A 115,343-nucleotide genomic window follows, 5' to 3' on the forward strand; every position below is an offset into this window, starting at 1 on the left:
AAGGCAGTTGAAGCGGTGGATACGTGTTTGGGCCGTGTTTACGATGCTGTCATGGCCAATAAAGGCCATATGATCATCACGGCAGACCATGGTAATGTGGAGCAGATGCAGGACTATGAAAGTGGTCAGGTGCATACTCAGCATACCACTGAGCTGGTGCCATTTATTTATGTTGGTCCAGGCGCAGCTACGATTGCCGAAGGCGGCGTGTTGGCCGATGTTGCACCAACGCTGTTAAATTTGATGCATTTGCCTGTACCTGCAGATATGCAGGGCCGTAATTTGATCACGGTTGAGGCTTAACCCCCAAGAGGACGGAATGATGCAACAAGGAAAGACCCTGGCTCAGATTCTGGGGATCGTGTGCTGTTGTTTATTTTCCGTTCCGGTTCTTGCAGCAGAGCGTCCGAACACTGATCTGGATTCGGACGTCGTGCAAGAGGATTTTACTGAGGTGCCAGTAGAATCCATCCAGCAATTTGTACAGATCTACGGTTTGGTACAAAAAAACTATGTGGAAGCAAAATCTGATGAGGTTTTGTTCCAACAGGCGATTAAGGGGCTGGTCAGCGGACTGGATCGTTATTCGCGTTATTTATCTCCTGAAGAATATCAACAACTGCTGCAATATACTGAAGGTGAGCTGGCAACGGTCGATTTTGGTCTGCGTTATGATGTTCAGCATCATCAATGGCAAATCCAAAACTTAAAAGAAGGAGCTGATTCCAGCAAACTTGGCCTGCGCAATGGTCTGGTGGTCGACAAGATTGACCATCAAAGCTTAAAAGAGCTGAACCATGTTCAGGTACAGGAATTGCTCACCGGTTCGATAGGCTCCACCATGCTGGTGCAACTGGATGAGCAACGTCCTCCGGTGAGTATCGTCCGTAATAAAAAGATTGAAGCCGATACTCAAGCTCAGTTATTGCATAATCAGGTTTTGCTGATTAAAGTCCGGGTCTTTCAGCAGGATACTGCCAACCAGATTAAGCATCTGATTGAAGATCATGCCAGTAATCGTTTGAAAGCAGTCCTTATCGATTTACGTAATAATCCGGGGGGACTATTGTCCGCTGCGGTGGAGTCTGCGGACCTGTTTTTAAATCAAGGTGTTATTGTCTCAACCCGCAGTCGTTCCGAAGGTGATCAGCAGTTTCAGGCCTTACCGAGCAATGACTTCCAGAACCTGAAAATCGGCATTTTGATTAACCAGCGCTCTGCCTCTGCCGCTGAAGTCTTTACCATGGCGCTCAAGGAGCATGGTCGTGCCTGGGTGGTGGGTGAGAAAAGTTATGGTAAGGGCGTGGTACAAAAGCTCTTTGCCCTACCCAATGGTGCTGCGCTACAAATGACCGTCTCACATTACTACACACCGTTAGGTCACATGATTGAGGGGCAAGGCGTCACGCCAGATTACCTGTATCCGATTTCTGGCGAGATCCGTGATGAAACCTATCTGGAAAATGTCACTGAGTTATTGATTAAGCACAAATAGTTTTATTCGACCTCGGAATCCAAGCCCAGTTTTTTTAGCCGGTAGCGTAAGGAACGGAAACTCATGCCGAGTTTCTTGGCCGCTAGCGTACGGTTCCAGTGGGTCATATCAAGTGCCTTTAACAGCAGCTCTTTTTCGATTCTTTCCAGATAATGCTCTAACCCTTCAGCTGGAAGTTGACCATAGAGGACACCCGGAGCATGGATAGTCGTGGCTGAAGCAGATTCCTGTTGAGGCGCTGCTGGTTGCAGAGGGGGGGAAATGCTGTTTTGCAGGTCTTCCACTTGCAATTCGGTCTCGTCGCAGAATGCGATGGCACGTTCCACCATATTGCGCAATTCACGCACATTACCTGGAAAATGCTGCTGTAGCAAAAACTGCTGGGCTGCTTTACTCAGCGATTTCACGGGCAGATCCCACTCATCACACACCTGCTGAATAAAATGGTCTGCCAATAACAGAATATCCTGTCCTCGTTCTCTTAAGGGAGGAAGCACTACATCAATCACATGCAGGCGGAAGAACAAATCCTGACGGAATTTCCCCTGTTGCACGAGACTGGTCAGATTCTGATGGCTGGCACTGATGATGCGAAAATCGACATCAATTTCCTGATCACTGCCGAGTGGGCGAACCTGTTTGTCCTGCAGCACTCGTAGCAGTTTGACCTGCATATTAAGCGGCAATTCAGCAATTTCATCCAAGAATAAACTGCCACCATTGGCTGCCTGGATCAGTCCCTGTTTGTCTTGTGCTGCCCCGCTAAAGCTGCCTTTCTTATAGCCGAACAGCTCACTTTCCATCAACTCTGCCGGAATTGCCCCACAGTTAATCGCAATAAAAGGTCCCTGATTGCGGTTACTGAGCTGATGAATCAAACGTGCGACCACTTCTTTGCCACTGCCGGATTCCCCGGTAATAAAAACAGGTGCCTGAGAACGGACAATTTTATTCAGGTCTGCCCGTAGCTGCTGAATGGGCTCGGAACGGCCGATCAACAGGCGATTTTCGGGACGATCTTCGGCGGCAGGACACCAGGATTTCGGCAGATTGAGGGCTTTTTGTAATAGTTGGGTTAAATGCTTCTGATTAATCGGTTTACTGACAAAATCAAAGGCTCCGGCTTTTAATGCACTGACTGCAATATCCATACTGCCATAGGCGGTCAGTACGGCAATCGGTGTGTTGGGATAACAGCGTGTGACCAGTTCGACCAACTCCAGACCGTTACCATCTGGCATGTTTAAATCGGTCAGACAGGCATCGTACTGGTATTGGGTAAAGAAATAGCGCGCACGTTGTAAACTATGCGCAATATGCGTCTTGATGCCCATACGTGCCAGGGTCATCTGCATCAGCGTACATAAGTCTTCTTCATCATCCACCAATAAGACGAGGGCTTGTTTTTCTGTCATGATCCCTGCAAAACCTGATTCAAATGATTTGTGGAGCATTCAATGCGGAAACATGCTCCTTGTGGTTGTTCAATGTAGCTCAGTTTGGCTTGATTGGCTTCGCATAAACTGCGAGATAAGTATAATCCTAAACCAGTTCCGTTAATTTCGGTACTGAAAAATGGCTGGAATAAACGTGAAATATCCTGTTTCTGAACCCCTGAGCCAAAATCAATCACATCTATCCAGACCCCTTGCTCATGCGTACTGACCCGTAATTGAATAAAGTCTGATGCACGATTATGTCGAATCGCATTACGGATCAGATTGACTAAAACCTGACGGAGTTGCAGAGGATCAAACACGACCGAGCAGTCTTGTTGCAGGTCTAAATGAATCTGCTGCTGTATATCAGAAAAGTCTTCCCGCAGGCATTCCGTGAGGAAGAGTTTTAATTGCAGCCTTTCTGGGAAAGTCCCTTTGTGTCGTGCCATATTGAGCGTGTCTTTAATAATGACATCGATACGATTGGCCTGTTTGGCAATCATCTGTGTGAGCATACGCTGCTGTTCGGCATCACTATCTAATAACAATTGATTGGCCTGAGTAATGGCCGCCAAAGGGTTACGTATTTCATGTGCAATGCTGGCAGTCAGTTGTCCTAGGGCCGCGAGTTTGAGTTGTTGAACCTGCTGGTTGATTTTTTGTGCATCCTGTAGCACCAATAAACTCAGACTTTGCTGGGGTGTGATCAGTTTCTGTAACTGAATCTGGATGGTGTAGTGCGAAAATTGGGATTCAAACTGAAATTTTTCCCCATGTTTAAAATGGTCAAATTTGAGCAGTTGCCATAGATCAGGTTGGACTTCAGACAAAGGTTGTTTTTGATGGGCAAACGTGGGCAGGATTCCGAGCAGATGGCACGCTGCTGGATTTACCAGCACAATATGACAAGCTGCATCGAGCACCAGATAACCCACCTCAATTTGTTCCAGAATATAGCGGTTGATATTCTGCAGTTGATGAAATTCCTGTGACTGATGCAGATGCAGGTTCTGCAAAATCTGGAAGCGTTGTACGGCCAATTGACTCAAGCCATACACCACAAAAAACAAAAAAGCCAAAAGGGCATTGTGACCGACATTATTAAGACTAGAGAAATCCAATACACTGCCGACAAAATGTTGATAAACCACACTAATAACGGCAATCAGCGTGATAATCAGGGCCTTACGCTGATCCAGCAGGAGGCTGGCTGAAAAGATGGTAATCACAAAAAGCAGACTGATATGTAAACTTGGACTACCGACCGCAAAGGTCAGGATGCTCAGCATCAGAACATCACAAGCTAGAATGAGTACCAGTTGTCGCTGTGTAGAAAAAGGCAGAAATTTGAGACTGACCAGCTGGAATAAGCTAATCAGGGCATAAAAAACTGCGGTATAAAAATATAAGGTGGGTTGCTGATAATAATTTCCGAGTTGCCCTTGGGTGAACATAAAAATGAACGTCAGGCTTAGGGCAATAATCAGACGATAAATACTGTAATGGATAGCTAAACGATAAATCGTCTGAAATAGGGAAGCTGGAATCGCAAGCATCAGGTTGGTCTGGATTAAGGCTTAATTAAGCCATAACGAATCGCCAAGTGAGTCAGTTTAACGTCACTGTCGATGCCGAGTTTTTCAAAAATCCGATAGCGGTAGGTATTAACGGTTTTTACACTGACAAACAGCTTATCGGCAATCTCTTGTGCACTGATACAATTGACGACCATCATGGCCACCTGCATTTCACGTTCAGATAAGGCATCGAAAGGGGACTGCTGGGTGTCAGACAGATAGGAGCTGGCGAGCTGCTCGGCAATATCCGCACTGAAATATTTACCACCTTGCATGACTTTTTTAATTGCCCGCACCATTTCAGAAATGGGTGCACCTTTCGTGATGTAACCTTTAGCACCTGCTTTGAGTAATAAGGACGGGTAAGGTTCTTCGGCAAGACCACTGACCGCGAGTACTTTTGTCTCCGGTGTAGACTGTAGCAGACGGCGCGTGGTTTCTACTCCACCAATACCGGGCATGTTGACATCGAGTAAAACCACGTTCGGATGATGTTGGCGAACCATAGCAATCGCTTCTTCACCCGATTCAGCTTGACCAATAACCTGGACATCAGCGTGATCTTCTAACATGCGACAAATCCCTGTACGTACCAGCTCATGGTCGTCGACAACTAAGACTGTGATCACGTTTCTCTCCCTTCCTGAATAAATCTATTTTTTTGTTACATAAAGCAAATTAAGCTTGCAATGAAACGACAAAATTAGCAATGCTATTCATATCCTCAATGCATTGTCTTGTACAAAATCGTGGCACTGGAAATGCCTGATTGCTGTGCAAATGTAAGGTATATTGTAGGTAATAAGCAACTTTCTCTTATTCTCCCCGAGTTGAGTGTCGAATGATGAAAACTTCTAAAAAGTCTTTAATGCATGTGTTGAGTATGTCTATTCTACTCAGCCTGAGTTCAACGAGCTTTGCAGAACTCGTCATGAATCCGGCTCCAGGGGAAAATGGACAGGCTTCTCTCACTTGGTCAGCTGAAGAGGCCGACCAGTTTCTGAATGGTGAAGTAACCGTAGCGCAAGACGTGACTCCACCTGGTTCCACCAAGGTCACCACAACACTACGCAGCAGTACTCAGGCACCTGCAGCGACCGTGGCTAAAAAAGTCCAGATTTTGGATACTTCAAGCAATTATCGTAATCAGCCTGTTGTCAATGCCCGTTCGGCCTTGGTTCTTGATGCACAAACCGGTGAAGTGCTGTATAGCAAAAATACCAATACCGCTTTACCGATTGCATCGATTACCAAATTGATGACAGCCGTTGTGACTGCAGATGCACGTTTAAACATGTCTGAAGAAATCACCTTACAGCCTGTTGATTTCGCTGGAGCAGGTGGTAAAAATTCAAGCTCTACATTACGTGTCGGCGATAAAATGAACCGTGCCGAGGCGTTATTGTTTGCTTTGATGAAATCAGAAAATCCGGCTGCGGCTGCGTTAGCGCGGACGTATCCAGGCGGTAAGCCAGCCTTTGTGGCTGCAATGAATGCTAAAGCTCGTGCTTTGGGCATGACCTCGACCAAATATTATGAATCGACTGGGCTAGATCCACGTAATGTGGCATCCGCACGTGATTTAGGTATTTTGGTCAGTGCGGCCTCACAGTACGGATTGATTCGCCAGTTCTCCACAACAGCGAGTTATGACTTTAACCTGGGTTATCGTGTCTTGAAATCTAATAATACCAATGCCTTGGTGCGTAATGGCGGTTGGAATATTAATCTATCCAAAACTGGTTATATCAATGAAGCGGGGCGTTGTGTAGTTATGCATACCACAGTCAATTCACGTCCAGCGATCGTCGTATTACTTGGTGCAAGCACCACGCAAGCACGTAACAGTGACGCGACCAACTTAATGACTTGGTTAGGTAATTTGCCAAAACGTATCTAGTTTCTTACTACCAGCCTGATAATATTCATTTTTATCAGGCCATAAAAAAACCCTGCTGAAGCAGGGTTTTTTTATTCTTTCATGCTGGAAAAATATTATTCCATATTTGAAAGAATTGAAGTTTTTACATCATTCATAGTGGCATCGATCGTCAACATGACTGCATCAGAGCATTGTTTGATGGCAGTATCTGGATCTTTCAGGCCATTACCGGTTAAGGTACAAACGATGACAGAACCTTCAGGAATCTTACCGTTTTTCACGTCACGGATGGCACCACCCAAGCTTGCTGCAGAAGCTGGTTCACAGAACACACCTTCATACATCGAAAGCATACGCTGTGCTTCAAGGATTTCGCTGTCCTGAAGTTCATCAAACCAGCCGCCAGACTCTTTCATTACTGCATGTGCGTGGTTCCAGCTTTGTGGGTTACCAATACGGATTGCAGTCGCAATGGTTTCAGGATGTTCAACAGGAGCACCACGTAGGAAAGGTGCGGAACCGGCTGCTTGATAACCGATCATTTTAGGACGCGCTGCTTGTGCTGGTAAACCAGTGAAAGCATCGGCTTCACGATCATATTCACAACGGTTAGTTGCATATTCGCTTGGATCAACCGCTTGCTCTGAATAGCCCATCCAGTGCGCTGTAATGTTACCCGCGTTACCTACTGGCAAGCAGTGATAATCTGGTGCACGGCCCAAAGCATCGACAATTTCAAATGCCGCAGTTTTCTGACCTTGTAAACGGTAAGGGTTGATCGAGTTTACGATAGTCACTGGGGCTTGATCAGCAACTTCTTTCACTAGGCGCATACCATCGTCAAAGTTGCCGCGGATTTGCATGGTGATCGCACCGTACATCATGGCTTGTGCCATTTTGCCCATGGCAATTTTGCCTTCAGGAATCAAAACAAAGGCTTTGATGCCCGCACGCGCTGCATAAGCCGCAGCTGCTGCAGAAGTGTTACCTGTAGAGGCACAGATAATCGCTTTTGAACCCGCTTCAACAGCTTTGGTTACAGCCATGGTCATACCACGGTCTTTAAATGAACCTGTCGGGTTTAAACCTTCATACTTCACATAGATTTCAACATCTTTGCCAATAATGCGCGGAATGTTCTCCAGTTTAATGAGCGGGGTGTTCCCTTCACCTAAAGAGATAGCACGAGTCGTTGCTGAAACTGGCAAACGGTCACGATAACGATCAACAAGACCGGTATAACGATTGGCATTAGACATGATGGTGTTCCAAATGTGAGTAGAGCTGGTGAGGGGAGTTGCCCCTCAACCCGATTAACTGTCCAGCGATTCTAAACGAATTCGCACGATTTCGCCACGAGTTGCTGGCAATGCTTGGATTTTTGCCAGAGCCTCGTCCATTTTTGATTCCACAATTGGATCGGTGAGAATCACAATTGGAATAAGATCTTTTAAGCGAGGTTGCTGCATGATGGCATCAATACTGATGCCGGCACGACTTAAAATAGTTGTGATGTCGGCAAGTACACCAGTTTGGTCTTCTACATCCACACGGATGTAGTAACTGGTGGTCATATCCTCACGGTTCAGGATCGGAGTATCTGTCAAGGCTTCAAAGGCCAACTGAGGAATCGTACCTGAACCATCTTCCGTGTAAGAAATGTCACGTACGATATCCACGATATCTGCGACAACCGCTGAAGCTGTTGGGCCAGCACCTGCGCCAGCACCATAATACAGTGTTGGACCGACTGCATTGGCCTGCACCAGTACGGCATTTTTAACGCCGTTGACATTCGCAATCAGCTGTTCTTCAGGGATTAAGGTCGGGTGTACGCGAAGCTCGATACCATTTTCAGCACGGCGTGCAATGCCCAAATGTTTAATACGGAAACCGAGTTCTTCCGCATATTTTACATCTTGCGCTGTAATCTTACTGATGCCTTCGGTATAAACCTTGTCAAACTGCAATGGAATACCGAATGCGATAGAAGCCAACAAGGTAAGTTTGTGTGCAGCGTCAATCCCTTCCACGTCAAAGGTTGGATCGGCTTCGGCATAACCCAGTTCCTGAGCTTCTTTGAGCACATCGGCAAAAGCACGGCCTTTTTCACGCATTTCAGTCAGGATAAAGTTACCTGTACCGTTAATAATGCCCGCCAGCCATTCAATTTTGTTGGCAGCCAGACCTTCACGAATCACTTTAATAATAGGAATACCGCCGGCTACCGCCGCTTCATAGGCGATCTGGACTTTATGGTCATCTGCTGCTTTAAACAGTTCATTACCATGTTCAGCCAATAGTGCTTTGTTAGCAGTCACGACTTGTTTGCCATGTTTGATGGCTTCCATGATCACTTCATAGGCAGGGTGAATGCCACCCATGACTTCAACGACCACATCGACATCTGGTTGGCATACGATGTCCATCAAGTCGCCACTTTGCTTGATGCCTTCAAGATTTAAGTCTGGACGAGGGCGACGGGTACCTACATGGGTAATTTGAATTTCACGACCGGTGCGACGTTTAATTTCAGCAGCATTTTCTTGTAAAAGTTTTAGGGCTCCACCACCGACGGTGCCAAGACCAAGGATTGCCAGGCGAACTGGTTGCACGTCACACTCCATATATCACGAATTCAATTAAGTTTAAGATCATAGCTAAAAAAAGCGCCAGACTCTAGGGTGTAGATGCGTTATCTACACCCGATCAGGATTAATTGCCCAAACGCTGAATTAACTCTTGTGGCGACAGATAACCACCGAGATACTGACCTTCGACATTATAAATGGCCGGGGTGCCATTCACCCCCATTTTTTGGCCTAACTGGTACTGGGCTTTGACCGGATTCTGGCATTGTGCTGCTGGCAATTGTCCACCATGAATGGCTTGTTCAAAGGCCGCATGACGGTCTGCACTACACCAGACGCTTTCCATTGCCGGGAATAATTGCTCGCCGCGTGGCCAGGCAATGTAACGTACCTCGATACCGGCAGCATTGATTTCGGCCATATGGCTATGCAGTTTCTGGCAATAAGGGCAGCTGATATCGGTAAAGACATAGATCACATGTTTGGTTTGACCTTTGGCTGGATAAATCAGCAGGTCTTCTGTTTTGAGTGCAGCCAGATGTTTTTTGTTTTCCGAGGACTGGAAGCTCTCACTGACATTATGCAGCTGTTTGTCTCCTAAACGGATGACATCACCTTGAATGATGTATTTGCCATCACTCGTTGCATATACCGCACCCATGCCTTCAAGATTCACCCAGTACAAGTTTGGTACTTCAGTACTTTTGACATCGAGTACTTTGGCATTGATATTGGCAGTTTTGAAATGTTGCTGCAGGGTCTGGAGCAGATGTTCCTGAGTCTTGCGTTCCGTCAGGGGAGAGGCTTCACCCGTCGCAGGTGCCGTAGCAGTTAAGGTATTTTGTTTTTTGTCGTCATTATTGCTATTGGAGCATGCAGCAAGCAGAACGCTGGTCGTTAGCGCACAAGCCAACGCCAAACGGGAACGGGTAAACAGCATAAAAGACCCTTTATTATGTAAAGATTAGGGAAAGGATAGCCCGCAAGCATAGCAAAAAAATATCCATGGATTGATTAAATTTATTGATCTAGCCAGGGCTTTTTCACAGTTTTCCAGGTTGTTAAGCGCGTGGATGATGCTGTGCATGCAGCTGTTGTAAACGTAGCTGTGCCACATGAGTATAAATTTGTGTGGTGGACAGGTCACTGTGCCCCAGCAGCATTTGTACCACACGCAAATCCGCACCATGGTTCAATAAATGCGTAGCAAAGGCATGGCGCAAAGTATGCGGCGAAAGTTCAGTTTCGATGCCTGCCTGTAAAGCATAGCGTTTAATCGCGTACCAGAAATTTTGCCGGCTCATGATGCCGCCGTGTTGCGTCAGAAACAGATAATCTGTGGCGGTTTTATACAGTTGTGGTCGTGATTCAGTCAAATAACGCTCGACCCACTCACAAGCAACCTGTCCTAAAGGAACCAGCCGTTCTTTATTGCCCTTACCGACAATACGTAAATAGCCCTGTTTCAGGTTGATCAGTTCCAGCCGTAAATTCAGCAATTCTGTCACGCGCAAACCGCAAGCATACAGCACTTCCAGCATGGCGCGGTCACGCAGGCCGAGCGCAGTTTCGGTGTCGGGCGCCTGAATTAGCGCTTCGACATCCTGTTCGGACAAGTCTTTGGGTAAGGCTCGACCAATTTTGGGTGTTTTGTGTGTGGCCACGGGATTATCAGAACGTAGTTTGTGTTCACGCAAAAATTTATAAAAAGACCGTAATGCCGAAAGACAGCGGGCAATTGAACGTGGACTCTTGCCTTGTTTGGTCAGTTGTAGCAAGACATCAGCCACTTGATCGCTGTTCCAGTCGATGAGCGGTATGCTGCTGCATTCACTGCATTGGATCAGATCGGAAAGATAGGCGTTGCGCGTATGGGGACTGACGGTTTGTGCAACCAGATAATCGCGGAAGCCCTGCAAGAAGCTGAGGTGTGCAGGAATCTGGACTGGTGCAGGGATACGGGGCTTTTTATTTAACATGTTTTCATCTGATAGGATTTAATAAACCGATGCTTTGTATTGGTTTTTATTCACTGTAGAGCAATTCTTTTCTGCTGTCGATGTGATATAAGAAGATGAGAATTGGAATTGAACCTTATTTGGTAATTATTCTCATTTGCTAGTATACTGTAGAAAATGTTTTAGGATCGGATGCGGTGCGTTTATCAGAGTTAAAAGTTAAGCAAGCTGCCATCATCACCAAGGTCAACCGGACTTTGGATGGCAATTCGGGTCAGCCTGACCTTGTCGCAAGTCGACTCGAAACTTTGGGTTTCGTGCCGGGTACACGCGTCGAAGTGATTACCAAAGGTATTTTTGGTGGAGATCCTATTCTCATTCAGATCGGATTTACCCGTTTTGCCCTGCGCAAAGTGGAAGCCGAAAAAATTGAAATTCGCGTCGGAGAAGGAGCGCCCGCATGAGTGATGCGCTGCGTATTGCCCTTGTGGGAAACCCAAACTGCGGTAAAACCTCATTATTTAACCATCTCACCGGAACGCGCCAGAAAGTGGCCAATTATGCGGGTGTGACGGTTGAACGCAAGGTCGGTTTTTTTAATTTGCCTTCAGGACGACAAGTTCGTGTCTTGGATTTGCCCGGCACTTACAGTTTAAATGCCACCAGTCCGGATGAAGCGATTACCCGAGATGTGTGTCAGGGAAAAATTGCTGATGAGCAGCAACAGGATGCATTCTTGTGTGTCGTCGATGCGACCAACCTGAAGCTGCATTTGGGTCTGGTTCTGGAAGTTATTGATCTCGGGCGCCCGATTCTGCTGGTGCTGAATATGATGGATGAAGCACGCCGTCGCGGGATGCAGATCGATGTGCAGAAATTGTCACAACGTCTTGGTGTGCCGGTGATTGAAACCGTCGCAGTGCGTAACGCGGGCATTGAAAACCTGATGGCTGCACTCGATCAGGCACAATATAGTGTCGCGGATACTGAGCTCAGCGATTTAAGCAGCAGTGCCCATCATAAAATTGATGCCATCTTAAAAGATGTCGTGAACTTTGTGGATCATGAAGATAAACGCTCTGATTTCCTAGATAAAATCTTTTTACATCCAGTCCTGGGACTGCTCAGTCTGGCCTTGATGATGTTTGTGGTCTTCCAGGCGGTCTTTGCCTGGGCAGCTCCGTTTATGGACGGGATCGAGGCACTGTTTGGCTGGCTCGGTGAAACCGTAAGTGGATATATCCAGCAGCCGTTGCTGAACAGTCTGGTGGTGGATGGGATTATTGCCGGGGCTGGCGGTGTGGTGGTGTTCCTGCCGCAGATTCTGATCCTGTTTTTCTTTATTTTAGTGCTGGAGGAATCCGGTTATTTGCCACGCGCCGCTTTCTTACTTGATAAGTTGATGTTTAAAGCCGGTTTGAGTGGTCGTGCCTTTATTCCACTGCTTTCCAGCTTTGCTTGTGCTGTGCCGGGTATTATGGCAACCCGTAGCATTAATGATCCGCGTGACCGTCTGACCACCATTATGGTGGCGCCGTTGATGACCTGTTCAGCACGTCTGCCGGTGTATGCCTTGCTGATTGCAGCTTTCATTCCTGAGAAAATGATCTGGGGTGTGTTGAACCTCCAAGGTTTGGTGCTGTTTGGCTTATACATGGCAGGGATCATCAGTGCGTTGTGCGTATCCACCGTGATTAAAATTTTCCAGAAAGATAAATCACAACATGCCTTGCTGATGGAATTGCCGAGCTATCGTTTCCCGGACATCAAAAGTGTTTGGATCGGTTTGCTGGATCGTGCCAAGATTTTCTTGAAACGGGTCGGTGGTATCATTTTCGCCTTGTCGATTCTGCTCTGGTTCCTGTGTACTTTCCCGCAAGCACCCGAGGGGGCAACCGGACCAGCAATTGATTATAGTTTTGCCGGCATGATTGGACATTTGATGCAGCCAATTTTTGCCCCTGTAGGCTTTAACTGGCAAATCTGTATTGCCCTGATCCCGGCGATGGCAGCCCGTGAGGTGGTGGTGGCTGCGCTCGGAACCGTGTATGCCTTATCTGCAACGGATGAAGATGCGGTGGCGCAAGGTCTGGCCCAATTGATCAGTGCGGATGGTAGCGGTTGGTCACTCGCGACAGGTTTGTCCTTGCTGGTCTGGTTTATTTATGCACCGCATTGTTTGGCAACACTGGCAACAGTGCGTCGTGAAACCGGTTCATGGCGAACCGTGAGTATTATGACCGTGTATCTGTTTGGTCTGGCTTATTTCATGTCATTCCTGACCTATCAGATCGCATCTTATTATTTCGGTTAAGCACCGAAGGAGGTTGAGATGGTTGAAGGGCTAATCATTGCCGCACTGGTGAGCTGGAGCGCACTGGTGGTGTTTAAAAAGCTTTTTCCGAAAACAGCGTACTCGGTTTTCTTTCGTGCTGCGCAGGGCTGTGAAAAACGCGGCTGGCAGCGTTTGGCGAAATGGCTGCAACCTGCCATGTCGGCTGGTTGTGCGGGTGGCTGTGGTTGCAGTACCACTGATACACCCTCCGCAAAAAAAGTGGAAGTACAGTCGGTAAAATGGCGCTAATCTTCATCTCACCGGTTTTATGACTTAAGCCGCCCTTAATGGGCGGCTTTTTACGCGCTGACACAAAAAAAGTGCATAGAAAATTAAAACAGAAAAAGCATTCAAAACCTCAAAGTGCTACCATTTTGCCAGTTCAAAAATACCTCATCATGCGGAGTGAAAATGTTAATACAACGTGGTGGACTCAAAGTCGTCGCAGGCCTAGGAATTTCCGGTGTATCGGCAGTTAATTTTCTACATCAACAAGGCTACCAGGTTGCAGTAACAGACTCACGCACAACGCCTCCGGGACATGATCAGATTCCTCCTGAGGTGCAAACCAGTTTTGGTCAACTCGATCGCGATTTATTGCTCAAAGCTGAAGAAATCATTTTAAGTCCTGGCCTGGCACCGCAACTGCCAGAAATCCAGGAAGCTATCGCGCAAGGCATTCCAGTGATTGGTGATATCCAGCTACTGCGTCGTGCGACAGATGCTCCCATCGTGGCGATTACCGGTTCTAATGCTAAAAGCACCGTGACGACCCTGATCGGTTTGATGGCCAAAGATGCAGGCAAAAAAGTGGCGGTTGGCGGCAATTTGGGACGCCCTGCGCTGGATTTGCTGAAAGATGAGCCGGAGTTGCTGGTTCTGGAGCTTTCCAGTTTTCAATTGGAAACCACTTCTAATTTAAATGCTGAAGTTGCGGTCGTGCTGAATATGAGCGAGGACCATCTTGATCGCCATGGCAATATGCTCGGTTATCATCAGGCTAAACACCGTATTTTCCAAGGAGTGAAAAAGGTGGTCTTTAACCGTGATGATGCGTTGTCACGTCCTTTGGTACCTGATGCGATTTCCATGCAAAGTTTTGGTTTGAGTGCACCGGATCTGAACCAGTACGGTATTTTGCGAGACTTGGATGGCACCATCTGGCTGGCGCGTGGCCGTGAACGTCTGATCAAGAGTTCGGAATTGTATATTCAAGGTACACACAATGTGGCCAATGCCTTGGCTTGTCTGGCTTTGGGTGAAGCGATTGGCTTGCCATTAGAATCAATGCTTAACACGCTAAAACAGTTTAAAGGCCTTGAGCACCGTTGTGAGTTTGTGAAAGAAGTCAATGGCGTGCGTTATTATAACGATTCCAAAGGTACTAATATTGGAGCAACACTGGCCGCGATTGATGGTCTAGGAATGGCGATTCAGGCCCAACACGGTAAAGTGGTGATTATTTTAGGTGGACAGGGTAAAGGGCAGGACTTTAGCGCTTTACGTCAGGCCTTACAGCAGTATGTTAAAGTGGCCGTGTTAATGGGTGAAGATGCAGCGCAGATCGCTCAAGCAATTGAGGGCACAACAGAGATCCTGCATGCGGACAGCCTGCAGCAGGCTGTGGCGTTGTGTCAGAAAAATGCGCAAGCACAGGATGTGGTATTACTGTCTCCAGCCTGTGCGAGTTTTGATATGTTCAAGGGCTATGAAGATCGTGGTCACCAGTTTGTGGCTTGCGTGAACGCCCTGCGCTAAAAACAACAATAAGGAAGAATTATGGCTGGGTTTGCTCAGACAACCATTGAAAAGATGCAGCAGGTTTATACGCGGTGGGCACCGCGGATCCCTGCGGAAGTCACGCCTCGTAATGTGCTGATTTTTTGTGTTCTGGCCTTGTTGTGCTTAGGCTCAATCATGGTGGCTTCGGCATCTATGCCCTATGCTGAACGTATGCATGAAAATCCATTCCACTATGTGGTGCGTCATGGAATCTCGATTGCTGTGGCCGCCGTGGCTGCCTTCTTGACCTATAAGGTTTCTTTAAATCAATGGTTTAAAAATGCCTTTCCATTGTGGCTGATTACCATTCTGCTGCTTTTTCTGGTGCTTATTGCTGGTTCCGAGGTCAATGGTTCGACACGCTGGATCAGGATTGCAGGGTTTACCCTGCAGCCGACTGAGGTGGCTAAGGTGGCCATGGCAATTTTTACGGCAGATTATGTGGTGCGCCGTGCTGAAGAAGTCCGTAATAATATCAAAGGGTTAGCGCGCCTTGCTGCAGTCATGATCCTGACGGTGGGGCTGATCATTGCCGAACCCGACCTCGGTGCGACAGTGGTGATTGCGTTGATGATGTTGGGAATCTTTTTTCTCGCGGGGGCACCGATCATTCAGTTTGGCATCGCCTTTGGTGCGATTGTCATGGCCTTTGTCTTTCTGATTATCTTCGAGCCCTATCGATTTGAACGGTTAATGTCATTTTCCAATCCATGGGCCGATCCTTTAGGGACGGGCTATCAGCTATCCAATGCACTCATGGCCTTTGGTCGTGGCGAATGGTATGGCGTGGGTTTGGGGCACAGTATCCAGAAAATGTCCTATTTGCCTGAGGCACATACGGACTTCATGCTTGCAGTACTCGGGGAAGAATTCGGCTTTTTGGGAATTACTACTGTCCTGATCCTGTCGTTTGGCATGTTGCTGAGCTGCATTAAAATTGGCCATCGTGCTTTGCAAAACCAGTACTTACGTGCCGGTTATCTAGCCTATGGGATTTCAATTATTTTCCTGCTGCAGATCATGGTGAATGCCGGCATGAACATGGGCTTGATGCCAACGAAAGGTTTGACTCTGCCATTTATCAGTTATGGGGGAACCTCATTGATGATGTGTGCGGTCATGGTCAGCCTGATTCTGAAAATTGATGCTTCGACACAATTAGCTAATCCAAATAAAGAAGAATCTAGCTTTTAAACCGGTTGTCCCGTATGCAGAGGACTGCTGCGGGACGGGTTGTTTGATTGCTTGCTTGTACGTTTGTAACTGCAAAACTCATTTTGACGCTATCCCTGGTTATTCCCTTAGCTCATTTTACTGATTGTAATTTAGAGATAATGACCTGGTAAAAGTGTGCCTTTAGGAATCTTTTGTATATCCCATTGCGTAACGGCCTGAACCAGCATACGGGCAGGTGTATCCAGATCCACTGGGGCTTGACCCAATACCTGTAAGGCCTGTTGTAACAATAGGGACGCTTGGCTCAGATCAAGCGCCTGTGCCAGATTTTGTTTGGAAAGTTTCTGGCCCTGATCATTCATGGCCAAGGGGAGGTGCATATAGTTTAAAGTGGGATAGCCGAGCAGTTGGCCGAGCCAGATCTGTCGTGCGGTGTTGTCGAGCAAATCAGCACCCCGAACGACATGAGTAATACCTTGCAAGTAGTCATCGACCACCACAGCAAGTTGATAACTGATAATGCCATCACGGCGACGGAGTACAAAATCTCCCAGTTCATGCTGTAAATTGCTGCAGTGCAGGCCTTGTAAACGGTCTTCAAAGCAGATGTCTTGGTCAGCGACTTTGATCCTGATGGCCTGATGCTGAAAGTCCAGTCCTAGATCGCGGCAAGTTCCAGGATAGATCGCATTCGAACCGAGCATCTTGCGGGTACATTGACAGGCATACACCAGATGCTGTTGTCTCAGCTGTTCAATGACCGAGTGATAAATGTCTAAGCGATCTTTTTGAAATAGAATTTCGCCATCGGGTTCGAACTGGAAAGCCTCGATTGCGGCCAGAATATGCTGTTCACTGCCGGGATAGATGCGAGGAATATCGGTATCTTCAATGCGGAGCAGCCATTGACCTTGGTGGGCTTTGGCATCGCAATAGCTGGCGACCGCTGTAATGAGTGAACCAAAATGCAAAGGACCGGTTGGCGATGGCGCAAACCGGCCTGAGTAGCGCATCAGCGACACATCATTCTGCTGCTGCACAGGAGCAAAGCTGTCTGGCTTTGCTGAGAAAGATTTAACAGTCACTGTTAACCGTTATTTTGTTTCTCTTTGATTTCCGCTAAGGTCTTGCAGTCGATACACAAGGTTGCGGTTGGACGCGCTTCGAGACGACGCAGACCGATCTCGATCCCGCAAGTTTCACAAAAACCGTAGTCATCATTTTTGATGGCTTCAAGCGATTGCTCAATTTTGCGGATCAACTTACGTTCACGGTCACGCGTCCGTAGTTCAATTGCAAATTCTTCTTCTTGCGTTGCACGGTCATTCACATCTGGCAGAGCGGTATTTTCATCCTGCATGGTGTTGAGTGTACGATCAACTTCAGACATCAGCTCTGCTTTCCAAGCCTCTAGAATTTGGCTGAAATGTTCAAGCTGACCTTCTGACATATATTCTTCATTCTTTTTCGGCTGATAAGGTGCGATACCGAATAAGCTTGCTGTAGAACCACCTTCAGAAGCCTTTGGCTTGGTTTTACGCACGCGTTTAGCGGCCTTGTCAGCATCAGCGATTTCTGTTTGTTCGTCCAAGACTTGATTTTGGTTGTCATTCGCCATATAGGGCATTCCTCATCATATGCATATATAGATACGCAAAAAATATGGTGATATGCAAGTGTTTTTATCCAATTCCGTCAGGGTAATTTGTCCTTCGGGGGCGCCATCATATAGGCTTTTTTGCACATATGATAGTCTTTTAATGTTTGGATTTGACTCTTGGCTCGTCCTTTTTTAGATGCCCTAAATTAATAGAAAAAAACCGGCTTGAAAAGTTAATAGCCGGAAATTTTTGCGTTTGTTGGGGTTCGCTGGTATTTAACACGGTAGACTTGGCTGTCGAATTGACCATCCTGATGCAAATAGAGTACCCGGTAGCCTGGTTCACACTCATCGAGCGCAAAATCCTGGCTGAAAGGTTTGAATTGTACGCAGGTTGATGGAGCCGATAAAAACTGGATACCTTCCCATTCGGTAAATGCATCCTGATGTACATGACCATTTAACACGGCTTTCACGTTGCTGTGTCGGGCTAATACATCTGTCAGGTCTTCACTGTTCTTCAGCTTATGCTGATCAATCCAGTGCGACTGCATGGCAAAAGGGTGATGATGACAGGCCACAATCACATGTTTGTCTGCATACTGTTCGAGCAAATCATGTAGGCATTGCAGGTCGGTTGCCTTGATATGGCCATCAATTCTACCTTTGACTGCACTGTTTAATAAAATTAAACACCAGTTTCCAGACTCAATCGCTGTGGGTTGAGATTCTCCCGATGGGAAGGGAAAAAGGCTTAATTCATCATGATTCCCAGGAATTTGGAAAAAAGGTATACCGAGCTGTTGCATATAGGCTTGATAGCGTGCATAGGTTTCAACCACAGGGACTTGCGCTACATCTCCCGTATGAATAATCGCGTCAATCTGAGGATGATGTGTCAGGATGTGTTGCATCACGGTATGAAAACTTTGTTCCGGATTCATCCGGACAAATTCGAGATCCGCCTGATCCATCAGATGCGTATCGGAAATCTGAATGATCACATAGGGTTGCTGCGGGGGTTGTGAAATAGATAAAGACATGCCTGACCTCGGACACCCTTATTTTTTAATTGTATTGATCTGTTGCTGTAACCACTGCAACGCCATAATCACGGGTGAATTACGTAAACGGCCTTGGCTGAACAAAGCGGCAATGTCGCTATATTCAAACAGGTGGAGCTTGATATCTTCACCTTCATCGCTCATGCCAAAGATTCCGCCTGCTGCAGTTAAATCAGCTTTCGCTGCATAAAGATGAAAAAGTTCTGAGCAGGCACCGGCAGAGGGATAAAAGCTGAACAGGTGTTGTAGATCAAAGATCTGACAGCCCGCTTCTTCAAGACTTTCACGACAGATACAGCTTTCCGGTGACTCATCGCCATCAAGGACGCCGGCGATGACTTCAAGCTGCCAAGGGGAATACTGATCATCAAGCGCACCAACACGGAACTGTTCAATCAATGCAAATTTTTGTTGTTGATCATCATAAATCAAAACACCCGCCGCTTCCGGACGGTGAATGAGTTCACGAGTTAGGACAGGAGTATATTGTGCATCGGCAAACTGACGGTGGCGTAGATGAACCTTCTCGACCTGAATAAAGCCCCGAAAGAGTGACTCACGTGAAGTGATTTCGACATCTTGGTAACTAAAACTGGCTTGATCGAGAATATTCATAAGTCAATTAGGATGAAATCTGCTGATTTCATCCTAACTGAGATTATGCTGAACACAAATGTTTTTTTTGAACTTTTAAACTTTGTGGTACAGTTTTTGACCATGTTCCTGGTAAGCATTTTTCATGGCTTCCAGACCAGCTTCCACTTCACCATCTGATTGTTTTTCAACCTTGGCATTCTGCTGATTTTGTGCGTAATCACGCACATTTTGTGTGATTTTCATCGAACAGAACTTAGGGCCACACATCGAACAGAAGTGTGCAGATTTATGCGCTTCTTTTGGCATGGTTTCATCGTGCATGCTACGTGCCGTATCTGGATCCAGACTCAGGTTGAACTGATCTTCCCAACGGAATTCAAAACGTGCTTTCGACAGGGCATTATCACGTGCTTGTGCACCCGGATGACCCTTGGCCAAGTCTGCAGCATGGGCGGCAATCTTGTAGGTAATAATCCCGTCTTTCACATCTTTCTTGTTTGGCAGACCCAAATGTTCTTTTGGTGTCACATAGCACAGCATTGCTGTACCGTACCAGCCAATCATCGCCGCACCAATTGCCGAGGTGATATGGTCATAACCCGGAGCAATGTCGGTCGTCAATGGGCCAAGCGTATAGAACGGTGCTTCTTTACAGACTTCTAACTGGAGATCCATGTTCTCTTTCACCATGTGCATTGGGACATGGCCAGGACCTTCAATCATGACCTGTACGTCATGTTCCCAGGCACGATGGGTCAATTCACCGAGCGTTTTCAACTCAGAGAATTGAGCTTCGTCATTCGCATCTTGAATACAGCCTGGACGCAAGCCATCACCCAGACTGAACGAAACGTCATAGGCTTTCATGATTTCACAGATTTCATCAAAATGCGTGTACAGGAAGTTTTCCTGATGGTGTGCTAGACACCACTGTGCCATGATCGAGCCACCACGGGAGACAATACCGGTGAGACGGTTTGCCGTCATAGGCACATAACGTAACAGTACCCCGGCATGAATGGTGAAGTAGTCCACACCCTGTTCTGCCTGTTCGATCAGGGTATCTTTAAAGATTTCCCAAGTGAGGTCTTCAGCCACACCGTTGACTTTTTCCAGTGCCTGATAGATGGGCACGGTACCGATTGGCACTGGCGAGTTACGGATAATCCATTCACGGGTTTCATGGATGTTCTTACCGGTTGATAAGTCCATGATGGTATCTGCGCCCCAACGGGTGGCCCAGGTCATTTTCGCTACTTCTTCATCAATTGAAGAGCCCAATGCGGAGTTTCCGATGTTGGCATTAATTTTCACTAAGAAATTACGACCAATGATCATTGGCTCGACTTCAGGGTGGTTAATGTTGGCTGGAATAATCGCACGACCGGCAGCAATTTCCTGACGCACAAATTCTGGAGTAATTTCACGCAGATTTTGTGCACCAAAATTTTGGCCTGGATGCTGACGCATATCCACACCTTCACGCTGGCGCTGGTTTTCACGGATGGCGATATATTCCATCTCTGGGGTGATAATGCCTTGTTTAGCATAGTGCATCTGGGTCACGTTCTTGCCAGCCTGGGCACGACGCGGGTTCTGGATATGCGCAAAACGTATTTCCGCAGTACGGATATCTTTCAGGCGTTCCTGACCAAATGCAGAAGTGAGGGTTGGTAATAATTCGGTATCACCACGTTCCTCAATCCACGGCGTGCGTACTGCAGGTAGACCTTTTTTTAAGTCGATTTGCACATTCGGATCGGTATAAACACCCGAAGTGTCATACACCATGATTGGCGGGTTTTTCTCGCCGCCTAAACCTGTTGGGGTGTCAGTGAGTGAGATTTCACGCATTGGGACCTGGATATCTGGGCGTGAGCCTTCGATATAGACTTTGCGTGATGCGGGTAAAATACGGGTCAGATCTTTGGCATCTTGCTCATGTTGGGCAAGAGCTTGTTCTTCTGGGGATAGATTCGTTAATTGGTTCATGGCTATGATCCTTGGGGATAGTCATCAACGAATCAAGCTCGACCAAAAACGAAGGCAGGGGGTAAAGGCATTCAAGAGCAACTTTACACTGAAGCAGTGAGTTTTTAGATGGCTTGATTCCTACGCAGGTGTTAACCTGATCAGGTTCAACGGTACTTGCATTTAAAATCAAATACTTATTGCAATCTCAGCGAGTTTTTACTCGCGCTCCGTCAAGCATGGCTAAATCTTAGCATGGATTTGCAGAATAAAAAGCGCTGCTTGTGGCGGTGGGTCAAATCTCTGTCCGCTTTCTATTCGTCAGTAGTAGGGTGAAGGGAGGGATAAAAGTTGTATTTTGATGCATTGCAACAGATGAGCAACGCAATGGCACAAAAGCGAGAATGATGGAAAGGAAATACCATGCTACGCTTGATCTTTTTCATTCGATTGTCATAAATTTTTCATAATTGTTGTGATTTAATAGACAGCAAACTTATATTCGTCCGTCGCTGTGTTGGAGTGCTAACCTTGAGTCCAAATAATCCTGTATTAAGCCATCATATTTCTTCCCAATTTAATGAAGATATGCAGGGTGTAAGTACCAAGTTTATGAGCATGGGAGGCTTGGTTGAACAACAGGTAGCAAATGCTATTCGTGCGCTCTTGGATACCGATGCTAACTTGGCGATTGATGTACAGTTTCAAGATAATGTCGTGAATCAGCATGAACGCGATATTGATGAAGCCCTCACCTTAATTCTAGCGCGTCGTCATCCAGCTGCGATTGATTTGCGTATGGTGATTGCGATGAGCAAGGCCAATACCGATTTGGAGCGTATTGGTGATGAGGCTGCGAAAATTGCCCGTATTGCACAGAACCTCTGTGAAGAAGGGGGGTCACCACGCGGTTATATGGAAACCCGTCATATCGGCAATCAAGTTCGTGTCATGATCCATGATGCCCTAGATGCTTTTGCACGTTTAGATGCAGAGCAAGCTTTACGTGTGGTGCTGGCAGATGCTGATATCGACCGTGAATATCAGTCAGCAACGCGTACCTTAATGACCTATATGATGGAAGATCCACGCCACATCTCACGTGTATTGAACGTGATGTGGGTATTACGTTCACTTGAACGTATTGGCGATCATGCACGTAATATCTGTGAACAAGTCATTTATATGGTGAAAGGTCTGGATGTACGTCATACCAGCTTGGCTGAAATTGAGCAGAAAGTACAAGGAACCCCAACTCCACCTGCACAGTAATATGCAGAATGGTTTGAACCATACCTGAAGAAAAAAGCCCTGGTATAAAACCAGGGCTTTTTTCATTCTGCGACAAAGATAGCTTATTCTATTTGCTTCACAGCAATTCTTTATTTTATTGTTTTTATTTGATATTTTTTGCTTCTTGTCGCTGTATGGCCTTAGAATAGAATACTCGACTAAAGTCGTATATAAGCTAAAAACTTATCCTTGTGTCAGTGATAACGTACAAAAATCATGCATCTGTTTATCAATGTCGCTATTCGGAAATAACTAAGTCAGGTCAAGAGCGATTATTTTGATGCTGCGTAGCGCAGCAGTGCGATTCATCATTAGTGATCAGCAATAAAAAAACCTCGCAGGGTGCGAGGTTTTTTTCTTAACTAGAATTAAGCTTCCGGCTTCCAGCCCTCGGCTTTTTCTACCGTTTCATCATTGCTGAGGAATTTTTCACGCTGTTCTTCCAGGAATTTTTTGGCTTCTGGTTCGAATACGTTTAAACGCTTTTCATTGATCAGCGTGGTTTGATGTTTTAACCACTCCTGCCAGGCCTGTTTAGAAACCGTATTCAAGATTTCCTCACCTTTGGCACCTGGAAATGGTGCAAAGTCCAGACCTTCCATTTCCTGCTGATATTTACGGCAAAATACTTGTCGAGACATCTCAGATCCTTAAGCGTAAAGTTGTTCTAGGCGTGCATGGGCACGGGCAATTGCAGCTTCAACCTGTGCAGGCGCGGTTCCACCAATATGGTTGCGGGCATTCACAGAGGCTTCTAAAGTCAGTGCTTTCTCAAAAACATCGGCTTGGATCAGGTCGGAGAACTGCTGTAATTGTTCAAGTGTCAGCTCGGAAAGATCTTTACCTTCCTGTACCCCTAAAGCCACCGCTTTACCGACAATTTCATGTGCATCACGGAAAGCCACGCCATTTTTTACCAGATAATCTGCCAAATCTGTTGCGGTTGAGAAGCCACGTAACGCCGCTTCGCGCATAATTTCGATATTCGGCACAAGGGCTGGAATCATGTCAGCAAAGGCCATCAATGATCCGCGTACGGTATCAATTGCATCAAATAGTGGCTCTTTATCTTCTTGATTGTCTTTGTTATATGCTAATGGCTGACCTTTCATTAGGGTGAGCAGACTGATCAGGTCACCAAACACACGGCCTGATTTTCCACGGATCAGTTCAGGAACATCCGGGTTTTTCTTCTGCGGCATAATTGATGAACCGGTGCAGAAGCGATCTGGAATATTCACGAACTTGAATTGTGCAGAAGTCCAAAGAATGAGTTCTTCAGACATGCGAGATAAATGCATCATGATGAGAGAAGCCGCTGCATTAAATTCAATGGCGAAATCACGATCTGAGACCGCATCCAGCGAGTTTTCAGCAACTGCTTCAAAACCGAGTAATTCAGCGGTATAGGCACGGTCGATTGGATACGTTGTACCCGCAAGCGCAGCAGAACCAAGTGGCATACGGTTGACACGTTTACGGCAATCAATCAGGCGCTCGGAGTCACGGACCAGCATTTCAAACCAAGCCAATAAGTGATGGCCAAAGGTCACAGGTTGCGCCGTTTGTAGATGGGTAAAGCCCGGCATAATGGTGTGGGTATTTTGGGCAGCGAGTTGCAGAATACCTTTTTGTAATTTTTTCAATAACTCTAAAATAGCATCGATTTCGTCACGCACATACAGGCGGATATCGGTGGCCACTTGGTCATTACGGCTGCGGCCCGTATGCAGCTTTTTACCGCTGATGCCGATGCGTTGCGTTAGACGTGATTCGATGTTCATGTGCACATCTTCGAGGTCAATGCGCCATTCAAACTGACCTGCCTCAATTTCGGCTTTGATGGTGTTTAAACCATTGATGATATCGTCACGTTCTTGTGTCGTCAGTACGCCAACTTTGGCCAACATGGTGGCATGTGCGATTGAACCGGCAATATCTTGTTTATAAAAGCGTTGGTCAAATTGCACAGATGCGGTAAATTCGGCAACAAAAGCATCAGTGGCTTCGGTAAAACGACCACCCCACATACCTGAAGTTTGGTTTTGGGCAGACGTTGTAGAGGAATTAGAAGATGTGGTCATGTCAGCTCAGTAAAATAAAAAAGAGTATAGCAAATTCGTTACCGGATGCCGAAACATATCGCAATACGCCTGATGACCGGCAAACTCATGCACAATCCTCCTATTTTTTTACGAAAACCAGCCGATGGCAACATTTATTCGAGTTGTTTATTGCAGGCAATATTCTGGCTCTGGTCTTGGCGCTTGCTGAAGCACAATCCTGGTCTCATTTGAATGGGATACGTCTGTTTCAATACATGGCGTATATCAGCTGGGTGTTGCTGTCTTTTGCCGCGATTACCGATGCTTTCAGTGGGGTTTTTCGCCGTTGGACCTATTCTGCAGTGCTGGTCGCTGGTTTTACTATTCTGCAGGTTGTCGTGGTGTTGACGACCATGAGTTTGAATGGACTATTGGCTTTTGGACGCAGTTTTTCCTGGACATCATTATCTGCTGCGGACTGGCTGGATGGTGTGGTCTTGCATCTGAGTTATGGCCTGTTATTAGGTGCTTTTTGTTTGCGCTATTTATATATGCAGGAACAGTGGTTGCGCCAACAGCAAAGTGAGTTGCAAGCCCGTATTCAGGCAATGCAGGCCCGGATTCATCCGCATTTTTTATTTAATAGTCTGAACAGTGTGGTGAGTTTGATTGCGATTGATCCAGATAAAGCCGAAGCCATGTTAATTAATTTGTCACGTCTGTTTCGTGCCAGTTTTCAGGAACTGAAGCTGGTGAGTCTGGCTGAGGAAATTCGCTTATGCCAGCATTATTTGGAAATCGAACAAATCCGCTTGGGAGATCGTCTTAGTGTGAACTGGAAAATACCTGAACCGCAGGATTTACAGCGTATACAGATTCCATTGTTGACCTTACAGCCTTTACTGGAAAATAGTATTTTGCATGGTGTTGAAAAAACGATCAATTCGAGTAATATCAGTGTATTGATTGAAATTGTTGAAAATAAAGTCAATATTGTCGTTACCAACCCCTATAGCACAGAGAAAACCAAGCGCCATCAGGGGCATGGGATTGCACTCGACAATATCCGACAACGATTAAAAGCCTATTATGGTGATTCCGTACAATTTCAAACTTATGCGGGGCAGGCGTTATTTACCACTGTCCTGCAATATCAATATCAATAATAAAATTAAAGTTTGCTTTATAACAAATAAAGCAAAGTGAATTGGGGGTAAGGAGAGAACATGGATATCCTGATCTGTGATGATGAAGCACTCGCAGTGGAACGCTTATCTCGTTTGGTGACCAATTTAGGGCATCAGGTCGTGGCCACCGCACAACATGGCCAGCAAGCACTCGAACTGGTCAAGCAATGTGAGCCGGATGTGGTGTTATTGGACATTCAAATGCCAGAGATGGATGGTCTGAGTTGTGCTCAACAATTGAGTCAATTGGAGCCGATGCCAGCGATTGTGTTCTGTACTGCCTATGATGATTATGCACTTGAAGCATTCAAATCGCAGGCGGATGGTTATTTGTTAAAACCGATTGCAGCCAGTGAGTTGCAACAGGTCCTGGATAATCTGACCAAGCTCAATCAGGCACAGGTAAGCCATTTGAGCCAGCAAGCGACAGATACATCCTGTTCTAAAGCTCAACGCCATCAGATTTCAGCCAAAACGTATCGTGGTGTGGAGCTGATTCCCGTTGAAAACGTTTATTATTTTCTGGCAGATCAGAAATATGTCACGGTACGACATAAACATGGTAGCGTCCTGATTGACGAAACCTTAAAAGAATTAGAACAGGAATTTGAAGAGCGTTTTATTCGGATTCATCGCAATGCGCTGGTTGCTGTGGATTATCTGGATGGTTTGGAGTTGGTGAGTAGTGGTCAATATCAGGTTCGTTGTCGTGAGCTGGCTGAACGTCTTGCAGTCAGCCGTCGCCATCTCCCAGGATTGCGTGAGCGTATTCATAAGCTTTAATCATATGACTACCTTTAGATGAACCCGCATAATTTACTTGCATTTTTGAGTCAGCAGGTTAATTTTAGAGTCTGTTTATTTCACCTGTCTCAGATTTATGAAAACCTTGAAGATCGCAACCCGGCAGAGTCCATTGGCTTTATGGCAAGCTGAACATATCCGTGCCCGTTTAATGGATCTGTATCCTGATCTGACAGTTGAGCTGGTGACTTTTGTCACGCAAGGGGACAAAATTCTGGATACCCCTTTGGCAAAAATTGGCGGTAAGGGGCTATTCGTAAAAGAATTAGAAGCAGCTTTGCTCGATGGTCGTGCTGATCTGGCCGTGCACTCCATGAAAGATGTGCCGATGGCGTTACCTGAAGGGTTAATTTTGGGAGGGATCTGTGAGCGTGAAGATCCGCTCGATGCTTTTGTTTCCAATCATTACTCTCATTTTGATGAATTACCTGCGGGTGCCAAAGTTGGTACATCGAGTTTGCGCCGTAAATGCCAGATTCTGAAGCAACGCCCGGATTTAACGATTATTGATTTGCGTGGCAATGTCGGCACACGCTTGTCGAAGCTAGATGCAGGTGATTATGACGCGATTATTTTAGCCAGTGCGGGATTGAAACGTTTAGGCTTGGCCCAGCGTATCCGTCATAGCTTGGCTGCTGAAATTAGCTTACCCGCTGTTGGACAGGGTGCCTTAGGACTGGAATGTCGTGCAAATGATGAGACTGTTCTTGATTTGATTGCACCCTTGCTACACAGCGAAACCTCTGCTTGTGTGCGTGCCGAGCGTGCCATGAATGCCTATTTAGAAGGGGGGTGTCAGGTACCGATTGCAGGTTATGCTACATTGTCTGAAGGACAATTGTCTCTCGAAGGGCGAGTGGGAAGTGCTGATGGTCAAACACTTTTGGTCGCACAAGTCACAGGTCCTACAGCAGAGGCTGAACAGTTGGGGCAGCAACTGGCGAAGAACTTGCTGGATCAAGGAGCTGGGGAATTGTTGCAGGCGCTATACCAATCTTAAGCATGTGGTTTATTAATACGCGTCCACAAGATCGTGCGGATAACTTAACTGCTGCGTTGACTGCAGAGGGTATCCGGGTCAAAAGTCTGCCGCTCCTAGAGTTGAGTGCTTGTGTATGGACACCTGCCTTGGCCACACTTTATGCTGAGCTGCCGCAAGCGGATATGGTGGTGGTGGTTAGTCCTACTGCGGTACGAATCGGAATGCAGTACTTGCAACAGGCCGGAATTAGTCTACAGCTACTCGCATCTGTACAATGGATTGCTGTGGGTAAAGCTACGGCACAGGTCCTCGCTGAATACGGAATTTCTAGCCATGTGCCCGAGGTGGAAACTTCAGAGGGCATGTTGAGTCTTCCGTTGTTTCAGCAGACATCAGTCAATACCATTGCGTTCTGGCGTGGAGAAGGTGGACGCCAGTTTATGATGCAGCATTTGCAGCAGCAAGGTGTGCGTATTCTGAATTTTGTGTTGTATCAGCGTGTCTGCCCGAAAGAGACGCTCACCACCTGGCAGGAGTGGTTGCCTATCCTGCATCAGAAGCCGGCACCGGTCTGGATGTTGGTGACGAGTGAAGCGAGCTGGCTAAACTGGCTGTCTTTGATTGATCGTGATGAATTGCCATGGTCTGATTTTCACTTTTTAGTCTTGGGGCCGCGTTTATCTGATTTACTGCAACAGGCGGATGTCCCGCAGCCTTTACATGTATTGCAATTAGCCAATTTACAACCGGAAACCATTTTACAGCAGATTAAAGTGTGGCAAGAGGAAGCATGAAGAAAGTTGTTGGCGTGTTGATTATCCTGAGCTTGGTCTGGTTGGGAAAAGTATCTTACGATGTGTTTCAGATCCACGGAGAGTGGGTTCAACTACAAGATAAACTCGTAAAACTTGAGCAAAACAATGCTGCCTTGAATGATGAAGTAGTGGCCTTGCAGCGACAAGTACCATCTACAGTGACGTCCGTACCTTCTTCAACCACTTCCTCACAGCAAAATCCATCAGCGGCTCAGCTCGTTGCACTTCAGGGTGTGGAACCCGTACGTGTGATTCAACAGCACAGTGAACTGATCCAGTTTGCATTGCAACAACAACAATATATCTATGCGATTGAGCAATTGAATCGCTTAGATCGCGAGCTGGAAACGTATGATTTATCTCCCGCACTCAAACAAAGCTTGCATCAAGTTTTAGCGAAAGATCGCATGACGATACAGCAATATGTCGTTGCACGTAACGCCCAGCAAAATACACTGGATGCTTTGTTAGGGCAGATAGACCGTTTGTTGACGCAAACTTTGCAAAATTCTGTGCTTAACCCAGGTCAACTGGAGCCACAGCATTTTTGGCAAAAATGGCTGCAAGTTGAACGTGTAAAACAGCCAAATGTTGAGCTAGCTAATCGTTCACTGATTTTAAAAGAAGCTCAACTGCGTTTGTTATTGGCTCGACAGGCTTTATTAAAAGGACAATATTTAGAATATCAAGAAATTTTGAATACTGTGATTCAGCAACTAGAAATGTTACCTGATCAGGGTAGTCAACAGTTAAAACAGCGATTGCTCAAAGCGAAAAGTTTGCCCGTGTTGCCTGCCCCTAAATTAGCAGTGCAAGCTGTCTTGGGTGGAGCATAATGCAATGAAAGCGATTTTATTGGCCTATGCCTTTATTGGTTTGTTGTTAATCGCATTGCTCAGTTTGTTGAGTTATGGGTATGGTCCAGGTTATGTCTATCTCCTATGGCGCGATTGGCAGATCCAAAGTAATTTGTGGGTGCTATTTTTCACGTTGGCCCTATTGAGTTTATTTTTACAGCTCTGTTGGTTAGCTTTGAAGCGTTATTTAACCCGCAAGCAACGTGAAACTGAAAGTGTACTCAATTTCAAGCACCTACATCCCTATGAACAGCTTGCCGTGATTTGGTTACTCGATGCGGGACGTGATCAGCAGTCTTTTATTGAACAGGTCTTTTTACAGTCTGGTTTATTGAAAGGTGTAATGGCTGCTCGTCTGGCAGTCATGCAAGGTCAGTATGAGCAGGCATTAAAAAGTTTAGAGCAAACGCCTGCGATGGCTTTTGAATTGGTGGAAATACAGCGTATAGAAATTTATTTGACGCAAAAAAATGCTGAGCAGGCCTTAACGCATCTAGAGTTTTTAAGTCAGCATACTTTATCGCCGTGGTTACAGGAGATCCAAGTTGCTTATCAGCAGCGTTTAACGGTGCTCTGGGGAATGTTTGCGATACAACATCCGTGGGCGTATTTGCGTTCGACGCGTTATGGTCATTTAGAAGCTGAAACTAAACTACTCTGGTTGCAACAGTTATTACAGCAATTTGATCAAGCTTCAATCGATGATTTGCAGGCCTTACAACAACGCTATCTAGATTTGGAAGAACAAATTGAACAACGTAGCTACGCGACTCGGATGCTCTGGCTGAAGCTCTTGGCCCGAATGCCAGAAATGGCGGTTGCACATGAGCATCTAGCACTGCAGTTGCTGAATGAGCAGTTTAATCAGGAAGTGTTTTATCTGTGGTTTCAGCAACAGTTACTCAAACAACAACCAGATTATGGACGTATTGAAGCTCATATTTTTCAGCTTCAAGCTAGATATCCAGGTGTACCCGTATTAACTTTTGCCGAATGGTATATCTATGATGCAACAGGACAGAATGAGGCTGCGGATCAATTATTGGATCGTTATCCTGATAATGTTTTGATGAGTTATTTGCGTATTAAATCAGTGTTAAAAGGCCGGGATGACTTGATTGTACAGTTAAATTATATCTTTGAAAAAGATGCTAATTTTATAGAAATTAAAATATAATTTGAGTGATTAATAAAAATTATAAGCGATACTGTGGTTAGTTGTTTTAATTAAACTAACCGCGTACCTTATCCATATATTTTGTTTTTATATTGTATAAATATGAGAACAGTGTTTATTTTTATAACTTGTTTTATGAATCATTGTTCATTAATTTGGTTGAGCTTTTTATATACATTATTGGTCCACTCTTTACTTGGAGATTTATCGAAAAATAAGATACGGCTATAGTTTTACCTCTTCTTACCAATGAGAATGAAAAATTAAGATAAATGTTGAGTATTGGAAGCAAAACAGGTGAATCTTAAAGTTATCTTAATAGTCATAGAATAGTCATTTTTATTTTTGAATAACTAAAAAATAGGAATTCAGATTAAATTAAGCTTTTAAATCATATGGTGTTAATTAATCGATGCCATTATTTTTGTTAATTATTGTTATGTAGAAAATATTTAACTCTTGATTATTTAATTTAATAAAAATATTATTGCGGTGAAATTGATTTCACCGTGCATAATTATTATGAACTGTATTTGGAGAGTTAACCAAAGATGAAACCGGATTTAAGTAACCTTTCTGTCGATGAATTAAAACGTTTACAGCTTGAAGCTGAAGCTTTAATTGAATCAAAAAAAGATCAAGCAATCGAAGACGCTTATAATCAGATCATGGCAATTGCTGAAAATGTTGGCTTAAGCATTGAACAGATTATGGAAATGGGTGCGCAAAAGCGTAAACAAACCACACGTAAATCTGTAGAGCCTCGCTACCGTAATCGTAATAATCCAGAAGAGACCTGGACTGGTCGTGGGAAACAACCACGCTGGTTGGTTGCTGAACTGGAAAAAGGTGCAAACCTTGAGGACTTTCTGATTTAACCTGGCTGTTTTATCTGTTGACCCTTTTTATTTTAAAAGCCGAGTGGAAACACTGGGCTTTTTTTATTTGTGCTGAATTTTATACAATTTAAACTATCTTTGTGCAATTTGCTGTGTGCAAACTATGGGATAGTGTCAGATTAAGTTCGACCAGTGTCGTAACAGATCGAACGCAGCACTGTTGCGATAGCATGTTATGATAAATGCAAATCATAAACTGAAAGAGAGTTTCATGACTTGGAAATTGCAAGCAATTACCGGTGAATTTGCGGGGCAGGAAATTAATATTGATCGTGATATGCTGGTCGGACGCCATCAGGATGCTGATATTCTTTTGCAGTCCGCTGAGATTTCACGTCGCCATGCGGCTTTTTTACTAAAAGAGCAGGGCTTATGGTTACAAGATTTGAACTCATCGAATGGTACTTTTGTAAATGAAGTCCGTATTCAGAATGAAACTTTACTGAATAGTGGTGATACCATTCAGTTTGCCAGCCTGAAATTTACAGTTTCTGCAGCAGCTTCAGCCTTAGATGTGCCAGAAATTGGGATTGAACCTGTTGTTGAAACTACAAAAACCGCGGCAGAGCAGATGGCTGATCAAGGCATGCCGAGTCTGAATGAACGTGCAGCGGAAGTGTCCGTGAATCGTGATGGGATGCCACAGCGTGTTGCTGTACCTAAACCAGCACCGATTCCTGAGGGTATTGATTTAAATGCCAAGAGAGAACCAGAGCCGGTTGCTATTACTGAGCCTGTGTCTCGTGTTGCGCAGGAAAAAGAACAGCAGAAAAATGCCTCTATCGGCTTAATTACCATTATTAGTTTGGTGATTTTGGCTGTCTTGGCGTGGTTGCTATTGAAGTAACCCATCTGGTGGGCTTAAGGCATGCTTGGCATGCCTTTATCTTTTTGAGGATGTGTATATGTCAATTGCTCAGTTGGCTCAACGTGATCTTATTCTTTTTGACCTGGATGGCACGCTGGTTGATTCGGCCGCAGATTTATTCCGAGCGCTCAATATCAGCCTAAACAGCATGCAAATGCCGCTAGTGACTGAAGCACAGGTGCGTGTCTGGGTGGGTAAGGGAGCTGCAAAACTTTGTGAAGCGGCATTGCAACATATCACAGGTAAGGTAGAGGCTTTGGAGCATCAGCAATTGTTGCAAAAGTTTATGCAGGTTTATGCTGCGGATCTCTGTGTAAATACTCAAATTTATCCGGGTGTAGCTGAGTTTCTGGACTATTGTCAGGAACAGCAGCTGAAAATGGCCTGTGTCACCAATAAACCGCAACATTTGGCAAAAGGGCTATTGCAGCAATTAAAGCTCTCGCATTACTTCCAACTGGTATTGGGAGGTGACAGTCTGCCCCAGAAAAAACCGCACCCATTGCCGTTATTACATAGTGTCGAGGTCTTACACAGTCATCTCCACACGACTTTAATGATTGGTGATTCGAGCAATGATGTTGAAGCCGCACGCCAAGCCGGTATAGATTGTATTGTGGTCAGCTATGGCTATAATCATGGTGAAGATATTTATTGTTGTCAGCCACAACAAGTAATTGATGACTTAAGAGAATTAATCAGTACCCCTCAATAAAGGGGTGTTTCAAATGTGGAAGGAAATAGGAATGCAGCATTGTACGGTTTTTCGATGGCGTCACTCAGATTCATAACGCGAACATCACTTGATCCATCGAACCCGATTAGAGATTCCTTATGACAACACTTGCACAATTTGAACAGCTTCAACATGCCGGTTATAACACCATTCCGGTTTACCGTCAGCGCTTGGCCGATACTGAAACGCCTTTATCGGTTTTTGCACGTTTAAAAGACCATCCTCAAGCCTATTTATTTGAATCGGTCGAAGGGGGTGAAAACTGGGCGCGCTATTCCATTATTGGTTTGGGTGAGTCCACGATCTTCTCTTGCAATGAAGGCTTACTGACCATCCAGCAACCGGATGGTGAGTTGTTGACTCAGGAGTGTCAGGATCCGTTTCAGTTTATCCGTGATTTCCAGCAGCAATATAAAGTGCCTGGACATGACTTGGTACCAGGTTTGCCAAGCTTTACCGGAGGATTGGTCGGCTATTTTGGTTATGATGCGGTACGTTATATTGAGCCTAAGCTGAAAAATATTCCTGAAGCTGATCCGGTGGGTTTGCCGGATATCTGGATGATGCTGTCCAAGACGGTGATTGTGTTTGATAATTTAAAAGATACGCTGTTTTTGATTACGCATGCGGATGCAGCGCAAGCGGATGCCTATGCCCAAGCCGAACAGGTCTTGGATCAGATTGAAGCGTTATTGGCACAGCCGGTACAGTTGCAGGCGAAACCACACACCCCGCCGCATTTTGAATCCATGACGGGCAAAGAGAAGTACATTGCGACTGTGAATAAGGTCAAAAAATACATTCGCGCCGGGGATGTCATGCAGGTGGTGCCAGGGCAGCGTATGGTGTCGGATTTCGATGGTGATCCGATCTCAGTCTATCGTGCTTTACGTCACTTAAATCCATCCCCCTATTTGTTCCTTGTGCAAGGACAGACGCTAGATAATAAAAAACCGTTTCATATTGTCGGTTCTTCACCGGAAATTCTGTCTCGCCTGGAAAATGGCATTGCCACCGTGCGTCCGATTGCCGGTACACGTCCACGCGGTAAAACCAAAGAAGAAGATCTAGCGCTGGAAAAAGATTTACTGTCGGATGAAAAAGAAATCGCCGAGCATCTCATGCTGATCGATTTAGGGCGTAATGATGTCGGACGCGTGGCCAAAATTGGTAAAGTGCAAGTCACTGATCAAATGGTAATCGAACGTTATTCGCATGTCATGCATATTGTGTCCAATGTGCAGGCCGAAGTACGTGATGGTGTCGATGCCCTGGATGTTTTTAAGGCAACTTTCCCAGCAGGTACGCTCTCAGGTGCACCAAAAATCCGTGCTATGGAAATTATTGATGAAGTTGAACCATTAAAGCGTGGTGTTTTTGGTGGGGCAGTGGGTTATTTGGGTTGGCATGGTGAAATGGACATGTCGATTGCGATTCGTACCTGCGTGATTCGTGAAAATAAGGTCTATGTACAGGCAGGTGCAGGGGTGGTTGCAGACTCAAATCCAGAATCTGAGTGGAATGAAACCCAAATAAAAGCTCGCGCAGTGATCAAAGCGGTTGAATTATCATCAAATGGTTTGATTTTATGAGTTTTTAGCGGTTTTTTTTGAAAAACCGCTTGCATGCGCTGAAAGTTTTGCTAAACTGCACACCGTTCCGATACGAAATGTACGAAACGATAGAAAGAGCCGGCATAGCTCAGTTGGTAGAGCAACTGACTTGTAATCAGTAGGTCCACAGTTCGAATCCGTGTGCCGGCACCATCTTCTAGAGTGTGTAAAATCGTAAAGAACTGCACTGAAATAAGTGTGATATGGTGAGATTCCCGAGCGGTCAAAGGGAACAGACTGTAACTCTGTCGCGTAAGCTTCGAAGGTTCGAATCCTTCTCTCACCACCAACTTTAACTTCGAATGAAGTGTTATTGTACCAACACTGTGCGGGAGTAGCTCAGTTGGTAGAGCGGCAGCCTTCCAAGCTGCATGTCGCGAGTTCGATCCTCGTCTCCCGCTCCATCCGAAGATTATCGCTCTTATAGCTCAGTGGTAGAGCACTCCCTTGGTAAGGGAGAGGTCTCGAGTTCAAATCTCGATAAGAGCTCCAGATATACAGCTTAGTAGTTTTAACTACAAAATTTTTAAAGAAGCAGGCTTTTAAGTCTGCTTTTCAAGTATTAAGCGTCTGATTTTTTTTAGGTGATATGTCGGAACTGAGTGGTCTCAGGGTTTTGTTCGACGTAAACGAGGATGATCATCATGGCTAAAGCCAAGTTTGAACGTAATAAACCACACGTAAACGTGGGCACAATCGGTCACGTTGACCATGGTAAAACTACTCTTACTGCTGCGATTGCAACTATCTGTGCAAAAACTTACGGCGGTGAAGCGAAAGATTACTCACAAATCGACTCTGCTCCTGAAGAAAAAGCACGTGGTATTACCATTAATACTTCACACGTAGAATACGACTCTCCAACTCGTCACTACGCGCACGTTGACTGCCCAGGACACGCCGACTACGTTAAAAACATGATTACTGGTGCTGCTCAGATGGACGGCGCGATCCTTGTGTGTGCTGCGACTGACGGTCCAATGCCACAAACTCGTGAGCACATCCTTCTTTCTCGTCAGGTAGGTGTACCTTACATCATCGTATTCTTGAACAAATGCGACCTTGTAGACGACGAAGAGCTTCTTGAGCTAGTTGAAATGGAAGTTCGTGAACTTCTTTCTACTTATGACTTCCCAGGTGATGACACTCCAGTGATCCGTGGTTCTGCGCTTGCAGCACTTAATGGTGATGCTGGTCAATATGGCGAGTCTTCTGTTCTTGCTCTTGTTGAAGCGCTTGACTCTTACATTCCAGAACCAGAACGTGCTATCGACAAAGCATTCTTGATGCCAATCGAAGACGTATTCTCTATTTCTGGTCGTGGTACAGTCGTAACTGGCCGTGTAGAAGCAGGTATCATCAAAGTTGGTGAAGAGGTTGAAATCGTTGGTATCCGTGATACTACGAAAACAACTGTTACTGGCGTTGAAATGTTCCGTAAACTTCTTGACGAAGGCCGTGCGGGCGAGAACTGTGGTGTTCTTCTTCGTGGTACTAAGCGTGAAGACGTACAACGTGGTCAAGTACTTGCTAAACCAGGTACAATTAAGCCGCACACTAAATTCGACGCAGAAGTATACGTACTTTCTAAAGAAGAAGGTGGTCGTCACACTCCATTCCTAAATGGTTACCGTCCACAGTTCTACTTCCGTACAACTGACGTAACTGGTGCGATCCAGTTGAAAGAAGGCGTTGAAATGGTTATGCCAGGCGACAACGTTGAAATGTCAGTAGAATTGATCCACCCAATCGCAATGGACCCAGGTCTACGTTTTGCGATCCGTGAAGGTGGTCGTACTGTAGGTGCTGGTGTTGTTGCGAAAGTAACTGCATAATATAATAAGTTGTGTTGCAAGCCGGGAGCTACGGTTCTCGGTTTGTGTTGTAGGCCAGTAGTTCAATTGGTAGAGCGTCGGTCTCCAAAACCGAATGTTGGGGGTTCGAGTCCCTCCTGGCCTGCCATTTTTTCTAAATAAAAAGCTTGATGCTGGCTGAACTGTCCTATAATAAGTCGCGAATTCTACGACGAGTACAAAAATGTCGAATGATAAATCGCGTGACGCATTAAGCGAAGCGCCTATCCCTCAAAGAAATAATCCTGCTGAAGTTGTTGGTTCGAGTTCGCCTTTAGATATTGTGCTCTGGGTGATTGCATTAGGATTATTAATTGCTGCAACCTTGGTGAATCAGCATTTGCCAGCGTACTGGGCACCAGCAAATGATATTTGGGTGCGCGTTGGGGTAATTTTGGCTTGTATCATCGTGGCTTTAGGTTTATTATACGCCACCCATCAAGGCAAAGGCTTTTCGCGTTTATTGAAAGATTCGCGAGTCGAGCTGCGTCGAGTCACTTGGCCAACCAAACAGGAAACTGTCAGTACCTCTTGGCAGGTGTTGTTGGTTGTAGTTGTGGCCTCACTGGTATTGTGGGGTTTTGATTACGCGTTGGGTTGGTTGATTAAGCTAATTATCGGGTAAAAGAGCTATGAAACGTTGGTATATTATTCATGCCTATTCTGGTTATGAAAAGCAGGTGATGCGTTCACTGAATGAGCGAATCCAGCGTAGCGCTGTTGCCGATAGTTTTGGTGAAGTTCTTGTTCCTACCGAAGAAGTGGTAGAAATGAAGGATGGCAAGAAGCGTAAGTCTGAGCGTAAATTCTTTCCAGGCTATGTGTTAGTCGAAATGGAAATGAATGATGAAACTTGGCACATCGTGAAAGAATGTCCGAAAGTGCTTGGTTTTATTGGTGGTACGGCAGAAAAACCGGCACCAATTACGCAAAAAGAAGCAGATGCGATTCTTGCTCGTGTGCGCAATACTGGTGAAGCACCTCGTCCGAAGACGATGTTTGAACCAGGTGAAGAATTACTTGTAATTGATGGTCCATTCACCGACTTTAAAGGCGTGGTGGAAGAAGTTCAATACGAGAAGTCACGTTTAACGTTGACGATTAATGTATTTAACCGACCAACTCAGGTTGAGCTGGAGTTTCGTCAAGTCGAAAAAACGATTTGATCTGAATTGGTTGAAAAACGCCCGATTTAGTCGGGCATTGTTATTGTAACAATACTGTTACGTGAATGATTGGGGAGCCTAACAGCGTTTGTACCCAGAGGTAATTTGAAATGGCTAAGAAGATTGACGGCTATATCAAGCTGCAAGTTCCAGCTGGTAAAGCGAATCCATCTCCACCGATTGGTCCTGCATTGGGTCAACGTGGTGTAAACATCATGGCATTCTGTAAAGAATTCAATGCTGCTACACAAAAACTTGAAGTGGGTCTACCAATTCCAGTCGTGATCACTGTGTACAACGACAAGTCGTTCACATTCATCATGAAAACTCCTCCTGCATCTATTCTTCTTAAGAAGGCTGCGGGTATCCAAAAGGGTTCATCTGTACCGAACAAAACTAAAGTTGGTAAGTTGACTCGTGCTCAGTTAGAAGAAATCGCGACTACTAAAGAACCAGATTTAACTGGTGCTGATTTAGACGCGCGTGTTCGTACCATCGCTGGTTCTGCACGTTCTATGGGCTTGGAAGTGGAGCTATAAGATATGGCAAAGTTAACTAAACGTCAAAAAGCCATTGCTGCTGCTGTAGAAGCAAACAAAGTTTACACTTTGGAAGAAGCTGTACAGGTTCTTGCTAGCTTGCCTGCTGCTAAGTTCAAAGAATCTTTGGATATCGCAGTAAATCTTGGTGTTGATCCACGTAAATCTGACCAAGTGGTTCGTGGTGCTACGACTCTTCCTGCTGGTACAGGTAAAACTGTACGCGTAGCAGTATTTGCTCAAGGCGCGCAAGCTGAGGCGGCTAAAGCTGCTGGTGCAGACATCGTTGGTTTCGATGACCTTGCTGAAAGCATCCAAGGTGGCAATCTTGACTTTGATGTTGTGATCGCTGCTCCAGACGCAATGCGTGTTGTAGGTAAGTTGGGTACGATTCTTGGTCCACGTGGCTTAATGCCAAACCCGAAAGTGGGTACTGTAACTCCTGACGTTGCTGGCGCTGTGAAAAATGCGAAAGCTGGTCAAGCACGTTACCGTGTAGACAAAGCAGGTATTATCCATGCTGCGATCGGTCAGGTAGATTTTGCTGCTGAAGCTGTTCGTCAAAACGTTGAAACTTTGATTGCTGACTTGAAAAAATTGAAGCCAGCAACTTCTAAAGGTGTCTACATCAAGAAGATCACTTTGAGCTCAACTATGGGTCCTGGTCTGACTGTTGATGTGAACAACGTTTCTAGCTAAGTCACGACTTAGACAGAATTTTAAAGCCCTGAGTAAGTTTTAAAGCCCTGCTTTAAAACTTACGCAAGAAACGCTCTGTCGTATTTTGCGAACTTAGGCAGACTTTGAATTGATAAATGTAAATTTATCAGCGTCAAAGACCTCAGGCGAGGGATGTTGTTTTTCGGAATAACATTCTTCTTAATACTCCAGCCTGCGTAGACGCGGTGGTGTGATTTATTCCTCCTCCGCGTGTAAGTCCAGTGATGGATTTACGAATTGGGAGTGTGCTTCGCGTAAGCGCATAAATCACCGTTAGGAGGTTTTACAATGGCTCTTCTTATCGAAGACAAAAAACAGATCGTTGCTGAAGTAGCTGAAGTTGCTTCTACAGCGTTTGCTGCTGTTGTTGCTGACTATCAAGGTTTAACTGTTGAGCAATTAACTGCTCTTCGTGTTGAAGCTCGTAAGCTTGGTGTTACTACACGTATCGTGCGTAATACTTTGGCTAAACGTGCTCTTCAAGATACTCAATTCAATATCTTGAACGACAACCTTGTTGGCCCAACAATCTTAGCTTTCTCGACTTCTGAAGACGATATGGGCGCTGCTGCTCGTTTGTTCGAAGAATTTGCAAAAACTAACAAAGCATTTGAACTTAAAGCTGCTGCCTTTGATGGCAAGGTTTATGAAGGTGCTGACGTTAGCGTGATCGCGAATCTTCCGAACCAAGAAAAAGCACTTACTATGCTTGCGTCTGTTCTTCAAGCTCCTATTTCGAAATTGGGTCGCCTCATTACAGCGCTCAAAGAGAAAAACGAGTCAGAAGCTGCTTAAGCTTGAATCTACTTTCACACCATTCAATATCCATTTGGAGTTACTCTCATGGCTTTAACTAACGAAGAAATCCTAAACGCAGTTGCTGAAAAAACTGTTCTTGAGCTTGTTGAACTTATCTCTGCTTTCGAAGAGAAATTCAACGTATCTGCTGCTGCTGTAGCTGTTGCTGCTGCTCCAGGCGCTGGCGCTGCTGCTGCTGAAGAACAAACTGAATTCAACGTTGAGTTGACTTCTTTCGGCGCGAACAAAGTTGCTGTAATTAAAGCAGTTCGTGAAGCAACTGGCCTTGGTCTTAAAGAAGCGAAAGATCTTGTTGAAGGTGCTCCACAAGTTCTTAAAGAAGGCGTTTCTAAAGAAGAAGGCGAAGAACTTAAGAAGAAACTTGAAGAAGCTGGTGCTACAGTTACACTTAAGTAATTCTTTAAGGAGTCGATTTTTTAATCGGCTCCATAAAATGGCTGATGGCTCTTGGGTCATCAGCCTTTTTGCGTTACAATAATCGGCTCGATTTTTGTTTGTTCGATAAAATAATCGTCAAATTCAAGAATAAATGAATAAAGATCAAATGTTTACCAGTATTTTTATTGCTGTGAAAATATTGTTAAGCGTTTTTATACCACTAAAATTGCAGCATTTGTAAACAGTGGTGGCCATATCGGCCTGCGTAATTCCTTCTAAGTCCGTTCTGCAGGCGGCTTAGTTTACTTTCCGAGGACTCCAGATGGCATACTCATATACCGAAAAGAAACGGATCCGTAAGAATTTTGGTAAATTGCCCCAAGTCATGGAAGCTCCGTACCTGCTCGCGATTCAAGTCGACTCGTACAGAACTTTCTTGCAAGATGGCAAAACTCCAAAAAACCGCGAAGATATCGGTCTCCAAGCCGCATTTCGTTCAGTTTTTCCGATTGAAAGTTATTCTGGCAATGCTGCTTTAGAATTTGTTGAGTATAGCCTAGGTAAACCTGAGTTCGATGTACGCGAATGTATCCTTCGCGGCTCGACTTATGCGGCACCTATGCGCGTTAAAATTCGTTTGATCATTAAAGATCGCGAAACAAAATCAATCAAAGACGTTCGTGAACAAGAAGTGTACATGGGTGAAATTCCACTCATGACCGAAAACGGTACGTTTGTGATTAACGGTACTGAGCGTGTAATCGTATCTCAGTTGCACCGTTCGCCAGGCGTATTCTTTGACCATGACAAAGGTAAGACCCACTCTAGTGGTAAAGTGTTGTATTCAGCACGTATCATTCCTTATCGCGGTTCATGGTTAGACTTCGAATTTGATGCCAAAGATCTGGTTTATGTACGTATTGACCGTCGTCGTAAATTATTGGCAACCGTGATCCTGCGTGCGCTAGGCTATAACAATGAACAGATCCTGAATTTGTTCTACGAAAAAGTGCCAGTGTACTTGGATATGGGCAGCTACCAGATTGACCTCGTTCCAGAGCGTCTACGTGGCGAAATGGCGCAATTCGACATTGCGGACAATGACGGTAAAGTGATTGTTGAGCAAGGCAAACGTATTAATGCGCGTCACGTACGTCAGATGGAAGCTGCGGGCATCCAGAAGCTTTCTGTACCTGATGAATACCTGTACGAACGTATCGTCGCAGAAAATGTTGAATTACGTGATGGTTCAGTGATTGAAGCCAATACCGTATTGAGCCATGAGATCATGGTGAAATTGGCTGAAGGTGGTGTTAAACAGTTTAACATCCTGTTCACCAATGACATTGACCGTGGTTCATTCGTTGCGGATTCTTTACGTGCCGATACAACTTCTGGTCGTGAAGAAGCACTGGTCGAAATTTATAAAGTGATGCGTCCAGGCGAGCCACCAACCAAAGAAGCCGCAGAGAACCTGTTCAATAACCTGTTCTTCTCTTCTGAGCGTTATGATCTTTCTCCAGTCGGTCGTATGAAGTTCAACCGTCGTTTGGGTCGTCCTTACGAAGTTGGTACTGATCAGAAGTCACGTGAAGTTGAAGGCATCCTGTCACATGATGACATCATTGATGTACTTCGTACTTTGGTTGAAATCCGTAACGGTAAAGGTGAAGTCGACGATATCGACCACTTGGGTAACCGTCGTGTCCGTTCAGTCGGTGAAATGACTGAAAACCAATTCCGTGTAGGTTTGGTCCGTGTTGAACGTGCGGTGAAAGAGCGTCTTTCACAAGCTGAAACTGATAACTTGTCGCCACAAGATTTGATCAATGCTAAACCAGTAGCTGCAGCGATCAAAGAATTCTTTGGTTCAAGCCAGTTGTCTCAGTTCATGGACCAAAACAACCCATTGTCTGAAATCACGCACAAGCGTCGTGTTTCTGCACTCGGTCCAGGTGGTTTGACGCGTGAACGTGCAGGCTTCGAAGTGCGTGACGTACACCAGACGCATTATGGTCGTGTATGTCCAATTGAAACACCTGAAGGTCCAAACATTGGTTTGATCAACTCGCTTTCTGTTTATGCGAAAGCCAATGACTTCGGTTTCTTGGAAACACCGTATCGTAAAGTGGTTGATGGTCGTGTAACAGACGAAGTTGAATACCTATCTGCGATTGAAGAAGTGGGTACTGTGATTGCACAGGCCGACTCGGCAATTGGTGCGGAAGGTCAGTTGACTGAAGAATTCGTTTCTGTTCGTCATCAAGGTGAATTTGTACGTATGCCACCAGAAAAAGTGACGCATATGGACGTATCTGCACAACAGGTCGTTTCTGTTGCTGCATCACTTATTCCGTTCCTTGAACACGATGACGCGAACCGTGCATTGATGGGTTCGAACATGCAACGTCAGGCAGTTCCAACGCTGATCGCGGATAAACCGTTGGTTGGTACCGGTATGGAAGCCAACGTTGCGCGTGACTCAGGTGTGTGTGTGATTGCGAAACGTGGCGGTACGATTGAATTCGTTGACGCATCACGTGTGGTGATTCGTGTTAATGAAGACGAAATGGTCGCAGGCGAAGCCGGTGTAGATATCTATAACCTGATCAAATACACACGTTCGAACCAGAACACCTGTATCAACCAGAAAGTTCTTGTGAATCTGGGTGATAAAGTCGGTCGTGGTGATGTATTGGCCGATGGTCCATCAACCGATGGTGGTGAATTGGCGCTTGGTCAAAACATGCGCGTTGCGTTCATGACCTGGAATGGTTACAACTACGAAGACTCGATCTTGCTCTCTGAGCGTGTTCTTCAGGAAGACCGTTTAACATCGATTCACATCCAGGAATTGTCATGTGTTGCACGTGATACCAAGTTGGGTGCTGAAGAAATCACTGCGGATATTCCGAACGTTGGTGAAGCTGCGCTGTCTAAACTGGATGAATCCGGTATCGTTTATATTGGTGCTGAAGTCACTGCAGGGGACATCCTTGTCGGTAAAGTGACACCAAAAGGCGAAACGCAATTAACACCTGAAGAAAAATTGCTTCGTGCAATCTTCGGTGAAAAAGCGGCAGACGTTAAAGACTCCTCTTTACGTGTTCCATCTGGTACTAAAGGTACAGTCATTGACGTTCAAGTCTTCACCCGTGACGGTCTGGAAAAAGATGACCGTGCATTGGCGATTGAAAAAGCGCAATTGGATGCTTACCGCAAAGACTTGAAAGAAGAATACAAAATCTTCGAAGAAGCAGCACGTGAACGTATTATCCGCCTGTTGAATAACCAAGTTTCGAATGGTGGTGGTAGCACTAAACGTGGTGACAAACTGTCTGAAGACGTATTGTCAGGTTTAGAGCTGGTTGATCTGCTTGAAATCCAGCCAGTAGATGAAGCCATTGCTGAGCGTTTATCACAAATTCAAGTGTTCTTGAAAGAGAAGAGCGCAGAAATTGATGAACGTTTTGCTGAGAAGAAACGCAAACTTTCGACTGGTGATGAACTCACCACGGGCGTATTGAAAGTTGTGAAAGTCTACTTGGCCGTTAAACGTCGTATCCAGCCAGGTGATAAGATGGCGGGTCGTCACGGTAACAAGGGTGTTGTATCTAACATTCTACCAGTTGAAGACATGCCGCACGATGCCAATGGTGTTCCAGTAGACGTGGTATTGAACCCGCTCGGCGTACCATCGCGTATGAACGTGGGTCAGATTCTCGAAACTCACTTGGGCTTGGCAGCGAAAGGCTTGGGTGAGCAAATCGACAAGATGCTCAAACAGCAGCGTACGATCCTTGAATTGCGTGAATTCCTTGACAAGATTTACAACAAGGTTGGTGGTGAGCAGGAACAGCTTGATACCCTGACTGATGAAGAAATCTTGAAACTTTCAGGTAACTTGCGTGCCGGTGTTCCATTAGGAACTCCTGTATTCGATGGTGCGGAAGAGTCTCAGATTAAAGAATTGCTTGATCTGGCTGGTTATTCAAAAACAGGTCAAATGGACTTGTATGATGGCCGTACCGGTGAGAAATTTGACCGTCCTGTAACTGTAGGTTACATGTACATGCTCAAACTGAACCACTTGGTTGATGACAAGATGCATGCGCGTTCTACCGGTTCTTACTCGCTTGTAACGCAACAACCATTGGGTGGTAAAGCGCAGTTCGGTGGTCAGCGTTTCGGTGAGATGGAGGTTTGGGCACTTGAAGCATATGGTGCAGCGTACACGCTACAAGAAATGCTGACAGTGAAATCGGATGACGTCGAAGGACGTACACGCATCTATAAGAACATTGTAGATGGCAACCATTATATGGATCCGGGCATGCCTGAATCGTTCAACGTATTGACCAAAGAGATCCGTTCTTTAGGTATCAACATTGAACTGAAAAATGGTGATTAAGGCTTAAGCCTCACGAATTTTCAGGTAAACACAATATTTGTGACCCAGTCGGGTGAGCCAAGCTCCCCGACACACGGAGAAAAAAATTGAAAGACTTGCTCGATATCATGCGCAAAAAGACGGACTCAGACGGTCATGTACCCGTTGAGTTTGACCGTATCCGTATTGGTCTTGCGTCACCAGAAATGATTAAGTCATGGTCTCACGGTGAAGTGAAAAAGCCGGAAACCATTAACTACCGTACTTTCAAACCGGAACGTGACGGTTTGTTCTGTGCCAAAATCTTTGGTCCAGTAAAAGATTACGAATGCTTGTGTGGTAAATACAAGCGTATGAAATACAAAGGCGTCATTTGTGAGAAATGTGGCGTTGAAGTCACAACGGCAAAAGTTCGTCGTGAACGTATGGGTCACATCGAACTTGCATCTCCAGTCGCGCACATCTGGTTCTTGAAATCACTGCCAAGCCGTATCGGTTTATTGCTGGATATGACGCTACGTGATATCGAACGTGTATTGTATTTCGAATCATACGTCGTGACTGATCCTGGCATGACGCCAATGGAGAAATACCAGCTTTTAACCGATGAAGAATATTTCAACGCGTTAGAAGAACACGGTGACGAATTCAGCGCGAAAATGGGTGCAGAAGCGGTTCAAGACTTGTTGAAAGACATCGATCTTGAAGCGGAAATTGCACGCCTACGTGAAGAAATCCCACAAACCACGTCTGAAACCAAACTCAAGAAAGCTTCTAAGCGCTTGAAATTGATGGAAGCGTTCAAAGAGTCGAACAACAAGCCAGAATGGATGGTGATGAACGTACTGCCAGTACTTCCACCAGACCTTCGTCCGTTGGTTCCTCTTGAAGGTGGTCGTTTCGCGACTTCGGATCTGAACGACCTTTACCGTCGTGTGATCAACCGTAACAACCGTTTGAAACGTCTTCTTGACTTGGCTGCGCCAGATATCATCGTACGTAACGAAAAACGTATGTTGCAAGAATCTGTCGATGCCTTGCTGGATAACGGTCGTCGCGGTCGTGCGATTACTGGTTCGAACAAACGCCCATTAAAATCTTTGGCAGATATGATCAAAGGTAAACAAGGTCGTTTCCGTCAGAACTTGCTCGGTAAGCGTGTCGATTACTCTGGTCGTTCTGTTATTACTGTAGGTCCAACTTTACGTTTGCACCAATGTGGTCTTCCGAAGAAAATGGCACTTGAACTGTTCAAGCCATTCATTTTCGCGAAACTACAAGCTTCTGGCCAGGCAACCACCATTAAAGCTGCAAAGAAAATGGTTGAGCGTGAAACGCCAGAAGTTTGGGACGTTCTTGCTTCTGTGATTCGTCAGCACCCAGTGATGTTGAACCGTGCACCAACCCTGCACCGTTTGGGTCTACAAGCGTTTGAGCCTATCCTGATTGAAGGTAAAGCGATCCGTTTACATCCGCTCGTCTGTGCTGCGTTTAACGCCGACTTCGACGGTGACCAAATGGCGGTACACGTACCATTGACCCTTGAAGCACAGCTTGAAGCGCGTGCCTTGATGATGTCAACCAACAACATTTTGTCTCCAGCCAACGGTGAACCAATCATCGTACCGTCTCAGGACGTGGTCTTGGGTCTTTACTACATCACCCGTGATGCAGTAAATGCCAAAGGTGAAGGCATGGTGTTTGCGGATACGCATGAAGTGAACCGTGCTCTTGCAACCGGTCAGGTAAATTTACATGCCCGCGTAAAAGTACGTGTTCACCAAACTGTGATCAATGACGACGGTGAAAAAGAACATCAAACGATTATTGTCGATACCACACCAGGTCGTTGCTTGCTTTGGGAAGTTGTGCCACAAGGTTTAAGCTTCGAACAGATCAACCTTGAGATGACCAAGAAAAACATCTCAAAACTGATCAACTCTTGCTACCGTAAATTGGGTCTAAAAGATACCGTTATCTTCGCGGATCAATTGATGTACTTGGGCTTCCGTCAAGCAACACGTTCAGGCGTATCGGTTGGTATGGAAGACATGGTGATTCCACCAGCTAAGCATACGATTATCGATAAGGCTGAAGCCGAAGTCCGTGAAATCGAACAACAGTTCGAACAAGGTTTCGTAACTGCCGGCGAACGTTATAACAAAGTGGTCGATATCTGGGCACGCACCAACGACCAGGTTGCTAAAGCGATGATGGACAACTTGTCTTTCACCACTGTGAAGAACAAACAGGGTGAAGATGAGAAGCAAAAATCATTCAACAGCATCTACATGATGTCTGATTCGGGTGCGCGTGGTAGTGCAGCACAGATTCGTCAGTTGGCGGGTATGCGTGGTTTGATGGCGAAGCCGGATGGCTCGATCATTGAAACCCCAATTAAAGCGAACTTCCGTGAAGGTTTGACGGTACTTCAGTACTTCATTTCGACACACGGTGCGCGTAAAGGTTTGGCCGATACCGCATTGAAAACTGCGAACTCAGGTTACTTGACCCGTCGTCTGGTTGACGTAGCACAAGACTTGGTGATCACTGAGCCGGATTGTGGCACTTTAGGTGGCCTAGTCATGACGCCGTTAATTCAAGGCGGTGACGTGATCGAACCATTACGTGACCGCGTATTGGGTCGTGTGATTGCTGATGATGTGAAACGTCCAGGTACAGAAGAAGTTCTGTTCCCTCGTAACACATTGATCGATGAGAAAATTGCTTCTTTACTTGAAGAAGCGGGTATCGATGAAATCCGCGTTCGTTCAGTCGTAAGCTGTGAATCTAGCTTCGGTGTCTGTGCGAAATGTTACGGTCGTGACTTGGCACGCGGTCACTTGGTGAACCCAGGCGAATCTGTCGGTGTTATGGCAGCGCAATCGATTGGTGAGCCAGGTACACAGTTAACCATGCGTACCTTCCACGTGGGTGGTGCAGCGAGCCGAACTTCTGCCGCGAACAGCATCCAAGTACGTAACAAAGGTACAGTACGTTTCCATAATGTGAAAACCGTACAGCACGCCAAAGGCCATCTGGTTTCAACCTCTCGTTCAGGCGAGATTGGTATTGCCGATGAGTTAGGCCGTGAGCGTGAACGCTATAAGATTCCATATGGTGCCAACATCATTATCAAAGATGGTGAAGCCGTTGAAGCTGGTGGAATTGTTGCGACTTGGGATCCGCATACCCATCCATTGGTTACAGAAGTTGCTGGTAAAGTCCGCTTCTCGCAAATTGCCGATGGCGTAACAGCGACTTCGAAAACTGATGATGCTACAGGTATGACCACCGTTGAAATCTTGCCTGTGACTTCACGTCCTGCATCAGGTAAAGATTTGCGTCCAGCGATTGTGTTGGATACTGCAGATGGTGGCGAACAGTTCTACTTCTTGCCACAGAACACGATTGTGACTGTACGTGATGGTGAAACCATTGGTGTCGGTGACGTTATTGGTCGTGTCCCACAAGAATCTTCACGTACCCGTGATATTACCGGTGGTCTGCCACGTGTTGCCGACTTGTTCGAAGCACGTAAACCAAAAGAACATGCGATCTTGGCAGAAGTGTCTGGTATCGTGAGCTTCGGTAAAGAGACCAAAGGTAAGAACCGTTTGGTAATTACGCCGGATGATGGTTCTGAGATCTATGAAGAACTGATTCCGAAATGGCGTACCATCAACGTGTTCGAAGGTGAACATGTGAACCGTGGTGAAACCATTTCCGATGGTCCACAAAACCCGCATGACATTTTACGTCTGAAAGGTGAAGTGGCGTTGACCAACTACATCGTGAACGAAGTTCAGGATGTTTACCGTCTGCAAGGTGTAAAAATCAACGACAAGCACATTGAAGTCATCGTACGTCAAATGTTGCGTAAAGTTGAAATTACCGATGGTGGTGATACAAGCTTTATCAAAGGCGAACAAGTGGATTACATCCGCGTAGTTCAAGAAAACCAAGCAGTACTTGCCCAGAACAAGTTCCCTGCGAAGTTTGAACGTCAATTGATGGGTATTACCAAAGCATCGCTTTCTACTGATTCGTTCATTTCGGCTGCATCGTTCCAGGAAACGACGCGTGTGTTAACTGAAGCAGCTGTAACCGGTAAAGAAGATGACCTGCGTGGTTTGAAAGAGAACGTTGTCGTGGGTCGTTTGATTCCAGCGGGTACAGGTCTTGCTTATCATTTGGAGCGTCGTCGTCAGGAAGCCGAAGCTGCAGAGCATGCTTTAGTGAATGACTTCTCTGAAGTGGATCAAGCTTTTTCTCAAGCTTTAAACCAAGAGCAATTCTAAGTTTAAGCTAATGATCAAAAGAGGAGCCTGAGGGCTCCTTTTTTTGTTGTGATCGATCTTATCTTTTTACAAAATTAGCCCCTATTTACTCTAGTTCGCTACATATGCTTACGTATTACTTCATCATTTGATCTTATGCTAAAGAAAGGGAAAAATAAGAGGGAAGATCTCATGAAAAAGTCTTTAGCGATCGTCTTCATGATGATGACATCCGGTCTACTTTTGACCGGCTGTGAAAGCATGAGTACGGCTGATCAACGGATCGGTGCAGCGGCACTAGGTGGCGCTGTTGGTGGTGGCGCAGGAAATGCTGTGGGTGGTAAAGTAGGTGGTGCAATAGGTGCAGCTGTTGGTGCTGGTGTGGGAGCCAATTCGCAAGGCAGTAGCAAGACCACGACGACGAGCAGTGCAATTGGTGCCGGGATTGGGGCAATTGTAGGTGAAGCTGTCATTGGAGGGAATGCTGGTGCTGCCATTGGTGGAGCGATTGGTGGGGGGGCCGGTGCAGCCATCCAAGAGAAAAAATAATTTTCTTTTACAAAAAGCGCTGATCAGGCGCTTTTTTTTTCATTCTTAAGATATATAAAAAACCATAGAAAAGAACCTGTTTAATTTTTGTGATATAAATATCCCTTATTTTTCGAAAATTTGTCTCATTAGTATAGTTTATTTAATTTATTCTTAATAAAAAAGAAGTAATTTTATAATGTATTCTGGTTAATAAATCATATTAAATCACTCGGATTAATAATAATTAAACTTGATTAACTTGGTTGGAATTTAAAACCAACCGTATTGGTCTATTTAAAATAAATATTTATACAAAACAATATATTAAAAATATTTTATTAAATAAGTTAATAATAAGTATTGCCTAAAATTGAAACCCATGTTTTTATTAATGGTATGAATTAAAGGGGTGTTTATTATGTTAAAACAAGCTGCAGTTATTACATTATTAGGTCTTTCTTCTGCCACTTTTGCGGGTGGTTGGCAAGTTAAGGTAGGTGCGAGTGCAATCGCTCCATCTGGTGAAAGTGATTTGGCAGGTGGAAAAGTTCCTAATGTTGAAGCAAGTAATGAACTTGCATTTACACCATCAGTAGAATATTTCTTTGCGGATACGCCATTTTCTGCTGAATTGCTTTTAGCTACCCCAACATCTCATGATGTAGAAGCTGGCTCGGTTAAAATTGCCTCATTGAAGCAATTACCACCAACACTCACAGTAAAATATAATTTCAAAAATTCAACACGTTTCACTCCTTACGTAGGGGTTGGTGCTACGGCATTTATTCCATGGGATGTAGAAGGTAAAGGTCCACTTTCAGCTTCTAAAGTAGATGCTGATACTGCTTATGGTGTAGCTGGTCAAGTCGGTTTCGCTTACCAACCAAAAGATGCGAAAAACTGGGGTGTGTATGTAGATGCTCGTTATGCGGACATTAATACTGATATCACAGTAGATGGTAATGATGCTGGTAGTTTGGATGTTAACCCATGGGTTTACACTTTAGGCTATAGCTACAAATTCTAATAATTAATAATAAAAATTATCATAATAAGATAAGAAAAATTGCGCAGCCCTATTGGAATAACAATGGGGCTTTTTTATTGAATTGAATATTAAAAAGTTACATTCTTTCGTTTAACAAACTTAAAATAAGTCCTCGCTAAGCTCAGTAGACCGACCGTCTTTAATAAAGTGAAGATAAAAATGCCAAGATGGATAATTTGTATATTCCTGCTGAGTCATATAGGAATATTCACTCAGGCACAGGCAGCCAGTTTTCGCTGTGAATTGGCTAAAACCAAAACTGAAGTGAAGATTTGTGCAAACCGTAGCTTGAATGATGCAGATGTGAAAATGGCAACCACTTATCAAATTCTGATCCGTCTGGTTCCCATGGGAAACCGTAACATTATTCAGGAAGAACAAGTAAAATGGCTGCATTTGCGTAATCAATGTCTGGGTTCATTTCACTGTTTGCAACGTCAATATTTGTTACGTCAACAAGCCTTAGAACTTCATATGAATCGTATTTATCAACAGGGCCCATTTTGATGAGCAATGAAAGTAACAACAAAAATAAAAAATTTATTTTTTAGGATTGAAAAATTTAACAGCTCCTCCATTTCATAAGGCATCGAATAAATATGACCTGTGAATGTTAAGGAGTGATCTATGAGTGAGCAGAGCAATACACAACATTATAACTTCCAAGCGGAAGTGGCTCAGCTTCTACATTTGGTGACCCATTCTCTTTATTCTAATCCTGAAATTTTCTTGCGTGAGCTGGTATCGAATGCTTCGGATGCCTGTGATAAATTGCGCTTTGAAGGCATTAACCATCCAGAATATTATGAAAATGATGCAGATTTGCATGTGCGCATCTCGCTGGATAAAGAACAAAAAACATTGACCATTTCTGATAACGGGATTGGTTTGAGTCAACAAGAAGCCATTGATAATTTAGGAACGATCGCCAAATCAGGAACTAAAGACTTTATGTCCAAATTGACTGGTGATCAAAAATCCGATGCCCAACTGATCGGTCAATTCGGGGTAGGGTTTTATTCTGGCTTTATTGTGGCAGATAAAATTACCGTTGAATCCCGTCGCGCCGGTTTAGCAACCGATGAAGCTGTACGCTGGATTAGCGGTGGAACGGGCGCATTTGAGGTTGAAAAAATTCAGAAAGCTTCTCGTGGTACGGACATTATCCTACATTTGCGTGAAGATGCGCTTGATTATCTCGAATCGTGGAAAGTTAAACAGATTATTAATAAATATTCTGACCACATTAGCTTGCCAATCCAGATGCAAAAAGAAGTCTGGCAGGAAGACGAAGCCGCTGAGGGTGAAGAGTCAAAAGGCGGCCAGATGGTTAAGACGGATGAATGGGAAACCATTAACTCCGCGAGTGCTTTATGGACACGCAATAAAAACGAGATTAGTGAAGACCAATATACTGAATTCTATAAAAATCTCAGCCATGCCTTTGAAGCGCCATTGGCTTGGACACATAATCGTGTAGAAGGCAGTACCGAGTATACCCAGCTACTTTATATTCCAGCCAAAGCTCCGCATGACATTTTTACCCGTGAAGCGAAAGCTGGTATCAAGTTATATGTAAAACGCGTGTTCATTATGGATGATGCGGATAATTTGATTCCGAATTATTTGCGTTTCGTTCAGGGCGTGGTGGATAGTGCAGACCTTCCGCTCAACGTGAGCCGTGAGTTATTGCAGGAAAGCCGTGATGTGAAAACCATCCGTGAAGGCAACACACGTCGTATTCTGAACTTGCTGGATGGGTTGGCAAAATCGGAAGATGAAAAAGATCAGGAAAAATTCAAGCAGTTCTACCATGAGTTCGGTGCCGTTCTGAAAGAAGGCTTGGGCGAAGACTTTGCCAACCGTGAGCGTATATTGAAGCTGTTACGTTTCGCGACTTCAAACCATGATGATGTAGCTACTTCTTTTGCCGAGTATAAGGCTCGCATGAAAGAAGGACAAAAGGCGATTTATTATGTGACAGCTGAAAGTCTGGCGGCAGCGAAAAATTCTCCGCAGCTTGAGCTTTTCAAGAAAAAAGGGATTGAAGTCCTGTTAATGGCAGACCGTGTGGATGAGTGGGCGATGAATTTCGTGCATGAATTTGATGGTACACCGTTACAGAACGTTTCTAAAGGTGCTGTAGATTTGGGTGATCTGCAAGATGCCGAAGAGAAAAAAGCCCTTGAGCAAGCTGCTGAACAATTCAAGCCCGTCGTTGAACAATTGAGTAGTGCGTTAAAAGACAAAACTCAACAAGTTCGTGTTACGACGCGTCTGGTTGATTCGCCTGCCTGTCTAGTAACAGGAGAGGGTGAGTTGTCCCCACAATTAATCCGTATGTTAAAGCAGGCGGGCCAAGCTGTGCCGGAAAGTAAACCAATTCTGGAAATTAACCCAGAGCATCCATTGGTGAAAAAACTGGAAGGCTCGGAGCAGTTTGATGACTTGGCCAATGTGATTTTTGATCAGGCGGTGATTGCAGAAGGGGGGCTACCAGAAGATCCTGCTGCTTATGTAAAACGTATTAATAGCCTGTTGTTAAAATAATTCTCTTAGAATAAAAAAACCCTGAATATTCAGGGTTTTTTTATGACTATTTAAAATAGAGCTTCAAGGCGTAGTAGGGCACTTAAGTAATGGTCGCGGTCTTCCCGATGATCATTGAAATAGTTAAGATCTCCTTGGACATAGAACCATTCACGCCATAAAGGTTGCCGCCAGGAGACAAATGGCCCCCAACTGTTCAGACGCAAATCACTGTTATTATAAAAACCACCGGTATACAGCCCATAGTTAAAACGGTTGCCTGCAAAAAACTGGTGTTGACGGAAAGTACGGTTGTCCCATGTCAAATCATCCTCTTGTTCATCCGCATAAGTCAGATCAAACTGGTTGGCGAGAATTGCCTGGTTTGGATGAGCATGAACCAGTTGCAGGTTGGTTCTCAGGTAATTTTCACTGTCAATGCCGTACCGGTAAATTTGTTCAGCATAAAATGTGAAATCATTGCGTAACGGCCACTCTTTTGAGGCTTTGGCTCGTACGTAGAGATCATCGCCAGAGCGTAAACCCAAGTCGAGTTCAGTTTGGAAAGGTAAACGTGAGGAAAATTCAGACCAGCGCAATGCAAAGGAACTGTTTTCTTCGCGGCTGCGTTTTTCATCAATGACTTTATCCGTTTCTTTGTTACGATTTTCATTGGTAATCGCAACGTTATTGCTCAGTTCGTTGTCGAGAGAGTCATCACCAAAGACTAGACTAAGCTGGCGTTCTAGGGTCGGTAATTTGATTTTGCCGCGGATCCTTGGCTTGATTTCGTAGTCATCATATTTATTCCAGCGGTTATCCAGAATTACCCTTAAGCTCGCTGTCCCAGGTTTGTTAGGGTCAGATTCTCCAAACCAGCCATCAATTTTATGTGCTGTGTCATCTGCCCAGTGCCGGATGCCTTGTTGTTTTTGGTCAAACCAGGTTTGATTTTCTGTTTCTATTGTTGGTGGCACAATATTCTGGGCTGACTCGGGTGGCAGAATGGTTGGCGTGGCATCGATCCAGCGTGGAATACGGTCGAGCAAATGGTTGCTCTGATAGTGAGGTTCTAGGTTTGTATCGGTATTCGCTGGTACTGGAGCAGGGTTAGCGTAGCTGAGTACCTGTTCAGCCAAGGCAACTGGACTCAATACGCCAAGTAATGTGCATAAAATTCCCTGAGGCACAAATCGTAATGTTTTTTTCATCATGCTGTAATCTTTATTATCTGTCTTGTTGTCTATAACTGTTGTTGATTCCTTCCCTGAAATCAAGAGCTAACAACAAATTTAAGCACTTTTTATCTGATTTGTACCCTTTGAACGCTGCATGATACTGTTGAACAGGACTTCAGCTTGAACGGGCATTGACAACTCCTGTAAGGCCTGTTGGATCAGTTGCCAAGAAATTCCGGACTGACGATCTAACATGAGATACGGTACAAAGATTTGTTCAGGGAAAGACTGCAAACGTGACAGACCATGTACCACTCGAATCTTTTGTCGCTCTTTGAGGAGGATTAATGGGGTTTCTGCACTCGCTGGCATTTCATCAAAGGCAATAAATTTATGGGTGTGTAATGCAGTGACAGGAACATAGCCACGATACTGTTCACGTTGCCATAAAAATTTATCTTCTGAACTATATTGCTCAAATACAGCATCGATATTATTTAATGAATGGCGAATTCCTGACCAATCGAGCGTTTTGCAGGAGATCAGTTCATGGCGTTGATGGTGACTGAGCTGGTTCAGTAAACGTAAGGCTTGCACTTGGCTTTGTGCACCCAGTAGAACGAGATAAGCAACAAATTGTCCTTTTTTATTGATTTGTTCTCCGACATATATTGGATTCTGTGTCAGTTGTTCACTTTCATAGTGGCAGCTGTAGAGGCGTAAGAAAGCTGAACAATCAGTAGGTTGGCAGTCTAATTGATACAACTGTTCGGATGCTTGTGTTCCTAGTTTTAACTGCTGGACCTGAACGTGTAAGCCATCAAGCAATAAATGCTTTGGCACAGTTTTAGGCTTGCTGAGTATAGGCGTTACAGTAGGGGGAGTCGGTTCACGTTGTATAGGTGTGGATGCTGTATTAATTTCGGTTGGTAAAGCGAATGCTCGTTCAGCAGTCTGGCTCAGTGAGGCGGAAATTGTTGGGAATGCGGTGGATGGTTCGTTAATTTCCAGAACAGGAACGATGGGGGTGAGCTGTTCATCGGGTAGTATCAGACCATCTTGTACATTTTGCTCCAGCCATTTGAAGCATTCTGCCAAACTCGATGCGCTAAAAGATCGGGTCTGTTCACGTTCTGGATGAGCGAATGCGATGAGCCAGCCGGATTTCTTATGATAACTCAGCCCCCAACGTGGAGCACTGGCAGCTTTCAGCTGTTGTTGTAATTCATCGGGGGTATTGAAACGGCCACAAAAACTGAGTTGAAAATGGCTGTTGAGGAGATACTCCTGCAAAGCCTGATCTGGAGATAAGCGCTCTTTCAGGGCTTGTTGCTGTTTCTGGAAAATGCAAGGATCACAGGATTGAAAAATATTTTTTAGGCGCTGTGTTGCCTTAGCCCGCTCAAATAACGTCAATGAGGGCTGTTGCAAAATCTGGGTGAGTTGTTGAACTTCCTGAATAAGTCTGGCTTTTTCAATCAGGCTCATGCATTTCTCTTATACATACTCAAGTGCTTGTTCTAGATAACTGGCCAATACAATATTAAGAACCATCTCTAGTAATTTAAATTCACTTGAAGCGGGCTGTGGATGCTGCTCTGCGAGCGTTATTAAATGTTCGAGATCGGCCTGTAGAGGAGGCAGCTGACCTTGGATAATCGCCTGAAGTTGTTGCATGCTGCTAAAACCTTCATGTGACTTATTTTGTGCGTTTATTGATTATAAGGTTTTAGCCTCGATTTGCATGGGCAAGAGTCGTCATTTAACTGAGGAAGAGATTGATAAAAGGTTGAATGATCTCGTGTATTGATCGTTATTTTATGGTTGTTTTGTGAAATGGTTTTGGTTTTTTGGGTAAGGTGACTGGCATAAAGTATCATCTCGTTTGAATTTGAAACAGTTTTCGTAATGAAGATGAATTCTCTATTTAATAAATACAAGATATATGAAGTTGATCGCTTGGTATAGAGTTTTGTAATGGATAAGTTCCCTAAAAAAATATAAGCAGATTTGGATTTTTTTGCATTTCTATGGGAAACAAATTTATAAGATAAACTATAGAGCCTACTGAAAGGACAGAAAATTCCTTTCGAATCTTATCGCAATCAGTGAACTGATCTTTTTTACTGTGATGTTTTTACAATGACATTAAAGATCAGAGTCTTAGTATGCCAATAGGTGCATTCGGAATGTGAAAGGAAGGAATGATCTTAATCGGTATTATGGAAAGACCTCACCGATCTAAGGCCTTCCCAAGGCGATTGAATTAAGCTGATTTTTTGAACCAGTTAAACCAGCCTTTTTTCTCTTTTTTTACTTCTGCTTGAGACGCTTGTGGTTGTAATTCAGTTTTGGCTTGAGCAGGAGTGTGCTCAATCTTATTCTCGATTGTTACAGCCTCTTGTTGAGCGGGTGCTGTCGAGGCCGCTAATTTTTCTTTGGCTACGCTAAGCTGTGCGGGTACTGGAGGGACTTGTTGTTGTGCAGTTTCCACTTTCAACTCAGCAGCCGGTTTTTTCAGTTCCGCATTTTCATGAGCCAGTTGAGCTCGCTCTTGACCGTGCTGTTTGGCCATTTGCGCTTTTTGGCTCGCTTCCAATTGTGCTGCTTCTGCATGAACAGGCGCTTGCATCATATTTTGCATGGCCGGTGCTGTCATTTTATGTTGATGTGTTTTTCCAGGTTCAGCCAGCGCATAACTAGAACTTGCAAGGACTGCCACAGATAAAACACTTTTCACTACTGTCATGATCTTTTACCGTTTCTTATTAAATGAAGCTGAAGAAAAATTAAATAGGCCTCAGCTGAAATCAAGTGTAGACCTGTGCTGATTGAAAAACTGTGTAAAAATACGCCGTTTTCTGTTGAATGATGGGTGATTAAGCAATCTTTACAATTATGTAACACAGGTCAGGTGAGGACTCATCGTTTTGAGGAATGCTGTCCTGTGCTGTTAGAAAATAATTTCCAGCAACACAGGTCAGGGATTAGTGACTGTAGGATGAATGTGTGGATTTACATTTACGTTGATACCAGTTACCTGCAATCCCGCCCAACAGTGCACCGCTAAATGTACCGAATACAGGGAGAATACGCCCTGCTACCGCACCGACCAGTACACCGGTCATGGTTGGTGAGATCGGTAAGGCATTGAGTGTACTGAGCGCCTGTTGTTTCATGCTTTGCTTTGTCATATCTGTTGCAGCCAAGGTGTTTTCGGCATTTTCATTACTGACTTCAGTTGTATCCTGCTGGGGTGTTTGATGGTCAAGTGTAGACATAAGGATTCTCTCTCTGTCAAAAAAAACAATTTCATTATGCTAAAGGGATTTATTCTGCTGGATGTAGTGAGGCTGTAATTCTGGGCAGATTTTTAGTAACTTTTCGCCGCTTTCTGTAGTTTTATTTCAGCATGATTAAATCACACGCTAGATTTTTCATTTTTTAAGTTATTTAAATATATAAATATTTTTAATTAATGGTCTGTCGGGCCAGTATAGGTATAAATTGAAGATATTGCTGTTTGCAAGGAATAAGCAGGGTTGTGTATGACTCTGGTGAGCGTTATTTAATTTTCAGGTTTTTCCTTAAAAGTGGCGTTAACTTAGAAAAACAATAAAATCATCTGAGGGTAAACTTATGTCGATTGCAAAAGTTTTGGAAATAACAGCGACCAGTAACCGTAGTTTTGAAGATGCGATTCAGAGTGGTATTGCCAAGGTGACTGAAACGGTACAAAACGTTCAAGGCGCTTGGATTAATGAGCAGAATATCGTGATTAAAGACAATGCTATCGTTGAATACCGAGTGAATTTAAAAGTAACTTTTGTCGTTGAATAAGCTTTCTTAACGCCAAAAAATCCCCATCTCAGATGGGGATTTTTTTATGCCTAATCGCTTTATGCCACTCGAAATAGTTTATTTCTCAGGCAGTTCACAATTGTCAGTTTCACATTGTGCAGCCGCCTCTGTGCTGACCTCAGCGTGTTCCATATCATGTTGAACTTTGCTGAGCACTTCGGTGAAAACTTCTAACGGCTGAGCGCCTGATAGGGCAACGCGCTGGTCAAAAACGAAGAATGGAACGCCATTGACCTTAAGTTGTTCTTTGGCAATTTGCTCATCATGACGCACAAAATCGGCAAACAGATCGGTATCCAGCACATATTCGACTTCAGCTGCATCGAGACCAATTCGCGCTGCCACATCTTCAACCGTTTCACGCTCCCCAATCGGTAAGCCTTGGGTCATATAACTATAGAAAAAAGCCTCTTGTGCCTGATGGCCTAGCCCTTTGCTCTGCGCCAAGTGAATAATGCGGTGGGCATTAAAGGTATTTCCCGAGTTGGCTTGTTGCCAGTTAAATTCAATGCCTTCTTCGGCAGCCATTTCTGCAATGCGCTGCTGCATCTCCTGCATGTCACTCAGGCTACGGCCATATTTCTCTGCCAGTCGTTCAGTATTGCTGATCGCATGTTTTTCTGGTGCATCTGGATCAAGTTCATAACTGTGCCAGTGGATTTCAAGTTCGATGCCGGCTTGTTGTGCCGCCTTTTCAAGACGTTTCTTGCCGATATAACAGAACGGACAGACCACATCAGACCAGATATCTACACGCATGGGAATTCTCGATGGTTACTTGAAGCAAAATGATAGGGGGATCGGTCGTGCTTTAAAAGAGGAGAGCTGCAATTAAATTGTTGTGCTGAATTCAAACATAAGGGAGTGACGAGGAAGGAGGCTTTTATCGGATTTAGGTAAAATTCAGCCACCGCGGTCAGATTGATGGTCTAAGATATTCAAAAAGCAGAGATTTGGAGAGAGCAATGCGCCGTATCTTTCTGATTTTAGGTTTATCGGTTGTTTTGGTATTTGGTTTGCTTTTCTATCAATACCAGTTGCAGCAACGTGAGGCAGCCGAATTGCAGGTCTATCAAGCGGTGATGCAGGAAAAGATGACTCTCATTTACCAGCAAGCCCAAGACTGGTCCAAGCCAATTCATGTGCCCATCCAAGATCAACGTTTGCAGGATGACTATCAGATTATTGCCAATTTTGTATTAACACAGGTGATACAGAATGCTGAGGCCCGCAATGCTTATTTACGGGCATTGGAGGCAGCACAGTGGCCACGTTTTTTACAGATCGAGCGCCTTGATCAGGATCGTCAGCACAATTTCCGTGAAACGGAACAGATGCTCAAACAGGTACATGCGATTACTGAACGCTATCAACAGCAGAGCCAGCTCCGAGAACAACAGGCACTAGAACAGGCGAAAGCCTTGCCCATCAAGGCACGTTTTCGTAAGCAACTGGCACAAAGTCTGCGAGAAAGCCATGAAAGTGACCAGACCTATGCTTTATTTGCGTTGGAATTACAGGTTTTAACGAAAGCAGATGCGATGTTTGACATCCTCAAACGTGATAAATGGGTACGTAAAAACAAAACCTTTATGTTTGAAAATGCGCAGGCGGTCAAACAGTTTAATGCTCTGTACAAAGATGTACTGAGTTTAAATGCACAAATGGAGCGAATTAAAAAACAGAATATTCAGGCAGTTGAGCAGAAGCTATAAGATCACCATCTATCGGAAAATCCAGCATTTTTAGGCAGATGTCACAGAGCATTCAATCTTCTATTCTAGGCTTAAGACCGTGGACATAGATCACCCATCTGATCGGCAGGATTTGATATGAACACCATCCAAGTCTTTGATGAGCTTCAACAGAAATATGCTCAGTATCTGGAAAATCAGCATTATCCTAAACTGGAACGGTTAAATAACTGGGGCAAAAATCGATTTTTCTTTCATCAATATTTTCATCTGATCGAAGATCAGCATCAAACTGAACAGATCGTCATAGAGTTCCATCAGCGCCAATACTGCTTACAGACTGGCAAGGCACCAGATTTTATGGATCAGGAAAAGTATATGGCCTGGCTGATACAAGAATTATGGCATTAGAAAGGTAAGTTGGCTTTGGACGCTTGATCGGTCGCTGGATGTCATCGAGACTTTTTTCAGCTTGATGACCGATAAAAGAATCCCCGCACTGGACGGGGATTCTTTTTATTTCTTAGATCAGTTAAACACGCTCGATAATGGTGGCGATCCCCTGACCTAGACCAATACACATGGTAGCCAGACCGATTTGGGTGTCTTGTTGTTCCATCACATTCAGCAGGGTGGTGGTGATACGTGCGCCTGAACAGCCGAGTGGATGACCTAAGGCAATGGCGCCGCCATGCAGGTTAACGATGTCCTGTTTATCATACAGTCCCAGACCTTTTAGAACAGACAAACCTTGAGCAGCGAAGGCTTCATTAAGCTCGACCGTTTGAATATCACTGATGCTCAAACCCGCACGTTTTAAGGCCTTTTGTGTGGCTGGAACCGGACCATAGCCCATGATTGCAGCATCACAGCCTGCCACGGCCATAGAACGGATCACCGCACGTGGTTTTAAGCCGAGGGCTTGTGCACGTTCAGCAGACATTAACAGCATGGCTGAGGCACCATCGGAAAGTGCGGAAGAGGTTGCCGCCGTGATAGAACCTCCTTTTGGGTCAAAGGCAGGTTTGAGTGCTTGAAAGGCTTCTAGGTTGGCATCGGCACGGATGACTTCATCAATGTCACAGAGGATTTTAAAACCGTTGGTATCGTGGCCCTCAATACCGACGATTTCATTTTTGAAAGCACCGCTTTGAGTCGCTGCCCAGGCACGGCGGTGTGATTCCACACCAAAAGCATCCTGTTCTGCACGGCTAATCCCATTCATCCGGCCGAGCATTTCCGCAGTCAAGCCCATCATGTTGGAGGCTTTGGCATAATGCTTGGAGGCTTCCGGGTTAATGTCCACGCCATGCATCATGCTGACATGTCCCATGTGTTCAACACCGCCAATAATGAAGATGTCACCCTGGTTGGTTGCAATCTGTCCTGCTGCGGTATGAATCGCTTGCATCGACGAACCACATAAACGGTTGACCGTTTGACCAGCTACGGTTTTTGGCAAGTCGGCGAGCAGGCTGGCGGTGCGTGCAATATTCCAGCCTTGTTCGAGGGTCTGGTTGACACAACCCCAGATCACGTCTTCAATTTCATTCACGTTAAACTGGTTACGTGCAACCAGCGCACGGATCAGTTCGGCGGACATGCTGTCAGCACGGACATGACGGAACATGCCGTTTTTCGATTTGCCCATTGCAGTACGTACGCCATCTACAATCACAACGTCACGTGGATTTAAAGTAGTCATTCACGTTGCTCCTTAACCGTAGAATTTCTGATTATTTTCAGCCATGTCACGTAGCATTTGCGGTGCTTCGTAGGCTTTGCCCAGATAGGCGTACTTGTTGCACAGCGCGACATATTCGGCCACACCGGTCTGGTCGATATAACGACATGGGCCACCACGGAAGGCTGGGAAGCCAATCCCCATGATCATGGCCATATCGGCTTCGGCCGCAGTCGCGACAATCTTATCTTCCAGACAGCGCACGGTTTCGTTACATAACGCCAGCATCATGCGATCAATAATGTCCTGCGGATCGAACTCACGTTTTTCACCGGTCACGACGGGTGCAATAATGTCGTAGGTGCTTGGGTCAACTTTTTTGGCTTTTTTACCTTTTTTGTCCAGTTCATAGTGATAGAAACCGACATCATTTTTCTGGCCCAAACGTTGTGCTTCATAGAGGGTTTCAATGGAGCCTTTGAAATTCGGTTTCATGCGATCCGGGAAACCTTCGGCCATGACTTCGGCACCATGCACGCCGGTATCGATCCCGACCACATCCATCAGATAGGCAGGACCCATCGGCCAGCCAAATTTTTCCATCACTTTGTCGATTTGCTGGAAATCTGCGCCGTCTTTTAGCAGTAAGTCAAACGCACCAAAATACGGGAACAGTACGCGGTTGACCAGGAAGCCCGGACAGTCATTGACCACGATTGGGGTTTTCCCCATTTTTTGTGCCAAGACGACTGTGGTCGCGATTGCTTCATCCGAGGTTTTCTCACCGCGGATCACTTCCACTAAGGGCATCATATGCACCGGGTTAAAGAAGTGCATGCCGACAAAGTTTTCCGGACGCTGCAGCGCTTTAGCCAAGCGAGTAATAGAGATGGTCGAGGTGTTGGATGCAATGATGGTATTGTCACGAACCTTGCTTTCGGTATCACGCAGCACGGCTTCCTTGATTTTTGGATTTTCCGTGACTGCTTCGATTACGATATCGACTTCTTTAAACTCGTCATAGCTTAAGCTTGGACGGATGCGTGCCAGAGTTTCGCCCATTTTGGCGGGTGTGAGTTTCTGGCGTTCCACCTGTTTGGTCAGTAACTTGTTGGCTTCTGACATGCCCAGTGCAAGCTGTGGGTTGCCAATGTCTTTCATGATGATTGGCGTGCCTTTCACTGCGGATTGATAGGCAATCCCACCACCCATAATGCCGGCACCCAGTACAGCCGCCTGATTGACTGGATGTGCGCCTTTTTCATATTTTTTCGCAGTCTTTTTCACGATCTGGTCGTTCAGGAACAGACCAATCAGAGCCTCAGCCTGTGGTGTGACTGCGACTTTGGCAAAGTTTTGTGCCTCAATTTTAACGGCTTCATCACGCGGCAGGCTGGCTGAGGCTTCGAGTGAATCCAGTAAAATTTTTGGTGCCGGATACTGTGCCGGATTGGCTTTGGCAAACACCACACCGCGTGCACTGTTAAATGCCATCATTTGTTCAAGTGAGCTGAGTTTGACTGGGTCAATTTTTTCCTGACGTTTGGCACGCCAGTCCAGACGCCCCGCAATTGCCTGTTTGACCAAATCTAATGCCGCAGCCTGGAGCTGGTCGGCTGCCACGACCGCATCTACGGCACCATCTTTCAGGGCGGCTTGTGCTTTTTTCGGTGCGGCCAGTGTCATCCATTCAATGGCATTATCAATCCCGATGACACGGCTCAAACGGATGGTTCCACCAAAGCCTGGAATCAGGCCCAGTTTGATTTCAGGCAGACCGACTTGTGCCTGCTCCGCCATCACACGGTAGTCACACACCAGACACATCTCAAAACCACCGCCGAAGGCAATGCCATTGATTGCGGCAACTTTCGGAACATCGAGATCTTCAAATCCGCTAAACACATCATGACTTGGCAATAACCAGTCGACGATGCCCTGTTCACCTCGAGCGAAGTTTTCATCAAATTCAGTGATGTCCGCACCGACAATAAATGTGGATTTGGCCGAAGTCACGATCAGACCCTGAATTTCTGGATGTGCTTTCACGGCATTAATTGCGGCCTGAAAATCTTCAATCGTTGCACGGTTGAACTTGTTAACCGACTCACCTTGTAAGTCAAAGCGGAATTCTGCAATTCCGTCCGCAAGCATCTGGACGGTAATGGCATTGCCAGCGTGGATCATGCCCTGATCTCCTTTATTTTGGAGGACTATTTTGTTGATGTCATAAAGCGGGTGTACCTGTCCTGCACACCTCGAGGTTCGCTCAATCTTACGATAACTGTCCGGAAAATAAATATCACAAGTTGTATCAAGCCGTGACGCTAGGGTCACTAATTTTTTGTGGCTATGCTTGCTTAGTTGATCAGATTTTTTAGGCAAGTCTGATGATGCTGAGAAATCGTTCTGTTTTTATGGGATTTTTTAACCCGGGAGGAATGGTTCAGGGATGAAATGTTTACGGATTTCTGGCATTAGCTTTACAAATTTTCGGTCAAAATAGTCAATCCAAGTGATTAAGCCACCATTGGATTGTGCCAAAAAGGACACGGCAGCGTTGCAGGATTGTGGATGGCGTGTTGCTGTTTTTTTGCTAGAATCCGCACAATTTTCAATGTTTTCTTGCTTTAAGGCCGGCTTTTTTAAGTCGCTTAACGCTGTGTCCTGTTAGTGAGTGGTCATATGATTAAATGGATCATCCTCGCGATTTTCGTGATTTCCGCCCTGTATATTCAGCATCGCGGTAAAGTGCGTCACTCGTTTTATCGTCAGTTTTTTGACCATTCAACGCTGCTCGCCCCGATTAATTTCCTGATGTACCTGTTTTCCAAGGTGCCGAACCAGCCTTATATCGACACCCAGTATTTTAAAGATCTGAAGGTGCTGGATGAGAACTGGGAAATGATCCGTGATGAAGCCAAGGCGTTGTATGCTCAAGGCGGCATCAAGGCATCCAGCACTTATGATGATTTAGGGTTTAACTCGTTCTTTAAAACTGGCTGGAAACGTTTTTATCTGAAATGGTATGACTCGGCACATCCTTCTGCCGCAGAGTTGTGTCCGAAAACCACGGCCTTGCTGAAAACCTTGCCTTCGATTAAGGCGGCGATGTTTACCGAACTTGCACCTGATAGCCGTCTGGTGCGTCACCGTGATCCGTATGCAGGTTCTTTACGTTATCACTTGGGCTTGATGACGCCAAATGATGACCGTTGTTTTATTGATGTGGATGGTCAGCGTTATTCCTGGCGTGATGGCGAAAGCGTGGTGTTTGATGAAACTTATATCCACTATGCCGAAAACAAAACTGACCAGAACCGGATTATCTTTTTCGCTGATGTGGAACGTCCGCTTAAATCCAAACTGCTGGAAGGTTTTAATCACTGGTTTGGACGTAAGGTGATGACGGCAGCCAGTTCACCGAATGAAGCAGGGGATCAGACAGGTGGCCTCAACAAACTATTTGGTTATGTTTACCAAATCCGTATTAAAGCCAAGGCGCTGAAAAAGTCCAACCGGACTTTGTATTACATTCTGAAATGGGTGCTGATGCTGGGAATTTTCTTCCTGATCTTTATTCGGCCTTATGTGTTTTAGATCTTCGATCAAAACGCTCCGCATGGAGCGTTTTTTTATGGCCAAGCATGTGACTGATTTTACAAAAATCTAGCCAAAACCTGATGAACTCCAATATGATGCAAAAATCATCTATACAATAGAAAGCGGGTTTAACATGCGCATCAAACAAGGATTATTTGGGGTTGGACTTCTGGCGTTCGTGGGCTTGACCCATGCGACAACGTGGACTGCTGAAAGTCCTTATGTGGGACGGGTGAATGCTGGTATTTCTGGTGGTGCAGTTGTGCAATGGCAGTGTGACGGGCAACGTTGTGAAATGTCCGGCCCTTGGGGGGCTGGGCTATCCATGGAATCTTGCCAACAGCTGGTGGCAAAAGTCGGGCCGATTCAGAGTTACCGTAATTCAGCAGGTCAGGCCTGGGCAGCGGGTTCGGCGGAATTGGCGCAATGTAATCAGCTATCTCGTGCCGCCCCTGCAATCGGAATGAATACCTGGTATGCACAAAGCAAACATCAGGGGCAGGTTATTACGCAAATCCCGGGTGGCGTGCAGGTGGTCTGGAACTGTAATGGCCGTGAATGTGCGATGACTGGTCCTTGGGGAGCGGGGTTGTCACTAGAAGCCTGTCAGGATCTCACTCGCAAAATTGGCAAGATTCAGAGTTACCGTAATTCAACCGGACAGCAATGGAAACAGGGTTCAAAAGCATTGGCTGCCTGTAACGCTGTGGCACCTTAACGCTTCATCCATGCAGTTCCCCAACCGATGCTGTTATGTGGTGAGGGGAGCTGTCGCGATCACGTGTAATTGTCCTTGCTGGCAATCGATTTGCACCTCAAGTTGTTCAGGATATTGCAGAAAATACGCCGCAAGTACCGGTTCTAGTTCGGTACGCATTTTACGCGCCAGATGTCGGGCACCAAAACGGATGTCATGGCCTTGGTAAAAATGGGCTTGGGCCGCTATGCTGAGCTGAACCCGGCGTTTCTGGTGTTGCAGGCGCTGATTGAGTTTTTCCATTTCGATCTCAACCAGACGCGGCAGGGCATTTTCCTGAACCGGAAGATAATGCAAGGTGCGGTCAATGCGGTTTAAAAATTCTGGATCAAACTGGCGGTGTAACACTTTTTCAATCAAACGCTGTGCGGGCAGGCGTTTTAATAACAGACTTTGTGCCTTTTCTGGGAGATAACTGAGTTTGTCCAGATATTCCTGTGCCGCACGCGCACCGACATTACTGGTCATGAAAATCATACAGTTGCGAAAATCGAGGGTTTTGGTGCCTGCAGACAAGGTCAGTTTTCCGGTATCAAGCACATTCAGTAAACTGCGAATGACTTCGGTACTGGCTTTTTCCAGTTCATCAAATAACACGATACCTGGGCGAGTATGCGAGCCTTGAATGGCCACTTCATCAAACAGCGTGTTGCCTTCTTTGGAACCTACGTAGCCGGGAGGGGCACCGGTCAGTGCCGCCGCATAATGTTCCTGTGCTAGCGTGTTCATGTCGATCCGGCAAAATGCATCACTACGGCCATAAATGGCTTCACTGATTAGACGCACAGTTTCGGTTTTGCCTACGCCGGTGGGGCCAAGCATCAGGGTGACAGACAAAGGACGTTCCGGATTGGAAAAATCCGCTTTCACCACCCGCAGCATTTTTTCGATTTCACCCAGCGCCGTGTCCTGCCCGATAATCCGTGCCCGTAAGCGCTGCATCACCTGCTGTGGCTCAAAATGAAAACGCGGTTTACCGATCATTTTATCCTTGGCGGATGCTGTGGTATTCGGTATGAAAGGCTGAGCAAAAGACGGGGTTGGGGATTGGGTCGACATGCGGTTACTTCTTCATCCGGCTGTTGCGCAGAGCATAACAAAATTGTCTGAAACAACTTATAGACTTTAGCAATTAGATGATTGTTCCGGGCTATAGCATTGTTGTGCGCGGGGAGCGTTAAAAAGTCCGGTTTGCGTTCTGTTACTAGTTCTCCAAGCTTGATCCAAAGATTGTGGGTTTAGTTTTATAGGTAACCTTGAAAAATAGGAACGAAGCAGCACATCATGTCACAGAGCAAAAGTGATGACAGAAATAGGCTGGATGTGAACGAAAACGCACGTGAACATATTGAAAAGATTTTGGCACATATGACTCAATTGCCTGGCGTATATAAAATGCTGGGCAAGGACGGAGAGCTGTTATATGTGGGCAAGGCCAAAAATCTGAAAAACCGTGTCTCCAGTTACTTCGTCAAAACCATTGAGCATCCGAAAACCCAAGCCTTGGTGGCACGGATTTATGATATTGAAACGCTGGTGGTACGCAGTGAGACCGAAGCGCTGTTGCTCGAACAGAACCTGATCAAGCTGCACCGTCCACCGTACAATATCCTGCTGCGTGATGACAAATCCTACGTTTATATTTTTGTGTCCAGCGACCAGCCCTATCCACGGATTGCCAGTGGTCGTGGCAAGGGCAAGCATGCGGTGGGCAAGTTTTTTGGTCCTTACCCAAGTGCCTATAGTGCACGGGATACCCTGTTGGTCCTGCAAAAACTGTTCAATGTGCGCCAGTGTGAAAACAGCTATTTTGCTCAGCGTAAACGTCCTTGCTTGCAGTATCAGATCAAACGTTGCTCCGCGCCCTGTGTGGGGCTGATCAGCCCTGAGGCTTATCAGGAAGATGTGAAAAACTCGATCCGCTTTTTGCAGGGGGATACCCGTGAGTTGAATCAGGAGCTGATCAGCAAAATGGAAGCGGCAGCAGAACAGCTGGAATTTGAAAAAGCCGTTTTTTATCGCGACCGTTTAGGACTGTTACGTGAAGTACAGGCACAACAGGCCGTATACAAAATCAAAGGCGAAGCGGATATTCTGGCCATTGCCCATGCGGCGGGGGTGACCTGTGTGCAGATCATGTATGTGCGTAATGGCCGGATGCTGGGAGGCAAGAGCTATTTTCCGGATATGCTGAGCGATGATCTGGGGCAAATGTTGAGTGATTTTATTGCCAACTTCTATTTTCAGGTGGCGGATGAAATCCCGGTGGAACTGATCGTGAATGTTGAACTGCCGGATCGACAGGAGCTGGAAGCCGCTTTTCAACAACAGTTTGACAAGAAAGTTCAGATTAAACACAAAGTGCGTGAAACCCGTGCTGAATGGCAAGAGCTGGCCGTGATGAACGTGCAGCATGCCATCAAAGGACAGTTATCAAATCACTTTGAGCTGAATGAACGTTTCCATCAGCTGGAACAAGCGCTTGGCCGTTCAGTGGATCGGATCGAGTGTTTTGATATTTCCCACACCATGGGTGAAGCCCCGATTGCCTCCTGTGTGGTCTTTGACCAAGGTGGGGCACGTAAGCGGGATTACCGCCAGTTTGCTATTGAAGACATTACCGGTGGGGATGACTACGCCGCGATGCGTCAAGCTTTAACCCGGCGCTACAAAAAGCATATGCTGCCAGATTTACTCCTTATTGATGGCGGTAAAGGCCAGTTGCATATGGCGATGGACGTCATGCAAGAACTTGGCCTTGAGGCTTTTATGGTTGGCGTGTCCAAGGGGGAAGGGCGTAAACCTGGACTGGAAACTTTACATTTTACCGATGGCACAAAAATCCAGTTACCAGAAGACAGCAAGGCACTCCACCTGATTCAGCAGGTACGCGATGAAGCCCATCGTTTTGCGATTACTAAACATCGTGCCAAGCGGGATAAGCGCCGTGCTGGCTCCGTGCTGGAAGCTATTCCGGGTTTGGGGCCAAAACGCCGTCGTGATTTGCTGACCCATTTTGGCGGGATTCAAGGTGTACTCAAAGCGTCAGAAAAAGAACTGACCGTGGTGCCGGGGCTCGGTCCGATGATGGCACGCACCATTTATAAAATTCTGCATGAGTAACCTGGCGATCCTGTATCAGAGCAACCCGTTGAAACTTTCCGGATGTTTTTAGTATCACATTCTTCGCAGTCCATTTTTTGTGAACAGATTGGTTGCCCTTGTTTCGGAAAAACTCTGACTTATTTCGGGCTTTTGACCTTTATCTTGCATTTGTTCGCATAAAATTGGCATTCACCTCCACTCGTGAACAAGACAGTCTCTGGATCAGATCGGGTTGCCTAGTCGACACTTTCTGGCATTTCGTATAAAGTGACGCCTATCCAAGAGGGATAAATCCTCTATTTTTGCAGGTTGCATGTCGCGAGATGCAACACGGGGACAACACTGGCGGTGTCTATGACAACAGGTCGCATCCTGAATATTCCAAACATTTTAACGCTGGCACGTATTGCACTGATTCCAGTGTTTTTACTGATTGCCTACTGGCCTCCTGCCATTGGGATTGGTGGAAGTACGGGTGGCATGACTCGACATATTTTACTGACCGCAATCTTTGTGCTGGCAGCGGTCACGGACTGGTTTGATGGTTATCTGGCACGGACCTTAAATCAGACGTCTGCCTTTGGCCGTTTTCTAGATCCGGTGGCAGATAAACTGATGGTGGCGGCTGCACTGATTGTCTTGGTGCAATGGCAGCCGACCATTTCCATGGCCTTTGCTGCGATTGTGATTATCTCGCGCGAGATTACTGTTTCTGCGTTGCGCGAATGGATGGCTGAGTTGGGGGCACGTACCAGTGTCGCTGTGTCAACTGTTGGCAAATATAAAACCGCCTTCCAGATGATTGCGATTAGTGTATTCCTGCTGAACTGGCCACCGCTAGAGATGCTGGCCTATGGATTGCTTTATACCGCTGTCGTCTTAACCCTGTGGTCGATGTTTATTTATATGAAAGCCGCCTGGCCCTATTTAAAACAACCGTAAGATGAGCGAAATTGCCTTTCTGTTGAAAGGCTTTTTTATGCCTTGTAGATTGTTCTCATTGATATGTGGAGAAGAGCCCATGCATCTGGATCTGTTTGCACCCCAGCCACAGCAAAATCTTCTGCCTTATGACGGGGACGTGCAGGATTACGGTCTCGTGCTGAACTGTACCGATGCGAGTGCCTATCTTGATTATTTTTTACAGCATCTGCCATGGCGTCCTGACCAAGTCAAACTCTATGGTCGCCAGATCCAGACGGCACGGCAAATGGTCTGGTACGCGGATCAGGCCTGCAATTATGCCTATTCGGGTGTGACACGACAGGCCTTGCCCTGGGATTCGCGTTTATTGCAGCTCAAACAGCAGATTGAACGGGAAACCGGTGAGCAGTTTAATTCCTGTCTGGCCAATTTATATCAGGATGGTACACAAGGGATGGGTTGGCATCGCGATGATGATATGGGGCTGGCTCCGACTACCAGCATTGCTTCGCTCAGTCTCGGGGCGACACGTAAATTTGTTTTTCGTCATCTGCATACTCATGAAAAGGTGGAAATCCAGTTACAGCATGGCCAATTGATTTTGATGAAAGGGGTCACCCAAAAATATTGGCAACATGCCTTGATGAAGTCGGCCCGGGTCAGGCAACCCCGTATCAATCTCACGTTTCGCCAGTTTCAGTTCTAAGTTTTGTCCCGGGCAACAGGCATAAAAAAGCCCGTGCTAAGCATGGGCTGGCCAGAATTTAACATTAGGGCTTCAAGCCTTGCGGGTCACGATACCAGCTCTCGATCAACAGAGCAGCGGCCAGACTGTCAGCCGCCAGACGTTTTCCACGACCTTGAGCCTGATAGTGTTCCAGTTCATCCCGCGCCTCACGGGTAGTTAACCGTTCATCCACCATCAGGGTTTCAATATGGGTCTGATGATGCAGTCGGCGGGCGAACTTGCGTGCACGGGTAGACAGCTCGGATTCAGTGTCATCCATATTTAACGGTAAACCGACCAGAAATAGATTAGGCTGCCATTCCTTGACCAGTTTTAAGAGATGGTTCCAGTTCGGAATGCCATCTTTCATCGCAAACAGGGGTAGGGGATTGCTACTGTGGATCGTGGACTGACCCACAGCCATCCCCATTTTTTGTGTGCCGAAGTCAAAGGCCATGATCAGTTGTGGTGCTGTTAAATCAGGCATGACCGATCTCTGAAGCCAGCCAGGTACGGTCAACGCCCATTTTTTTATAGGCGGCGTCCCAACGGTCGCTGTACGGTAAATTAAAAATCAGATCCATGTCGGCATCACAGATCAGCCAGTCACCGCGTGCGATTTCTTCTTCCAGTTGGTGTTTGCCCCAGCTGGCATAGCCTAAAGCGATCTGATAGCGTCCAACCCCTTCATTATGCGCAATCGCATCCAGAATATCTTTACTGGTGGTGATACAGACATTCTCACCTACGGCAATGGAAGAATGCCAGGTTGGTTGACCAGTATGCAGGACAAAACCCGCTTCTGGACGTAAAGGGCCACCTTGCAACACTTCATGCGGTTGCACATTGTCGGCATCAATATCCAGATCATTCAATAGTTCTTTAATCTGGATGCCCGATGGCCGGTTAATAATAATGCCTTGCGCACCATCTGCATCATGTCGGGCCACATAAATCACGGTGTTGGCAAAGTTTTCATCGGCCAAGTCGGGTGGGGCAATCAGACAACGATGCATCAGATATTGTTTTGTCACCTAAGCTGTTCTCCTAAAATCAGCGTGTATTCTTTGCAGTCTTAACCGTCATCAATGGCGGTAAAATGCCTGATTTCAATCGTTGAACTGCAGATTCCCTATTTCTACTTATCCCATAAAAAGCAAAGGCTGACAACTTGAGTTCACGCAACAACAGCAAGGATAGAACGTAATTTTTTAGCAAAGTTCTGAGATTAGCGGCGGACTGTATAAAAAATGTGAGATTTCTAATGGTGCTTTGCCAGAACGTCATGCAGATCAGTTGAAGTTTGATATGGATAAAAAAATCCCTCACTTGGAGGGATTCTTTATTATGCTCTTAGGCATGCTGAAACTTGAGCTGACGCAGCTGTTTGGCATGTTGTAAGGTCGTCTCATTGATTTCAATACCACCAGTCATGCGGGCCAGTTCCAGAATTTTTTGCGTTTCATCCAGTTCAACAATCGTGCTGCTCGCTGGATCGGTCTGCAGTTTTTTCACCAGCAAATGCTGGTCTGATTGTGCCGCTACCTGAGCCTGATGGGTGATACAAAGAATTTGCACGTGTTGCCCCAGACCCGCCAACAGACGTCCAACAATTTCAGCCGTGCCACCACTGATCCCGACATCAATTTCATCAAAGACCAAAACCTCAGCTTCGGTTTTTTCTGCATTCATCACCTGCATCACCAAGGCAATACGGGAAAGTTCCCCACCAGAAGCGACGCGTGCCAGCGGTTGTGGAGGAATACCCTTATTGGCGGTAAACAAAAGCTGGATAAAGCTGAGACCTTCAGCACAAGGTTGTTCAAGAGATTCAAACTTAAATTCAAAATAAGCTTCAGGTAAGGCGAGCTGTTTGACCTGTTCAGTTAATTGCTTGGCCAGAGGTACTGCGGCAGCACGACGAATCTCATCCAGATGCTGTGCCTTGGTCATAAAGTCCTGATAAGCGACTGCAACCTGCTCTGCCAAGGTTTTGGGATCTTCGAGCTGATGCAGCTGTTCCAGTTCGGTTTGCCAGTCCTCATAGTGTTGCTTTAACAATTCAGGCTGGGTGCGGTATTTACGCGCCAGACGATGAAACATTTCTAGCTGTGTGTTCAGCTGTTCCATGCGTTCCGGATCAAAACTTTGCCGGTCAATAAACTGGCGTAAGTTTGCCGTTGCATCCTCAATCTCACTTTGTGCATTCAGCAAGGAGGTGTAGATTTCCGCCAGTTGTTCACTGCGTCCGCTATGCTGTTCGAGGCGTCGCAGAATCGAGGCGATTTCCTGAGTAATATTCGGTTCCGCTTCATCCAGAATATTCAAGCTGTAGGCACAATCCTGCATGATGCTTTCATGATGGCTGAGCCGGTCAAACTCTTGTTCGATCTCCGGGTAATCGATCTGGATCAGTTCTTCAAGCTCTTCGAGCTGGACTTCCAGGGTTTCAATCCGCTGTTTACGGGTGGCTTGTGCATCTAGGGCTGCCTGATGCTGGCGAATCTGTTTTTGCCAACTGCTGTAAGCCTCGCGTACGTCTTGTGCAGGTTGATAAAAGTTGCTGTAACGGTCTAGCCAATGTTTAGGATAAGGGGGTTCAAGCAGCTGTTGTTGGCTATGCTGGCTATAGAGTTGTACCAACAAACGACTGATTTCCTTGAGTTCGGCCAGACTGCTGGGGCGACCATTGATCCAGGCTTTGCTACGTCCTGTGGCAAAAATGACCCGACGTAAATGAATTTCTCCCGATTCATCAGCCAGTTCATGCGTGGCCAACCACTGGGCTTCCGGACTCTGTTCATGATAGCTAAAGATTGCCGTGACATCGGCCTTGTCGGCACCATAACGCACATAATTGGTGTCGGTACGCTCGCCTAAACAGGCAGATAGTGCATCCAACAATAAGGATTTACCGGCCCCTGTCTCACCGGTGAGCACGTTAAAACCTGATTCAATATCAACAGCTAGATGTTCAGCAAGGGCAAAATTGATCAGAGTTAAATGGGTCAGCATAAACGCGTCCGGACTGCGGAAAGTTTTGTTCTAAGATAGAGAAGTTTGTTGATGAGCTCAAGCGATCAACAGGCTGAAGTGAGAGGAAAAATCTGATTTCAGTGCTTTTTTTGCAAAAGAATAATATTTTGTGCTTCCACTATTTTTACGTTCATGATTTTTCTATATTTATTTGAAAAATCGAAAATTCATGTTGCACCTACGATGCCTCTATTAGGCTGAATTTGTTCCTCATGGAGAAAGAATGGTCTCATTGATTGGCTTTAAATTGTGAGCAATGTCATGTAATCAATCTAAGAATTAAACATGCCTATGTGGAAAGAGAAGTTAAGGTGAAGAGGTTCTTGATAAAAACATAGATTGATTAGTTGTAGCGGCACAATTAAACTAGCTCGCAGAATGTAGGATAGAGCGTTATCTGGAGAATACGCATGAGTTCAGCTCAGTTTGATCACGTATCTGTGGTAAAAAAATCAAATGTCTACTTTGGTGGCATGTGTATTAGCCACACAGTACAGTTTGAAGATGGAACGAAAAAAACTTTAGGGGTTATTTTACCGACCGAGCAGCCTTTAACGTTTGAAACCCACGTCCCTGAACGTATGGAAATCATTTCGGGTGAATGCCGCGTCAAAATCGCGGACAGCGAAACCAGCGAATTGTTCCGTGCAGGCCAGTCTTTTTATGTGCCGGGCAACAGCAAGTTTAAAATTGAAACGGATGAAGTATTAGATTACGTCTGCCATTTAGAAGGCTAAGAAATCTACTGCTAAATCGGTTACACTAGTCCTTATAAGAGAAATCCTGTGAAGTTGGCTTTGCAGGATTTTTATTTTGTATTGTAGTCACGATAGAGGTCGTTCATGGCAAAACCAGAATATTATTATGGCGTTCACTCAGTGGAGTCATTATTAGAGCTTGAGCCGGAACGGGTATTAACTCTCTTTACGTTGAAAGGACGTGATGACCAGCGTTTGCAACGTATTCTGCAACTGGCTGAACCTTTTGGAATCAGCGTGCAGAAAGCCAGTCGAGATAGTCTGGAAAAACTGGCTGGTTTACCTTTTCACCAGGGTGTTGTGGCTGCCGTGCGACCACATCCAACTTTAAATGAAAAAGATCTGGATCAATTACTGGAGCAGACCAGCAATCCATTGTTGTTGGCATTGGACCAAGTGACCGATCCGCATAATCTCGGTGCTTGTATCCGTACGGCGGCTGCCATGGGTGTGCAGGCGGTTATTGTACCGCGTGACCGTTCTGCCAGTCTGACGCCGACTGCACGTAAAGTGGCCGCCGGTGGAGCGGAAAAAGTACAGTTTATTCAGGTGACCAATCTGGCACGTACTTTGGCGCATCTTAAAGAAACCACGCATATTCGCGTAATTGGCACCATGCTGGATGAAAAGGCATTACCCTTGCAACAGTGTGATTTGACCGGGCCTGTGGTGATTGTGATGGGTGCTGAAGATACCGGGTTACGTCCGATTACCCAGTCACAGTGTGATCAGACGGTATTTATCCCGATGTCAGGCAATCTGCAAAGTTTGAATGTCAGCGTAGCGACGGGTATGGCGTTATATGAAGCTTGCCGTCAGCGCCAAGCCTGATTCATTTTACCGACAATTACACAGCCAGTTTATTTATGTCACCCCGTACTCAAGGTTATTTCTTTATTGCCATTACCATGTGTATCTGGGGGGGATTTACCATTTTTTCCCGCCTCAATACACAGTGGCAAATTAGTGCTTGGGATATTACTGCACTGCGTTTTGGTTTGGCTTTCCTGATTCTGATGCCGGTTTTGCTGTACAAGAAAGACACCGCGTTTTTGTGGCAAAAACACTCTGTCATTTTGGCGCTGATTGGTGGTGTGGGATATTGCTTGACCGCCTATACGGCATTTTTATATGCGCCAGCCGCACATGCTGCAATTTTCCTGAATGGCTGTATTCCTTTGACGACCGCCGTTGCTGCGTGGATTCTGTTTAAACAACCTTTTGATAAGCATACCTGGATTAGCCTGTCGATTATGCTGACCGCCTTGGGGCTGATGAGTTTTCTGATCTCCCAGAGTAGCAGCCATGCCTTTGGTAAAGGGGATGTATTGCTATTTATCAGTGCGATCTGGTGGGGACTCTTTACGGTTTTACTCAAACAGTGGAGATTATCGGCTTGGCATTCAATGGCCAGTGTTGCCATTTGGTCAGCGATCATCTATTTGCCGATTTATTTGTTCTTTATTCCTAAACATCTGACAGAACCTGAGCCGATTCATTTGCTGATTCAGACTGTGTTCCATGGCATTTTTGTGGTGATTATTGCAACCCTGACCTACGTCGCCGCGATTGAACGCTTAGGCGCTTTTAAAACTGGAAGCATTGTGACCTTGGCACCATTTATTGCTGCGCTGCTTGCTGTCCCATTACTAGGAGAACCCTTAAGTCCAGCGATTGTCTGTGGTCTGGTGGGGATGGGAATAGGCGCGTTGCAACCTTGGCGTTGGCTACGTCAAGATAGCTTGACCCAGCAATTGCAACAGCAAAAAGATCAGTGATGTTTCTCTGCTCGGAGCAGATACAGCTCATGCAAGGGCATTAATTGTGAATAAAGATGTTCAATATGGCCATCATTGGTCACAATATCATCTGCCATGGCAATTTTTTGCTGACGTGACATTTGTGCCGCAATAATCTGGCGGATCTGTTCAGGTGTCTGACCATCACGGCTACTGGCACGCAGGATCTGGATTTCTTCACTGGTATCGATCAGCAGGTTATGATCCGTCATTTCATGCTGATTGGTTTCAAATAGCAGCGGAGAAACCAGAATCACATAAGGGCTGCTTGCCTGTTGTAATTGCTGAATGATGGAGGCACGAATAGCCGGATGGGTAATCTGGTTCAGAACTTGACGGGCTTCCGGAAACTGGAAAATATGATTGCGTAAGGCCGTCCGGTCGAGCTCACCATTATCGAGTAACACCCAGTCGCCAAATGCTAGACGGATATTGTCGAGCGTGACCTGACCGACCTGAACGACTTCACGTGCGACCACGTCTGCATCCACCACATGAATTCCTTGGGTTTCAAACCATGCACTCGCGGCTGATTTGCCGCTGCCGATTCCGCCGGTCAGTCCCAAAATAAAACCCATGTTATCCTCCTAAATACACCTTCATGATCTGCTCACCCCATAAAAAGGCAATCCAGCCTGCAATCGCAATATAAGGACCAAAGGCAAAAGGCTGATTTTCTTGACGCACTTTTAATAAAATGATCCCGATGATTGCACCGACCAATGAGGAGAGCAGTACAATCAACGGTAGCATGAATGGCCCCATCCAGGCACCGAGTGCAGCCAGCAGTTTGAAATCACCGTAGCCCATGCCTTCCTTACCCGTCAAGAGTTTGAACAGGTAATACACAATCCACAGACATAAAAAGCCGATGACATAACCCCAAATGGCAGAAGTGGGTGAGGTGTAAATAGAAGCACTATTGATGGCTAGACCGAGCGCAGCTAGAGGTAAGGTAAAGCGATCTGGTAAAAGTTGTGTATCAAAATCAATAAAGGTCAGTGCAATCAGTGCCCAGGTCAAAAATAAGCCAAACAGCATCTGCAGGCCGGGGCCGAATACGGCAACCACTAGTAGGGAGCACGCGGCGGTCAGGACTTCAATAAAAGGATAACGTGCACTAATCGGATTCTGACAGTTACCACATTTTCCGCGCAACAATAACCAGCTCAATACTGGTACATTCTGGTACCAGCGAATTGGACTTGCACATTTTGGACAGCTTGAAGCTGGATGGCTCAGAGTAAATTTACTTTGCTCAATGATTGGCTGTTCAGGATGCAGCAGTAACTTACATTCCTGTTGCCATTGTTGCTCCATTATTTTCGGTGTACGTAAAATCACCACATTTAAAAAGCTGCCAATACACAGGCTAAATAATCCGACGATCAGATAAAGTGCTATAGGGTTGTCGATTAGCGTTTGGATAAAATCTTGCATTACACCACAGAACCCATCTGGAAGATCGGAAGGTACATGGCAACCACTAGACCACCAACGAGTACACCCAAGATGGCCATAATTAACGGTTCCATCATGGAAGTTAAGCCATCAACAGCGTTATCCACTTCATTTTCAAAGTGTGTGGCAACTTTATCTAACATGGCATCTAGTGCACCAGATTCTTCACCAATGGCGACCATTTGTACGGCCATCGGTGGGAACAAGTTGCTGGCACGCATCGCGAACTGTAATTGTTGCCCGGTAGAAACATCCTCACGGATTTTCATTACTGCACGCTCATAAATCACGTTGTTGGTGGCACCAGCAGTTGATTCCAAAGCATCAATCAGTGGTACACCTGCAGCGAACGTGGTAGCCAGTGTGCGGCTATAACGGGCAATAATTGCTTTATATACCAAATCACCAAAGATCGGTAGCTTGAGAGCTAGTTTGTCAAGCATATCGCGAAATTTCTGACTGCGTTTTTTTGCTTCAATGAATGCAGCCACTGCACCACCAATTCCGATAATGAGTAGGAACCAGTATTTCTGCATCCATTGCGACATATTCACGACCATCTTGGTAAAAGCCGGGAGATCGGCACCAAAAGAGGTGAATAGGCCTTCAAATACCGGTACCACTTTCACCATCAAAATAATTGTGACAATAATCGCCACGACGATAACGGTCGCCGGGTATTTCATGGCTTTTTTGATTTTCTGTTTGAGCAGTTCACTTTTTTCTTTATAGATCGCGACGCGATCTAGCATGGTCTCAAGTGCACCTGATTGTTCGCCTGATTCCACTAGAGAACAAAACAGTTTGTCAAAATATTGCGGATATTTGCGTAAAGCACCGGCAAAGGTGTTACCGCCTTCTACTTCCCCTTTGATCCCCAAAACCACTTCACGCATGGCTGGATTTTCTAGACCTTCCGCAACGATTTCAAACCCTTGTACCAGTGGAACACCGGCTTTCATCATGGTGGCTAACTGGCGAGTAAATACGGTGATATCCAGCGTAGACACTTTTTTCTTCATCAATCCTTCGAGAATATTTTTGCGTTTTTCTCGAATATTGTTGATGGTAATGCCTTGTTTGCGCAGGGTGACTTTAGCGAGTGCCATGTTGCGTGCAGGCAACTCTCCCTTGATTTTCAACCCCTTGCGATCGACCCCGTCATAGGTAAAAGTCGGCATCATTTGTGCTTTTTTCGCTGCCATCACGTTATCCTTATTTTTAAATACTGACTAAATTATTCACTGGTCACACGGTTCACTTCTTGTAGTGAAGTGACCCCTTGCATGACTTTTTTTAAGCCTGAACGTCGCAGATTATCAAACCCCAATTTTGTCGATGCCGCTGCAATTTCCAACGCATTGCCATCTTCCATGATAATCTTTGAAATCTCAGGGGTCACTTTCATGACCTCATAAATCCCGACCCGGCCTTTATAACCTTCGCGACACTCTGAACAACCCACCGGTTGGTAGAGTTTAAATTCCGGATTAGCTAGATCTTCTTCAGTGAAGCCCATTTCGAGCAGGCTATTTTGAGGAACCTCGACCGGAGCCTTGCATTGACTGCATAACCGACGTGCCAAACGTTGCGCAATCACCAGATTAACCGAAGTGGCGATATTGAAAGAAGGGACACCCATGTTACGTAAACGGGTCAGCGTTTCGGGTGCACTATTGGTATGCAGTGTCGACATCACCATGTGACCGGTCTGTGCCGCCTTAATCGCGATTTCTGCGGTTTCCAGATCACGAATCTCACCGACCATGATAATGTCCGGATCCTGACGTAAGAAAGATTTTAATGCTGCAGAAAAGGTTAGCCCTACTTTATTGTTTACATTGACCTGGTTAATGCCTTCGAGGTTAATTTCGACGGGATCTTCCGCCGTGGAAATGTTGGTGTCCTCACGATTGAGGATATTCAAGCCGGTATATAAAGAAACAGTTTTACCGGAACCCGTCGGACCGGTAATCAATAACATGCCTTGCGGTTTTTCCAGCGCTTCCATAAACAGGGCTTTTTGATCGGGTTCATAACCTAGCGCATCAATCCCTAGCATGGCACTGGATGGATCGAGAATACGTAGAACCAGTTTCTCCCCAAATAGCGTCGGAAGGGAGTTGACACGGAAATCAATCGCTTTGGTTTTGGATAATTTCAGTTTGATACGGCCATCTTGAGGAATCCGTTTCTCCGAAATGTCCATTTGTGACATGACTTTTAAACGTGAAGCCAGACGGTTCGCCAATTGTAATGGAGGCGTTGCGATCTGACGCAAGACTCCATCGACTCGGTAACGCACCCGATAGATTTTTTCATACGGTTCAAAATGCAGATCCGAAGCCCCCATACGGATGGCATCAACCAATAGTTTGTTGATGTATTTGACAATCGGAGCTTCATCACCTTGTGGGCCGTCATCATCGTCATCATCAGATTGTGATGAATCATCAATATCAATATCGAGCTCTTCACCATCAAAATTAAAGGTATCTTCTTCGGTGAACTGTTTGCTGAGCAGTTGACTCAGTTTGTCATATTCAACAATGACTGATTCAATGTTCAGTTTGCTATTGAAGCGGATGGCATCGAGTGCTTCGATATTGGTTGGGTTGCTGGTTGCGACATACAAGGTATTGCCACGTTTAAACAGCGGTGCAATATGATGTTTGGTCAGCAGTTTGTCTTCAACCAGATCGCGAGGTAGTAAGCCTGCATCATAAACTGCAAGGTCGAACAGCGGCTCGCCAAATTCGCGTGAAATGGTATCGGCAAGAATGAGAGGTGAAATACCATGATGCTCAATGAGGTAGGCGACAATATCTCGTTTGGCCTTTTTGGCATTTTCGACAGCAGTTTGCATATCTTCAGCTGAGATATGATGTTCCTCGACTAATCGACGAATAAATCCTGTAAATTTAGGAAATCCTTGCAATACTGACATCCGCTACCACGCCTTGAGTCTGAACTGGTTTGTTTATAATTCGTATCGTAAAATTATACTTTTGTTGCGCAAAAATACCATATCAGAAAATGCTGTTATCTGCGTACTATCTTATAAAAACCTGAACCAGTCGAATTTTCATGAAATTAATTTTCTCAAGGGATTGGAATCTTGTGAATTTTACAGATTTGTAATTAACAAAATTGATCGGTGCTATCTGAAAATTTATCAGCAGCGGATAGAATTCCGTGTAGAATATCTGCATTTTTCATCACAGGTCAGAGCAGTATGTCGGGTTCGACTATTATTCCTTGGGTTGTCGGCAATTGGAAAATGAACCCAATGCAAGCGAATGCCAAACAACTTGTTCAAGAATTCAAACAATTACTCGCCCAGCATGATATTCCAGCTGCACAATGTCATCTTGCTGTGGCACCCGTCACGATTGCTTTAACCACTGTTCAGACGGCATTGGCTGATGCAGCACGTCCCGTACATGTGGTTGCACAAGATGTATCGCGTATTGCAGGTACAGGAGCATATACCGGTGAGGTGAGTGCAGAACTGCTGAAAGACAGCGCGATTGACTATGTGTTGATTGGCCACTCTGAGCGTCGTGAAATTTTTGCGGATGATGTTGCTGCTGTGCAGGCCAAAATTAAAAATGCTTTAACGGCTGGCTTGACCGTGATTTATTGTGTGGGTGAAAGTCTGGAGCAGCGTGAGCAGGGTATTGCTGATCAGGTGGTATTGCAACAGATTTGTGACGTAGCTACTGTGATCAGTGCTGAGCAATGGCAGCAACAGATGATCATTGCTTATGAACCGATCTGGGCGATTGGTACGGGTAAAACCGCTTCTCCGCAGGATGCCCAGGCGATGCATGCCAAAATCCGTGAAGGACTGACGCAGATTACACCAGCAGGACAACAGATTGCGATTCTCTATGGTGGTAGTGTTAAACCAGAAAATGCAGCAGAATTGGCAGCGTGTCCAGATATTAATGGTGCATTGGTCGGTGGTGCATCATTAAATGCTGAATCATTTTACCAAATTGCCCGTGCATTTGCAGATAACAAATAATTAGGAGTTCACATGCATACTTTTGTGCTGGTGGTACATATTATCTTGGCCATTTTGATTATTGCGCTGGTTTTAGTGCAACATGGTAAAGGTGCCGATGCGGGTGCTTCTTTTGGTGGTGGAGGTGCAGCAACTGTGTTTGGTGCGTCAGGTTCAGGTAATTTTTTGACTCGCCTCACCGCTATTTTGACCGCATTGTTTTTTATGACCAGTTTGACTTTAGCGGTCTTTGCCAAGCAGCAAACTTCAGATGCTTATAGTTTGAAAACGGTTAATACCACGGCACCTGCGCAAACTGCATCGCCTGAAACTTCACCAACTGCACCAAAAACTGGCGAATAATCGTAATTAGGGCTTTCCTTTTGCAGCGGATGCGCATAGAATGCGTCCTGCTGCGGTGGTGGTGGAATTGGTAGACACGCTACCTTGAGGTGGTAGTGCTTTCGGGCGTGGGGGTTCAAGTCCCCCCTTCCGCACCAACAATGAACCAGATTGTTGAGTGTGAGCAGCAAAAACATTGATGCGGGATGGAGCAGTCTGGTAGCTCGTCGGGCTCATAACCCGAAGGTCGTTGGTTCAAATCCAGCTCCCGCTACCAATTCAATTGCAGTGTAAAGCAGTTGAGAGTTTGAAAAAATCTTAGATTGACTTTTTTTGAAACTCGTTTATAATATTTGCACGTTGATGCGGGATGGAGCAGTCTGGTAGCTCGTCGGGCTCATAACCCGAAGGTCGTTGGTTCAAATCCAGCTCCCGCTACCAAGTTTCTAAAGAGGCTCACAAATAGGTGGGCCTTTTTGCACAGTGGACTTTGGTTTTCTGTGTAAAATATAGGGGCGATTAACGCCCTTTTTTATTGGCTATCGTGTAGTGTCGACATCAATTGGTCAAATAGTCATGCTTCACTATAGTAGTCTGTGTCGGTCAAAAGACCGATTGAATCGCACAAGATGACGAGAGTAAATGAAGCTATCAAACAAAACTCAAGCACTCCAAGATTTAATTGCACCTGCGGTACAAGCCTGTAATGTCGAGCTGTGGGGCATCGAATTTATCCCACAAGGAAAACGCTCTTTGTTGCGTATTTATATTGATAAAGACGTTGACGAAAATGCCGAGCCGGTCATCAATGAAGATGGTGAACTTGAACAAGGCCGTGGTATCGGAGTACAGGATTGTGTGCGTGTGACCCAGCAAGTGGGTGCGATCCTCGATGTTCATGATCCGATCTCCGGTGAGTATGCATTAGAAGTGTCTTCTCCAGGATGGGATCGTCCATTTTTTCAACTTGCACAATTACCAGCTTATATCGGACAAACTGTTGCGTTGCGTCTGATCAGTGCTGTAGATAACCGTCGTAAGTTCCAGGCCAAGTTGCTTGCGGTAGATCTTGAACATGAAACCATTCAGGTTGAAGTGGATGGTCAGCATGTGCTTGAAATCGACAGTCATAATATCGATAAAGCAAACTTGATCTATCAGGACTAAATTAATTCAATTTATAAGAATCTATAGGTGACTTATGGGCCGTGAAATTCTTACCGTTGTAGAAACGGTTAGTAATGAAAAAGGTGTTAGTCGTGAAGCGATTTTCGAGGCACTTGAGCAGGCACTCGTAGCTGCGACCAAGAAGAAATTCTATGAAGGCACGCACTCTGAAGAAGCACGTTTACGTGTAGAAATCGATCGTAAAACCGGTGATTACCGTACTTTCCGTCAATGGGAAGTGGTGGCAGATGAAGATCATGAAATGCCAGCCTGCCAGGATGCGATTTCTGACGTCGATCCGTCAAAATGGTCGATTGGTGATATCCGTGAACTCGAAGTGGAATCTATCGAGTTTGGCCGTATTGCCGCGCAAATTGCCAAGCAAGTGATTGTACAGAAAATCCGTGAAGCAGAACGTGCACTGATTGCAGATGCCTATGAATCAAAAGTAGGCGAGCTGATCTACGGTGAAGTGAAGAAACAGACCAAAGATGGTTTTATTATTGATCTTGGCGACAATGCGGAAGCGTATTTGGCGCGTGAAGAAATGATTCCAAAAGAAATTCTGCGTCCAAAACAGCGCGTTAATGCCATTTTGTATAGCGTGAACCGTGAAGGTCGTGGTGCGCAATTATTGTTGTCGCGTGCTAAGCCGGAAATGTTAATTGCTTTGATGAAAAAAGAAATTCCTGAAATTTCTGAAGAAATCATCGAGATCAAGGCGGCTGCACGTCAGCCAGGTGTCCGTGCTAAAATTGCGGTGAAAACCAATGACCACCGTATTGATCCAGTCGGTGCATGTATTGGTATGCGTGGTACGCGTATCCAGGCAGTACAGCAAGAGCTGAACGGCGAACGTATTGATGTGGTAGTGTGGTCAGATGACCCAGCACAATACATCGCAAGTGCGCTTGAGCCAGCGGATGTATCCGGTATCGTGATTGATGAAGATGCGAAAACAGCCGACATCATCTTTGCTGCGAGTGACCAGTTGGCACGTGCCATCGGTTCTCAGGGGCAAAACGTACGTTTGGCTTCAGAATTGACTGGTTACAAGCTCGACATGATGCTTGAAGATGAATACCGTGCACGTCAGCAAAATGAAGCACAGCAATATCTCGACATGTTTGTTTCACGTCTGGATATTGATGAAGACCTGGCGATGGCGTTGGTTGAAATGGGCTTTACGTCACTTGAAGAAGTGGCTTATGTGCCTGTCGAAACATTCGACGAAATCGAATTGGATGCAGAAACAGTTGAGTTGTTGCAAAGCCGTGCCAAAGAAGTTGCGTTGGCTGATGCATTACAACAACAAGAAAACATTCAGGACCCAAGTGCTGAATTGTTAAATATGGAAGGCATGACCAAAGAGATTGCCTATGCACTCGCTGCTCGTGGTGTGGTCACCCTGGATGATCTTGCGGATCAGGCAACTGATGATATCTCAGATATCGAAGGGCTTGATGCAGAAAAAGCAGGTCAACTGATCATGAAAGCACGCGAATCATGGTTTAACTAACTAGGAGGTAATAAATGACGGACAAGTCGATTAAAGAGTTGGCTCTCAGTGTGGGACGTCCTGTTGAAAAGCTCCTGGAACAGGTTCGCGATGCAGGATTGCCACAACGTACAGCTGATGACATTATTTCCACCGAACAACAAGATACCCTTGTCGGCTATTTGAAGAAAGTTCATGGCCAGGACAATGGTAACGCAGGAAAAATCACGTTGAAACGTAAAACCACCAGTACGGCGAAAGTTGCCAGTACTTCAGGTAAGGCTAAGACTATTAATGTAGAAGTTCGTAAGAAGCATACATTTACCAAGCCAAACCCAGAACAGATTGCTGCTGAAGCGCGTGCTAAAGCACAGGCAGCAGAACAAGCACGTGCTGATATGATTGCTCGCCATAACCCTGAGCAAAAAGCGCGTGAAGAAGCACAGGCACAAAGCCAGCAAGGTGAAAACAAAGCCAAAGCAACTTTAGATGCAATGCGTGCAGCTGCAAAACAAGAAAGTGCAGCAAAAACCACTGCAAAAGCAGAAGTGGTTGTGAAGCGAAAAACGCCGGCGAAGCCAGTGGTTAAGCCAAGCGAAACGCCAGAACAGCGTAAAGCGCGTGAAGAACAAGCGGCTCAGCTAAAAGCAGCTGAAGAAGCAGCACGTCGTAAAGCCGCTGAAGAAGCACAACAGCGGACGCTTGAACAAATGCGTCAGATGGCGTCCAAATATTCTGCTGATGATGCGACTACCACGATCCGCGTGATTGATGACTCACCTTTGGCAGCAGGTCTTGTTGGCCAGGCTTATGAAGACTCTTTCAAGCAAGAAGACCGTGAGATCAAACGTGGTGGCGGTTCTGCCAACCCGCGTGCTGCGAAAAAAGGCGGCCGTCGTGGTCAGGAAGAGCAAAACTTCAGTTCAAACCATAACAAACGTGGTTTGAAATCGAGCCAAGCCAATAAGCATGCTTTCGAAAAACCGGTTAAAAAACAAATTTATGATGTTGAAATCGGTTCAACGATTGTCGTTGGCGACCTTGCACAGAAGATGGCTGTGAAAGTGCGTGAAGTGATCAAGACCCTCATGAAAATGGGTGAGCTTGTTACTCAAAACCAGGCGATTGACCAAGATACTGCTGCCCTTGTAGTTGAAGAAATGGGCCATAATCCGGTTCTCGTCTCTGATACAGCTGCAGAAGACAACTTGCTTGAGCAGGCAGAGCAGGAACGTGGTGAATTGACCAATCGTGCACCAGTGGTAACGATCATGGGTCACGTTGACCATGGTAAGACTTCATTGCTGGATCGTATCCGTCGTACCAAAGTAGCAGCGGGTGAAGCGGGTGGTATTACCCAGCATATCGGTGCTTACCACGTGGAAACCGAGAAAGGCATGATTACTTTCCTGGACACTCCTGGACACGCAGCGTTTACAGCAATGCGTTCACGTGGTGCCAAAGCGACAGATATCGTGGTTCTGGTGGTTGCGGCTGATGATGGTGTGATGCCTCAAACGGCTGAAGCGATTGACCATGCTCGTGCTGCAGGGACACCAATTATTGTTGCGATCAACAAAATGGATAAGGAATCTGCTGATCCAGATCGCGTATTGAATGAATTGACTACGAAAGAAATCGTGCCTGAACAATGGGGCGGTGACGTTCCAGTGGCAATGGTTTCTGCACACTCAGGTCAAGGGATTGATGAATTACTGGACTTGATCCTGATCCAAGCTGAATTGATGGAGCTACAAGCTTCTGCTGAAGGTGCTGCACAAGGTGTGGTTATTGAAGCGCGTGTGGATAAAGAACGTGGTGCGGTGACTTCAATCTTGGTACAAAACGGTACCTTGAACGTGGGTGATCTTGTACTTGCTGGTTCATCTTATGGTCGTGTGCGTGCGATGGTGGATGAATATGGTAAGCGTATCCAATCTGCCGGTCCTTCAATTCCAGTGGAAATTCTCGGTCTTCCTGAAGCACCAATGGCAGGTGACGAAGTTCTGGTTGTAAACGACGAGAAAAAAGCGCGTGAAGTCGCAGATGCTCGTATGGCGCGTGAACGTGAAAAACGTCTTGAGCGTCAAAGCGCGATGCGTCTGGAAAACATCATGTCGTCTATGGGCAAGAAAGATGTGCCTGTGGTGAATGTGGTGCTGAAAACCGATGTACGCGGTACATTGGAAGCCTTGCATGTTGCACTTGCTGACCTTGCAACCGATGAAGTGAAAGTACGTGTGATTGGTTCAGGCGTCGGTGCGATCACCGAGTCTGATGTAACCCTTGCAGAATCTTCAGAAGCCGTACTTCTTGGCTTTAACGTGCGTGCCGATACAACTGCACGTCAAAAAGCGGATGCTGATGGTATCGATATCCGTTACTACAGCATCATCTATGAATTGATCGATGACGTGAAAGCGGCCATGAGTGGTAAGCTTGCCCCTGAGCATCGCGAAACGATTCTGGGTATTGCCGAAGTACGTGAAGTGTTCCACTCAAGCAAGTTCGGTGCGGCTGCAGGCTGTATGGTCCTTGAAGGGATGTTGCACCGTAACAAACCGATTCGTGTATTACGTGATGACGTGGTGGTATTCCAGGGTGAACTTGAATCTCTACGTCGTTATAAAGACGTGGTGGAAGAAGTTCGCGCCGGTATGGAATGTGGTCTTGCCGTGAAAGGTTATAAAGACATCAAAGTACACGACAAGATCGAAGTATACGATGTCCAATTGATTAAACGGAGTCTTTAATGGCGGGTAGCCAACGCTTAAAGCGCATGGCGGATAGCGTACAACGCGAGTTGTCCGAGCTGATCCGTCAGGAGCTGAAAGATCCACGCTTAGGTGGTCTTGTGACCATCTCAGCGGTGAAAGTGAGTCCAGACCTGGGTTATGCCGATGTGTATGTGACCGTAATGGGACGCGAACTGAGCGATGACCAGAACGAAGCTGCACACAAAGAAACCTTAGATGTCCTGAATAAGGCTTCCGGTTTCTTGCGTCAGGAATTGAGCCGTCGAATTAAAACACGCGTGACCCCACGTTTACGTTTCCATTACGACAAAACCAATGCCTACGGTAACTACATGTTTGGTCTGATTGCTGAAGCAGTGAAGGATTTACCTGCAGCTGACGACAGCAAAAAAGATGACGAATAAAAGCTCCAATAAAAAAGCCACCCTCGCGGTGGCTTTTTTATATTTCTAAATTTCTTTGTTGCTTTGTTGGAAAATTATTTTTTGCTTGTACGGGTGTTGCGGCGACGATCACGCTGCCAAGGCAAACGTTGATTCAGGCTTTCAGGTACTTCACCACTGAGTGCTCGTAAGCGTAAATGCAGGGCTGCCTGTGCCATGAGATTGGCTGAAACCGGTGCGGTGATAAAGGCCAGTAAAGTCAGCAGGATTTCAGCAAAACCAAAGCGTCCCTGAAATCCCCAATAAACCATGCTGGCGATCAGAAAGCTGCCGAGCCCCAACGTACTGGATTTGGTCGGCGCGTGCAGACGCATAAATAGATCGGGGAGACGGACCATACCGATACCACCGACCAACATAAAAAAGGCACCAATGATCAGAAAGATCGAAACCAGAATTTCCATGAATAGCTGCATTGCATCTTCCTCTAATCAATCACATGACCCGTGGTGAAATAACGGGCCAACGCTGCAGTAGAAACAAAACCGAGCATTGCGACCAGTAATGCACCTTCAAACATTGCGGTGGTGGTCCAGTACAAGCCCAGAACCACCACGAGACAAGTGGCATTCAGAAACAGTGTATCCAGTGCCAGTAGACGGTCGACGACAGAGGGTCCCATGATCAGTCGGATCAGGCATAAAAACATGGAAATGGTGATTGCAATCAGGCAGATCCCTAAGGTGTACGGCAAGATGGTCATGATTGATCTCCAGATTTTGGATTCACCCCAAAAATATGCATCAAGGGCGTTTCATAACGACGCTTGATCTCCTGAATTTCCAGGTCTGTATCCTGTGTGCTCAGCGCGTGTACCAAAATATCCCCACGTTCCTGATCAATCCCTGCTGAAACTGTGCCGGGTGTGGTGGTAATGATCATCGCCAATAAACTGTTGACCTGATCGTGTTCTGAAGTCAGGGGAACCCGAAACCATTTCGGATGAAGCTGATCACTCGGGCCCAGTACCAGTTTAGCCACACGTAGGTTGGCAATCACAATATCCCATAACACGATCCCGGTGAGTCTGATTGCCCGCCCATAGTGAATATGCGGTGTGCGGGCAATAAACGGTTTAACCAGATAAGGTAACAGCAGTGCCAGAATCAGTGCCATCAGCAAATTGCCAAAATCCAGACTATGCGCCAGCATCAGCCAGCTGGTGCCTACTATCACGGAAACGAAGGGGTGGGGCAGGCAGCGTTCCCAGAAGGAGATTTTTTGCATGATCAAGGCTCCATCGGTTTTAGCTGTGCTTCATTCTGCACCCCGATCTGTTGATCCTGATGCTGGATTTGGCGCTGCTTATAGTCAGAAATATGTTCCCCTTGCAGGGTGTTGGGATGAATCACATGCGGAATCAGGTGTGCATTGGCATCCTCAACTTCACCCCCATATTTGGTTTCCGGAATATATTCAGGATCAAAGGGTTGTGTACTGATGACCTGCTGATGGGCATCCAAACGCAAAATCGCCTGTTGATATAACATCTTATTTTGTATTTGTTGTGCGGTATGTAAGGCGAAGTTCTGGATCGGTGCAGCAAAGATCACATACAGGATTAAACCGGTGAGTAACAGGTAAATCGTTTTGTCATTGCCTGGAGGTGCCTGCTCGGGTAAGGCCTGATAAGCCTGACAAGCCGTTTTGCTCTCGCAGTCTTCCGGCATAGTCGCACGCCAGAACAGGATAAATCCAACACGGGTCAATGCGATCATGCTGAGTAGGCTAACCAGTAAAATGCTGCCAATAATCCAGCCCTGATTAGGGTGTTGCGCAGAGGCCTGCAAGATAAATACCTTACCTAAAAAGCCGCTAAATGGCGGTAAGCCGGCCATCATCAGGGCAATTAGCAAATAGCAGATCCCCATGACTTTATGCTGTTTCATTTTCGGTGCGACATTCAAGTGGTCTTTATATTCACCGCGTTGTGATGTGACCCAGCCACAGAAAATATAAAAAACGGCGGCAATCAGGGTGCTGTGGACCAGATAATACAGCGCAGCAGCCCAAGCAGCAGTATTGAACAGCGAGATTGCGATGAGCAATGTGCCAATTGATGAAAGCACCATAAAGCCCACAAAACGGCGTAAGCGTTCTGCCCCCATAGCAGCAATCACTCCATAAATTGAGGTGATCAGGCCAATCGGGAGCAGCCAGCGCAGCAGGGCGGCCTGTGAAAACAGGTCATCAAATACGGTAGCATTGACCCGCAATATCGCATAAATCCCCACTTTGGTCATGATGGTAAACAGCGCAGCGACCGGTGTGGTGGCAACCGCGTAAGTTTTGGGTAACCAAAAACCCACAGGCAGCATCGCCGCCTTGATGCCAAAAACCACAAACAGCAATAAACCGCCCGCCACGGCCAATTTGTGCTCGTCTTCAGCCAGCGTCGGTAACAGCCTTGAAACATCGGCCATATTCAGGCTGCCGACACTGGCATAAATCAGTCCTAGGCCGATCAGGAACAGTGCCGAGGCCAGCAGGTTAATGGTGACATAATGTACGCCGAGCTGGAATCGTGCCTTGCCTTGACCATGTAGTAGCAGCACATAGGAGGCCATCAGCAGAATTTCAAAAAACACAAACAGGTTGAACAGGTCGCCTGTTAGGAAGGCTCCACATAGTCCCATCAGCAGGAAGTGAAACATGGCGTGGAAATAGCGTCCACGTAAGTCCCACTGCTGGCAGGCATACCAGAGTACCGGCAAAGCCAGTGCATAAGTCAAGACCAGCATGAAAGCGGACAATCGGTCCAATACCAAGACAATGCCAAATGGGGCAGACCATTCACTGAGCTGATAAACCGTGATTGCGCCAGCACTGGCATAGATCAAATAGCTGATCGCGGTGGCCAGTCCTGCGAAGGCTGAAAATAAGCTGATACCCCGACGCCAGGGTTGACGCCAGTCCTGTGCCAGTGATCCAGAACCCGGATTGCCCAGCAACAACAGGAAAAAACCGGTGAACGCCGGAATCAGGATGCTGAGCAGCGGCGTGTGCAGCTGCCAAAAATCGAGTAACGCAGACATCAAGGCTCATCCTCACGCGGATCGTACATCGGGAATTCCTCTTTGGCATCGACATGATCGGTACCAGATTCATAGCGGCTACGCAGGGCAAGCTGCACAATAAATGCCGTGGTGGCAAAGCCGATGACGATGGCAGTTAGTACCAGTGCCTGCGGCAGTGGATCGGTAACCCGGCTGGTTTCGGTGAGAATTGCCGGTGCATTCAGGTGGACTCGTCCCATCGCAAACAGGAATAAATTGACCGCATAGCCGATCATCGCGAGACCGAGCACTACGGCAAAGGTTCTGGCACGTAACAGCAGATACACACCGGTCGCTGTTAGTAAACCAATGCCAGAGGCGAGTAGTAATTCCAAACTGATCATCTGTTTACTCCTTGGCAATCGGGCCCGACATGGTCGAGTGTCGAGAGTCGCCCAGTACTGAAATCATCAACATGGTGGCACCGACCACCGTGACATAAACGCCAACATCGAACAGCGCGGCCGAGGCCAGATGCATCTCGCCGACCAGTGGTGGAGAGACATAAATATGTGCACTGGTCAGGAACGGCCGTGACCAGTACCAGGCGGCGATCCCGGTGGCACCGGCAATCGTGAGACCCGATCCAATCCAGATTTCATACAGGCGGCCGGACTTGGCTTTTAATAACTGCTCGGCATGATCCTGACCTAGCGCAATGTATTGAATAATTAAGGCCATCGCAGTAACCAGGCCGGCAATAAAGCCCCCGCCAGGATAATTATGTCCGCGCAGGAAAATGTACAAACTGACGACCAAAGCGACCGGTAACACCCAGGAAGCCGTGATACGCAGCATGAGTGGAGAAGGGTTAAAACGGTAGGTCAAGCCTTGGGTGATGACTGTGCCATGACCACGCATGCCATCCATTAAACATAAGGTGCCAATCGCTGCGATGCCTAAAACCGTAATTTCACCGAAGGTATCAAAGCCGCGGAAATCCACCAGAATCACGTTAACTACATTGGAACCCCCACCCAAAGGCAGAGATTGCTGGATAAAGAACCAGGAAATGGAACTGTGGTCACGGGTCAAGACCAGCCAGGTAAGCCAGGTGATACCTACGCCCGACAGGATAGCAATCAGGGCATCGCGCCAACGTCTGGAGCTGCTGGATTCATAGGGGGTAAGCTGTGGCAGCAAAGATAAACTCATCAGCAGTAAAACCGTGGTAACCACATCTACTGTAATCTGAGTCAGTGCCAGATCCGGTGCTGAGAGAGTGATAAATACCATGCTGACCACTAGGCCAACTGCACCACTGATCAGTACCGCTTTGATGCGTTCATGGTGGAACCACAACATCATCCAACAGGCGGTCGCCAAAATCAGCCATAACACCACCGCAGCCCAAGGAGCATGGCTTAATTCGCGGCTACCGGTCATCAGGTTCTGGCCGATCAGCGGGGTTGCCACCACCGCGATACTAAACATGATGATCCAGAGCAGGTAATTTTGCAGAGAGCCGGTTTCGGTCTTGCGTTTTAAGCGGATGGCATTGATCAGCAGTTTTCGTAAAAAGGCATCAAACAACCAGCGGCCCTGTAAACGGCCCAATGCCGGATCGAGATCAATTTTACGAATTCGGCCATCTTTAGCCAGACTGAAATAAAACAGAATGCCGCCGATCAGCGCCAATCCACTCATCAGCAAAGGCAGATTAAAGCCATGCCAAAGGGCTAGATGGGTGCCAGTAAATTCGGTTGCCAGGCTGGCACGTGTCACACTGTTGATGATGGGTTCAACCAGTAGAGCCGGAAAAATTCCGATCAGGATACATAAGCTGGCGAGAAAAATGACCGGTGCACGCATGCCCAGTGGCGGTTCATGTGCTGTTTTATTCGGAACCTCATGGCCGACTGGGCCATCAAAAAATACGCCATGTACCAGGCGGATTGAATAGGCGACTGCAAACATGCCAGCCAGTGTAGCCACAATGCCATACACGATGAGGGCATAACCGGACAGGCTGGCCAGCAGTTCAGTAAAGAACATTTCCTTGGACAGGAAGCCATTGGTCAAGGGTACACCGGCCATGGCCGCCGCCGTGATCATGGTCAGTGTGGCCGTAAATGGCAGCAGTTGCCCGATCCCGCTCAGTTTACGCAAATCCCGGGTTTCGGTTTCATGATCGACAATGCCGGCAATCATAAACAGCGCAGCCTTGAAAGTGGCATGGTTAATGATGTGAAAAATTGCCGCAGCGACCGCGAGGTGCGAGCCGATGCCCAGCAGACACACGATCAGTCCCAAATGACTGATGGTCGAGTACGCCAGCAAACCTTTCAAATCTTCTTTAAAAATGGCAAAGAATGCAGCAATACACAGGGTAAATAGCCCGATGAAAGTCACGAGATTATGGTACAGCGCAGCACCGGCAAAGATTGGCAGCAAGCGTGCCAGGAGAAAAATACCCGCCTTGACCATGGTGGCAGAATGTAAATAAGCTGACACGGGGGTCGGCGCCGCCATGGCATTGGGTAGCCAGAAATGGAATGGGAACTGGGCACTTTTGGTAAAGGCACCGAGTAAAATCAACAACAGTGCCGGGACAAACAGAGTGTGTTGCTGGATACTGTCGCGCATACCCAGAATCTGGTCAATCTGATAGGTTCCGGTGATTTGCTGAAGCAGAATAAAACCCCCGAGTAATGCCAATCCTCCCATCCCGGTAATGGTGAGAGCCATACGTGAACCACGTTGTGCGGCTTCGTAATTGCTCCAATATCCCACCAGTAAAAAAGACGAAATACTGGTGAGCTCCCAGAATACCAGCAAGATGATTAAATTATTGGAGAGCGAAATGCCCAGCATGGCAGCCATGAACAACATCAAGAGTTGGTATAGCTTGCTTAATGAATTTTTTGCACTGAGATAAAAATACGCATAAATCAGGATGAGCGTACCAATTCCCGTGATCAATAGGGAAAACAACAGTCCCAAGGCATCCAGACGCAGGCTGAGATCAATTCCTAATTGCGGCAGCCAGGGCCAATGTTCATAAATGGCTTGGCCGGAAAAAACGGTCTTGGCCTGGCTGACGAGCAGGGCAAAACTGCTCAGGCTGATGCCGATGGCTCCTACAGCCGTGGCCCCGCGCGACAATCGTTTTAGCCACGAGACAAGAGTAGTGCCAAGAATGAGGGGTAAAAGAATAATCGTCAGTAGCACACGCGTATCCATGTCTTGAATTAGGCCGGCTGACCTAAAGATGAATTTTATTTTTTAGGATTTCAAGGTCTGCAAAGAGCAGTCCAAAGTTCAAATCCAGAAAAACCCACATCAGTTCAAAAGTAAAACGTCAAGTTGTATTGCGCAACTTGTAAAATCGGATTCGGAAAGTGAGTAGTGTACCCTATTTTTTTTAATAATACCCTATATTTATTACATGAAAATAACAAAATCAATAGCTTATGATTGTTTTGATTGCCGGTAAAATAGTCGAATATTCAGTGAGATGATTCTATTTAAAGTATTATTGTTTATCAATTGGTAAATTTTATACCGTTTTATTGATTGGTCTTGGAAAATTATAAAGAGGTTTCGGGGTTGCTTGGATCGCTATCAACTTGCAGCTGTTGCAATAATGCAGATTGCTGTTCAACTGTCAATTGTTGGAATAGTTCACGTACCTGTTCCGGATCAACGGGAGGCGCAGGCGGTTTCAGGCTTTCTAGCGGTTCAGGTTGGTCGGTACTGATCCCCAAACCGGCATACAGATGATCGAATGCTGCCCAGGTTTCTGGGGAATGCACAGGGTGTAAGGTTTGATGCTCCAGTCGCAGACATTGGTAGCGGGCTGCATCTTCTAAAAGTTCACTCCGATTCCCCGTCACAATCAATTGTAACTGGGGAAAGGCCTGATGCAGACGTTGCAGAATTACTTGGCTCAGATTTTGGTCCAGATGGGCATCAATATGATCAATCAACACAATGCCATCCCCTTCCTGACAAGGATAGAGGCTTAACGGATTAAGCAGACAGAGACGGCGTACCAAATCACCAATCAGGGCAATCCAGTTTTTAACGGTGTTGGGCAATTGCTGGTACAGCATGGTTTTACCTTCATACTGCACCATTAACTGCAATTTTGGATGATATTGCAGATAAAAGTCGCTAATCTCGGGAAAAACCGTGTGTAAGGTGGTTTTTAGGGCGGTGAGTGCTGGACTGTGGATCTGGGCATGCGCCTGTACCAGATCAAAAGAGCTGTTTTTGTCCTGTGCATGGGTCAGAAACTGCTGCAACAATTGGGCAGTCTGGGCATTTTCGACATCACTGACTTCACGCAGCCATTCAAAAAAACGGGCAAAGGTCGTGAAAGAGATGGCATTCTGTTCATACGCGGAACTAGCATGAAACACCATCGGATTATTTTTGCTGAGTAGGTTGACTTCATTGACGAAACGTTCAGCGGGATAATAGGCAATGACGGGCAAGCCTTGCAGGGGGTCTTGTTTGATAGCCTGCTGATAGAGTTCGATCAGTTGTTCCAGTTCAGCGGTTTCTGCCTTGCTGAGGCCGGACGAGTTCGCATTCAGGGTTTTATACAGTTGCCATCTGCATAATGACGAATCTTGCACGGTGACGTCTGCAGACTCGGGCAATTGACCCAATTCAGAAGGAATGCACACCTGTATGTCAATCTTGGATTGGATTCGGGTCTGCATGATGTCTTGATCCAGCATGATCACGCCTGCACCACGAGCATCTTTCAATCGGGCGGAGAACCAGCTTAGTGCCTGATAGCAGTGTTTGAGCAATGTAGTCTTGCCGACACCCTGATCACCGAGAATCAGGGTGATCGGCTGGTCATGATAATGGAAGTTCGCCTGTAAATCGGCAAAATGGTTGGCATGCTTTAAGCGGATCGAATGAAGCTTCATGGACCACCTGCAAAAGTTTAGCCTACCGATTTGCGCAGGCTGGGGGAGGCTTTTACTCTGAGCTGTTGAATCAAGTCATAAATATGATGAATATTTAAGCTTACTTTAGCACGTGTGCACGCCACGTAAAGTAAGCGCAGTTCTTCGTCGCTAATTTTATGGTCGAGGCCATTGAGCTTGAATTGATAATCATCTTCCAGATGAACCCGGTTCCATTCTAATCCTTTGGCCTTGTGTGCCGTAGAAATCACATAATCCGCCTGTTCAATTGGCGTGATTTTGGCCAGGGCTTTTTTCAGTGGGGCTGTGCCGTGATCATCAACCAATTTGACTAAGGGCTTGATGTCACTGCCTTCATTGGTCTCGCAGTATTCATGCACGTCATGCCAGGAATTAAACCAGGCCAGTTCCGGGACATCGGTGACACGTTTGCCTTGTTTCAGCAAGCTGGCCGCATCAACAAAACGGTCCAGTTTGACATGATCGGCCTGCAGGCTGACTTTATCGCCATTAACCAGTCCAGAAAGCAACAGTTCCATGGCACGTGCATTGGTACGGCACAGGATCGCATCACGCATTTTGGTATGTGGTTTATTGACTACATTGGACTTGAGCTGCGGATTGCCCAGCAGGGGAACCGTTTCGTTCAGACCGCCCAGCAGGGTATTCGCCACCTCCGCAATCGCCTCACCAAAACGAAACGAGGTGGTGAGGCGCGATTCAGGCAAAGGCAACTGCATCATGGCATTAATCGCACCGCGCCAGGCATAAATCTGCTGATGCGCATCGCCGACATAAATCACCTGAGTCTGTTTCTGCCGTAACAAAATGCCCAACATGAGCGGATCGGCATCTTGCGCCTCATCAAACAGCACATAATCGGACGGGATATTCGGTTCTGAGAGCGCCCAGAGTTTCAGGTAAATATCATGGCCAATCCCGGCTTGGTGATTCGGATCAATCGATTCCAGCCAGCGCCGTTCAACCGCGGGATAGAGGTGTTGTTGTAGGACAGCAAGATCATCCGGATGCAGCCAGCTGGGAGCTTGAAGATGTCGTGGTGCCGGATATTGTGAGCTGGTGGAACAGAAGAAACTGACCGCATTGGCGACCAGACTGGCCAAACGGCTGGGCATCAACACGTATTTTTCGTAACGTCCACCCATGAGCCGCCGTAAAGTGATCGGCTCTAAACGATATTCCTTGGCCAGAAAACTCGGGCTTAAACGTGGCAGGCGTAATTTATCGGTCACGCCACGTGGCACGCTGCGAAAAGCCAGCGAGTGGAAGGTGCGGCAATTTACATGACGGTGGAATTTTTGTTGTGCTTCTGTGGCAATCGCCTTATTAAAAGCCAGGTACATGCCACGCCGCTCGGGCATAGCATCGCTGATCATTTGCAGGGTGGTAGTTTTACCTGTGCCGGCATAGGCAATCACCTTAAAGGATTGGCCCAGACGTGCGTTATCGATGGCAATTGCTTGCTCATGGGTGGCTTTGGGTTTTTCCTGATTCGGCACTTCGGTCATTAATGGCTGCGGTTGGCTTTTTCCACCAGACCGGATAAACCTTGGCGGCGCGCCAGTTCATTTAGCACCAGTTGCGGCTCTAGATCGAAATAACCGAGCATGACAATCGTATGGAACCACAAATCGGCAGTTTCATAGATCAGGTCATTTTTGTTGTCTTCATTGGCTTCCACAGCCAAATCTTTGGCGGCAATGATGGCTTCGATGCTTTCTTCACCGACTTTTTCCAGAATCTTATTCAGACCTTTATGATACAGCTTGGCCACATAGGAGCTGTCTGGATCAGCGGCTTTACGCTGCTGCATCATTTCACCCAGATAAGACAAAACTTCGACCTGCTCGGATTGGGCATTCGAGGCAGACATGGCAAGCGTGTGCGGATTGCTGGATTTGGCGCTTTCACCATAAATCTGGTTGGGATCTTTGATTTGTGCATCGACAATTTCCCAGCCATTTTCGGTGAGTTTGCGATAGAAACAGGATTCACGACCGGTATGGCAGGCAATGCCGCCATGCTGTTCGATTTGCAGGGTGATCACGTCCGCATCGCAGTCCAAACGGATTTCATGCACGGTCTGGAAATGACCAGATTCCTCACCTTTATGCCAGAGTTTTTGACGTGAACGGGAGAAATACACTGCCTGTTTCTTCTCGGCAGTAAGTGCCAGAGACTCACGGTTCATCCACGCCACCATCAGAATACGGCCAGTTTGATGATGCTGAGCAATGGCAGGGATCAGACCTTGTTCGTTAAATTTCACTTCATCGAGCCATTGCAAATTGTTCATGTGGGGTTCACCAAAAGAAAAAGTACACTATAAAAACAGCTTTATAGTGTACGGCAAAGTGAGCGGAAAAGGAGGTGAAATTTTAAAAACTATGCAATTTTAACTTGAACGTGATACCGCAAAACGGGAAGCTTTTCGGTGTAAGTCATCCTCTGTGGATGAGATCAGCCGGAATTTTTATTTCGCGATCCGCCATAAAGACAATAGACTCGCCACAACAATCAGGACCGTAGAAACATACCAAGGCGCAATGATTGCAATGGTTAACAGGATCATCAGCAGACTGCCAAAAATCCAGTTGCGACGTTGCTGATGCTGCATTTGCAAACGCAGACTTTGCAATTCACGGAGTTGTTTGTCGTGCCAAGCGGATTGATTTTTCAGGCCATTCAGGCTGTCGATCAGTAAGGTTGGCAAGTCATGTGCACCGAGCAAGAGATCCGGAATCTGCTGGCCAATTTCCTTCACGTTTTTGACTGGGTTCATATTGGCTTTGATCCAGTCCGTCAGGATCGGCTTGGCCAGTTTCCAGATATCCAGTTGCGGATAAAGATCTGTCCCCAAACCCTCGACATGCACCAAGGTTTTGAGCAGCAACATCAGTTGGGGTGGAATTTCCAGATGGAAACGGCGTGCAATATCCATCACCTGTAACAAGATGCCGGCAAAATCCAGCTGATCCATCGGTTTGGACACCATTGGGCCAACGGTACGACGCATTTCACGCGCTAAAGCATCTTGGTCGGTTCCGGGTGGAATCCAGCCCGCCTGATGCACGATCTGGATCAGCTGCATGAAATTACTGTTCATGACGGCTAGCAGCATTCGCGCTACAGTCATCTGGTCCTGCTTGGACAGCTCTCCCATAATTGCACAGTCCAGCGCAATGAAACGTGGATTTTGTGGATTGATGGTTTCCACAAACACGTTGCCTGGATGCATGTCGGCATGGAAAAAGTTATCGCGGAAGACTTGGGTAAAGAAAATGGTAAGGCCTTTTTCAGCCAGTTGGGCACGATCCATGCCCAAACGGTCAAAAGTAGCCGTATCGGAAATTGGCACACCACTGATCCGTTCTGCCACCATGACATCCGGACTGTCCATATAGACTTCAGGCACATACATCATGCTTGAGCCGGTGAAATAGTGGCGCATACGACGGGTATTGTCTGCTTCCAGCGTCAAATCTAGCTCATTCAGGATAATCTGACGATAGTCCTGAATAATTTCGGAGAGATGCAGGGCACGGGCGGCTTCAATGCGGTTTTCCAGCCAGTCACCCAGCCAGGCCAGGATTTCAAAATCCTGCAGAATCTGCTGACGGATCTGTGGACGCGTGACTTTCACCACCACCTCACGGCCATCATGTAATGCAGCGGTATGTACCTGTGCAATCGAGGCAGCAGCCAGAGGTTGCTCATCAAAGCGGGCAAACAGGGTGTTGATATCGGCTTTCAACGATTGCTGAATTCGGGTTTTAGCCAGCTCTGCGGAAAACGGTTTGACCCGGTCTTGCAGCAGGGTTAGCTGTTGCAGAATCTCAGGTGGGATCAGGTCACGCCGGGTCGAGAGTAATTGTCCGAGTTTGATCGCGAGAGGTCCCATGTCCTCCAAGGCTTGTTTCAGCTTGAGGGGATTTTTACGTTCGCGGCTGTGCCAGGCTGCGGGATGTAAACGGATCAGACTGAGCGCTGGACGGGCTTTGACCGGGACTTCTTCCGCAGGAACCAACGTGTCGAGTCTGTAATGCGCTGCGATACGCCAAAGTTCGAGTAAACGTGAAACATGCGGAATCATAGAAAAAGTCACCTGGTTTAGGGAGTAGAAGAAAGCTGGTTAAAGAGTTGCTGGAGTTTGGCTTCCAGACGGTCAAGATTCTGGTTGAACTGCCGGGTCTGTTGCTGCAGGTCATCCATTTGCCAGCGTGCAGCAAACAGACCACTGTCTTCTTTTAAGGCATCTTCAGCAAAGAACAGCTGGCTTTGCAGACTGCGTTTGAGCTGTTGGGAAGCCAGCTGGATTTTACCCAGCTCATGCGCCAGGCTTGGGCCGATCCATGGCGTCAGATGCGCAGCCAGATCCGGTTCGGCTTGGTGCAGAATATGCTGGATATCCTGCAGCAGATGATAATCTCCCTGCAGGGGAATATTGCCGATCTGGTCACTGTCAGACAGCAGTAACTTCAGCAGTTCAACCACATTCGCCACCTGCAGTGTTGCCGTGGCTTCGCTGATGCTGGATCGCGCATCAAACGGACGCTGCTCAAAAATAGAAGAAGTCTCAGCCTGTCCGGTCACCGTAGGTTCCAGACGGACCTGATTTTCATCAAAAAACACGTCCACCGAGAGCTGTGGCGACCCGATCACGACTCGCAACATCTTACCTTGCAGCTGATTGAGCTGGATCCGGGTTACCGCATCGAGATCAATCACATGGTGCAGCAGGCGTTCTACTGCGCCGAGTGCCAGAATCGACCACATCAGCATTGACCTCTTTAGAGTTTAAAGCCACGGTGTACAGCAACAATACCGGCTGTGAGGTTGTGGTAATCACAGTTTTGGAAGCCGGCATTTTCCATCATGCCTTTCAGCGTTCGCTGATCTGGGTGCATACGAATGGATTCAGCCAGGTATTTATAACTCTCGGAATCGCCCGCAACCAGTTTACCCATCAATGGCAGTGCCGTGAATGAATACAGGTCATACAGTTTAGAGAATGGCTCAAATACCGGTTTTGAGAATTCAAGAATTAACAGGCGGCCACCTGGTTTCAACACACGGTACATGGCCTGTAATGCGGCATCCTTATCGGTGACATTGCGCAGACCAAAACTGATGGTTACCAAGTCGAAACTGTTGTCAGCAAAAGGTTCCAGTGTTTCGGCATTGGCCAAGACAAAATCCACGTTGGTACAGCCGGCATCTAGCAAACGGTCGCGGCCCACATTCAGCATGGATTCGTTGATGTCTGACAGAACCACATGACCGTTTGGACCGACTTCACGGCTAAATACTTTGGCAAGGTCACCTGTACCGCCAGCGATATCCAGAACGTGCTGGCCACGACGCACGCCTGACATATTAATGGCAAAACGTTTCCACAGACGGTGAATACCAAAGGACATCAGATCGTTCATGATGTCGTATTTGCTGGCGACTGAGTGGAATACTTCCGCCACTTTCTGGGCTTTGTCTTCAGCACGTACGGTTTGATAGCCAAAGTGGGTGACTTCGCCGACATTGCCGGTATTGGCGCCGCGTGGCAAATTGTATTTGGCGACTTTACTGCTGCTGTCGGCCTGTTGTTGTAGAGATTGTTGCTGGCCTTGTGGGGTGCCTTCAGGTAAAGGTGTGCTTAAGAAAGGACTCACTTTGTCTGAACTGGTGGTCTGTTCAGTTGCAGAGGTAGCTTTTTGATTTTCGTTCGACATAGAGAGTCGCTCCTGAACACAAAAATAAGAAAAATCTGGCAATGTTTGCATGATGCCAGATTGTAAAATGTTTTACAGCGTCCGGCATGGAATTGTGATCAATAATATACAGAAAAATTCCTGTTTAAATTCTGGCACTTTTACACGAAAGAACGTCAAGGTCGAAAGGGCTCTGGATCGCCGGCATGGACTTTGGTAATCACCTGGCGCTCAATCGCCGTAAAGGCTTTCACGAACTGTTCCGCCGACTTTAAAGGTTTCATGGCCAAAAAGCCTTCTTGCATAAAATCATATAGCGTATCGAAACGGTGTTTATAAGCACTGCCTTTACACATTTTAAACGCCGTGTAGACCACAAATGAACGCATATATTTATCTAGGCTGCTGCCGAGCTGATCCAGCAATTGTAGTTGCTTTAAACGTTGACTTTGCTGATCCAGCTTCAGGTAGGCTTGACGCATGATTTCATCGGTTAAAGGTAAGTCTGCTGCATGATCCTTTAACAGTTGCATGGCGACCTGCTCATCGAGTTGCACTGCCAAAACAGCTAGATACACTGCAGAAGTTCCAGTCTGAATGGCACTGGCGGGTAGCATTTTTTCGACCTTGTGGGCATATTGCAACAGGCGTTCAATCTGCTGCGCCAGCACATCAAAATCGGGTCCACCATACAGACGATTCATGAAGTAATCAGCCATCAACTGGTTGTTTTTCTGCTGGAACTGCGCCACATGCATGGCTTGAATCCGTTTTTTTTGCCAAGATTGAACATCGCGCAGACGTTGTAACAGTTGCGGATTCTGATGGTAATGCAGTTGATGATACAGGGTTAACAACTCATCTAAGGCAGAAAGTTTGGACATGGATGGATCCGATTTTTTTAATTGTGCAAATCATAGTGGCTGTCACGCGATAGGGCTATGACTGTGTGATTAAAATATGACAAAAAAGCAGGATGTAACGGTTAGAGCGGGGCAAAAATAATATACAGAATTGCGCTTTAGTGGGATGTGACGAATGTGACAGCTTGGTTATACTGGAAAATGATAATAAAACATTAGAGTCGATCAGATGACCGAAACACCCCCGAACTATGAAATTTTAGATGAAGATATTTTGTCGTGCCGTTTGATTGAGGCTCAGTACGGGTTACGTGAAAGTCGTGGCAAGCGTAATGCCAAAAGTCTGGTGATTCTGGTGAGCGGCATTGAGTTGGCAGGTAAGGGGGAGGCGGTCAAAGAGCTCCGAGGTTGGGTGGATCCACGCTTTTTAAAAGTCAAAGCGGATCCACCTTACTTATTTAATGCCAAAAAACCGTTCTGGCTGCCTTACGCTCGCTTTATTCCGGCTGAAGGGCAAATTCTGGTGATGTTTGGCAACTGGTATAGCGATTTACTGGCAACGGCCATGCATGTGTCAAAACCTCTGGATGAAACCCTGTTTGATGCTTATATCGAAAATATGCGTGCTTTTGAGCAGGATCTAAAAAATAACCATGTCGATGTTATTAAGGTCTGGTTTGATTTGTCCTGGAAATCCTTGCAGAAACGTCTTGATAACATGGATGCCTCTGAGCAACATTTCCACCGTCTGCATGGTCTGGACTGGCGTAATAAAAAACAATATGACAATTTGCAAAAGTTGCGTCAGCGTTTTACCCAGGACTGGTTTGTGATTGATGGCGAAGAAGAACAGCTGCGTAACCAGCAGTTTGCCCAGTATATTCTGCAAGCGCTCCAACATATGCCGAATCACGTGCTGAATACCCGCACGCCTTGGCCGTCTGCCGCCATTCCTGAAGCCTTGTTGCAACCGGCTCAAAACAAACTGGATCCGATTAACTATAAGGCTGAATTGAAAAGTCTGAGCCGCAAGGTGGCGGATGCCTTGCGCCTGGATGCCCGTAATGTCGTGATTGTGCTGGAAGGCATGGATGCCTCGGGTAAAGGGGGAGCCATCAAGCGTATTGTGAAAAAGCTTGATCCACGTGAATACGACATTCATACCATTAGCGCACCGGAACGTTATGAACGTCGCCATCCGTATTTATGGCGCTTTTGGACCAAACTGGAAGCCGAGCGCAATATCACCATTTTTGACCGTTCCTGGTATGGTCGGGTACTGGTCGAGCGGATCGAAGGGTTTGCCAAGGCCGTGGAATGGCAGCGCTCTTATGCTGAGATCAACCGATTTGAAAAAGATCTGGTCAATAGCCAGACCGTGGTGATTAAATTCTGGCTCTCGATCAGCAAAGAGGAACAGGAACGGCGCTTTAAGGCACGACAGGAAACCCCACACAAGCATTTTAAAATCACGGAAGAAGACTGGCGTAATCGTGAAAAATGGGATGATTATCTGCAGGCTGCTGCGGACATGTTTGAGCACACCAGTACGGCTTATGCACCGTGGTATATCATTGCTAGTGATGATAAGTACACGGCGCGGATTGAGATTTTAAAGGCTATTCTGAAACAGTTGAAAGCGGTTTAGGCCGCTTTGCCTTAAGCCGTTTTATTTTTCGCTATTATTGATATTGGTCGCGGGATACTGTTGCTGGATGCGTTTGGCCAGATGATAACAATCTTGGACATGTGCTTCGGCCACTTTTTTCATGACCATATAGCCCAAACTAGCTGCAACGGCCTGTCCTCCTAACGGAATGAATTTGGTGACCTGTTTGGTCAGGACTTTTGTGACCAGACCCTGCAAAGACACTTTTGCCGCACTACGTGCCATGACCAGTCCGGAAAATTCAATGCCCCGTTTACGCAGTTCTTTCCACTGAATCTGGCGGGTCTTGCTGTCATACACACTCATCTGATCTGTGGCCAGACCAAAGCGGGCATTAATTTCCGGCAACAGTTGCGACAAGATACCAATATCAATCACCACATCAAAAAATGGAATGGGAACCACTGCGGCACCTGCCGACATATAGGCACGTTTTTGTACCAGGTCGAGGCAGTCTTGGCGAATCTGTTCAAGATTCATTGAGGGATCAATCGTATGGTGGATATGCGAACTTTTCATAAATAGAGAACCTTCATTCGGTATGTTGTTTTTCTGTTTACATCTGCATTGATTTAGCGCTGGCCTGAGCAACATGACCACCCGCCGATAGCGTGAAAATGGCATACGGTGCCGTGACAGTATAGTCAATAAAGTTTATGCTTTTGTGCACTGATTACACTTCGAAAAGATTAGGGTAACGTCCATGGGGATTCATGTTATTCAAAGCCAGCGCATCGAGGTTTTGGTACAAGCTTTGTTAACAGCCGTGAATCAAGCCTCAGCAAATCCTTTTCAGGTGCTTCAACCACAGCATTTTATTGTTCCTTCCAAAGCAGTTGAGGTCTGGCTCACCCAGCAACTAGCCGAACAAAAAGGCATCAGTGCCAATACCCAGTTTCATCATCGTATCCGCGGCTTCCAGTGGTCAGCCTATCAATGGGTGTTGCATGAACAGAAAGAACAGGTTCGCAAAGCCAATATTCCACGCATTATTATTAAATGGCGGGTTTTCCAAGCCTTAAAAGCCTATATCGATAGCGAGCAGATCATACTGACCGCTGATCATGCCCTGTATCCGATTATCCAGCGTATTTATGAAAGTGCGGATCGTCTGCAAGGGCTCGAGAAACAGCTAAAAAAACAGAGCATGCTGTACTGGGTGGCGGAACAGGTTTCACGTCTGTTTAGCAACTATATGGTCTACCGTGGCCATTGTCAGCGCGGTTGCCAGCAAACCTGTCACTGTGCCACCAACTGGTTAGAGGCGTGGGGCAAAAATCAGCCCTTACAGGTAGAGGAGCTGTTCTTCCATACAGGCAGCGAAATTTCGGCATTTAGCCTGAATCAGGCACGAGAACTGGAAGCCTGGCAACGCTGGTTATGGCAGGCGGTGTTTCATCAGGATTTTGAGGAAATGCAGAACATTGACCAAGAGTTCTGGCAAATGTTGGAGCATCCAGAAACCCGGCAGCAGGCATTGAGCCGCTTACCTCAGCAATTAACCGTTTTTACCTTGCTGGACTTGCCTCCAAGTCAGTTAGCGTTTTTACGCCGTTTGGGGCAATACCTGGAAATCTATATTCTGCATTACAACCCGTCACAGGAATACTGGGCAGATAGTGTCGATCCGCATTGGAAAGCCCGTTACGATGTGCGGGTTCAGGAACGTTTTATTGAAAAACATCCGAATGCAACTGATCTTGAAATTCAGCAGTTTTTCCAGGAATTCACCCTGAATTTTAATGCACAGAACCGGGAATCCCGCCATCCTTTACTGACCCGTTTAGGTAAGCAGGCACGTGATCATTTCTCTTTATTGTCTAGCCTGTCTTCTGGAGAAGACGGCGTTTGGGCCGATGTCTTTGTGGATGATTATCCGCAGACGTTGTTGGGGAAAATCCAGTCAGATGTGCTGTATCTGGTTGAACCACAGCAGCATCAATATGTTCTGGCCGAGCAGGATGACTCCATCCAGATTCATGTCTGTCATTCCAGTTTGCGTCAACTGGAAGTATTGAAAGAACAGTTAATCCATTGGCTGGCTCAAGGCAGTAAAGAACAGCCGCGCCATCCGAGTGATATTCTGGTACTCAGCCCGAATCTGAAAGAGCTGGAGCCACTGATTCGCAGTGTCTTCGCACCGCCACCGAGCGAGCGTGAGCATCAGCATGCTTCACGTTTGTCGCAGCACAGCGTCTATCTGCCAATAAAAATTGCCGGTGTCACCCGGCTGGATGCCAATCTGGCATGGCGTGCTGTGCTGGGGCGTATGCAGCTGTTACAAGGACGTTTTACCCTGGAAGATCTGGCGGATTGGCTGGGGCTGGCTGCCACGCAGCAGTACTACACCCTAGAGAATCACAGCGTTGAACGCATGGTGCAGTTATTGACGGCAGCGGGTTTTAAGCGTGGCTTCGATGCACAGCATTTGCAGCAGAGTCTGGCACAGGACGATGAAGACTACCGTTTTAGTTTTAAGTTTGCGCTTGACCGTTTGGCGTTAGGGATTGCGATTCCAGAGCATCGCGTGTTTCAGGGCACTTTGAGTTTTGCTGAAGTTTTACCAAGTGACTTTGAGCTGATCGCTCAACTGATTCAGATTTATCAGGATTTTGATGTCCGTCGGCATTGGTTGAACGCACATGAACAGAGCCAAACGATTCGGGTTGAGGAATGGCTAAAACGTTTAAAACAAGAGGTGGATGCCTTTTTGCAGGCTGGGGTGGAATCACTCGGCATCGTGGCTGACCTGATAAAAAAACAAGAACGTATCCTTACGCTGGCCGAATATCATGACCCGAATGCGGCACTGACTTTGCAGCGTTTGAGTTTGCCTTTACCTTACCTGATTGAAGAATTGAACCAGCTGTTGGATGCACAACTGGAACAGGCCGAGCCGACCGGACAGATTACCTTTAGCCAGCTGGGGCAGATTCGTCCTTTGCCTTATAAATTGATGGTGATTCTGAATCTGGACAGTGGAAAGTTTCCAAGTCGCCAGCAGCATGTGCCGTTTGATTTAATGGACTTGCTGAAACCACAACTCGGCGATCGTTCACGTCTGGAAGATGACCAGGGTGCCTTCTTGGATGCCCTATTACTGGCACAGCAGAGTCTCTGGCTGTTCTACAATGGCTTTGATGTCAATGATGGTGAAGTGCGTGATCCATCTACTGTACTGCAAGAGCTGGTTCAGCACATGGCCTTCATTGTCAAACCGGCAGCAACTGAATCGGATCTGCCGAAATTGTTATCTCTGAATGGGATTGAAGTGCCTGAACAGTTGCAGTCTCTGTACCATCTGCATCCCTTACAACCGTTTGATCCTGCAGGTTTTGCCTGTGTGGATCAGATCCGCTATCAGGATCAGTGGTTTGAGGTAGCAAGACAGATCCGTCATGCCAGTGGTCAGCGCGAAGGCTGGACCAATGTTGACTATAGCCCGATTGAACATGAAGTTCAGGTGCTCGATGGTCAGCAATGGATACAGGATGTGTTGTTTCCCGCCCGTTTGTATTTAAAAACCTTGGGCATTAAAAACCTCAGTCCACAGGATCTACCCGAACAGCAGGAACCGTTATTGCTGAATCGGCTGCAGCAATATCATGTGCGCAATAGCCTGTTGCAACAGCAACGTGAGGTTGATCCGGCACAGTTCCTGGATGTATTACCAGTCGGCAAAACCCAACAGGCCAGTTGGCAGCTGAGTTTGCTTGAACAGAGCCATTTGCGTGACCGCATGCATAAGTATGCACTGCACCCGACAACCACGACTCAGCAGCTCTGGAAAGTCCATGCCCAGCTGCATTTGAGTATTCATGTGCCACAGCATGAAACCCTTTGGCTGAGTGTGCAGGCTTCAAAAGCCAAAGCCAAATCGCGTGCGAAAACCTGGCTGGAATACTTAATGTGGCTGGCTTATCTCGATTTGGGCACATCCGGTCGTGACTTGCAACGCATTGTGGTGTGTCCGGAAAAAACCATGATTTGCCAGGGGATCAGTTCAGCGCAGGCGCAACAGTATTTACAGGAATGGTTTGCTGCCTGGCAGTATGCGCAGCGTAAGCCACTGGTCTTGCCCGCTGCCTTGTTACTGGACGATAAATTGAAACTGGCCTGGACCGATCAAGCCCCTTATACACCACTGGATTCCGATAAAATCCTGCAGAAATGGAATGAATCCGATAGCTTTGCAGCCTATCCGTATGACGGTGAGGAATGGAATATTAAGCATCGTGACTGGCAGTTTATTTTGCAGCATCAGGATGCCAATCAGCTGCTCCAGCAGGCCTTGCAAGAATTTTCTTATGTCCTGTATCAGCCAATTCTGTCTCATCTGACGGTGGAGGAGGCATAAGCCATGCAGATATCTCAACAACCCGTTCATCCATCCGATAATCCGATCCGGGACATGCAGTTTAAAGGGCTGCACTGGATCGAAGCCTCTGCCGGAACAGGCAAAACCTATACCTTGTCCAGTCTGATGGTTCGTGTGTTTTTGCAGGATTATTTGCCGAATCAGGTGATTGCGACCACTTTTACCCGTGCTGCTGCGGCTGAACTGAAAAGCCGGATTCGTGCCCGGCTACAGGAAACCCAGCGTTACCTGGGCAGTTGCCAGTCGCTCAATGCCCTGGACCTTCAGGAGAAAATCCGCAATGAACAGGATCCTTTGTTTCACAAAGTTCTGACCGATTACGCGCTGCGACCAGATTATGCCCTGAACCGTTTGAAGCTGGTGATTGATCAGTTGGATGAGCTGTTTGTTGGTACGCTCGACAGCTTCAGCCAGAAACTGCTACGAGAATTTGCTTTTGAAAGTGGCAAGATCGAGCGTGCTGAAATCACGGATGATGCCAAAAGTTATACCCGGCAGTTGATTCATGATGTGTTGCGTGAATGGATTCAAAACCAGCCACAGCCACTGATCGATTATTTATGTCTGACCCAAAAACTCAAGTCCGTTGAGGCCTATGTCGCAGTGGTGGAAGATACGCTGAATTTTGCTTCGGCACAGTTTCAGCAGATGGCACGTCCAGCCTGTGATCTTCAGGCTTTTGAAACGCAACTGGATGCGTTGCTCCAGCTTGATCTTGAGCGGGTCGGAGAACTCGCTGATTTTTACCATGAAGCGGGTCAATACCATGCTGTTGTAGCTAAAAAATGGCGTGATCAGCAGTTGCTGCAACGAACCCTGTGTGAGGATTTACCCGCATTCTTACAGGCATTACAGCAACAGCGGGGTTATGCCGTGTTTGCAGCACATTTGGCTCCAACCCTCAAAAATCTCACCAATCTATGTTGTGGCAAAGTTCTCAATAAGTGTGCAGCAGAAGTCTTGCAGCAGTTTGAACAGCACATCATCGTGCAACAGTTGCGCAGCTTTTGCCTGCAAGTACAGCAGTTGCAAAATGACTTGGGACTACTCGACAGTTACCTGAAATTTTATATCAGCCACGAAGTCAAAAAACGTCTGCCTCAGGTTTTACAGCAAAAGGGTGAAACCACCTTTGCCCAGCAAATCCGTACTTTAGCGGGCGCCTTGCAGGGGGAACAGGGGCAGCGTTTTGCCCAATATGTTCAGGCGCGTTATCCGTTGATTCTGGTGGATGAATTTCAGGATACCAATCAGGATCAGGATCAAATGTTGGCGCAGATCTGGCGTGATACGCGACGTTTTGCTCACGGCTGCATGATCATGGTGGGTGACCCCAAACAGGCGATTTACGGCTTTCGTGGCGGTGATATGCTGACCTATAACAAGGCCCGCAAAGATGTCCTGGCCAAGCAAGGTCGCCTGTATACCTTGAAATATAACCACCGTTCAGTGGCTGCACTGGTTGAAGTGGTGGATGCCTTATTCCAGCGTCAGATGCAGTTTGGTGAAGATGTACCTTATACGCCAGTTCAGGCCGGGACACGTCCACATCCTGCGCTGATTGATCAGCAGGGTGAAAACCATGCTCCACTGCGCTGGATGAGTTTATCTGAGAGTAAAGACGAGTTGATTCAGGTGGCCTGGAAAATTCGTGATCTGCTCAATCAGGGGATCCAGCAGCAATGCTATTTTGCTGAAAAGGAGCAGCCACGTTATCTGCAGGAAGATGATATTGCGATTTTATCCAGAAGCCATGATGGACTGGAGAAAGCCCAGTATGAACTGGAACGCTTAGGCATACGGGTTAACCGTAGCTCCAAACGCAGTGTATTTGACAGTGCGGTTGCACAGGATGTGGGGGCGCTGCTGACCGCCATTTTGCATCCTTATAATGAAGGTAAAATCAAGCGTGCTTTGCTGAGCCGTTTACTGGGCTTTCGTCTGAATGATGTATTGGCGCTAGAAAATCAGCCGGATGGGCTGAGCCAGTTTTTCTATGACTTTGACGCCATTCGTGAAATGTGGCTGGAAAAAGGCTTTTTAACTGCCTGGCAATATTGCTTGAACCTGTTCAAGGTCTGGCAAACACTGGTGGCCAAACAAAGTCGTGACAATGAACGGGTGGTGGTGAATTTACGTCACTTGACCGAATTGCTGTGTCAGCATAGTGAGCATTATCAGGGTGCACAGATGTTGTATCACTGGTACTTGAAGCAACTGCAGTCACCAAGTGAACGGGAATGGGAACTTGAACGCAAACTGTCAAATGCATCCGGTGTGCAGCTGATGACCATTCATCAGTCCAAAGGTCTGGAGTTTAAAATTGTATTCTTGCTCGGTGCAGACAAAAAACCGGGTAATCAGTCGAAAGCACTCAACTTTTCGACGGTTGAGCAGGTCAATCCCATAACAGGGCAGGTAGAACAGCAACGTGTGATTGCAGTTAATGATAAAGAGTGCCTGACACCGGAGGAGATTGCTCAGAATGAAGCACGACAGGAAGCCGAACAGCGTCGTCTGTGGTATGTCGCCCTGACTCGTGCCAGTCATCGGGTGTATGCCATGCTACATGATGCAAAAGGGGAGTCCCGTAATGGCCTCGGGTTCTGGCGAGGTCCAGCAGAGCAATTATTTAGCCATCCCTATTCGATGCTTGAACCCTTGCTCCAAGAATGCCCACCTCTGTTGCAGGCAGCTCAAACCCAGACCGACAGTAGTCGTCTGAATGCTTTAGCCTTACCACAACAGCGTTTCTATCCACGCTCTAAAACTAGCTTCAGTGCTTTGGCCCAGCATCTCAGTCGCGCTGCCATCTTGGACAGTCTGGCGGTGGATACAACGCTACAGGAAAGTGCAGCAGATGAAATTCATCTGCCGCTGCTCGATGTGCCTGAAACGATGCAGCAACCGATTGCCTGGATTAAACGTCATTTTCCCATGGGAACCAATGCCGGCAGTTTCCTGCACAAACTGTTTGAAAATATCCGCTTTGATGATGATCACTCCCGTATTGCTGAAGAGCTTAAGCGGCGTTTTAAAAATGACAATCAGTATAATTCTCAGGGCTTATTAGCAGAATTGTTGGCAAAACTTGATTCACTGTCCGCCAGCGCTGAACAGCATGAACAGATGATTTATCATCAGATGGCCGACTGGTTGCATGAAGTTCTAGCAACGCCATTGCATGCGGATTTCAGCTTAAACCAGTTGGTGAATGGACAATATCTGGCTGAATTTCCGTTTTATCTGTCTTTGGCAGATCGTGTGCTGACCATTAAACGTATTCATGAACTGTACGCCGAATATGGCCTTGATATGGCCGAGTTTCACCAGGCCAACTCGGCACGCTATCTGACTGGTTCTATCGATCTAGTGTATTTTGATGGTCAGCGCTATCACATTGCGGATTATAAGAGTAATTTTCTCGGGGCGGATCAGCAGGATTACCATCCACAGATGATCGCACAGAACATGTCACATTCCAGTTACTGGTTGCAGGCAGGGTTGTATCTGGTGGCTTTGCACCGCTACTTGCGTTTGCAATTGCTGGATTATCAGATCGAACGTGATTTGGGTGGTGCGAGTTATTTGTATTTACGCGGAATGTCCGGACAAGCAGAGACAGGTGTTTATCATTGGCAACCTGAGAGCGAATTCATTTTACGCCTAGATGCCATTTTGGGTTACGGCACGGGCATTTCTATCCACAAACGGGTCTCACCGGCCGAAATGTTGGTCGAATAATCAATTATTTAAATTGTGTATAACTTTGAGGATAACTGTGTGGAAAACCAGCTGAAACAGCGTGAAAGTCAACATGAACAGTGGATCAGTATTTGGAGCCAGTTCATCTGCCAGCCGCCGTTTGCTCAGGTTTCTGATCCATCTCTGGCCACTGAGCTGATCCAGCGCTTAATGCAGGCAGTGCTGCAAGGTGATAGTTGTTTATTGGTTCCGAACACACAGGCTGAATGTTTACAATCGCTGATGCAATCTGAGTCCGTACAGCCGGGTACAGTGGCTCCGTTTGTCTATGATGGGCAGCGTTTATATCTGTACCGTTATTGGGCTCTCGAACAAGCCTTGGCCGAACAGGTGACCCGTTTGCAACAGCAAAAAATTGCGGCTGTTGATCTGTCTTCTCATACAGACTTGCTTGAGGATGAATATCAGAAACAGGCATTGGCGATGGTGGCCAAGCAGAGCCTGAATATCATTACAGGGGGGCCTGGTACAGGGAAAACCTATACCCTTGCCCGTATTATCGCGGTGTTAAATCAGGCTATACCGAATATCCGGATTGCCATGGCTGCACCTACCGGTAAAGCAGCCCAGCGCATGAAAGAAGCGCTGCAAAACTCTTTACATGATGAAAAATTACAGCCTCTGGTAACCGAAGATTTAAAACGTCTCACGCCGGTCACGCTGCATCGTCTGTTGGGGCTGGGCAACTCGCAGCAACCCCGTTTCCATCGCCAACAGCCTTTACCTTATGATGTGATTGTCGTGGATGAAGCCTCCATGCTCGATCTGAACCTGGCACAAATGCTGTTTGCTGCAGTTCCAGATCAGGCTCGTCTGATCTTATTGGGTGATGCCAACCAGCTAGCTTCTGTGGATGTGGGGGCTGTGCTGGCAGATTTGCAACAGGTTGAAGCACTCAGGGAGCATCGGGTGAATCTGCTAAACAGTCGCCGTTTTAAAAGTGGTGCATTGATTGGAGAAATGGCCCGTTTTATTCAAGCTCAATCCCAGCAGCAGAATAGTAGCTGGTTATTACAAACATTTAGTGAGCAAATCGTAGCAGCCAGTGAAATTCATGCCGTAGCTCTAACCGCAGAAATGTCGGAGCAGATTCAGCTGGAATATTTACCTGCGCCTTCTCCTAAAGTTGCAGCCTGTACGGAGTACTATGACAAATTAATGCTCGGTTATCAGGGGTATCTGCAAGCCCTTAAAGACTATGTACAGGCCGATGAGCCAGAATTGATGGTTAATACTCTGGTGCAGCGTTTTGATGATTACCGCATCCTGACCGCAGTCCGACATGGCACATTTGGCTTAGTACAGTTAAACCTACAGATGGAACAACGTTTGTTGGATATGCTTGCTTTATATATTGCTCGCTATGGTGACTGGTATGTTGGGCGTCCGGTGATGATGACTTACAACGATTACCAGCTTGGGCTGTCGAATGGTGATATCGGACTATGCTTGAAACACCGTAGTCAGCCGGGACAGTTTGAAGTGTATTTCCCGAGTCTGAACAAATGGATCCCTGCTGCACGCTTGCCGAAGAGCATGGAGACCGCATTTGCTTTAACCATTCATAAGTCGCAAGGTTCTGAATTTACCCATACCGCGGTTGTGCTGGATCAGACGGCACAGAATCTGTTGAGCCAAGAGTTGATCTATACGGCCATTACCCGTGCCAAGAAAGTTGTGAGCCTGTTGGTGGATATGGAAGCTTTTGCTCAATCCTTACGCTGCCGCACGGTGAGGCAGAGTGGTTTAGTGAATAAAGTTAAAAAAACTCTTTGTTTATAAGAGAATTTTTAAAAAATATGCAGCTTTGTAAGCAAAAGCTTACACAGATTAAGGAAATTTGCGCATAGTCGGCGGTTCCTGTTTTTGCGATGATTGCTTTCAACAACAAGCCGGCAAGGAAAGCTGGAAACAAGCGCATAATAATCATAACGAGTCGTAAGACAGCGAACTTACATAGAGCGTAAGTGATAAGAGAGGAACTTACAGCCGCTAAGCCTTGTAGTTTTGGGAGAGACTACAGGGCTTTTTATTTTGCTGTGATTTATATGAGTGTAGGGTCAATGTAAGCATTCACTTACAGGGTGTGCCGACGTGGCGACTGTTTTTAACTCGTCGTAAAGAGCAAGATGAAACTATGAAAACAAAATAAAAAATCAAGAACTTATAACAATAAATCTCGCTTTTTGGCGAAACAAAGAATAACAATAATAAGTGGTATGAGTTACAGCGCATAATGCCCAAGTCTAGTACTTGGGCATTTTTATGTGGGGAAAAGGCTTGTTCGGTTTGAATCGAAGGTATTTGGGTTCCGGTCTTTATAAAAGAACCGTGGGATGTGCTGAAGTGGCTTGTTAATTGTGGCGGAAAAGCTGATGCTCAGGAAAGCAGCGGTTTTTTTGCAATCAGCGCCATTTTCCCTTAAAATGCTAAACTTGCTGTAGTGATGCACGGCAGTCACCAAGATCCGTCAAGGTGATTCTTATCGTATTTTTTATTCAAAGCATCTCGGAGAAATCGAATGGCTTTAACAAACGCAGATCGCGCAGAGATCATCGCTAAATTTGCTCGCGCTGAAAACGACACTGGTTCACCAGAAGTACAAGTAGCTTTATTAACTGCGCAAATCAATGACTTGCAAGGTCACTTTAAAGCTCACAAACACGACCACCACAGCCGTCGTGGTTTGATCCGTATGGTTAACCAACGTCGTAAACTGCTTGACTACCTTAACGGTAAAGATCATGAGCGTTATACTGCTTTGATCGGTGCTTTAGGTTTACGTCGTTAATTCGATTTAAGCTTTTATTTTCGGATTATTGCATGCTGAATGCCGTATTACTGAAAACTAAAGTATATCCAGTTTTGGCTGGATAATGGGAAGGGGCGAATTGTTCGCTCCTTCTTTGTGTCTTAAATTAGTATTTTAAATATCTAGTGAGGTCGGCTTCTAAGCTTTGTCATTTATGTAGTTGATGTGAATGCCAAACCTTAGGGGTCTCCACTAGAATAAAATCAGGAAAAATCAATACATGTCGATGTTTAATATTATTCGTAAAGAATTCCAATTTGGCCAGCATCAGGTCGTTTTAGAAACTGGTCGTGTTGCACGTCAAGCTAACTCTGTACTGATCACTATGGGGGGTGTTTCTGTATTGGTGGCTGTGGTTGCTCAGCCAACTGCAAAAGCAGGTCAGGATTT

Annotated in this window: 99 protein-coding genes, 8 tRNA genes and 1 riboswitch (2 of these 108 running past the window's edge); of the genes, 63 read left to right on the forward strand and 44 right to left on the reverse strand. The window is 46.3% G+C overall.

Annotation, left to right across the window (positions count from 1 at the left end):
• Positions 1-303: the 3' end of a 2,3-bisphosphoglycerate-independent phosphoglycerate mutase gene (gpmI, locus tag PGW99_RS00895; protein WP_273778210.1), read on the forward strand. Its footprint begins 1,245 nt before the window's first position; the window shows 303 of its 1,548 coding nt (coding positions 1,246-1,548); the start codon falls outside the window, past its left edge; the stop codon is at positions 301-303.
• 16 nt (positions 304-319) lie between these two features.
• Positions 320-1,495 carry a S41 family peptidase gene (locus tag PGW99_RS00900; protein ID WP_273778211.1) on the forward strand — a complete coding sequence of 392 codons (1,176 nt, stop codon included), beginning with the start codon at positions 320-322 and terminating at the stop codon, positions 1,493-1,495.
• Between the two features lie 2 nt (positions 1,496-1,497).
• Here PGW99_RS00900 and PGW99_RS00905 read toward each other — a convergent pair whose 3' ends face one another.
• Genes PGW99_RS00905 through gacA form a run of 3 tightly spaced genes read right to left on the reverse strand, consistent with a single transcriptional unit; the run spans position 1,498 to position 5,140 of the window.
• The gene (locus PGW99_RS00905; protein ID WP_273778212.1) at positions 1,498-2,910 is read right to left on the reverse strand and encodes a sigma-54-dependent transcriptional regulator; all 1,413 of its coding nucleotides are present in this window, start codon (positions 2,908-2,910) and stop codon (positions 1,498-1,500) included.
• Entirely contained in the window at positions 2,907-4,493 is a 1,587-nt protein-coding gene (locus PGW99_RS00910) for a sensor histidine kinase (protein WP_273779381.1), read from the reverse strand. The genes PGW99_RS00905 and PGW99_RS00910 overlap by 4 nt, the downstream gene beginning before the upstream one ends.
• 11 nt (positions 4,494-4,504) lie before the next feature.
• Complete coding sequence (gene gacA / locus PGW99_RS00915; protein WP_273778213.1) at positions 4,505-5,140, reverse strand: response regulator transcription factor GacA; 636 nt, start codon at positions 5,138-5,140, stop codon at positions 4,505-4,507.
• 215 nt (positions 5,141-5,355) lie between these two features.
• Here gacA and pbpG point away from each other — a divergent pair, with 215 nt between their 5' ends.
• Positions 5,356-6,411 (forward strand): D-alanyl-D-alanine endopeptidase PBP7/8, encoded by a 1,056-nt coding sequence (gene pbpG / locus PGW99_RS00920; protein WP_273779382.1) that lies wholly within the window; start codon positions 5,356-5,358, stop codon positions 6,409-6,411.
• A gap of 95 nt (positions 6,412-6,506) precedes the next feature.
• On the opposite strand, the gene thrC is transcribed toward pbpG, so the two are convergent.
• The 4 genes from thrC to xerD form a co-directional block, all read right to left on the reverse strand.
• The gene (thrC, locus tag PGW99_RS00925) at positions 6,507-7,652 is read right to left on the reverse strand and encodes a threonine synthase (protein WP_273778214.1); all 1,146 of its coding nucleotides are present in this window, start codon (positions 7,650-7,652) and stop codon (positions 6,507-6,509) included.
• 54 nt (positions 7,653-7,706) lie between these two features.
• Complete coding sequence (locus tag PGW99_RS00930) at positions 7,707-9,008, reverse strand: homoserine dehydrogenase (RefSeq protein WP_273778215.1); 1,302 nt, start codon at positions 9,006-9,008, stop codon at positions 7,707-7,709.
• A 100-nt stretch (positions 9,009-9,108) separates the two neighbouring features.
• Positions 9,109-9,924 carry a DsbC family protein gene (locus PGW99_RS00935; RefSeq protein ID WP_273778216.1) on the reverse strand — a complete coding sequence of 272 codons (816 nt, stop codon included), beginning with the start codon at positions 9,922-9,924 and terminating at the stop codon, positions 9,109-9,111.
• A 121-nt stretch (positions 9,925-10,045) separates the two neighbouring features.
• On the reverse strand, positions 10,046-10,963 hold the full coding sequence (xerD, locus tag PGW99_RS00940; RefSeq protein WP_273778217.1) for a site-specific tyrosine recombinase XerD: 918 nt from the start codon (positions 10,961-10,963) through the stop codon (positions 10,046-10,048).
• Positions 10,964-11,139: 176 nt separating this feature from the next.
• Between xerD and PGW99_RS00945 the strand changes: the two genes are divergently transcribed.
• From PGW99_RS00945 to ftsW, 5 genes are all read left to right on the forward strand, one after another.
• Positions 11,140-11,406, forward strand: coding sequence for a FeoA family protein (locus tag PGW99_RS00945; protein WP_273778218.1), 267 nt, complete (start codon positions 11,140-11,142; stop codon positions 11,404-11,406).
• Positions 11,403-13,256: a ferrous iron transporter B gene (feoB, locus tag PGW99_RS00950; RefSeq protein ID WP_273778219.1), complete on the forward strand. Its 1,854-nt coding sequence runs from the start codon at positions 11,403-11,405 to the stop codon at positions 13,254-13,256. Before PGW99_RS00945 ends, feoB begins: the two co-directional genes overlap by 4 nt.
• An 18-nt stretch (positions 13,257-13,274) precedes the next feature.
• A complete protein-coding gene (locus PGW99_RS00955) occupies positions 13,275-13,526 on the forward strand; it encodes a DUF6587 family protein (RefSeq protein WP_273778220.1) in 252 nt (83 codons plus the stop codon).
• A gap of 162 nt (positions 13,527-13,688) precedes the next feature.
• Positions 13,689-15,035 (forward strand): UDP-N-acetylmuramoyl-L-alanine--D-glutamate ligase, encoded by a 1,347-nt coding sequence (murD, locus tag PGW99_RS00960; protein WP_273778221.1) that lies wholly within the window; start codon positions 13,689-13,691, stop codon positions 15,033-15,035.
• Positions 15,036-15,056: 21 nt separating this feature from the next.
• Positions 15,057-16,253, forward strand: a complete 1,197-nt coding sequence (ftsW, locus tag PGW99_RS00965; protein ID WP_273778222.1) for a putative lipid II flippase FtsW — start codon at positions 15,057-15,059, stop codon at positions 16,251-16,253.
• A gap of 131 nt (positions 16,254-16,384) precedes the next feature.
• Here the strand turns inward: ftsW and gluQRS are convergent, their stop codons facing one another.
• From gluQRS to thiC, 5 genes are all read right to left on the reverse strand, one after another.
• Positions 16,385-17,248 (reverse strand): tRNA glutamyl-Q(34) synthetase GluQRS, encoded by an 864-nt coding sequence (gene gluQRS, locus PGW99_RS00970; RefSeq protein ID WP_273779383.1) that lies wholly within the window; start codon positions 17,246-17,248, stop codon positions 16,385-16,387.
• Positions 17,249-17,322: 74 nt separating this feature from the next.
• Positions 17,323-17,853: an RNA polymerase-binding protein DksA gene (dksA, locus tag PGW99_RS00975; RefSeq protein WP_273778223.1), complete on the reverse strand. Its 531-nt coding sequence runs from the start codon at positions 17,851-17,853 to the stop codon at positions 17,323-17,325.
• A gap of 215 nt (positions 17,854-18,068) precedes the next feature.
• The gene (gene cpdA, locus PGW99_RS00980) at positions 18,069-18,878 is read right to left on the reverse strand and encodes a 3',5'-cyclic-AMP phosphodiesterase (RefSeq protein WP_273778225.1); all 810 of its coding nucleotides are present in this window, start codon (positions 18,876-18,878) and stop codon (positions 18,069-18,071) included.
• Positions 18,879-18,896: 18 nt separating this feature from the next.
• Positions 18,897-19,514: an NUDIX domain-containing protein gene (locus tag PGW99_RS00985; RefSeq protein ID WP_273778227.1), complete on the reverse strand. Its 618-nt coding sequence runs from the start codon at positions 19,512-19,514 to the stop codon at positions 18,897-18,899.
• A 75-nt stretch (positions 19,515-19,589) separates the two neighbouring features.
• Entirely contained in the window at positions 19,590-21,488 is a 1,899-nt protein-coding gene (thiC, locus tag PGW99_RS00990; RefSeq protein ID WP_273778228.1) for a phosphomethylpyrimidine synthase ThiC, read from the reverse strand.
• 100 nt (positions 21,489-21,588) lie between these two features.
• Positions 21,589-21,710, reverse strand: a riboswitch (TPP riboswitch).
• 288 nt (positions 21,711-21,998) lie between these two features.
• On the opposite strand from thiC, the gene phoU reads away from it, so the two are divergent.
• Complete coding sequence (gene phoU, locus PGW99_RS00995) at positions 21,999-22,739, forward strand: phosphate signaling complex protein PhoU (protein ID WP_273778229.1); 741 nt, start codon at positions 21,999-22,001, stop codon at positions 22,737-22,739.
• A 389-nt stretch (positions 22,740-23,128) separates the two neighbouring features.
• Here the strand turns inward: phoU and PGW99_RS01000 are convergent, their stop codons facing one another.
• A complete protein-coding gene (locus PGW99_RS01000; protein ID WP_273778230.1) occupies positions 23,129-23,401 on the reverse strand; it encodes an oxidative damage protection protein in 273 nt (90 codons plus the stop codon).
• A 9-nt stretch (positions 23,402-23,410) separates the two neighbouring features.
• Positions 23,411-24,844, reverse strand: coding sequence for an argininosuccinate lyase (argH, locus tag PGW99_RS01005; protein ID WP_273778231.1), 1,434 nt, complete (start codon positions 24,842-24,844; stop codon positions 23,411-23,413).
• Here argH and PGW99_RS01010 point away from each other — a divergent pair.
• The 28 genes from PGW99_RS01010 to htpG all read left to right on the forward strand — a co-directional run bounded on the left by PGW99_RS01010 (position 24,835) and on the right by htpG (position 53,017).
• Positions 24,835-25,971: a sensor histidine kinase gene (locus PGW99_RS01010; protein WP_273778232.1), complete on the forward strand. Its 1,137-nt coding sequence runs from the start codon at positions 24,835-24,837 to the stop codon at positions 25,969-25,971. The genes argH and PGW99_RS01010 overlap by 10 nt on opposite strands.
• 60 nt (positions 25,972-26,031) lie before the next feature.
• The gene (locus tag PGW99_RS01015; RefSeq protein ID WP_273778233.1) at positions 26,032-26,775 is read left to right on the forward strand and encodes a LytR/AlgR family response regulator transcription factor; all 744 of its coding nucleotides are present in this window, start codon (positions 26,032-26,034) and stop codon (positions 26,773-26,775) included.
• A 97-nt stretch (positions 26,776-26,872) separates the two neighbouring features.
• Positions 26,873-27,796 carry a hydroxymethylbilane synthase gene (hemC, locus tag PGW99_RS01020; RefSeq protein ID WP_273778234.1) on the forward strand — a complete coding sequence of 308 codons (924 nt, stop codon included), beginning with the start codon at positions 26,873-26,875 and terminating at the stop codon, positions 27,794-27,796.
• 2 nt (positions 27,797-27,798) lie between these two features.
• Complete coding sequence (locus tag PGW99_RS01025) at positions 27,799-28,572, forward strand: uroporphyrinogen-III synthase (protein ID WP_273778235.1); 774 nt, start codon at positions 27,799-27,801, stop codon at positions 28,570-28,572.
• Entirely contained in the window at positions 28,569-29,429 is an 861-nt protein-coding gene (locus PGW99_RS01030) for a hypothetical protein (protein WP_273778236.1), read from the forward strand. The genes PGW99_RS01025 and PGW99_RS01030 overlap by 4 nt, the downstream gene beginning before the upstream one ends.
• A 4-nt stretch (positions 29,430-29,433) precedes the next feature.
• Positions 29,434-30,627, forward strand: coding sequence for a heme biosynthesis protein HemY (locus PGW99_RS01035; protein WP_273778237.1), 1,194 nt, complete (start codon positions 29,434-29,436; stop codon positions 30,625-30,627).
• 551 nt (positions 30,628-31,178) lie between these two features.
• Complete coding sequence (locus PGW99_RS01040) at positions 31,179-31,505, forward strand: H-NS histone family protein (protein WP_273778238.1); 327 nt, start codon at positions 31,179-31,181, stop codon at positions 31,503-31,505.
• 232 nt (positions 31,506-31,737) lie between these two features.
• Positions 31,738-32,373, forward strand: a complete 636-nt coding sequence (locus tag PGW99_RS01045) for an FHA domain-containing protein (protein WP_273778239.1) — start codon at positions 31,738-31,740, stop codon at positions 32,371-32,373.
• 58 nt (positions 32,374-32,431) lie between these two features.
• Positions 32,432-33,109, forward strand: a complete 678-nt coding sequence (locus tag PGW99_RS01050; RefSeq protein WP_273778240.1) for a phosphoglycolate phosphatase — start codon at positions 32,432-32,434, stop codon at positions 33,107-33,109.
• A 119-nt stretch (positions 33,110-33,228) separates the two neighbouring features.
• Entirely contained in the window at positions 33,229-34,722 is a 1,494-nt protein-coding gene (gene trpE, locus PGW99_RS01055; protein WP_273778241.1) for an anthranilate synthase component I, read from the forward strand.
• 98 nt (positions 34,723-34,820) lie between these two features.
• A tRNA-Thr gene (locus PGW99_RS01060) sits at positions 34,821-34,896 on the forward strand.
• 52 nt (positions 34,897-34,948) lie between these two features.
• A tRNA-Tyr gene (locus PGW99_RS01065) sits at positions 34,949-35,032 on the forward strand.
• Between the two features lie 39 nt (positions 35,033-35,071).
• Positions 35,072-35,147 (forward strand) — tRNA-Gly (locus PGW99_RS01070).
• 13 nt (positions 35,148-35,160) lie between these two features.
• A tRNA-Thr gene (locus tag PGW99_RS01075) sits at positions 35,161-35,235 on the forward strand.
• Between the two features lie 152 nt (positions 35,236-35,387).
• Entirely contained in the window at positions 35,388-36,578 is a 1,191-nt protein-coding gene (gene tuf / locus PGW99_RS01080) for an elongation factor Tu (protein WP_273778242.1), read from the forward strand.
• 51 nt (positions 36,579-36,629) lie between these two features.
• Positions 36,630-36,705 (forward strand) — tRNA-Trp (locus tag PGW99_RS01085).
• A 75-nt stretch (positions 36,706-36,780) separates the two neighbouring features.
• The gene (secE, locus tag PGW99_RS01090; RefSeq protein WP_273778243.1) at positions 36,781-37,221 is read left to right on the forward strand and encodes a preprotein translocase subunit SecE; all 441 of its coding nucleotides are present in this window, start codon (positions 36,781-36,783) and stop codon (positions 37,219-37,221) included.
• Between the two features lie 7 nt (positions 37,222-37,228).
• A complete protein-coding gene (nusG, locus tag PGW99_RS01095; protein ID WP_011182015.1) occupies positions 37,229-37,762 on the forward strand; it encodes a transcription termination/antitermination protein NusG in 534 nt (177 codons plus the stop codon).
• A 110-nt stretch (positions 37,763-37,872) separates the two neighbouring features.
• The gene (gene rplK / locus PGW99_RS01100) at positions 37,873-38,301 is read left to right on the forward strand and encodes a 50S ribosomal protein L11 (RefSeq protein ID WP_004637639.1); all 429 of its coding nucleotides are present in this window, start codon (positions 37,873-37,875) and stop codon (positions 38,299-38,301) included.
• Between the two features lie 3 nt (positions 38,302-38,304).
• Positions 38,305-39,000, forward strand: coding sequence for a 50S ribosomal protein L1 (gene rplA / locus PGW99_RS01105; protein WP_273778244.1), 696 nt, complete (start codon positions 38,305-38,307; stop codon positions 38,998-39,000).
• 309 nt (positions 39,001-39,309) lie between these two features.
• On the forward strand, positions 39,310-39,816 hold the full coding sequence (gene rplJ / locus PGW99_RS01110; RefSeq protein WP_273778245.1) for a 50S ribosomal protein L10: 507 nt from the start codon (positions 39,310-39,312) through the stop codon (positions 39,814-39,816).
• A gap of 48 nt (positions 39,817-39,864) precedes the next feature.
• Positions 39,865-40,236: a 50S ribosomal protein L7/L12 gene (gene rplL, locus PGW99_RS01115; protein ID WP_004985065.1), complete on the forward strand. Its 372-nt coding sequence runs from the start codon at positions 39,865-39,867 to the stop codon at positions 40,234-40,236.
• 304 nt (positions 40,237-40,540) lie between these two features.
• Complete coding sequence (gene rpoB / locus PGW99_RS01120) at positions 40,541-44,629, forward strand: DNA-directed RNA polymerase subunit beta (RefSeq protein WP_273778246.1); 4,089 nt, start codon at positions 40,541-40,543, stop codon at positions 44,627-44,629.
• Positions 44,630-44,715: 86 nt separating this feature from the next.
• On the forward strand, positions 44,716-48,909 hold the full coding sequence (rpoC, locus tag PGW99_RS01125) for a DNA-directed RNA polymerase subunit beta' (RefSeq protein ID WP_273778247.1): 4,194 nt from the start codon (positions 44,716-44,718) through the stop codon (positions 48,907-48,909).
• A gap of 171 nt (positions 48,910-49,080) precedes the next feature.
• The gene (locus tag PGW99_RS01130; protein WP_273778248.1) at positions 49,081-49,437 is read left to right on the forward strand and encodes a DNA transfer protein p32; all 357 of its coding nucleotides are present in this window, start codon (positions 49,081-49,083) and stop codon (positions 49,435-49,437) included.
• Positions 49,438-49,837: 400 nt separating this feature from the next.
• Positions 49,838-50,446, forward strand: a complete 609-nt coding sequence (locus PGW99_RS01135) for an OmpW/AlkL family protein (RefSeq protein ID WP_273778249.1) — start codon at positions 49,838-49,840, stop codon at positions 50,444-50,446.
• Positions 50,447-50,626: 180 nt separating this feature from the next.
• Positions 50,627-50,974, forward strand: a complete 348-nt coding sequence (locus PGW99_RS01140; RefSeq protein WP_273778250.1) for a lysozyme inhibitor LprI family protein — start codon at positions 50,627-50,629, stop codon at positions 50,972-50,974.
• A 120-nt stretch (positions 50,975-51,094) separates the two neighbouring features.
• Positions 51,095-53,017, forward strand: coding sequence for a molecular chaperone HtpG (htpG, locus tag PGW99_RS01145; protein ID WP_273778252.1), 1,923 nt, complete (start codon positions 51,095-51,097; stop codon positions 53,015-53,017).
• Positions 53,018-53,067: 50 nt separating this feature from the next.
• Here htpG and PGW99_RS01150 read toward each other — a convergent pair whose 3' ends face one another.
• From PGW99_RS01150 to PGW99_RS01170, 5 genes are all read right to left on the reverse strand, one after another.
• On the reverse strand, positions 53,068-54,174 hold the full coding sequence (locus PGW99_RS01150; protein ID WP_443098215.1) for a hypothetical protein: 1,107 nt from the start codon (positions 54,172-54,174) through the stop codon (positions 53,068-53,070).
• A 114-nt stretch (positions 54,175-54,288) separates the two neighbouring features.
• Positions 54,289-55,662 (reverse strand): hypothetical protein, encoded by a 1,374-nt coding sequence (locus PGW99_RS01155; protein WP_273778253.1) that lies wholly within the window; start codon positions 55,660-55,662, stop codon positions 54,289-54,291.
• Between the two features lie 9 nt (positions 55,663-55,671).
• Positions 55,672-55,851, reverse strand: a complete 180-nt coding sequence (locus PGW99_RS01160) for a hypothetical protein (protein WP_273778255.1) — start codon at positions 55,849-55,851, stop codon at positions 55,672-55,674.
• Positions 55,852-56,440: 589 nt separating this feature from the next.
• The gene (locus tag PGW99_RS01165) at positions 56,441-56,923 is read right to left on the reverse strand and encodes a hypothetical protein (RefSeq protein ID WP_273778256.1); all 483 of its coding nucleotides are present in this window, start codon (positions 56,921-56,923) and stop codon (positions 56,441-56,443) included.
• A gap of 238 nt (positions 56,924-57,161) precedes the next feature.
• On the reverse strand, positions 57,162-57,455 hold the full coding sequence (locus tag PGW99_RS01170) for a hypothetical protein (protein WP_273778257.1): 294 nt from the start codon (positions 57,453-57,455) through the stop codon (positions 57,162-57,164).
• 358 nt (positions 57,456-57,813) lie between these two features.
• Here PGW99_RS01170 and PGW99_RS01175 point away from each other — a divergent pair, with 358 nt between their 5' ends.
• The gene (locus PGW99_RS01175; RefSeq protein WP_273778258.1) at positions 57,814-58,014 is read left to right on the forward strand and encodes a dodecin family protein; all 201 of its coding nucleotides are present in this window, start codon (positions 57,814-57,816) and stop codon (positions 58,012-58,014) included.
• Between the two features lie 78 nt (positions 58,015-58,092).
• Here PGW99_RS01175 and PGW99_RS01180 read toward each other — a convergent pair whose 3' ends face one another.
• Positions 58,093-58,794 (reverse strand): DsbA family oxidoreductase, encoded by a 702-nt coding sequence (locus tag PGW99_RS01180; RefSeq protein ID WP_273778259.1) that lies wholly within the window; start codon positions 58,792-58,794, stop codon positions 58,093-58,095.
• A gap of 206 nt (positions 58,795-59,000) precedes the next feature.
• Here PGW99_RS01180 and PGW99_RS01185 point away from each other — a divergent pair, with 206 nt between their 5' ends.
• Both PGW99_RS01185 and PGW99_RS01190 read left to right on the forward strand, forming a co-directional pair.
• On the forward strand, positions 59,001-59,750 hold the full coding sequence (locus PGW99_RS01185; protein ID WP_273778260.1) for a hypothetical protein: 750 nt from the start codon (positions 59,001-59,003) through the stop codon (positions 59,748-59,750).
• A 117-nt stretch (positions 59,751-59,867) separates the two neighbouring features.
• Entirely contained in the window at positions 59,868-60,140 is a 273-nt protein-coding gene (locus tag PGW99_RS01190) for a hypothetical protein (RefSeq protein WP_273778261.1), read from the forward strand.
• A gap of 121 nt (positions 60,141-60,261) precedes the next feature.
• Here the strand turns inward: PGW99_RS01190 and fadA are convergent, their stop codons facing one another.
• The gene (fadA, locus tag PGW99_RS01195) at positions 60,262-61,434 is read right to left on the reverse strand and encodes an acetyl-CoA C-acyltransferase FadA (protein WP_273778262.1); all 1,173 of its coding nucleotides are present in this window, start codon (positions 61,432-61,434) and stop codon (positions 60,262-60,264) included.
• Positions 61,435-61,446: 12 nt separating this feature from the next.
• Positions 61,447-63,600, reverse strand: a complete 2,154-nt coding sequence (gene fadB, locus PGW99_RS01200) for a fatty acid oxidation complex subunit alpha FadB (RefSeq protein ID WP_273778263.1) — start codon at positions 63,598-63,600, stop codon at positions 61,447-61,449.
• 498 nt (positions 63,601-64,098) lie between these two features.
• Between fadB and lpxO the strand changes: the two genes are divergently transcribed.
• Both lpxO and PGW99_RS12410 read left to right on the forward strand, forming a co-directional pair.
• Positions 64,099-65,013 (forward strand): lipid A hydroxylase LpxO, encoded by a 915-nt coding sequence (gene lpxO, locus PGW99_RS01205; RefSeq protein WP_273778264.1) that lies wholly within the window; start codon positions 64,099-64,101, stop codon positions 65,011-65,013.
• A 136-nt stretch (positions 65,014-65,149) separates the two neighbouring features.
• Positions 65,150-65,734 (forward strand): hypothetical protein, encoded by a 585-nt coding sequence (locus tag PGW99_RS12410; protein WP_273778266.1) that lies wholly within the window; start codon positions 65,150-65,152, stop codon positions 65,732-65,734.
• A 33-nt stretch (positions 65,735-65,767) separates the two neighbouring features.
• On the opposite strand, the gene PGW99_RS01215 is transcribed toward PGW99_RS12410, so the two are convergent.
• Positions 65,768-66,832 (reverse strand): AAA family ATPase, encoded by a 1,065-nt coding sequence (locus tag PGW99_RS01215; RefSeq protein ID WP_273778267.1) that lies wholly within the window; start codon positions 66,830-66,832, stop codon positions 65,768-65,770.
• Positions 66,833-67,096: 264 nt separating this feature from the next.
• Between PGW99_RS01215 and uvrC the strand changes: the two genes are divergently transcribed.
• The 3 genes from uvrC (at position 67,097) to PGW99_RS01230 (ending at position 70,508) form a co-directional block, all read left to right on the forward strand.
• Positions 67,097-68,896 (forward strand): excinuclease ABC subunit UvrC, encoded by a 1,800-nt coding sequence (gene uvrC / locus PGW99_RS01220; protein WP_273779384.1) that lies wholly within the window; start codon positions 67,097-67,099, stop codon positions 68,894-68,896.
• A gap of 336 nt (positions 68,897-69,232) precedes the next feature.
• Entirely contained in the window at positions 69,233-69,820 is a 588-nt protein-coding gene (gene pgsA / locus PGW99_RS01225; RefSeq protein ID WP_273778268.1) for a CDP-diacylglycerol--glycerol-3-phosphate 3-phosphatidyltransferase, read from the forward strand.
• Between the two features lie 79 nt (positions 69,821-69,899).
• Positions 69,900-70,508, forward strand: a complete 609-nt coding sequence (locus tag PGW99_RS01230; protein WP_273778269.1) for an alpha-ketoglutarate-dependent dioxygenase AlkB family protein — start codon at positions 69,900-69,902, stop codon at positions 70,506-70,508.
• 64 nt (positions 70,509-70,572) lie between these two features.
• Here PGW99_RS01230 and ruvX read toward each other — a convergent pair whose 3' ends face one another.
• The 3 genes from ruvX to recN all read right to left on the reverse strand — a co-directional run bounded on the left by ruvX (position 70,573) and on the right by recN (position 73,544).
• Complete coding sequence (gene ruvX, locus PGW99_RS01235) at positions 70,573-71,016, reverse strand: Holliday junction resolvase RuvX (RefSeq protein ID WP_273778270.1); 444 nt, start codon at positions 71,014-71,016, stop codon at positions 70,573-70,575.
• The gene (locus PGW99_RS01240) at positions 71,009-71,563 is read right to left on the reverse strand and encodes a YqgE/AlgH family protein (RefSeq protein WP_273778271.1); all 555 of its coding nucleotides are present in this window, start codon (positions 71,561-71,563) and stop codon (positions 71,009-71,011) included. The genes ruvX and PGW99_RS01240 overlap by 8 nt, the downstream gene beginning before the upstream one ends.
• A gap of 319 nt (positions 71,564-71,882) precedes the next feature.
• Entirely contained in the window at positions 71,883-73,544 is a 1,662-nt protein-coding gene (gene recN, locus PGW99_RS01245) for a DNA repair protein RecN (RefSeq protein ID WP_273778272.1), read from the reverse strand.
• Positions 73,545-73,975: 431 nt separating this feature from the next.
• Here recN and ppnP point away from each other — a divergent pair, with 431 nt between their 5' ends.
• From ppnP to PGW99_RS01260, 3 genes are all read left to right on the forward strand, one after another.
• On the forward strand, positions 73,976-74,302 hold the full coding sequence (gene ppnP, locus PGW99_RS01250) for a pyrimidine/purine nucleoside phosphorylase (RefSeq protein WP_273778274.1): 327 nt from the start codon (positions 73,976-73,978) through the stop codon (positions 74,300-74,302).
• 105 nt (positions 74,303-74,407) lie between these two features.
• Entirely contained in the window at positions 74,408-75,154 is a 747-nt protein-coding gene (gene rlmB / locus PGW99_RS01255; protein WP_273778275.1) for a 23S rRNA (guanosine(2251)-2'-O)-methyltransferase RlmB, read from the forward strand.
• A 35-nt stretch (positions 75,155-75,189) separates the two neighbouring features.
• Positions 75,190-76,101 (forward strand): DMT family transporter, encoded by a 912-nt coding sequence (locus tag PGW99_RS01260; protein ID WP_273778276.1) that lies wholly within the window; start codon positions 75,190-75,192, stop codon positions 76,099-76,101.
• Here PGW99_RS01260 and coaE read toward each other — a convergent pair.
• From coaE to pilB, 4 genes are read right to left on the reverse strand one after another with little or no spacing between them, the layout of a single operon-like run.
• A complete protein-coding gene (gene coaE, locus PGW99_RS01265; RefSeq protein ID WP_273778277.1) occupies positions 76,095-76,700 on the reverse strand; it encodes a dephospho-CoA kinase in 606 nt (201 codons plus the stop codon). The two genes, PGW99_RS01260 and coaE, sit on opposite strands and share 7 nt — an antisense overlap.
• Before the next feature lies 1 nt (position 76,701).
• Positions 76,702-77,562, reverse strand: coding sequence for a prepilin peptidase (locus PGW99_RS01270; protein WP_273778278.1), 861 nt, complete (start codon positions 77,560-77,562; stop codon positions 76,702-76,704).
• Entirely contained in the window at positions 77,562-78,788 is a 1,227-nt protein-coding gene (locus tag PGW99_RS01275) for a type II secretion system F family protein (RefSeq protein ID WP_273778279.1), read from the reverse strand. The genes PGW99_RS01270 and PGW99_RS01275 overlap by 1 nt, the downstream gene beginning before the upstream one ends.
• Positions 78,789-78,820: 32 nt before the next feature.
• The gene (gene pilB, locus PGW99_RS01280) at positions 78,821-80,530 is read right to left on the reverse strand and encodes a type IV-A pilus assembly ATPase PilB (RefSeq protein ID WP_273778280.1); all 1,710 of its coding nucleotides are present in this window, start codon (positions 80,528-80,530) and stop codon (positions 78,821-78,823) included.
• A 288-nt stretch (positions 80,531-80,818) separates the two neighbouring features.
• Between pilB and tpiA the strand changes: the two genes are divergently transcribed.
• From tpiA to PGW99_RS01325, 9 genes are all read left to right on the forward strand, one after another.
• Positions 80,819-81,613 carry a triose-phosphate isomerase gene (tpiA, locus tag PGW99_RS01285; protein ID WP_273778281.1) on the forward strand — a complete coding sequence of 265 codons (795 nt, stop codon included), beginning with the start codon at positions 80,819-80,821 and terminating at the stop codon, positions 81,611-81,613.
• Positions 81,614-81,625: 12 nt separating this feature from the next.
• Complete coding sequence (secG, locus tag PGW99_RS01290; protein ID WP_273778283.1) at positions 81,626-81,955, forward strand: preprotein translocase subunit SecG; 330 nt, start codon at positions 81,626-81,628, stop codon at positions 81,953-81,955.
• A gap of 52 nt (positions 81,956-82,007) precedes the next feature.
• Positions 82,008-82,092 (forward strand) — tRNA-Leu (locus PGW99_RS01295).
• Between the two features lie 42 nt (positions 82,093-82,134).
• Positions 82,135-82,211, forward strand: a tRNA-Met gene (locus PGW99_RS01300).
• Positions 82,212-82,298: 87 nt separating this feature from the next.
• Positions 82,299-82,375 (forward strand) — tRNA-Met (locus PGW99_RS01305).
• A gap of 201 nt (positions 82,376-82,576) precedes the next feature.
• Positions 82,577-83,101, forward strand: coding sequence for a ribosome maturation factor RimP (rimP, locus tag PGW99_RS01310; RefSeq protein ID WP_273778284.1), 525 nt, complete (start codon positions 82,577-82,579; stop codon positions 83,099-83,101).
• A gap of 34 nt (positions 83,102-83,135) precedes the next feature.
• Entirely contained in the window at positions 83,136-84,620 is a 1,485-nt protein-coding gene (gene nusA, locus PGW99_RS01315) for a transcription termination factor NusA (protein ID WP_273778285.1), read from the forward strand.
• A gap of 14 nt (positions 84,621-84,634) precedes the next feature.
• Positions 84,635-87,352 carry a translation initiation factor IF-2 gene (gene infB, locus PGW99_RS01320; protein WP_273778287.1) on the forward strand — a complete coding sequence of 906 codons (2,718 nt, stop codon included), beginning with the start codon at positions 84,635-84,637 and terminating at the stop codon, positions 87,350-87,352.
• Positions 87,352-87,759 (forward strand): ribosome-binding factor A, encoded by a 408-nt coding sequence (locus PGW99_RS01325; RefSeq protein ID WP_273778289.1) that lies wholly within the window; start codon positions 87,352-87,354, stop codon positions 87,757-87,759. Before infB ends, PGW99_RS01325 begins: the two co-directional genes overlap by 1 nt.
• A 74-nt stretch (positions 87,760-87,833) precedes the next feature.
• Here the strand turns inward: PGW99_RS01325 and PGW99_RS01330 are convergent, their stop codons facing one another.
• The 13 genes from PGW99_RS01330 to PGW99_RS01390 all read right to left on the reverse strand — a co-directional run bounded on the left by PGW99_RS01330 (position 87,834) and on the right by PGW99_RS01390 (position 102,350).
• Positions 87,834-88,214 carry a Na+/H+ antiporter subunit G gene (locus PGW99_RS01330; protein WP_273778290.1) on the reverse strand — a complete coding sequence of 127 codons (381 nt, stop codon included), beginning with the start codon at positions 88,212-88,214 and terminating at the stop codon, positions 87,834-87,836.
• A gap of 11 nt (positions 88,215-88,225) precedes the next feature.
• Positions 88,226-88,501: a monovalent cation/H+ antiporter subunit F gene (locus PGW99_RS01335; RefSeq protein WP_273778291.1), complete on the reverse strand. Its 276-nt coding sequence runs from the start codon at positions 88,499-88,501 to the stop codon at positions 88,226-88,228.
• On the reverse strand, positions 88,498-89,025 hold the full coding sequence (locus tag PGW99_RS01340; RefSeq protein ID WP_273778292.1) for a Na+/H+ antiporter subunit E: 528 nt from the start codon (positions 89,023-89,025) through the stop codon (positions 88,498-88,500). The genes PGW99_RS01335 and PGW99_RS01340 overlap by 4 nt, the downstream gene beginning before the upstream one ends.
• Before the next feature lie 2 nt (positions 89,026-89,027).
• Positions 89,028-90,833 (reverse strand): monovalent cation/H+ antiporter subunit D, encoded by a 1,806-nt coding sequence (locus PGW99_RS01345; RefSeq protein WP_273778293.1) that lies wholly within the window; start codon positions 90,831-90,833, stop codon positions 89,028-89,030.
• Positions 90,833-91,198 (reverse strand): Na+/H+ antiporter subunit C, encoded by a 366-nt coding sequence (locus PGW99_RS01350; RefSeq protein WP_273778294.1) that lies wholly within the window; start codon positions 91,196-91,198, stop codon positions 90,833-90,835. Before PGW99_RS01350 ends, PGW99_RS01345 begins: the two co-directional genes overlap by 1 nt.
• A gap of 4 nt (positions 91,199-91,202) precedes the next feature.
• The gene (locus tag PGW99_RS01355) at positions 91,203-94,037 is read right to left on the reverse strand and encodes a monovalent cation/H+ antiporter subunit A (protein WP_273778295.1); all 2,835 of its coding nucleotides are present in this window, start codon (positions 94,035-94,037) and stop codon (positions 91,203-91,205) included.
• Positions 94,038-94,384: 347 nt separating this feature from the next.
• Entirely contained in the window at positions 94,385-95,740 is a 1,356-nt protein-coding gene (locus PGW99_RS01360; protein WP_273778296.1) for an AAA family ATPase, read from the reverse strand.
• Between the two features lie 17 nt (positions 95,741-95,757).
• Positions 95,758-97,260, reverse strand: a complete 1,503-nt coding sequence (locus tag PGW99_RS01365; protein ID WP_273779385.1) for a UvrD-helicase domain-containing protein — start codon at positions 97,258-97,260, stop codon at positions 95,758-95,760.
• 8 nt (positions 97,261-97,268) lie between these two features.
• Positions 97,269-98,057: a bifunctional phosphoribosyl-AMP cyclohydrolase/phosphoribosyl-ATP diphosphatase HisIE gene (hisIE, locus tag PGW99_RS01370; RefSeq protein WP_273778297.1), complete on the reverse strand. Its 789-nt coding sequence runs from the start codon at positions 98,055-98,057 to the stop codon at positions 97,269-97,271.
• 177 nt (positions 98,058-98,234) lie between these two features.
• On the reverse strand, positions 98,235-99,854 hold the full coding sequence (locus PGW99_RS01375; RefSeq protein WP_273778298.1) for an ABC1 kinase family protein: 1,620 nt from the start codon (positions 99,852-99,854) through the stop codon (positions 98,235-98,237).
• 17 nt (positions 99,855-99,871) lie between these two features.
• A complete protein-coding gene (locus tag PGW99_RS01380; protein WP_273778299.1) occupies positions 99,872-100,537 on the reverse strand; it encodes a ubiquinone biosynthesis accessory factor UbiJ in 666 nt (221 codons plus the stop codon).
• A gap of 14 nt (positions 100,538-100,551) precedes the next feature.
• On the reverse strand, positions 100,552-101,487 hold the full coding sequence (gene ubiE, locus PGW99_RS01385; protein WP_273778300.1) for a bifunctional demethylmenaquinone methyltransferase/2-methoxy-6-polyprenyl-1,4-benzoquinol methylase UbiE: 936 nt from the start codon (positions 101,485-101,487) through the stop codon (positions 100,552-100,554).
• Between the two features lie 155 nt (positions 101,488-101,642).
• The gene (locus tag PGW99_RS01390; RefSeq protein WP_273778302.1) at positions 101,643-102,350 is read right to left on the reverse strand and encodes an FFLEELY motif protein; all 708 of its coding nucleotides are present in this window, start codon (positions 102,348-102,350) and stop codon (positions 101,643-101,645) included.
• A 208-nt stretch (positions 102,351-102,558) separates the two neighbouring features.
• On the opposite strand from PGW99_RS01390, the gene pap reads away from it, so the two are divergent.
• Positions 102,559-103,977 (forward strand): polyphosphate:AMP phosphotransferase, encoded by a 1,419-nt coding sequence (pap, locus tag PGW99_RS01395; RefSeq protein ID WP_273778305.1) that lies wholly within the window; start codon positions 102,559-102,561, stop codon positions 103,975-103,977.
• A 21-nt stretch (positions 103,978-103,998) separates the two neighbouring features.
• On the opposite strand, the gene PGW99_RS01400 is transcribed toward pap, so the two are convergent.
• Complete coding sequence (locus PGW99_RS01400) at positions 103,999-104,517, reverse strand: hypothetical protein (RefSeq protein ID WP_273778306.1); 519 nt, start codon at positions 104,515-104,517, stop codon at positions 103,999-104,001.
• A 184-nt stretch (positions 104,518-104,701) separates the two neighbouring features.
• Between PGW99_RS01400 and PGW99_RS01405 the strand changes: the two genes are divergently transcribed.
• From PGW99_RS01405 to pnp, 5 genes are all read left to right on the forward strand, one after another.
• The gene (locus PGW99_RS01405) at positions 104,702-108,355 is read left to right on the forward strand and encodes an exodeoxyribonuclease V subunit gamma (protein WP_273778307.1); all 3,654 of its coding nucleotides are present in this window, start codon (positions 104,702-104,704) and stop codon (positions 108,353-108,355) included.
• Positions 108,356-108,358: 3 nt separating this feature from the next.
• The gene (locus PGW99_RS01410; protein ID WP_273778308.1) at positions 108,359-112,120 is read left to right on the forward strand and encodes a UvrD-helicase domain-containing protein; all 3,762 of its coding nucleotides are present in this window, start codon (positions 108,359-108,361) and stop codon (positions 112,118-112,120) included.
• Between the two features lie 39 nt (positions 112,121-112,159).
• Positions 112,160-113,923 carry an exodeoxyribonuclease V subunit alpha gene (gene recD / locus PGW99_RS01415; RefSeq protein WP_273778309.1) on the forward strand — a complete coding sequence of 588 codons (1,764 nt, stop codon included), beginning with the start codon at positions 112,160-112,162 and terminating at the stop codon, positions 113,921-113,923.
• Between the two features lie 739 nt (positions 113,924-114,662).
• A complete protein-coding gene (gene rpsO / locus PGW99_RS01420) occupies positions 114,663-114,932 on the forward strand; it encodes a 30S ribosomal protein S15 (RefSeq protein WP_001229357.1) in 270 nt (89 codons plus the stop codon).
• 247 nt (positions 114,933-115,179) lie between these two features.
• On the forward strand, positions 115,180-115,343 hold the start of the coding sequence (gene pnp / locus PGW99_RS01425) for a polyribonucleotide nucleotidyltransferase (protein WP_273779386.1). It continues 1,924 nt past the right edge of the window; only the first 164 of its 2,088 coding nucleotides appear in the window; it begins with the start codon at positions 115,180-115,182; the stop codon falls past the right edge of the window.

The sequence above is a fragment of the Acinetobacter sp. GSS19 genome (assembly GCF_028621895.1).
Taxonomy (GTDB): Bacteria; Pseudomonadota; Gammaproteobacteria; order Pseudomonadales; family Moraxellaceae; genus Acinetobacter.

Excerpts from the sequence above, each read along its gene's own strand:
- PGW99_RS00900 (WP_273778211.1), top strand. The coding sequence starts at position 320 with ATGATGCAACAAGGAAAGACCCTGGCTCAGATTCTGGGGATCGTGTGC.
- PGW99_RS00905 (WP_273778212.1), bottom strand. The coding sequence starts at position 2,910 with ATGACAGAAAAACAAGCCCTCGTCTTATTGGTGGATGATGAAGAAGAC.
- pbpG (WP_273779382.1), top strand. The coding sequence starts at position 5,356 with ATGAAAACTTCTAAAAAGTCTTTAATGCATGTGTTGAGTATGTCTATT.
- thrC (WP_273778214.1), bottom strand. The coding sequence starts at position 7,652 with ATGTCTAATGCCAATCGTTATACCGGTCTTGTTGATCGTTATCGTGAC.
- PGW99_RS00935 (WP_273778216.1), bottom strand. The coding sequence starts at position 9,924 with ATGCTGTTTACCCGTTCCCGTTTGGCGTTGGCTTGTGCGCTAACGACC.
- xerD (WP_273778217.1), bottom strand. The coding sequence starts at position 10,963 with ATGTTAAATAAAAAGCCCCGTATCCCTGCACCAGTCCAGATTCCTGCA.
- feoB (WP_273778219.1), top strand. The coding sequence starts at position 11,403 with ATGAGTGATGCGCTGCGTATTGCCCTTGTGGGAAACCCAAACTGCGGT.
- PGW99_RS00955 (WP_273778220.1), top strand. The coding sequence starts at position 13,275 with ATGGTTGAAGGGCTAATCATTGCCGCACTGGTGAGCTGGAGCGCACTG.
- murD (WP_273778221.1), top strand. The coding sequence starts at position 13,689 with ATGTTAATACAACGTGGTGGACTCAAAGTCGTCGCAGGCCTAGGAATT.
- ftsW (WP_273778222.1), top strand. The coding sequence starts at position 15,057 with ATGGCTGGGTTTGCTCAGACAACCATTGAAAAGATGCAGCAGGTTTAT.
- gluQRS (WP_273779383.1), bottom strand. The coding sequence starts at position 17,248 with ATGCGCTACTCAGGCCGGTTTGCGCCATCGCCAACCGGTCCTTTGCAT.
- dksA (WP_273778223.1), bottom strand. The coding sequence starts at position 17,853 with ATGGCGAATGACAACCAAAATCAAGTCTTGGACGAACAAACAGAAATC.
- cpdA (WP_273778225.1), bottom strand. The coding sequence starts at position 18,878 with ATGTCTTTATCTATTTCACAACCCCCGCAGCAACCCTATGTGATCATT.
- PGW99_RS00985 (WP_273778227.1), bottom strand. The coding sequence starts at position 19,514 with ATGAATATTCTCGATCAAGCCAGTTTTAGTTACCAAGATGTCGAAATC.
- thiC (WP_273778228.1), bottom strand. The coding sequence starts at position 21,488 with ATGAACCAATTAACGAATCTATCCCCAGAAGAACAAGCTCTTGCCCAA.
- PGW99_RS01000 (WP_273778230.1), bottom strand. The coding sequence starts at position 23,401 with ATGTCTCGACAAGTATTTTGCCGTAAATATCAGCAGGAAATGGAAGGT.
- PGW99_RS01010 (WP_273778232.1), top strand. The coding sequence starts at position 24,835 with ATGTGGTCATGTCAGCTCAGTAAAATAAAAAAGAGTATAGCAAATTCG.
- argH (WP_273778231.1), bottom strand. The coding sequence starts at position 24,844 with ATGACCACATCTTCTAATTCCTCTACAACGTCTGCCCAAAACCAAACT.
- PGW99_RS01015 (WP_273778233.1), top strand. The coding sequence starts at position 26,032 with ATGGATATCCTGATCTGTGATGATGAAGCACTCGCAGTGGAACGCTTA.
- hemC (WP_273778234.1), top strand. The coding sequence starts at position 26,873 with ATGAAAACCTTGAAGATCGCAACCCGGCAGAGTCCATTGGCTTTATGG.
- PGW99_RS01025 (WP_273778235.1), top strand. The coding sequence starts at position 27,799 with ATGTGGTTTATTAATACGCGTCCACAAGATCGTGCGGATAACTTAACT.
- PGW99_RS01030 (WP_273778236.1), top strand. The coding sequence starts at position 28,569 with ATGAAGAAAGTTGTTGGCGTGTTGATTATCCTGAGCTTGGTCTGGTTG.
- PGW99_RS01035 (WP_273778237.1), top strand. The coding sequence starts at position 29,434 with ATGAAAGCGATTTTATTGGCCTATGCCTTTATTGGTTTGTTGTTAATC.
- PGW99_RS01040 (WP_273778238.1), top strand. The coding sequence starts at position 31,179 with ATGAAACCGGATTTAAGTAACCTTTCTGTCGATGAATTAAAACGTTTA.
- PGW99_RS01045 (WP_273778239.1), top strand. The coding sequence starts at position 31,738 with ATGACTTGGAAATTGCAAGCAATTACCGGTGAATTTGCGGGGCAGGAA.
- PGW99_RS01050 (WP_273778240.1), top strand. The coding sequence starts at position 32,432 with ATGTCAATTGCTCAGTTGGCTCAACGTGATCTTATTCTTTTTGACCTG.
- trpE (WP_273778241.1), top strand. The coding sequence starts at position 33,229 with ATGACAACACTTGCACAATTTGAACAGCTTCAACATGCCGGTTATAAC.
- tuf (WP_273778242.1), top strand. The coding sequence starts at position 35,388 with ATGGCTAAAGCCAAGTTTGAACGTAATAAACCACACGTAAACGTGGGC.
- secE (WP_273778243.1), top strand. The coding sequence starts at position 36,781 with ATGTCGAATGATAAATCGCGTGACGCATTAAGCGAAGCGCCTATCCCT.
- nusG (WP_011182015.1), top strand. The coding sequence starts at position 37,229 with ATGAAACGTTGGTATATTATTCATGCCTATTCTGGTTATGAAAAGCAG.
- rplK (WP_004637639.1), top strand. The coding sequence starts at position 37,873 with ATGGCTAAGAAGATTGACGGCTATATCAAGCTGCAAGTTCCAGCTGGT.
- rplA (WP_273778244.1), top strand. The coding sequence starts at position 38,305 with ATGGCAAAGTTAACTAAACGTCAAAAAGCCATTGCTGCTGCTGTAGAA.
- rplJ (WP_273778245.1), top strand. The coding sequence starts at position 39,310 with ATGGCTCTTCTTATCGAAGACAAAAAACAGATCGTTGCTGAAGTAGCT.
- rplL (WP_004985065.1), top strand. The coding sequence starts at position 39,865 with ATGGCTTTAACTAACGAAGAAATCCTAAACGCAGTTGCTGAAAAAACT.
- rpoB (WP_273778246.1), top strand. The coding sequence starts at position 40,541 with ATGGCATACTCATATACCGAAAAGAAACGGATCCGTAAGAATTTTGGT.
- PGW99_RS01130 (WP_273778248.1), top strand. The coding sequence starts at position 49,081 with ATGAAAAAGTCTTTAGCGATCGTCTTCATGATGATGACATCCGGTCTA.
- PGW99_RS01135 (WP_273778249.1), top strand. The coding sequence starts at position 49,838 with ATGTTAAAACAAGCTGCAGTTATTACATTATTAGGTCTTTCTTCTGCC.
- PGW99_RS01140 (WP_273778250.1), top strand. The coding sequence starts at position 50,627 with ATGCCAAGATGGATAATTTGTATATTCCTGCTGAGTCATATAGGAATA.
- htpG (WP_273778252.1), top strand. The coding sequence starts at position 51,095 with ATGAGTGAGCAGAGCAATACACAACATTATAACTTCCAAGCGGAAGTG.
- PGW99_RS01155 (WP_273778253.1), bottom strand. The coding sequence starts at position 55,662 with ATGAGCCTGATTGAAAAAGCCAGACTTATTCAGGAAGTTCAACAACTC.
- PGW99_RS01160 (WP_273778255.1), bottom strand. The coding sequence starts at position 55,851 with ATGCAACAACTTCAGGCGATTATCCAAGGTCAGCTGCCTCCTCTACAG.
- PGW99_RS01165 (WP_273778256.1), bottom strand. The coding sequence starts at position 56,923 with ATGACAGTAGTGAAAAGTGTTTTATCTGTGGCAGTCCTTGCAAGTTCT.
- PGW99_RS01170 (WP_273778257.1), bottom strand. The coding sequence starts at position 57,455 with ATGTCTACACTTGACCATCAAACACCCCAGCAGGATACAACTGAAGTC.
- PGW99_RS01175 (WP_273778258.1), top strand. The coding sequence starts at position 57,814 with ATGTCGATTGCAAAAGTTTTGGAAATAACAGCGACCAGTAACCGTAGT.
- PGW99_RS01180 (WP_273778259.1), bottom strand. The coding sequence starts at position 58,794 with ATGCGTGTAGATATCTGGTCTGATGTGGTCTGTCCGTTCTGTTATATC.
- PGW99_RS01185 (WP_273778260.1), top strand. The coding sequence starts at position 59,001 with ATGCGCCGTATCTTTCTGATTTTAGGTTTATCGGTTGTTTTGGTATTT.
- PGW99_RS01190 (WP_273778261.1), top strand. The coding sequence starts at position 59,868 with ATGAACACCATCCAAGTCTTTGATGAGCTTCAACAGAAATATGCTCAG.
- fadA (WP_273778262.1), bottom strand. The coding sequence starts at position 61,434 with ATGACTACTTTAAATCCACGTGACGTTGTGATTGTAGATGGCGTACGT.
- fadB (WP_273778263.1), bottom strand. The coding sequence starts at position 63,600 with ATGATCCACGCTGGCAATGCCATTACCGTCCAGATGCTTGCGGACGGA.
- lpxO (WP_273778264.1), top strand. The coding sequence starts at position 64,099 with ATGATTAAATGGATCATCCTCGCGATTTTCGTGATTTCCGCCCTGTAT.
- PGW99_RS12410 (WP_273778266.1), top strand. The coding sequence starts at position 65,150 with ATGCGCATCAAACAAGGATTATTTGGGGTTGGACTTCTGGCGTTCGTG.
- PGW99_RS01215 (WP_273778267.1), bottom strand. The coding sequence starts at position 66,832 with ATGTCGACCCAATCCCCAACCCCGTCTTTTGCTCAGCCTTTCATACCG.
- pgsA (WP_273778268.1), top strand. The coding sequence starts at position 69,233 with ATGACAACAGGTCGCATCCTGAATATTCCAAACATTTTAACGCTGGCA.
- PGW99_RS01230 (WP_273778269.1), top strand. The coding sequence starts at position 69,900 with ATGCATCTGGATCTGTTTGCACCCCAGCCACAGCAAAATCTTCTGCCT.
- ruvX (WP_273778270.1), bottom strand. The coding sequence starts at position 71,016 with ATGCCTGATTTAACAGCACCACAACTGATCATGGCCTTTGACTTCGGC.
- recN (WP_273778272.1), bottom strand. The coding sequence starts at position 73,544 with ATGCTGACCCATTTAACTCTGATCAATTTTGCCCTTGCTGAACATCTA.
- ppnP (WP_273778274.1), top strand. The coding sequence starts at position 73,976 with ATGAGTTCAGCTCAGTTTGATCACGTATCTGTGGTAAAAAAATCAAAT.
- rlmB (WP_273778275.1), top strand. The coding sequence starts at position 74,408 with ATGGCAAAACCAGAATATTATTATGGCGTTCACTCAGTGGAGTCATTA.
- PGW99_RS01260 (WP_273778276.1), top strand. The coding sequence starts at position 75,190 with ATGTCACCCCGTACTCAAGGTTATTTCTTTATTGCCATTACCATGTGT.
- coaE (WP_273778277.1), bottom strand. The coding sequence starts at position 76,700 with ATGGGTTTTATTTTGGGACTGACCGGCGGAATCGGCAGCGGCAAATCA.
- PGW99_RS01270 (WP_273778278.1), bottom strand. The coding sequence starts at position 77,562 with ATGCAAGATTTTATCCAAACGCTAATCGACAACCCTATAGCACTTTAT.
- PGW99_RS01275 (WP_273778279.1), bottom strand. The coding sequence starts at position 78,788 with ATGGCAGCGAAAAAAGCACAAATGATGCCGACTTTTACCTATGACGGG.
- pilB (WP_273778280.1), bottom strand. The coding sequence starts at position 80,530 with ATGTCAGTATTGCAAGGATTTCCTAAATTTACAGGATTTATTCGTCGA.
- tpiA (WP_273778281.1), top strand. The coding sequence starts at position 80,819 with ATGTCGGGTTCGACTATTATTCCTTGGGTTGTCGGCAATTGGAAAATG.
- secG (WP_273778283.1), top strand. The coding sequence starts at position 81,626 with ATGCATACTTTTGTGCTGGTGGTACATATTATCTTGGCCATTTTGATT.
- rimP (WP_273778284.1), top strand. The coding sequence starts at position 82,577 with ATGAAGCTATCAAACAAAACTCAAGCACTCCAAGATTTAATTGCACCT.
- nusA (WP_273778285.1), top strand. The coding sequence starts at position 83,136 with ATGGGCCGTGAAATTCTTACCGTTGTAGAAACGGTTAGTAATGAAAAA.
- infB (WP_273778287.1), top strand. The coding sequence starts at position 84,635 with ATGACGGACAAGTCGATTAAAGAGTTGGCTCTCAGTGTGGGACGTCCT.
- PGW99_RS01325 (WP_273778289.1), top strand. The coding sequence starts at position 87,352 with ATGGCGGGTAGCCAACGCTTAAAGCGCATGGCGGATAGCGTACAACGC.
- PGW99_RS01330 (WP_273778290.1), bottom strand. The coding sequence starts at position 88,214 with ATGCAGCTATTCATGGAAATTCTGGTTTCGATCTTTCTGATCATTGGT.
- PGW99_RS01335 (WP_273778291.1), bottom strand. The coding sequence starts at position 88,501 with ATGACCATCTTGCCGTACACCTTAGGGATCTGCCTGATTGCAATCACC.
- PGW99_RS01340 (WP_273778292.1), bottom strand. The coding sequence starts at position 89,025 with ATGCAAAAAATCTCCTTCTGGGAACGCTGCCTGCCCCACCCCTTCGTT.
- PGW99_RS01345 (WP_273778293.1), bottom strand. The coding sequence starts at position 90,833 with ATGTCTGCGTTACTCGATTTTTGGCAGCTGCACACGCCGCTGCTCAGC.
- PGW99_RS01350 (WP_273778294.1), bottom strand. The coding sequence starts at position 91,198 with ATGATCAGTTTGGAATTACTACTCGCCTCTGGCATTGGTTTACTAACA.
- PGW99_RS01355 (WP_273778295.1), bottom strand. The coding sequence starts at position 94,037 with ATGGATACGCGTGTGCTACTGACGATTATTCTTTTACCCCTCATTCTT.
- PGW99_RS01360 (WP_273778296.1), bottom strand. The coding sequence starts at position 95,740 with ATGAAGCTTCATTCGATCCGCTTAAAGCATGCCAACCATTTTGCCGAT.
- hisIE (WP_273778297.1), bottom strand. The coding sequence starts at position 98,057 with ATGAACAATTTGCAATGGCTCGATGAAGTGAAATTTAACGAACAAGGT.
- PGW99_RS01375 (WP_273778298.1), bottom strand. The coding sequence starts at position 99,854 with ATGATTCCGCATGTTTCACGTTTACTCGAACTTTGGCGTATCGCAGCG.
- PGW99_RS01380 (WP_273778299.1), bottom strand. The coding sequence starts at position 100,537 with ATGTGGTCGATTCTGGCACTCGGCGCAGTAGAACGCCTGCTGCACCAT.
- ubiE (WP_273778300.1), bottom strand. The coding sequence starts at position 101,487 with ATGTCGAACGAAAATCAAAAAGCTACCTCTGCAACTGAACAGACCACC.
- PGW99_RS01390 (WP_273778302.1), bottom strand. The coding sequence starts at position 102,350 with ATGTCCAAACTTTCTGCCTTAGATGAGTTGTTAACCCTGTATCATCAA.
- pap (WP_273778305.1), top strand. The coding sequence starts at position 102,559 with ATGACCGAAACACCCCCGAACTATGAAATTTTAGATGAAGATATTTTG.
- PGW99_RS01400 (WP_273778306.1), bottom strand. The coding sequence starts at position 104,517 with ATGAAAAGTTCGCATATCCACCATACGATTGATCCCTCAATGAATCTT.
- PGW99_RS01405 (WP_273778307.1), top strand. The coding sequence starts at position 104,702 with ATGGGGATTCATGTTATTCAAAGCCAGCGCATCGAGGTTTTGGTACAA.
- PGW99_RS01410 (WP_273778308.1), top strand. The coding sequence starts at position 108,359 with ATGCAGATATCTCAACAACCCGTTCATCCATCCGATAATCCGATCCGG.
- rpsO (WP_001229357.1), top strand. The coding sequence starts at position 114,663 with ATGGCTTTAACAAACGCAGATCGCGCAGAGATCATCGCTAAATTTGCT.